This is a genomic window from Actinomadura sp. NPDC048394, from assembly GCF_040651755.1.
GTDB lineage: Bacteria > Actinomycetota > Actinomycetes > Streptosporangiales > Streptosporangiaceae > Spirillospora > Spirillospora montaniterrae.
Genome location: NZ_JBEZJL010000038.1, coordinates 1 through 98,792, shown reverse-complemented (window position 1 = coordinate 98,792; position 98,792 = coordinate 1). Strand labels below are relative to the sequence as shown.

General features: G+C 73.8%; 97 protein-coding genes. 47 read left to right on the top strand and 50 right to left on the bottom strand.

Translation table 11 applies throughout. From position 1 onward, the window contains the following. Positions 1-40: 40 nt before the first annotated feature. Positions 41-961 (bottom strand): chlorophyllase, encoded by a 921-nt coding sequence (locus AB0C78_RS27230; RefSeq protein WP_360752966.1) that lies wholly within the window; start codon positions 959-961, stop codon positions 41-43. A gap of 131 nt (positions 962-1,092) precedes the next feature. On the opposite strand from AB0C78_RS27230, the gene AB0C78_RS27225 reads away from it, so the two are divergent. Together AB0C78_RS27225 and AB0C78_RS27220 are read left to right on the top strand one after the other, a co-directional pair. Then, positions 1,093-1,683, top strand: a complete 591-nt coding sequence (locus tag AB0C78_RS27225; RefSeq protein ID WP_360752963.1) for a helix-turn-helix domain-containing protein — start codon at positions 1,093-1,095, stop codon at positions 1,681-1,683. Between the two features lie 139 nt (positions 1,684-1,822). Beyond that, the gene (locus tag AB0C78_RS27220; RefSeq protein ID WP_360752960.1) at positions 1,823-2,725 is read left to right on the top strand and encodes a TIGR03619 family F420-dependent LLM class oxidoreductase; all 903 of its coding nucleotides are present in this window, start codon (positions 1,823-1,825) and stop codon (positions 2,723-2,725) included. A gap of 76 nt (positions 2,726-2,801) precedes the next feature. Here AB0C78_RS27220 and AB0C78_RS27215 read toward each other — a convergent pair whose 3' ends face one another. Beyond that, entirely contained in the window at positions 2,802-3,992 is a 1,191-nt protein-coding gene (locus AB0C78_RS27215) for an ROK family protein (RefSeq protein WP_360752958.1), read from the bottom strand. Between the two features lie 127 nt (positions 3,993-4,119). Between AB0C78_RS27215 and AB0C78_RS27210 the strand changes: the two genes are divergently transcribed. Further along, positions 4,120-5,523, top strand: coding sequence for an APC family permease (locus tag AB0C78_RS27210; RefSeq protein WP_360752955.1), 1,404 nt, complete (start codon positions 4,120-4,122; stop codon positions 5,521-5,523). Further along, positions 5,520-6,389 carry an ROK family protein gene (locus AB0C78_RS27205; protein ID WP_360752952.1) on the top strand — a complete coding sequence of 290 codons (870 nt, stop codon included), beginning with the start codon at positions 5,520-5,522 and terminating at the stop codon, positions 6,387-6,389. Before AB0C78_RS27210 ends, AB0C78_RS27205 begins: the two co-directional genes overlap by 4 nt. A gap of 9 nt (positions 6,390-6,398) precedes the next feature. On the opposite strand, the gene AB0C78_RS27200 is transcribed toward AB0C78_RS27205, so the two are convergent. Beyond that, complete coding sequence (locus AB0C78_RS27200) at positions 6,399-9,200, bottom strand: sugar-binding domain-containing protein (RefSeq protein WP_360752950.1); 2,802 nt, start codon at positions 9,198-9,200, stop codon at positions 6,399-6,401. A gap of 201 nt (positions 9,201-9,401) precedes the next feature. Here AB0C78_RS27200 and AB0C78_RS27195 point away from each other — a divergent pair, with 201 nt between their 5' ends. Together AB0C78_RS27195 and AB0C78_RS27190 are read left to right on the top strand one after the other, a co-directional pair. Then, positions 9,402-10,091, top strand: a complete 690-nt coding sequence (locus tag AB0C78_RS27195) for a GPR1/FUN34/YaaH family transporter (RefSeq protein WP_360752947.1) — start codon at positions 9,402-9,404, stop codon at positions 10,089-10,091. 104 nt (positions 10,092-10,195) lie between these two features. Continuing rightward, the gene (locus tag AB0C78_RS27190; protein WP_360752944.1) at positions 10,196-11,665 is read left to right on the top strand and encodes an MFS transporter; all 1,470 of its coding nucleotides are present in this window, start codon (positions 10,196-10,198) and stop codon (positions 11,663-11,665) included. Positions 11,666-11,675: 10 nt separating this feature from the next. Here AB0C78_RS27190 and AB0C78_RS27185 read toward each other — a convergent pair whose 3' ends face one another. After that, positions 11,676-12,521 (bottom strand): helix-turn-helix transcriptional regulator, encoded by an 846-nt coding sequence (locus AB0C78_RS27185; RefSeq protein ID WP_360752941.1) that lies wholly within the window; start codon positions 12,519-12,521, stop codon positions 11,676-11,678. A 37-nt stretch (positions 12,522-12,558) separates the two neighbouring features. Further along, positions 12,559-12,957, bottom strand: coding sequence for a helix-turn-helix domain-containing protein (locus AB0C78_RS27180; protein WP_360752938.1), 399 nt, complete (start codon positions 12,955-12,957; stop codon positions 12,559-12,561). Positions 12,958-13,057: 100 nt separating this feature from the next. On the opposite strand from AB0C78_RS27180, the gene AB0C78_RS27175 reads away from it, so the two are divergent. From AB0C78_RS27175 to AB0C78_RS27165, 3 genes are all read left to right on the top strand, one after another. After that, on the top strand, positions 13,058-13,969 hold the full coding sequence (locus tag AB0C78_RS27175) for an alpha/beta hydrolase (protein WP_360752936.1): 912 nt from the start codon (positions 13,058-13,060) through the stop codon (positions 13,967-13,969). A 43-nt stretch (positions 13,970-14,012) separates the two neighbouring features. Further along, on the top strand, positions 14,013-14,885 hold the full coding sequence (sigJ, locus tag AB0C78_RS27170) for an RNA polymerase sigma factor SigJ (RefSeq protein ID WP_360752933.1): 873 nt from the start codon (positions 14,013-14,015) through the stop codon (positions 14,883-14,885). Positions 14,886-14,952: 67 nt separating this feature from the next. Beyond that, positions 14,953-16,113: an FAD-dependent oxidoreductase gene (locus tag AB0C78_RS27165; RefSeq protein ID WP_360752930.1), complete on the top strand. Its 1,161-nt coding sequence runs from the start codon at positions 14,953-14,955 to the stop codon at positions 16,111-16,113. A 31-nt stretch (positions 16,114-16,144) separates the two neighbouring features. Here AB0C78_RS27165 and AB0C78_RS27160 read toward each other — a convergent pair whose 3' ends face one another. The 5 genes from AB0C78_RS27160 to AB0C78_RS27140 all read right to left on the bottom strand — a co-directional run bounded on the left by AB0C78_RS27160 (position 16,145) and on the right by AB0C78_RS27140 (position 20,596). Continuing rightward, on the bottom strand, positions 16,145-16,798 hold the full coding sequence (locus AB0C78_RS27160) for a hypothetical protein (protein ID WP_360752927.1): 654 nt from the start codon (positions 16,796-16,798) through the stop codon (positions 16,145-16,147). A gap of 85 nt (positions 16,799-16,883) precedes the next feature. After that, positions 16,884-17,753, bottom strand: coding sequence for an alpha/beta hydrolase (locus tag AB0C78_RS27155; RefSeq protein ID WP_360752924.1), 870 nt, complete (start codon positions 17,751-17,753; stop codon positions 16,884-16,886). A gap of 52 nt (positions 17,754-17,805) precedes the next feature. After that, entirely contained in the window at positions 17,806-18,558 is a 753-nt protein-coding gene (locus tag AB0C78_RS27150) for an SDR family oxidoreductase (protein WP_360752921.1), read from the bottom strand. 64 nt (positions 18,559-18,622) lie between these two features. Further along, positions 18,623-19,840, bottom strand: a complete 1,218-nt coding sequence (locus AB0C78_RS27145) for a PP2C family protein-serine/threonine phosphatase (RefSeq protein ID WP_360752919.1) — start codon at positions 19,838-19,840, stop codon at positions 18,623-18,625. A gap of 138 nt (positions 19,841-19,978) precedes the next feature. Next, the gene (locus tag AB0C78_RS27140; RefSeq protein WP_151538709.1) at positions 19,979-20,596 is read right to left on the bottom strand and encodes a TetR/AcrR family transcriptional regulator; all 618 of its coding nucleotides are present in this window, start codon (positions 20,594-20,596) and stop codon (positions 19,979-19,981) included. 55 nt (positions 20,597-20,651) lie between these two features. Here AB0C78_RS27140 and AB0C78_RS27135 point away from each other — a divergent pair, with 55 nt between their 5' ends. Both AB0C78_RS27135 and AB0C78_RS27130 read left to right on the top strand, forming a co-directional pair. After that, positions 20,652-21,485 (top strand): alpha/beta hydrolase, encoded by an 834-nt coding sequence (locus AB0C78_RS27135; protein WP_360752916.1) that lies wholly within the window; start codon positions 20,652-20,654, stop codon positions 21,483-21,485. Further along, on the top strand, positions 21,482-21,904 hold the full coding sequence (locus tag AB0C78_RS27130; RefSeq protein WP_360752914.1) for a nuclear transport factor 2 family protein: 423 nt from the start codon (positions 21,482-21,484) through the stop codon (positions 21,902-21,904). The genes AB0C78_RS27135 and AB0C78_RS27130 overlap by 4 nt, the downstream gene beginning before the upstream one ends. Before the next feature lie 14 nt (positions 21,905-21,918). Here AB0C78_RS27130 and AB0C78_RS27125 read toward each other — a convergent pair whose 3' ends face one another. Then, the gene (locus AB0C78_RS27125) at positions 21,919-23,205 is read right to left on the bottom strand and encodes a protein kinase (protein WP_360752912.1); all 1,287 of its coding nucleotides are present in this window, start codon (positions 23,203-23,205) and stop codon (positions 21,919-21,921) included. Positions 23,206-23,375: 170 nt separating this feature from the next. Here AB0C78_RS27125 and AB0C78_RS27120 point away from each other — a divergent pair, with 170 nt between their 5' ends. Then, positions 23,376-24,200 (top strand): alpha/beta hydrolase, encoded by an 825-nt coding sequence (locus AB0C78_RS27120; RefSeq protein WP_360752909.1) that lies wholly within the window; start codon positions 23,376-23,378, stop codon positions 24,198-24,200. 23 nt (positions 24,201-24,223) lie between these two features. Next, positions 24,224-25,057, top strand: a complete 834-nt coding sequence (locus AB0C78_RS27115) for a helix-turn-helix domain-containing protein (protein ID WP_360752906.1) — start codon at positions 24,224-24,226, stop codon at positions 25,055-25,057. A gap of 79 nt (positions 25,058-25,136) precedes the next feature. Here the strand turns inward: AB0C78_RS27115 and AB0C78_RS27110 are convergent, their stop codons facing one another. The 3 genes from AB0C78_RS27110 to AB0C78_RS27100 are packed head-to-tail and all read right to left on the bottom strand — an operon-like array spanning position 25,137 to position 31,407. Beyond that, positions 25,137-28,337, bottom strand: coding sequence for a DUF4132 domain-containing protein (locus AB0C78_RS27110; protein WP_360752903.1), 3,201 nt, complete (start codon positions 28,335-28,337; stop codon positions 25,137-25,139). 53 nt (positions 28,338-28,390) lie between these two features. Further along, positions 28,391-29,809 (bottom strand): aldehyde dehydrogenase family protein, encoded by a 1,419-nt coding sequence (locus AB0C78_RS27105; protein WP_360752901.1) that lies wholly within the window; start codon positions 29,807-29,809, stop codon positions 28,391-28,393. A 35-nt stretch (positions 29,810-29,844) separates the two neighbouring features. After that, positions 29,845-31,407, bottom strand: coding sequence for a GMC family oxidoreductase (locus AB0C78_RS27100; protein WP_360752899.1), 1,563 nt, complete (start codon positions 31,405-31,407; stop codon positions 29,845-29,847). Positions 31,408-31,527: 120 nt separating this feature from the next. Between AB0C78_RS27100 and AB0C78_RS27095 the strand changes: the two genes are divergently transcribed. Next, complete coding sequence (locus AB0C78_RS27095) at positions 31,528-32,019, top strand: hypothetical protein (protein WP_360752896.1); 492 nt, start codon at positions 31,528-31,530, stop codon at positions 32,017-32,019. A 56-nt stretch (positions 32,020-32,075) separates the two neighbouring features. On the opposite strand, the gene AB0C78_RS27090 is transcribed toward AB0C78_RS27095, so the two are convergent. From AB0C78_RS27090 to AB0C78_RS27045, 10 genes are read right to left on the bottom strand one after another with little or no spacing between them, the layout of a single operon-like run. Further along, a complete protein-coding gene (locus tag AB0C78_RS27090; RefSeq protein WP_360752894.1) occupies positions 32,076-32,459 on the bottom strand; it encodes a group 1 truncated hemoglobin in 384 nt (127 codons plus the stop codon). 43 nt (positions 32,460-32,502) lie between these two features. Next, complete coding sequence (locus AB0C78_RS27085; protein ID WP_360752891.1) at positions 32,503-33,294, bottom strand: hypothetical protein; 792 nt, start codon at positions 33,292-33,294, stop codon at positions 32,503-32,505. An 11-nt stretch (positions 33,295-33,305) separates the two neighbouring features. After that, on the bottom strand, positions 33,306-34,613 hold the full coding sequence (locus tag AB0C78_RS27080) for an MCE family protein (protein ID WP_360752888.1): 1,308 nt from the start codon (positions 34,611-34,613) through the stop codon (positions 33,306-33,308). A gap of 11 nt (positions 34,614-34,624) precedes the next feature. Next, positions 34,625-35,653, bottom strand: coding sequence for an MCE family protein (locus AB0C78_RS27075; protein ID WP_360752886.1), 1,029 nt, complete (start codon positions 35,651-35,653; stop codon positions 34,625-34,627). Beyond that, positions 35,650-36,690: an MCE family protein gene (locus AB0C78_RS27070; protein ID WP_360752883.1), complete on the bottom strand. Its 1,041-nt coding sequence runs from the start codon at positions 36,688-36,690 to the stop codon at positions 35,650-35,652. The genes AB0C78_RS27075 and AB0C78_RS27070 overlap by 4 nt, the downstream gene beginning before the upstream one ends. Then, complete coding sequence (locus AB0C78_RS27065) at positions 36,687-37,715, bottom strand: MlaD family protein (RefSeq protein WP_360752881.1); 1,029 nt, start codon at positions 37,713-37,715, stop codon at positions 36,687-36,689. The genes AB0C78_RS27070 and AB0C78_RS27065 overlap by 4 nt, the downstream gene beginning before the upstream one ends. After that, positions 37,706-38,809: an MCE family protein gene (locus tag AB0C78_RS27060; RefSeq protein WP_360752878.1), complete on the bottom strand. Its 1,104-nt coding sequence runs from the start codon at positions 38,807-38,809 to the stop codon at positions 37,706-37,708. The genes AB0C78_RS27065 and AB0C78_RS27060 overlap by 10 nt, the downstream gene beginning before the upstream one ends. Position 38,810: 1 nt before the next feature. Further along, positions 38,811-39,842, bottom strand: a complete 1,032-nt coding sequence (locus AB0C78_RS27055) for an MlaD family protein (protein WP_360752875.1) — start codon at positions 39,840-39,842, stop codon at positions 38,811-38,813. After that, a complete protein-coding gene (locus tag AB0C78_RS27050; RefSeq protein ID WP_360752872.1) occupies positions 39,839-40,705 on the bottom strand; it encodes an ABC transporter permease in 867 nt (288 codons plus the stop codon). Before AB0C78_RS27050 ends, AB0C78_RS27055 begins: the two co-directional genes overlap by 4 nt. After that, entirely contained in the window at positions 40,705-41,490 is a 786-nt protein-coding gene (locus AB0C78_RS27045) for an ABC transporter permease (RefSeq protein ID WP_151538725.1), read from the bottom strand. Before AB0C78_RS27045 ends, AB0C78_RS27050 begins: the two co-directional genes overlap by 1 nt. Positions 41,491-41,846: 356 nt before the next feature. Between AB0C78_RS27045 and AB0C78_RS27040 the strand changes: the two genes are divergently transcribed. Then, the gene (locus tag AB0C78_RS27040; RefSeq protein WP_360752869.1) at positions 41,847-43,088 is read left to right on the top strand and encodes an oxygenase MpaB family protein; all 1,242 of its coding nucleotides are present in this window, start codon (positions 41,847-41,849) and stop codon (positions 43,086-43,088) included. Between the two features lie 70 nt (positions 43,089-43,158). Here AB0C78_RS27040 and AB0C78_RS27035 read toward each other — a convergent pair whose 3' ends face one another. Further along, a complete protein-coding gene (locus tag AB0C78_RS27035; RefSeq protein ID WP_360752866.1) occupies positions 43,159-43,734 on the bottom strand; it encodes a hemerythrin domain-containing protein in 576 nt (191 codons plus the stop codon). Between the two features lie 37 nt (positions 43,735-43,771). Beyond that, a complete protein-coding gene (locus tag AB0C78_RS27030) occupies positions 43,772-44,344 on the bottom strand; it encodes a hemerythrin domain-containing protein (RefSeq protein WP_360752864.1) in 573 nt (190 codons plus the stop codon). Positions 44,345-44,554: 210 nt separating this feature from the next. Between AB0C78_RS27030 and AB0C78_RS27025 the strand changes: the two genes are divergently transcribed. The 3 genes from AB0C78_RS27025 to AB0C78_RS27015 are packed head-to-tail and all read left to right on the top strand — an operon-like array spanning position 44,555 to position 46,662. Further along, positions 44,555-45,760 (top strand): hypothetical protein, encoded by a 1,206-nt coding sequence (locus AB0C78_RS27025; protein ID WP_360752861.1) that lies wholly within the window; start codon positions 44,555-44,557, stop codon positions 45,758-45,760. Between the two features lie 58 nt (positions 45,761-45,818). Next, a complete protein-coding gene (locus AB0C78_RS27020) occupies positions 45,819-46,457 on the top strand; it encodes a HemK2/MTQ2 family protein methyltransferase (RefSeq protein WP_360752858.1) in 639 nt (212 codons plus the stop codon). Further along, on the top strand, positions 46,441-46,662 hold the full coding sequence (locus tag AB0C78_RS27015; protein ID WP_360752855.1) for a CDGSH iron-sulfur domain-containing protein: 222 nt from the start codon (positions 46,441-46,443) through the stop codon (positions 46,660-46,662). The genes AB0C78_RS27020 and AB0C78_RS27015 overlap by 17 nt, the downstream gene beginning before the upstream one ends. Here AB0C78_RS27015 and AB0C78_RS27010 read toward each other — a convergent pair. From AB0C78_RS27010 to AB0C78_RS27000, 3 genes are read right to left on the bottom strand one after another with little or no spacing between them, the layout of a single operon-like run. Next, positions 46,659-47,705 (bottom strand): iron-containing redox enzyme family protein, encoded by a 1,047-nt coding sequence (locus AB0C78_RS27010; protein ID WP_360752852.1) that lies wholly within the window; start codon positions 47,703-47,705, stop codon positions 46,659-46,661. The genes AB0C78_RS27015 and AB0C78_RS27010 overlap by 4 nt on opposite strands. Positions 47,706-47,722: 17 nt before the next feature. Next, positions 47,723-48,955, bottom strand: a complete 1,233-nt coding sequence (locus tag AB0C78_RS27005) for a glutamate--cysteine ligase (RefSeq protein WP_360752849.1) — start codon at positions 48,953-48,955, stop codon at positions 47,723-47,725. Between the two features lie 53 nt (positions 48,956-49,008). Beyond that, complete coding sequence (locus AB0C78_RS27000) at positions 49,009-49,479, bottom strand: hypothetical protein (RefSeq protein WP_360752847.1); 471 nt, start codon at positions 49,477-49,479, stop codon at positions 49,009-49,011. Positions 49,480-49,651: 172 nt separating this feature from the next. On the opposite strand from AB0C78_RS27000, the gene AB0C78_RS26995 reads away from it, so the two are divergent. Next, complete coding sequence (locus AB0C78_RS26995; protein WP_360752845.1) at positions 49,652-50,149, top strand: hypothetical protein; 498 nt, start codon at positions 49,652-49,654, stop codon at positions 50,147-50,149. Positions 50,150-50,175: 26 nt separating this feature from the next. Here AB0C78_RS26995 and AB0C78_RS26990 read toward each other — a convergent pair whose 3' ends face one another. The 4 genes from AB0C78_RS26990 to AB0C78_RS26975 form a co-directional block, all read right to left on the bottom strand. Continuing rightward, on the bottom strand, positions 50,176-50,949 hold the full coding sequence (locus AB0C78_RS26990; protein WP_360752842.1) for a methyltransferase domain-containing protein: 774 nt from the start codon (positions 50,947-50,949) through the stop codon (positions 50,176-50,178). Positions 50,950-51,021: 72 nt separating this feature from the next. Continuing rightward, positions 51,022-52,296, bottom strand: coding sequence for a glycosyltransferase (locus AB0C78_RS26985; RefSeq protein WP_360752839.1), 1,275 nt, complete (start codon positions 52,294-52,296; stop codon positions 51,022-51,024). Then, positions 52,286-52,891, bottom strand: coding sequence for a TetR/AcrR family transcriptional regulator (locus AB0C78_RS26980; RefSeq protein WP_360752837.1), 606 nt, complete (start codon positions 52,889-52,891; stop codon positions 52,286-52,288). Before AB0C78_RS26980 ends, AB0C78_RS26985 begins: the two co-directional genes overlap by 11 nt. A gap of 48 nt (positions 52,892-52,939) precedes the next feature. Beyond that, complete coding sequence (locus tag AB0C78_RS26975) at positions 52,940-53,275, bottom strand: helix-turn-helix domain-containing protein (RefSeq protein ID WP_360752834.1); 336 nt, start codon at positions 53,273-53,275, stop codon at positions 52,940-52,942. A gap of 109 nt (positions 53,276-53,384) precedes the next feature. On the opposite strand from AB0C78_RS26975, the gene AB0C78_RS26970 reads away from it, so the two are divergent. Beyond that, positions 53,385-54,845, top strand: a complete 1,461-nt coding sequence (locus AB0C78_RS26970; RefSeq protein ID WP_360752832.1) for an MFS transporter — start codon at positions 53,385-53,387, stop codon at positions 54,843-54,845. On the opposite strand, the gene AB0C78_RS26965 is transcribed toward AB0C78_RS26970, so the two are convergent. The 13 genes from AB0C78_RS26965 to AB0C78_RS26905 form a co-directional block, all read right to left on the bottom strand. Beyond that, positions 54,787-54,927: a hypothetical protein gene (locus tag AB0C78_RS26965; RefSeq protein ID WP_360752829.1), complete on the bottom strand. Its 141-nt coding sequence runs from the start codon at positions 54,925-54,927 to the stop codon at positions 54,787-54,789. The two genes, AB0C78_RS26970 and AB0C78_RS26965, sit on opposite strands and share 59 nt — an antisense overlap. A 128-nt stretch (positions 54,928-55,055) precedes the next feature. After that, positions 55,056-55,688 carry a pyridoxamine 5'-phosphate oxidase family protein gene (locus AB0C78_RS26960; RefSeq protein WP_360752826.1) on the bottom strand — a complete coding sequence of 211 codons (633 nt, stop codon included), beginning with the start codon at positions 55,686-55,688 and terminating at the stop codon, positions 55,056-55,058. A gap of 21 nt (positions 55,689-55,709) precedes the next feature. Beyond that, positions 55,710-56,285 carry a TIGR03086 family metal-binding protein gene (locus AB0C78_RS26955; protein WP_360752824.1) on the bottom strand — a complete coding sequence of 192 codons (576 nt, stop codon included), beginning with the start codon at positions 56,283-56,285 and terminating at the stop codon, positions 55,710-55,712. A 57-nt stretch (positions 56,286-56,342) separates the two neighbouring features. Continuing rightward, positions 56,343-57,197: an SMP-30/gluconolactonase/LRE family protein gene (locus tag AB0C78_RS26950; RefSeq protein WP_360752821.1), complete on the bottom strand. Its 855-nt coding sequence runs from the start codon at positions 57,195-57,197 to the stop codon at positions 56,343-56,345. Further along, positions 57,194-58,132: a sugar kinase gene (locus AB0C78_RS26945; RefSeq protein ID WP_360752818.1), complete on the bottom strand. Its 939-nt coding sequence runs from the start codon at positions 58,130-58,132 to the stop codon at positions 57,194-57,196. Before AB0C78_RS26945 ends, AB0C78_RS26950 begins: the two co-directional genes overlap by 4 nt. Then, positions 58,129-58,851, bottom strand: a complete 723-nt coding sequence (locus tag AB0C78_RS26940; RefSeq protein WP_360752815.1) for a bifunctional 4-hydroxy-2-oxoglutarate aldolase/2-dehydro-3-deoxy-phosphogluconate aldolase — start codon at positions 58,849-58,851, stop codon at positions 58,129-58,131. The genes AB0C78_RS26945 and AB0C78_RS26940 overlap by 4 nt, the downstream gene beginning before the upstream one ends. Beyond that, on the bottom strand, positions 58,845-59,990 hold the full coding sequence (gene dgoD / locus AB0C78_RS26935) for a galactonate dehydratase (protein ID WP_360752813.1): 1,146 nt from the start codon (positions 59,988-59,990) through the stop codon (positions 58,845-58,847). Before dgoD ends, AB0C78_RS26940 begins: the two co-directional genes overlap by 7 nt. Beyond that, a complete protein-coding gene (locus tag AB0C78_RS26930) occupies positions 59,987-60,736 on the bottom strand; it encodes an SDR family NAD(P)-dependent oxidoreductase (RefSeq protein WP_360752810.1) in 750 nt (249 codons plus the stop codon). The genes dgoD and AB0C78_RS26930 overlap by 4 nt, the downstream gene beginning before the upstream one ends. Next, the gene (locus AB0C78_RS26925) at positions 60,733-61,683 is read right to left on the bottom strand and encodes a DUF4380 domain-containing protein (RefSeq protein WP_360752808.1); all 951 of its coding nucleotides are present in this window, start codon (positions 61,681-61,683) and stop codon (positions 60,733-60,735) included. The genes AB0C78_RS26930 and AB0C78_RS26925 overlap by 4 nt, the downstream gene beginning before the upstream one ends. A gap of 20 nt (positions 61,684-61,703) precedes the next feature. Next, the gene (locus tag AB0C78_RS26920) at positions 61,704-62,810 is read right to left on the bottom strand and encodes a zinc-binding dehydrogenase (RefSeq protein WP_360752805.1); all 1,107 of its coding nucleotides are present in this window, start codon (positions 62,808-62,810) and stop codon (positions 61,704-61,706) included. A 12-nt stretch (positions 62,811-62,822) separates the two neighbouring features. Further along, positions 62,823-63,845, bottom strand: coding sequence for an ABC transporter permease (locus AB0C78_RS26915; protein ID WP_360752802.1), 1,023 nt, complete (start codon positions 63,843-63,845; stop codon positions 62,823-62,825). Between the two features lie 30 nt (positions 63,846-63,875). Then, positions 63,876-65,372 carry a sugar ABC transporter ATP-binding protein gene (locus AB0C78_RS26910; protein ID WP_360752799.1) on the bottom strand — a complete coding sequence of 499 codons (1,497 nt, stop codon included), beginning with the start codon at positions 65,370-65,372 and terminating at the stop codon, positions 63,876-63,878. Positions 65,373-65,391: 19 nt separating this feature from the next. Next, entirely contained in the window at positions 65,392-66,378 is a 987-nt protein-coding gene (locus AB0C78_RS26905; protein ID WP_360752796.1) for a substrate-binding domain-containing protein, read from the bottom strand. Between the two features lie 137 nt (positions 66,379-66,515). Here AB0C78_RS26905 and AB0C78_RS26900 point away from each other — a divergent pair, with 137 nt between their 5' ends. From AB0C78_RS26900 to AB0C78_RS26835, 14 genes are all read left to right on the top strand, one after another. Continuing rightward, positions 66,516-67,214 carry a FadR/GntR family transcriptional regulator gene (locus AB0C78_RS26900; protein WP_360752793.1) on the top strand — a complete coding sequence of 233 codons (699 nt, stop codon included), beginning with the start codon at positions 66,516-66,518 and terminating at the stop codon, positions 67,212-67,214. 50 nt (positions 67,215-67,264) lie between these two features. After that, positions 67,265-67,831: a G5 domain-containing protein gene (locus AB0C78_RS26895; RefSeq protein ID WP_360752790.1), complete on the top strand. Its 567-nt coding sequence runs from the start codon at positions 67,265-67,267 to the stop codon at positions 67,829-67,831. Between the two features lie 328 nt (positions 67,832-68,159). Beyond that, a complete protein-coding gene (locus AB0C78_RS26890; RefSeq protein ID WP_360752787.1) occupies positions 68,160-69,779 on the top strand; it encodes an MFS transporter in 1,620 nt (539 codons plus the stop codon). Positions 69,780-70,131: 352 nt separating this feature from the next. Continuing rightward, entirely contained in the window at positions 70,132-70,854 is a 723-nt protein-coding gene (locus AB0C78_RS26885; RefSeq protein ID WP_151538748.1) for a TetR/AcrR family transcriptional regulator, read from the top strand. Positions 70,855-71,043: 189 nt separating this feature from the next. Next, positions 71,044-72,258: an ABC transporter substrate-binding protein gene (locus tag AB0C78_RS26880; RefSeq protein WP_360752784.1), complete on the top strand. Its 1,215-nt coding sequence runs from the start codon at positions 71,044-71,046 to the stop codon at positions 72,256-72,258. Between the two features lie 16 nt (positions 72,259-72,274). After that, entirely contained in the window at positions 72,275-73,126 is an 852-nt protein-coding gene (locus AB0C78_RS26875) for a branched-chain amino acid ABC transporter permease (protein ID WP_360752781.1), read from the top strand. Next, positions 73,119-74,903 (top strand): ATP-binding cassette domain-containing protein, encoded by a 1,785-nt coding sequence (locus AB0C78_RS26870; protein WP_360752779.1) that lies wholly within the window; start codon positions 73,119-73,121, stop codon positions 74,901-74,903. Before AB0C78_RS26875 ends, AB0C78_RS26870 begins: the two co-directional genes overlap by 8 nt. Continuing rightward, a complete protein-coding gene (locus AB0C78_RS26865) occupies positions 74,900-75,628 on the top strand; it encodes an ABC transporter ATP-binding protein (RefSeq protein WP_360752776.1) in 729 nt (242 codons plus the stop codon). The genes AB0C78_RS26870 and AB0C78_RS26865 overlap by 4 nt, the downstream gene beginning before the upstream one ends. Then, a complete protein-coding gene (locus AB0C78_RS26860; protein ID WP_360752773.1) occupies positions 75,625-76,536 on the top strand; it encodes an alpha/beta fold hydrolase in 912 nt (303 codons plus the stop codon). The genes AB0C78_RS26865 and AB0C78_RS26860 overlap by 4 nt, the downstream gene beginning before the upstream one ends. Continuing rightward, positions 76,536-77,414, top strand: coding sequence for an alpha/beta hydrolase (locus AB0C78_RS26855; RefSeq protein ID WP_360752971.1), 879 nt, complete (start codon positions 76,536-76,538; stop codon positions 77,412-77,414). Before AB0C78_RS26860 ends, AB0C78_RS26855 begins: the two co-directional genes overlap by 1 nt. Further along, the gene (locus tag AB0C78_RS26850) at positions 77,411-78,559 is read left to right on the top strand and encodes a CapA family protein (RefSeq protein WP_360752770.1); all 1,149 of its coding nucleotides are present in this window, start codon (positions 77,411-77,413) and stop codon (positions 78,557-78,559) included. The genes AB0C78_RS26855 and AB0C78_RS26850 overlap by 4 nt, the downstream gene beginning before the upstream one ends. Next, positions 78,556-79,794 (top strand): CoA transferase, encoded by a 1,239-nt coding sequence (locus tag AB0C78_RS26845; protein ID WP_360752768.1) that lies wholly within the window; start codon positions 78,556-78,558, stop codon positions 79,792-79,794. Before AB0C78_RS26850 ends, AB0C78_RS26845 begins: the two co-directional genes overlap by 4 nt. Then, positions 79,791-80,927, top strand: coding sequence for a 2-hydroxyacyl-CoA dehydratase family protein (locus AB0C78_RS26840; protein WP_360752765.1), 1,137 nt, complete (start codon positions 79,791-79,793; stop codon positions 80,925-80,927). Before AB0C78_RS26845 ends, AB0C78_RS26840 begins: the two co-directional genes overlap by 4 nt. Beyond that, entirely contained in the window at positions 80,927-82,228 is a 1,302-nt protein-coding gene (locus AB0C78_RS26835; RefSeq protein WP_360752763.1) for a 2-hydroxyacyl-CoA dehydratase family protein, read from the top strand. The genes AB0C78_RS26840 and AB0C78_RS26835 overlap by 1 nt, the downstream gene beginning before the upstream one ends. Position 82,229: 1 nt before the next feature. Here AB0C78_RS26835 and AB0C78_RS26830 read toward each other — a convergent pair whose 3' ends face one another. After that, positions 82,230-82,625, bottom strand: a complete 396-nt coding sequence (locus tag AB0C78_RS26830) for a cupin domain-containing protein (protein ID WP_360752760.1) — start codon at positions 82,623-82,625, stop codon at positions 82,230-82,232. Positions 82,626-82,677: 52 nt separating this feature from the next. On the opposite strand from AB0C78_RS26830, the gene AB0C78_RS26825 reads away from it, so the two are divergent. The 4 genes from AB0C78_RS26825 (at position 82,678) to AB0C78_RS26810 (ending at position 86,850) form a co-directional block, all read left to right on the top strand. Next, entirely contained in the window at positions 82,678-83,697 is a 1,020-nt protein-coding gene (locus AB0C78_RS26825; protein ID WP_360752758.1) for a helix-turn-helix domain-containing protein, read from the top strand. Positions 83,698-83,762: 65 nt separating this feature from the next. Next, a complete protein-coding gene (locus tag AB0C78_RS26820) occupies positions 83,763-84,857 on the top strand; it encodes an alpha/beta fold hydrolase (RefSeq protein ID WP_360752755.1) in 1,095 nt (364 codons plus the stop codon). Positions 84,858-84,980: 123 nt separating this feature from the next. Then, positions 84,981-85,631: a class I SAM-dependent methyltransferase gene (locus tag AB0C78_RS26815; RefSeq protein WP_360752753.1), complete on the top strand. Its 651-nt coding sequence runs from the start codon at positions 84,981-84,983 to the stop codon at positions 85,629-85,631. A gap of 355 nt (positions 85,632-85,986) precedes the next feature. Then, a complete protein-coding gene (locus AB0C78_RS26810; RefSeq protein ID WP_360752750.1) occupies positions 85,987-86,850 on the top strand; it encodes a DUF6338 family protein in 864 nt (287 codons plus the stop codon). 4 nt (positions 86,851-86,854) lie between these two features. On the opposite strand, the gene AB0C78_RS26805 is transcribed toward AB0C78_RS26810, so the two are convergent. Together AB0C78_RS26805 and AB0C78_RS26800 are read right to left on the bottom strand one after the other, a co-directional pair. Further along, complete coding sequence (locus AB0C78_RS26805) at positions 86,855-87,538, bottom strand: response regulator transcription factor (RefSeq protein ID WP_360752747.1); 684 nt, start codon at positions 87,536-87,538, stop codon at positions 86,855-86,857. Further along, complete coding sequence (locus AB0C78_RS26800; RefSeq protein WP_360752744.1) at positions 87,535-88,659, bottom strand: histidine kinase; 1,125 nt, start codon at positions 88,657-88,659, stop codon at positions 87,535-87,537. The genes AB0C78_RS26805 and AB0C78_RS26800 overlap by 4 nt, the downstream gene beginning before the upstream one ends. Positions 88,660-88,793: 134 nt before the next feature. Here AB0C78_RS26800 and AB0C78_RS26795 point away from each other — a divergent pair, with 134 nt between their 5' ends. Together AB0C78_RS26795 and AB0C78_RS26790 are read left to right on the top strand one after the other, a co-directional pair. Beyond that, positions 88,794-90,083 carry an alpha/beta fold hydrolase gene (locus AB0C78_RS26795; RefSeq protein ID WP_360752742.1) on the top strand — a complete coding sequence of 430 codons (1,290 nt, stop codon included), beginning with the start codon at positions 88,794-88,796 and terminating at the stop codon, positions 90,081-90,083. Positions 90,084-90,269: 186 nt separating this feature from the next. Beyond that, complete coding sequence (locus AB0C78_RS26790) at positions 90,270-91,064, top strand: IclR family transcriptional regulator (protein ID WP_360752741.1); 795 nt, start codon at positions 90,270-90,272, stop codon at positions 91,062-91,064. 61 nt (positions 91,065-91,125) lie between these two features. On the opposite strand, the gene AB0C78_RS26785 is transcribed toward AB0C78_RS26790, so the two are convergent. Beyond that, positions 91,126-91,620 carry a VOC family protein gene (locus tag AB0C78_RS26785; protein ID WP_360752739.1) on the bottom strand — a complete coding sequence of 165 codons (495 nt, stop codon included), beginning with the start codon at positions 91,618-91,620 and terminating at the stop codon, positions 91,126-91,128. 137 nt (positions 91,621-91,757) lie between these two features. Between AB0C78_RS26785 and AB0C78_RS26780 the strand changes: the two genes are divergently transcribed. From AB0C78_RS26780 to AB0C78_RS26750, 7 genes are read left to right on the top strand one after another with little or no spacing between them, the layout of a single operon-like run. After that, positions 91,758-92,573, top strand: coding sequence for a fumarylacetoacetate hydrolase family protein (locus AB0C78_RS26780; protein WP_360752736.1), 816 nt, complete (start codon positions 91,758-91,760; stop codon positions 92,571-92,573). 29 nt (positions 92,574-92,602) lie between these two features. Then, a complete protein-coding gene (locus tag AB0C78_RS26775; RefSeq protein ID WP_360752734.1) occupies positions 92,603-93,583 on the top strand; it encodes a hypothetical protein in 981 nt (326 codons plus the stop codon). Next, positions 93,580-94,269 carry a class II aldolase/adducin family protein gene (locus tag AB0C78_RS26770; protein WP_360752731.1) on the top strand — a complete coding sequence of 230 codons (690 nt, stop codon included), beginning with the start codon at positions 93,580-93,582 and terminating at the stop codon, positions 94,267-94,269. The genes AB0C78_RS26775 and AB0C78_RS26770 overlap by 4 nt, the downstream gene beginning before the upstream one ends. Beyond that, the gene (locus AB0C78_RS26765) at positions 94,266-95,903 is read left to right on the top strand and encodes a bifunctional 3-(3-hydroxy-phenyl)propionate/3-hydroxycinnamic acid hydroxylase (protein ID WP_360752728.1); all 1,638 of its coding nucleotides are present in this window, start codon (positions 94,266-94,268) and stop codon (positions 95,901-95,903) included. The genes AB0C78_RS26770 and AB0C78_RS26765 overlap by 4 nt, the downstream gene beginning before the upstream one ends. Continuing rightward, positions 95,900-96,862 (top strand): TAXI family TRAP transporter solute-binding subunit, encoded by a 963-nt coding sequence (locus AB0C78_RS26760; RefSeq protein WP_360752725.1) that lies wholly within the window; start codon positions 95,900-95,902, stop codon positions 96,860-96,862. The genes AB0C78_RS26765 and AB0C78_RS26760 overlap by 4 nt, the downstream gene beginning before the upstream one ends. Beyond that, on the top strand, positions 96,859-97,587 hold the full coding sequence (locus tag AB0C78_RS26755) for a dienelactone hydrolase family protein (RefSeq protein ID WP_360752723.1): 729 nt from the start codon (positions 96,859-96,861) through the stop codon (positions 97,585-97,587). Before AB0C78_RS26760 ends, AB0C78_RS26755 begins: the two co-directional genes overlap by 4 nt. 5 nt (positions 97,588-97,592) lie before the next feature. Continuing rightward, the gene (locus tag AB0C78_RS26750; protein WP_360752968.1) at positions 97,593-98,684 is read left to right on the top strand and encodes an alcohol dehydrogenase catalytic domain-containing protein; all 1,092 of its coding nucleotides are present in this window, start codon (positions 97,593-97,595) and stop codon (positions 98,682-98,684) included. Positions 98,685-98,792 lie beyond the last annotated feature (108 nt).

Here is a 98,792-nt window from a genome sequence, read left to right as displayed (position 1 = left end):
CCCTGATCTTCCCCGCCGAGCCGCGCTCGGCGGGGAGCGGTCACTTGCTCTGGATCTTCCCCAGCGGCTGCGGGTCGCCTTCCAGCTCGGCGCACGCCGCGAGCCACGCCCCGTCCTCGGGGTCGAAGGCGCTGCGCAGGTAGGCGGTGGTGAGCCGCTGGATCAGCGCGACGCGCTCGGGGCTCTCGTCGGTCGTCTCCGCGACGCCGTGACCGGGGATGCCGCCGAGCGAGTGCTCCGCCCCGAAGAGGGTCAGCAGGCTCTTGCTCCCCGGGCTGAGGAAGTACGGGTCGGTGAACCAGTCCGGGCCGCGGACCGAGAGCGGCGACCGGTCCTCGTCCCCCGCGATCACGAGGGCCGGCGCGGCCATGCCGTCGAAGGACGGGTTCATGAACGGGAAGTGCTCGGCCGCGAACGGGGACAGGTCGTCCCCGCCGAGGCCGGTCAGGGCGAGCAGCACGCCCGCCGTCACCCGGGGATCGGACATGTCCTCCCCGGGGACGCCACCGGCGTCGAGCACCCGTGCTCCCAGCAGCATGCTCGCCGTCTGCGCTCCCCAGGAGTGCCCGGCCACGGCGACGCGGCGGCGGTCCAGCCGTCCGGCGAGGCCCGGCACGGCGGCCTCGACGAGATCGAGCCGGTCGAGGACGCGCTTCAGGTCCTCCACCCGGATGCGCCAGATCAGCGGCGTGCGGGGATCATCGGCGGGCAGGCCGAGCGTCCTGGAGTCCAGGTGGGTGGGCTGGACGACCACGAAACCGGCGGCGGCCCAGAAGTCGGCCAGCGGCGCGTAGCCGTCCATCGACCAGCCGAAGCCGTGCGAGAAGACGACGACCGGCAGGTCGTGCCCCGTCACGGGCGCGGACACGCGGACCTGGAGATCCGCACCGCGTCCGGGTGCGGGCAGCACGACCGGCTTCACGGACACGACCGGAGCGGTCGCCACGTTCGAATCGGGCATGGAAAAGCCTTTCTAGGAGGGCCCGGCTTGGTGGCCGCGCCCGGGTCTGCCATCATGAACAAACGGGACGTTGTCCCGTTTCGAACATACGGGACGCTGTCCCGTTTAGCAATCCGGAGGTGGAGGGCTCGGTGAGCGGCAGCGAGCGGGAGGCGGACCGCACCGCCCGTCCCAAGCGGGCGGACGCCCGGCGCAACAAGGAGGCCCTGCTGGACGCGGCCGCCGCGGTCTTCGTCGCGTCGGGCGTGGAGGCGCCGGTGCGCGACATCGCGGCCGAGGCGGGCGTCGGGACGGCCACGATCTACCGGCACTTCCCGACGCGGGCGGACCTCATCATCGCCGTCTACCGGCACCAGATCGAGGCCTGCGCCGAGGCCGGCCCGGCGCTGCTCGAAGACGGCCCGACCCCGCACGCCGCGCTGGGTCGCTGGATCGAGATGTTCGTCGACTTCCTGGTCACCAAGCACGGGCTCGCCGCCGTGCTGCAGTCGGACGAGGCGGGCTTCGAGGCGCTGCACGCCTACTTCCTCGACCGCCTCGTGCCCGTGTGCGCCCGGCTGCTCGACGCCGCCGCCGCGTCCGGCGAGATCCGCCCCGGCCTTGAGGCCTACGAGCTGATGCGCGGCGTCGGGAACCTGTGCATCGGCGCGGACAGCGATCCCCGCTACGACGCCCGCCGGCTGGTGGCGCTCCTCATCGCGGGCCTGCGTCGGCCGGACTGACCCTCCGGCCCGCCGCGCCGGGAATCCGTCGCCGATTTCTGCTCCGGAGAGCGCAAGAACGGCGAGACGGCTCCGACCTATCCGGGAAGGACGCCTTCGCCTGGGCGCATGCCCGGCGACCATGAACGGAGATCACGCGATGGACCTGCCCCGCCTCGGAGTCACCCTCCAGCACTTCGGCCCGCACGCCGGACCCGACGCCGTCGTCACGGTCGCGCAGGCCGCCGAGCGGGCCGGCTTCCACGCCGTGTCGGTCAGCGACCGGCTCCTCACCCCCGTCGGCCCGCACTGGACCAACGACGCCGGCCTGCCCGACTCGGCGCCGTGGGACGTCCTGGAGGTGCTGACCTGGGCGGCCGCGCACACCCGGCGGGTCCGGCTGACGACCGCGATCCTGAACACGATCTTCCAGCCGCCCGTCGTCGTGGCGCGCCGGCTCGCCACCCTCGACCAGCTGTCCCGGGGCCGGGTGGTCGCCGGCATCGGGCAGGGCGGCGGCACCCGGCTCGCCCCCTACTACATCCCCGAGGAGTTCACGGCCGCCGGAGTGCCCGCCGCACGGCGCGGTGCCGGGTTCGCCGAGCACGTCGCCGCGATGCGCGCCTGCTGGGGTCCCGACCCGGTCGAGTTCCACGGCGAGCATTACCGGATCCCCGCCTCCAAGATCGGCCCGAAGCCGTACGGCGACCGCATTCCCGTCCTGTTCGGCGCGATCACCCGCCGCACCGTCGAGCGCGCCGCCCGGATCGGCGACGGCTTCGTCACCACCGCCGTGAACTGGGACGACACCCGGACCCAGGTCCGCTGGTACCGCGACGCGGGCGGCGACGGGACCGTCCTCGTCAGCACCTTCGCCGCCCCGCCCGGCACCGACGTGTCCACCGCCGACTTCATCGACGCCACGCTGCGGAATCTCGATCGGGCCGCCGGGGTCGGCGCCGATGAGATGCACATCGCCACCAACCTCCTGGACGTGCACCCGGCACGGCAGGCGGACCTGCTGGAGGCCCTGCCCTCCAAGCTGGACCTGCCGACGCCCTGAAGCCGCCGGCCCTCGTGAAGCCGTCGACCCTCGTGAAGCCGTCGGCCCTCGTGAAGCCCTCGGCGGCGGCGCCGGTTCAGGCCTCGGTCACGGCACGGGCGAAGACCAGGTCGCGGGCCGTCTCCAGGCCCGTGGCCAGGGCGCCGAGGACGACGGCGTCGTCACCGAGGGCGGAGACCTCGACGCGCGGCGCGCCGAGCGGGGTCATCGCCTCGAGGCGGTCGCGCACGGCGCCGAGGAGCACGTCGGCGCCGTGCCCGCCGATGCCGCCGCCCAGCACGATCAGGTCGGGGTCGAGGAGCGCGACGACGCTGGCCAGCGCACGGGCGACGTGCCCGGCCTCGTGCGCGACGGCCTCCGCCGCGAGCGGGTCGCCGGCCCGGGCCGCGTCGAAGACGCGCTTGGCGGTGATCGGCCCGGTCATGCCGAGCCGCTTCGCCGCGGCGACGACGCCGGGGCCGGACGCGACGGACTCCAGCATCCCGTGCGAGCGGGTCTCCCGGGGGTCGGCCTCGCCGAACGGCAGCCACGCGATCTCCCCGGCCGCGCCGCGGGCGCCGCGGTGCAGCTCGCCGTTCAGGACGATCCCCATCCCGATGCCGGTGCCGATCGACACGAACGCGAAGTGCGGCACGCCGGCGCCCAGCCCGTACCCCTGCTCCCCCAGCGCGGCCAGGTCGATGTCGTTCTCGATGGTGCAGGGCGCGGGCAGCCGCCGCGCGAGCCGCCCGGTGACGCCCGGCTCGTCCCAGCCGGGGAGGTTGGGCGCCAGCCGGAGGCGCCGGTTCTCGACGTCGTGGACGCCGGGGGTGCCGAGCACGATGCTGGTGACGGCCCCGTCCGCGGCCTTCGCCAGGTCGTCGACGATCCGGCCGAGCCGGTCGATGAGCGCGGCCGGCTCGGTGCTCCCGTCGGCGCCGACCGAGCGGACGTCCTCGCGGACCGCGATCTCGCCGGACAGGTCGGCGAGCGCCGCGCGGATCCATTCCCGGCCGACGTCGAGCCCGATCACCCAGCCCGTCTCGGGCCGGATGCCGTACAGCCGGGCGGACCGTCCGGCGCCGCCGGTGCGGCGGCCGATCGCCTTGACCAGGCCGACGCGCTCCAGGTCGGCGAGCGCGAGCGAGATCGTGGGCTTGGACAGCCCGGTCGCCGCGGCGAGCTGCGGGCGCGACACCGGCCCGAGCAGGCGGATCTGCTCGTAGACGGCGCGTTCGTTCATGATCCGCAGCACGCTGGTGGTGTTGGCGGTCTCCCGGCTCGGCACGTGTAAAGACTGACATATCCCGGCACGGCGCACGCCTCGGGTGTTGATTTGTTAGGGAGCCTCCCTTACATTCGCATCGACGTCGAGCGGGGGCGAGGCGTCCGGTCACGAGGAAGGGAGGACCGAGATGACCGCTCCCGCGGGCTCGGGGTTCGAACGGCGGCTCGGCGTGTTCCAGGCCACCACCGTGAACATGACCCAGATGTGCGGCATCGGGCCGTTCGTCACCATCCCTGCGATGATCTCCACGATGGAGGGGCCGCAGGCCATGTTCGGCTGGCTGGTCGGGGCGCTGATCGTGCTGGCCGACGGCCTGGTCTGGGCGGAGCTCGGCGCGTCCATGCCCGGCGCCGGCGGCACCTACCTCTACCTGCGCGAGGCGTTCCAGTACCGCACCGGCCGGCTGATGCCGTTCCTGTTCGTCTGGTCGGCGGTGCTGTTCATCCCGCTGATCATGTCGACCGGCGTCATCGGGCTCGTGCAGTACGCCGGCTACCTGTGGCCCTCGCTCGTGGACGGCTCCGGCCTGTCGACCGGCGGGCACGTCCTCGCGATCGCCGTCGTCGCGGTCGTCGTCGCGGCGCTGTACCGGAAGATCGGCGACATCGGGCTGCTCACGACGGTCTTCTTCGTCGTCATGCTGGTCTCGGTGCTCGGAGTCATCCTCGCCGCGTTCACGCACTTCCACTCCGACCTGGCGTTCACCTACCCGCACGACGCGGGGTCGAAGTTCTTCCACGGGCTCGGCGCCGGGCTCGTCATCGCCGTGTACGACTACCTCGGCTACAACACGGCGGCCTACCTCGGGGCCGAGGTCCGACAGCCGGGCCGGGTGATCCCGCGCGCGATCATCTTCTCGATCCTCGGCATGATGACGCTGTACTTCCTCCTCCAGGTCGGGATCCTCGGCGTCATCCCGTGGGAGAAGACGCAGGAGTCCAGCTCGTTCGCGTCCCTCGTCCTGGAGAGGACGTGGGGCAAGGGCGCCGCGCAGGTCTTCACGGTCGGGATCATCGTCACGGCGTTCGCGTCGGTGTTCGCCGGGCTCCTCGGCGGTTCGCGCGTGCCCTACAACGCGGCCCGCGACAAGCTGTTCCTGCCGTGGTTCGCGCGGCTGCACCCGCGCCTGAAGTTCCCGACGTTCGGGCTGTACGCGATGGGCGTCATCACGGCGATCGGCTCGCTGTTCACGCTGACCGACGTCATCAGCATGCTGACGGCCGTGTTCGTGCTGGTGCAGTCGGTCGCGCAGGTCGTCGCCCTGACCGTGCTGCGGCGCCGGCAGCCGGACCTGCCCCGTCCGTACCGGATGTGGCTGTACCCGCTGCCGAGCCTGGTCGCGCTGGCCGGCTGGATCTACATCTACAAGTCGGCGGGCACCAAGCCGATCGTGCTGTCGCTGGTCTGGCTCGCGGCCGGCGTCGTCGCGTACCTCGTCTGGGCGCGGCTGGAGCGGATCTGGCCGTTCGGGCCGAAGGAGATCAGCGAGCCCTTCACCGAACCCGGCGGCGCGGAGCCGCAGGCCGCATGATCCTGGCGATCGACTTCGGGGGGACCAAGGTCGCGCTGGCCACCGCCGACGCGGCCGGGACGCCGCTCCGCCGCGCCCGCCTGGAGACCCGGGCCGCGGACGGCGCGAAGCGGGTGGTGCGCCGGGCGCTGGACGCGGCGCACCGCCTCGTCGCCGCGACCCCCGGCACGCTGACCGCGGTGGGCGTCTCGACGTTCGGCGTCGTCCGGGACGGGCGGGTGCGGCTGGCGCCCAACGTCCCCGGCTGGGAGGACCTGCCGCTGCCCGACCTGGTCTCCGGCGACCTCGGCGTGCCCGTGCGCATCGACAACGACGTGAACGCGGCCACCGCCGCGGAGGCGCGCTGGGGGCGGCTCGCGGGCGTCGGCACCGGCGTCTACGTGAACCTCGGCACCGGCCTCGGCGCGGGGATCGTCGTCGGCGGGCGCGTCGTGCCGGGCGCGCACGGCGCCGCCGGCGAGATCGGCTACCTGCTGCGGCGGCGCGGCGAGCCCGGGTGCGCGGACGGCCGCGCGCCGCTGGAGGAGTACGCCTCGGGCAGCGGCCTGGCCGCGCGGGCCTCGGCCGTCCTCGGCGAGGCGGTGACGGCCGCCGGACTGTTCGCCCGCCGGGACGACCCGCGGGTGGCGGCGCTGCTGGACGACACCGCCGGGACGCTCGGCCTGGCGGTCGCCAACCTCGCGACCACGCTCGACCCCGAACGGGTGGTCCTCGGCGGCGGCATGGCCGCCGAGCCGTCGCTGCTTCCGGCGATCCGCGCGACCGTCGCGCGGGCCGTCCCGTTCCCGCCGGAGGTGGTGACGGCCCGGTTCGTCGACGACGCCGCGCTCATCGGCGCCATCGCGCTCGCCGCGGCCGGGCCGTGAGGCACGCGCTCACGTCCGCGGCGCGGCGGGAACGGTGCGCAGCGGCAGGTTCGTCCCGGCCAGGCTGACGACCGGGACGGCGCGGCGCAGGTCGGCGGCACGGTAGCGGGCGGTCAGGGTCTGCGACTGCCCAGGCCATAGCGTGACGTCGTTGTCGTCCCAGCGGATCGGCAGCACCTGGTCGTCGCCGGGCAGCGGGCGCCCGCCTGGCGCGCCCCGCCGCACGTCCGCCCTGGTGAAGACGGCCGGCGCCGTGCCGATCGCCTTGATGGTCACACTGGTCACCAGGTCGGCGCCGTCGCGGCGGGTGGCGGCCGACGCGCGCACGGCGGCGTGCGGCAGGCGGCGCAGTCCGGTCAGGTCCGCGTACCCGTCTGGCCGGAACGCCGCGCCGCTGCCCTTGCCGAGGGTGTTCTTCCAGTCCACCGCGTCCTGCTTCGTGGACAGCCAGTAGACGTTGCGGCTCACGGTCGCACCGCGCCGCGTCAGCGTGAGTTCGAGGAAGTAGGTACGGGAAATGCCCTTCGGTGCTCGTGCGGCGGCGACGGCCCGGACGTCCTGGGTGGCCAGTGCCGGGACGGCGACATGGGAGGTCCGCTTCACCGAGCCGTCGAGGTCGATCAGCCGCGCGCGCGCCGCCAGCCCGGTCTGCCGCCTCCCCGTCAGGTTCGCGACCTTCACCGCACCGGACGCGTAGTCGTACATGATGTGCACCGGCTCGCCCGCCTTCTTCGCGCCGAAGTACACACCGGGCTGGTCGAAGTCCTCGTTGTAGAGATTCCACTGCAGCGACGGCCAGGCCTTGTTCATCATCCAGTAGATGACGCCGGTGCTCGGATTGGCCGGATCCTTGGAGTTGCCGAGGTACGCCTCGAACTGCGCCCGGGCGGCCTCGTACCCGCCCATCTGCGCGATCCGCTGGTAGGCGGCCATGTCGGACCAGGGCCCGTACCGATGCCACAGCGGGGTGTTGTACTGCCCCATGCGCGCGGTCCTGGTGTAGTCGTTGTAGGCGTACACGTGGAAGAGGTCCCGGCCGGAACGCGGACCGCGCGCCGTCACCGGGTCCCAGATCGCGGCCTGATCCGCCGGCGTCAGGAAGCGGTCGAGCGAGTCCTGGGTCGGGACGGTGGTGCCCGCGCTCGTCTCGGTGTCGAAACCCCACGCGCTTCCGGCGTTCGTGTACGACGGGTCGTGCACGGCGGCGGTCTCGCGGCCGTTGCTCCACCAGTACACCGGCGGCACGTAGTTGTACGGGCCCTCCTTGGCGCCGGACGGGCCGAGCCGCGGCGACGCCTTGTCCTCCGCGGACGCGATCTGCGGCGTGCCCCAGTCCGCGGCCTCGAACGCCGGCACGTACACCGACTCCTTCGCCGCGTCCGGCGCCGCGTCGCTGCCTTGGAAGAAGGTGAACACGCTCGGGTGGTCGCGCAACCGGCGGGCGACGGCCGCGGCCTGGACGGCGGCGCTGTCCTGGAGCTCCTTGCCCCACTTGGCGTACGGGTCCTCCCAGCGGTCGCAGCATTGCCAGCCCGTCATGGCGAGCACGCCCGCGCGGTCCATCTGCCGGAACATGTCGTCGGGCGGGAAGTTGCCCTCGAACCGCAGCGCGTTCAGGCCGAGGTTCTTGACGTAGGCGAGCTGGTCGCGGACGTTCCCGGGCGAGTAGCGCAGGAACATGTCCGGCGACCAGCCGCCGCCGCGGATCACGAGCGGCACGCCGTTGATCTCGAAGCGCCGGTAGCCGTGCGGCACGTGCGTCCGGCCGGGGACGGCGCGGGTCAGCGACGAGGTGACGGTGCGGATGCCGAAGTCCTCGGCGTACCGGCCGCGCTCCCGCCCGCCGGTGCGGACCTGCGCGGCGAGGTGGTAAAGCGGCTGGCCGCCGAGCTGGTACGGCCACCACACGTCCGGGTGGTCGAGGCGCAGGCCGAGCGCGACGGGGCGAACGGCGTGCGGCGGCAGCGTCACCGCCGTCCTGAACGGCAGCCGCGTCGCGCCCCGGCCGATCGCGCCGGCGAACTCGGCGCGCCGCGCCGTCCCGGTGTTGTTGCGCAGCAGGGCCTTGACGGTGAGGTCGGAGCGGGAGAAGTCGCGGGCGTTGCGCTGCACGACGTGGACGTCGCGCAGCGACACCGGCCCGTCCTGGACGATCTTCGGCGGGCGCTCCAGGCCGGTGCCCTGGTCGGGGGCGGCCGGGTTCCAGTCGAGGCGGCTGCCGGTGAGGTAGGTCTTGGCCTTGTTCGGCGCGACGTCGAGGGCGATCGCGTTGGTGCCGTCGCGGACGTACCGGGTCACGTCGTACTCGAAACGCGAGTAGGAGCCCTGGAGCCGCGCGCGGCCGTCGATCCGGGTGCCGTTCAGCCACAGGTCGGCGGTGCCGGACACGCCGTCCATGATCAGGAAGGTGCGGCCATCGCGGCGCGGGTGCAGCGTCACCTCGTCGCGGTACCACCAGTTCACGGCGAACTGTCGCATCGGCACCGATCTCAACCGGTCCGAGTAGAAGACGTGCGGGTAGCGGCCGTTCTCCAGCAGGCCCGCCATCAGCGTCTCGGGACGGCCGATCGGCAGCCAGCCGGACACCCGGTGGCCCGGCCGGGAGATCCGCGCGCCGTCGCTTCCGGCGACGGCCGAGGACTGGATCCGCCAGCCCCGCACCAGTTCCGACGCGCCGTCCTCCCCCGGAGGCGCGAGGACGGCGGGCTCCGCGCGCCCCTGCGCGGCGCCGCTCACGGCGTACGGCGGGGCGGCGATGGCGAGGACCGCGCAGGCGGCCAGGGCCGCCGGCGGTCGTCCGGGCTTCGACATGGGTGCCTCTGCGGTCGGCTGCGTCGTCAGGCGTTCACTACCTGTGCGTTCACTACCTGTGCGTTCACTAGCTGTGCGATCACCCGATCCGGCCGCCGCCACACGCGAGCGCGGGGAAAGATCCGTCCCGCCCCGCGCTCTCCGCGCCGCATCGGCCCTGGTAGATGAATGATCGGCGGCGGCACGGGTACCGAGCGACTCGTGACCTCCTCGGCGAAGGACTCCGGGCCACCGGAGGACCTGGTACGGGTGATGCTGCGGCCGATCGCCAGCAGCGCGCCGCTGGCGTTCTTCGCGTTCGGCGTCGGCACCGTCCTCTACACGGCGCTGCAACTGCAGTGGGTCCCGCAGGCGCAGGCCGGGCCGCTGACGGTCATCCTGCTGGCCTTCGTGGCGCCGCTGGAGATCATCACGGGGCTCATCGCCTTCGCCGCGCGGGACGGCGGCCTGGGGACGATCATGCTGATGCTCGGGGCCGTGTGGGCGTCCATCGCGATCACGATGCGGTCGTCCCCGCCCGGCGCACGCTCGGCGATGCTGGGCATCTTCCTGCTCACCGTCGCCGCGATGCTGCTGGCCATGAGCAGCGCGTCGGTCCGGACCCGCCCGCTGCTGTTCCTGCTCGCGCTCCTGGCGGCGACCCGCTTCACGCTCAGCGGGATCTTCGAGATCAACGGCAGCACGGCCGTGGAGCACGCGTCGGGATGGATCGGCATCCCGATCGTCGCGATCGCGCTCTACGCGGGAACCGCGTTCCTGCTTGAAGACACCATGCGCAGGACGATCCTCCCGGTGGCGCGCCGCAGGACCGCCAGGACCGCGCTCGAAGGGGACCTGAGCCAGCAGGTCGAGCGCGTGACGCAGGAGGCCGGCGTCCGCCAGCAGTTGTAGAGCCGCACACCGGCGGAGTCGGTCCAGGCATGAGCCTGCACCTGGCAGATGTACCTTCAGCAGGGCGCTGGTTGGCCCTGCCCGCGAGCAGCAGTCTCAAGGGCATGGCGACAGACACCTCACAGAGCACCGCGCGGCTCGGACCGCGCGGCTGGCTCATCCTCATCACGCTGTGCGGCGCCACGTTCATGACCGGCCTGGACTACTCGATCATCACCGTCGCCCTGCCGGAGATCGGCCGCGACCTCGGCTTCTCCGGCGCGTCCGCCCTCCAGTGGGTCGCGACCGCGTGCCTGCTGCCGACGGCCGCGCTGATGCCGCTGTTCGGGCGCGCGTCCGACATGCTCGGCAGGCGCCGGCTGTTCATGACCGGCGTGGCCGGCTTCACCCTGATGTCGCTGGCGGCGGCGCTGGCACCGAGCCCGGGGCCGCTCGTCGCGGCGCGCGCCGGGCAGGGCGTCGCCGCGGCCATGATCGGACCGACCGCGCTCGCGCTGATGACCGCCGCCTTCCCGGAGGGGCCGCGCCGCACCCGGGCCCTCGGTGTCAACGGCGCGCTGCTGTCGCTCGGGTTCGTCATCGGGACGATCGGCGGCGGCCTCATCACCAGCGGGCTGAACTGGCGGTGGACGATGCTGATCCTGGTCGGCATCGGCTCCCTGGTCCTGCTCGGCGCGGTCGCGGTCGTCCGCGAGACGGCCGGACGGAGCCGGGCCCGGCTCGACGTCCCCGGCGCGGTCCTCGCGAGCGGCGGGCTGTTCGCCCTGGTCTACGGCATCTCCACCGGCGGCGACGCGGGCTGGGGCAGCGCGCCGACGCTCGCGACGCTGCTGGGCGCGGCGGTCCTGCTCGGTTCCTTCCTCGCCGTCGAGGCCCGGCACGCGGCTCCGCTCGTCCCTCTACGCCTGCTGCGCCGTGCGAGCGTCAAGTGGGGCATGGCCGTCGGCCTGGTCACCTTCGGCATGTGCGGCGGCGCGACGCTGCTGCTCAGCATCTACATGCAGGACGTCCTCGGCTACTCGCCGCTGCGGACCGGGCTCGGCTTCCTCGGCGAGGGCGTCGCGGCCCTGGCCGGCGGCACCCTCGCCGCCCGGCTGATCAACGCCCGCGGGACGGCCGCGACCATCGCGATCGGCCTGACCGTGCAGGCCGCGGGCACCGCGGCGATGGCGGCCCTGCCCGCGCACGGCGGCCTGGCCGTGCTGCTGGCCACGTCCGCCACGATGGGCTTCGGGCACGTCCTGACCGTGGTGGCCGCGATCACGACCATCACGTCCGGCCTGGACCCGGCCGACCAGGGCGTCGCGGGCAGCCTCGCCCAGATGCCCACCTTCGTCGGCGCGATCGGCGTCGCCGGGCTCACCGCGATCGCCGCGGCCCGCGCCGAGGCGCTCGCTCCGGCCACCACCGAGGCCCTCGCCACGCTGGGCGGGCTGCACGCCGCCTTCCTGGCGGCCGGCGCGGTCGCGCTGCTCGGCGCGATCGCGGGCGGCGTCCTGCTCCGGCGGACCGGTCCCGTCCAGGCGGCCGGGCGGTCCGCCGGCGAGCCGACCGAGCGTTGCCTGGCCGCCTGATCGGTGCCCGTCAGCGAGCGGTCGCGGCGACGAGCGAGGCGAGCCGCCGCAACCGCTCGCTCGACGGCGAGCCCGGTTCCGCCTGGAACACCACCACGCCCTGGCCCTCGTCGTCGGGCGTCCGCAGCAGCTCGGTCGTGAGGGTCATGACACCGACCTCGGGGTGCCGGTAGCCGCGCTCGATGGTCGCGCAGTTCGCCACCGGGTGCTCCGTCCACAGGGCGCGGAACTCCGGGCTGAGCGCGAGCAGCTCCTCGACCAGCGCGGTCAGCTCCTCGTCGCCGGGGAAGCGGCTCAGCGAGCCCTCCAGGTAGGCGATGTCGTCACGGGCCTTCTGCTCCCAGTCGACATAGAGACGCCGCGCGAAGTCCGTCTCCAGGAAGTCGACGCGGATGAAGTTCGGCTTCTCCGCGCCGTCGAAGTCCCAGTGCGGGGCCAGGAGCGCGTGCGCCAGGCGGTTCCACGCGAGGATGTCGCCCCGCCGTCCCACCGCCATCGCGGGCGCCTCGGTGAAGGAGTCCACCATCGCCTTGATCCCCGGCCGCAGCCGCTCCGGCCGGACCCGTTCCCGGGCCCGCACCACCCGGGCGAGCCGGTGCAGGTGGTCCAGCTCGTCGTCGTCCAGCCGCAGGACGCGGGCGATGGAGTCGAGCACCTCGTCCGAGACGTTCGGGCTCTGCCCCTGCTCCAGCCGCGTGTAGTACCCCACGCTGACCCCGGCGAGCGGCGCCAGCTCCTCCCTGCGCAGCCCGGCCACGCGCCGGTGCCGCACCCCGGGGCTCAGCCCCACGTCCTCCGGCCGGAGCCGGGCGCGGCGGGACCGGAGGAACTCACCAAGCGCAGAACCGGGATACATGGATCAAACAATCTCAGATCCGCACATCCCCCGGAAGCTAGGGCGCCGGGGAGTGCGCGGCGTTGGCTTGGTCGACCTCGGCCATGTGCTCCTCCGCCCACGCGCGCACGACCGCGAGCGCGCCTTCGAGGGAAAGGCCCAGCTCGGTGAGCCGGTAGTGGACGCGGGGCGGCACGGTCGGCTCCACGCGGCGGGCGACGAGCCCGTCACGGGCGAGGCTCTGCAGGGTCGCCGACAGCATCTTCTGGGAGACGCCGGGCATCCGCCGCCGCAGCTCGGCGAACCGCAGCTCGCCGGGCGCGGCCTCGGCGAGGACCTTGACCGCCATGGACGTCCACTTGGTGCCGATGCGGTCGAGGAGCCGGCGCGTCGGGCACGCGGGGTCGAACAGGTCCCCGCGCGTCCCCTTCGCGGTACCGGCCGGTGAGGAGGTCACCTGCGGCTCACCACCTGTCGTAGAAGTGCCGTCTGGCAGCCCGGACGGGAGTCACTTAGGCTCCCCTGGTAACCAATGGTAACCACGAAGGTGAGGCGCCATGCCGTCCTTGTCAGCTTCCGGCGGGTCCGTCCCGGGCGTCTCGCCGAGGCGGGTGGCCGCCAACGGCATCGAGGCCAACGTGGCCGTCGGCGGGCACGGACCGGCCGTCCTGCTGCTCCACGGCTTCCCGCACACCTGGCGGGTGTGGACGGAGGTCGTCCCCGAGCTGGTCCGGCGTCACCGGGTCATCGCGCCCGACCTGCGGGGACTCGGCGGGACCACCCGTGCGGCCGGCGGGTACGACGCCGCGGGGCTCGCCGCCGACGCCGAGGGGATCCTCGACGCCCTCGGGGAGGAGTCCGCGACGGTGGTCGCCATCGACGCGGGCGTGCCGCCCGCCTTCATGCTCGCCATGCGCCGCCCGCACCGGGTGCGGCGGCTCGTGCTGATGGAGGGGACGCTGGGTCCGCTGCCCGGCACCGAGGACTTCTTCGCGGACGGCCCGCCGTGGTGGTTCGGGTTCCACAGCGTCCCCGACCTGGCCGAAACCGTCCTGGCCGGGCACGAGGCCGAGTACATCGGCTGGTTCCTGGCGGCCGGGACGCGCGGCCGCGGAGTTCCGCGCGACATCCACGACGACTTCGTCCGCGCCTACACCGGAAGCGACGCCCTGCGCGGTGCGTTCGCCCACTATCGCGCCGCCCCCGCCAGCGCCCGGCAATTCCAGGACGCCGCCGCCTCGTCGCGGCTCACCATGCCGACGCTCGCGATCGGCGCGCGGCCCGTCGGCGACGCGCTGGAGCGGCAACTGCGGCCGCTCTCCGACGACCTGACCGGTCACCTCATCGAGGACTGCGGCCACATCATCCCGCTCGACCGGCCCGAGGAGCTCCTCTCCGTCCTGATGCCGTTCCTGGACTCGGACGGTTCCCGCCGGGCGCGCACGGAGGCCGGGTCGCGCGTTGTCTAGGATCGGACGCCGATCAGCGATGTGAGCGGCAGCGGGGGCCGAGGTGGAACCGACCGGCACGATGGCGGGGGACGGCTGGGAGGCGCACCGTCCGGCGGTGTTCGGGGCGGCCTACCGGATCCTCGGCAGCGTCGCCGAGGCCGAGGACGTGACGCAGGAGGTCTGGCTGCGCGCCGCCGCCGCGGACCTGTCCGGCGTGCGGGACCTGCGGGCCTGGCTGGTCACCGTCGCCGCCCGGACGTCCTACAACGTGCTGAAGTCGGCGCGCGTCCGGCGCGAGTCCTACGTCGGGCCGTGGCTGCCGGAACCGCTGCTGACCGGGCCAGACACCGCCGCGCGGGTGCTCATGGACGAGTCGGTGAGCACCGCGATGCTGGTCGTCATGGAGACGCTCACCCCGGCCGAACGCGTCGCGCTGGTGCTGCACGACGTGTTCGACTTCCCGTTCGCGCGGATCGCCGAGGTGCTCGGCGGCACGCCCGCCGCGTCCCGGAAGCTCGCCTCCCGGGCGCGGGCGCGGGTCGCCGCCGTCCGGGAGCGGCCCCGCGCGTCCAAGGCCGAGACCGAGCGGGTGCTCCGCGCGTTCAAGGCGGCGGCCGAGGCGGGCGACATGGCCGGGCTCGTCAAGGTGCTGCACCCCGAGGCCGTCTACGTCGCGGACGGCGGCGGCAAGGCGACCGCCGCGCGCAGGCCGGTCCACGGCGCGGAGCGGATCGCCCTGCTCGCGGTCAGGCAGCTCGAGATGCGGCGGCCGGACGCGGTCCGGATCGTCGAGGCCAACGGGCACCCGGCTCTGGCGACCTACCAGGGCGGCGCGCTGGTCTGGCTCGACACCGTCGAGGTCGCCGGCGGGCGGATCACCGCGTTCCGGAGGCTGGCCAATCCGGAGAAGCTCGCCCGCGCCGGTCACACCTGACCCGGCCGTCTTGTCTCCCTCGCGACTCCCCCGGATCCCACCGGGGGCGAGAGCGAGAGGACGGACGATGGCGCACGTTGTGATCATCGGGGGCGGGTTCGCCGGCGTGTGGAGCGCGGCGGGAGCGGCCCTGGCGCGCGAACGGGCGGGCGCGGACGCGGGCCTGCGCGTCACGCTCATCGCGCCGAACGAGCATCTGGTGCTCCGGCCGCGCCTGTACGAACCCGAGCCGGACCTGGCGAAGGTCGAGCTTCGCAGGGTCCTCGGCCCGATCGGTGTCGAGCACGTTCTGGCCTCGGTGAGCACGATCGACACTGGCCGCCGCGTGGTCGTGGCCGGCGGCCGCGAGATCGGCTACGACCGTCTCGTTCTGGCGGCGGGCAGCGCCCTCGTCCGGCCGCACGGCCTGCCGGGCGCCGAGAGGCTCTTCGACATCGACACGCTGGACGGTGCCCGGCGCCTCACCGATCACCTGCGCGGCCGCGAGGACTACGCCGCCGTGGTGGTCGGCGCCGGGTTCGTCGGGCTGGAGGCCGCGACCGCCCTCGCGGCCCGGGGCCGGGTGCTGCTGGTGGACCGGGCGCCGGCGGTCGGGGACCAGCTCGGCCCCGGCCCGCGTCCGGTGATCGAGGCGGCGCTGGACGACCTCGGCATCGAACGCCGCCTCGGCACGACGGTCACGCAGGTCGGCGAGGGACGCGCCGTCCTCTCCGACGGGACCGAGGTCGAGGCGGACGCCGTCGTCTGGTCGGTCGGCCTCCGGGCCAGCGGTCTCACCCGGCAGATCTCCGGCGACCTCGACCCGCTCGGGCGGGTGCCGGTGGACCGGCGGCTGCGCGCCCTTCCCGAGGTGTTCGCCGCCGGCGACACCGCCGCGGCGCCGTTCGACGCCGGGCACACGGTCATGCAGGCGTGCCAGCACGCGGTCCCGCTCGGCAAGGTCGCCGGTTACAACGCGGCCGCCGACCTGCTCGGCGCGCCGCTGCGCGACTTCACGCCCGGCCCGTACGTCACCTGCCTCGACCTCGGCGGCGCCGGCGCGGTCTTCACCCGGGGCTGGGAGCGGACGGTGATGGCCGCGGGCGCCGAGGGCGCGGCGGTCAAGAAGTGGATCAACGACCACATCCACCCGCCGGTCGACGACGGCGCGGAGATCCTCGCCGCCGCCGACCACGTCCATCTGGAGATCCCGTTCTTTCCGCGCGAAGGGACGGTCCCCGCCGCATGAGCCCGGCGGTCCAGGCGGGCCGGGCCCGCGCTCACAGGCCGAGCGCCGCCGACACCCGGCCCGCCAGCTCGTCCTCGGTCATGCCGACGTCGACCTCGATGCCGCACAGGCCCAGAGACCTCGTCTCCTCCCGGAGGCGCTCGGTGAACATCCGGTCGCGTTCGAGGAGGTTGCGCAGCGCCCGCTCCGGATCGCCGGTCCGGCGGGCGATGTCCCACGTCGAGCCCCTGCTGTCGAGCGCGGCCCGGCGGAACTCGGGCGTCGGGAGGAGCCAGACGGCCCGCCCGGGGACGTCGAGGAGCGGCGCGACCAGGTGCGGCAGCAGCCGGAAACCCTCGACGATCACGCACGGCTCCTCCGGCAGGCGCAGCAGATCCTCGACGATCAGCTCGAAGGCCTCGCCGCGGAACCAGTGGAACGTCTCGAGCATGGTCTCCGGCGTCCGGTTCACCCACCGCTCGTCCATGTCCATGGCCTTGAACTCGCTCAGGAACGGGCTGTCGCCGGGCGTGGTCCGGGCCGTGTGGTCCCCCATGACGGCGTCGGTCGCGTACAACCGGAAACCGTGCCGCTCCGCGAGGCGGCGGGCGATGGTCGACTTCCCCGCGCCCGACCCGCCGCCGATCCAGTAGACGTGCCGCAGCGCCCTCGCGCCGATCCCCTGGATCCCGCCGCCGTCGGTCATCGGCGGATGATCGCACTGCCGTGGAGGACCGGCAACCTCCGCGGCGAGCCGCCGGCGGACCGTCCCGCCGGACGGCGCCGGTTCGTCAGGCGGCGCCGGCGAGGACGTCGCGGAGCCTGCGCGCGAAGGCCTCCGGCTGCCCGGCGAAGCCGTGCTGACCGCCCACGAAGCCGCCATGGTGGCTCGGGAACACCGTTGCCCGCTGCCCGAGCAGGTCGGCCGCCGCCTCCGAGGTGCGCGCGGTGACGGTGCCCCGCGACTCCTCCCCCACCGCGATCACGATCCGCGTCGGCGCGGCGGTCAGCGCCTCGATGTCGGGCCGGTAGCCGCTGACCGCCCACGACACGTCCGAGAGGAGGGGGTCGCCGCGGGAGCCGTCGTCCTCCGCCGGCAGCCCGAACTGCGCGGGGTCGGGCGCGGGCGCGGCGAAGTAGCCGTCGGTGAACTCGCCCTGCCAGGAGGTCATCGCGATGAAGGCCGCCATGCCCGCACCCGCTCCCTTGGCCTCGTAGACGTCCCGGATGGCGGTCCGCGCGCGCTCGGCGGCAGCCGCGTCGGGCAGCAACGGGAGGAGCGGCGGCTCGTGCGCCACCAGCGTGGCCACGTCGTCGGGGTGGGCGGCGACGAGGGCGAGCGCGGTCACCGCGCCGCCGCTGCTGGCGAACATCTCGACGGGGCCCGCGCCCAGCGCCTTGATGAGCGCGTGCACGTCCGCGGCCTGGGTCTCCGGGTCGTGATCGGTCCTGCCGTCCTTGCGGGTGCTGCGGCCCAGACCGCGCGGGTCGTAGGTGACCACCGTGCGCTCGGTGAGGTGGGACGCCAGGTCGGCGAACCCGCCGGCGTCCATGGGCTGGCCGATCATGACCAGCGGCGGGCGGCCGTCCGAGGGCGGCAGCGGCCCCCGGACGTCGTAGACGAGGTCGGCCTCGGGGGTCACGAGGGTGTGGGTCTTCATGCCCGTACCGACTTGCGGTGCATCCGAAACTCATCGCCCCGAGAACGCGGCGCTACTCGGCGGGATTGGCCGCGAGCCAGTCGGTGTATCTGACCTCGCCGAGGGTCGCGCCGTCGGCCGGCACGAGGTCCGGCTCGCGCATGACGCTGCCGTAGTACTGCGCGTTCTGATCGGTGACGACCTCGCGCGGGTCGCCCCACGCGGCCAGGGCCTCGCGGAAGAACGCGTCCATCCGGAAGCGCTCGGGGCCGGCGATCTCGGCCCGCCCGTTCAGCGGCGCTCCCACCGCGGCCTTCGCGACCGCCTGGGCGACCTCCTCCCCCGCGATCGGCTGGAACAGCACTGGCGCCATCCGGACCGTGCCGCCGTCGGTGGCGGCGTCGGCGATCTGGTGGGCGAACTCGAAGAACTGCGTGGCGTGCACGAGCGAGAACGGGATGCCCGATTCCTCGATCAGCTTCTCCTGGGCGAGCTTCGCACGGAAGTAGCCGACGTCGGGCCGCTCCTCGGTGCCCACCACCGACAGCGCGACGTGGTGCCCCACCCCGGCCTTCCGCTCCGCCGCGAGCAGGTTGCCGGTCGAGGTCCGGAAGAAGTCGAGCACCGCCGCGTCCTCGAAGGACGGGGAGTTCGACACGTCGACCACCACGTCCGCGCCCGCCAGCGCCTCGTCGAGCCCCTCGCCGGTGAGCGTGTTCACGCCCGTGTTCGGGGAGGCCGGCACCGCCTCATGCCCCTGCTCGCCGAGCTTCGTCACGACCTTCGAGCCGATCAGGCCGGTGCCGCCGATGACCACGATCTTCATGCCGGGCTTCCCTTCCGTTCCGGTGACGTTCTTCGCCGCCCGTTCATCGGGCGAGCCGGGAGACTCAGGTCCGGGTGGGGTGCCATTCGAACACCAGGATGGTGGCGTCGTCGGAGAGGTGGCCGTCCTGGTAGGCGAGGATGTTGTTGACCAGGCGGCGCAGGGCCTCGGGGGCGGGCTCGCCGGCGGCGATGGCGCGGATGATGAAGTCGGCGAAGCGCTCCTGGCCGAAGCGCGTGCCGTCGGGCGCCTCGGCCTCGGTGACGCCGTCGGTGTAGAGCAGGACCCGGTCACCGGGCTGGAGCTGGACGGCGTCGACCCGCCAGGTGTGCTCGCCGGGGTCGCCGGTCAGCTGGTGGGCCGGGCCGAGCGGCAGCTGCGGTTCGCGGTCCAGCGCGTTCGGCACGAGGTTCTGGTCGCGCAGCAGCAGCGGCGTCGGGTGGCCGCAGTTGATCCAGGTCAGCGTGCCGCTGGACAGGTTCAGATGGGCGAAGACGCCGGTGAGGAACCGGTCGGGGAACCAGGCGGCGAGGTTCTGGTCGACGGTCGTGACGATCTCCTGCAGCGACCCGCTGCTGCTGCGGCGCACGTTCCGGCAGCTGGCCATGGCGACCGTGGAGGTCAGCCCCGACAGCAGGTCGTGGCCCATGGAGTCCAGGACGGTGATGTGCAGCTCCCCGTCGATCAGCGAGTGGTCGAACGCGTCGCCGCCGAGGTCGTAGGCGGGCTCGAGGACCGCGCTGGAGGTGACCTGGTCGGTCCCCATCGTGCGGGGCGGCATGTACGCCCACGCCATCTCCGCCTCGAGCTTCAGCGGCGCGCTGCGCTGCAGCCGCGAGTAGGCGTCGCTGTGGCCGCCCTTCCCGATCACGGCCAGGGCCAGCAGCGAGGCCAGGGTCCGGCAGACCTGCATCGTGGCCTGGTCGAGCGTGTCGGTCCGCACCTCCAGGACGCCGATGCGGTCCATCCCGTCGTTCATCGGCAGCCACAGCTGGAGGCCGCCGGCGCGGTGCTCGGCGGCCTGCAGCTGGCCGGTGCGGTAGGTGCGGCCGGCCTCGGTGTCGTCCACGCCCAGCCGCAGGGACGGCTGGTCGGGCCCCTCCGGCAGGGAGACCAGGGTGTTCTGGCGGAGGTCGGCCAGGTAGATGGTGATCGCCCGGACGCCCAGATCGGCCGCGTGGGCGTTGAACAGCGACGGCAGCCGGTCCGGCGACACGAAGTGCATCTCCTCCAGCAACAGGAGCAGGGTCCTCTCCTGCCGGTGGCTGGCAACCGCCTCCATGCATGCCCCCGGGTCGTGGTGCGTCGCTCCGGCGGATCGGTCGTCGGTGACACGGACCCTGCCCTCGGGCGCCGGGTCCGACCCGCGAACGCGCCTTCCTTGACCAATCCCGAAGCGGTGACCGACCGGCCCTTGACGTCACTCGTGGTGGGCGGCGGGCGGCTCCCGGCGCAGGCCGGTCATGATCGCGCGGAGGGCGTCGGCCGCGGCGCGGCGGGCCTCGTCCGGGTCGGGGGCGGCGCCGGCGGTCATGGCCGCCTCGCACAGCGCGCTGAACAGCAGGCGCGTCAGCATCGGGCCGGGCTCCACCGTCAGCTCTCCGGCGGCCGCCAGGTCGTCCATGAGCGCCTGGACCGCGGGCAGCCCCAGCTGCTCGTCCAGCTCGCGGCAGCGCTCGGCGCCCAGGGCGGTGGGGGCCTGCTGGAGCAGCGCGCGGTGCGCGGCGTCGGTGACGGTCCCGTCGAGGTAGGCGTCCAGGGCGGCGGTGAGGCGGGGCCAGGGCCGGTCATGCCGCAGGGCCGCGGCGGCGACGGCCTCGACGAGGTGCCGCTGGCGGTCGCGGAACACGGCCTCGAACAGGTGGGCCTTGTCGGTGAAGTGGTAGTAGACCGTGCCCTTGCTCACGCGGGCGGCGCCGGCGACGTCGTCGATGGTGGTCGCGGTGAACCCCTGCGCGGCGAAGAGCGCCGCGGCCGCGTCGAGCACCGCGGTCCGGGTCAGTTCCCTGTATTCGGCCCTCCGGCCCTTGACGGTCATGCCGACCAGGCTACAGTTACTGACTATGAGTCAGTTCTCGACTGAAGGTCAGAACGTGCTGGAGACGTCACGGGGCCCGCTGCGCTACTGGCGGACGGGCACCGGGACCGGGCCCGCCGTGCTCTTCCTGCAGGGCTTCCTCGCCGGGCCGGACGTCTGGTCCCCCGTGGTCGCCGAGCTCGCCGGACGGCACCGGTGCATCACCGTCGACTGGCCGTTCGGCGCGCACCGCGCGCCGATGCGGCCCGACGCCGACCTGTCCCCGCCCGGCCTCGCCGACCTGGTCGTCGAGGTCCTGGACCTGCTGGGCGAGAGCAGCGCCGTCCTCGCCGGCAACGACAGCGGCGGCGTCGTCGCGCAGCTGGTCACGGCCGCGCACCCGGACCGCGTCGCCGCGCTGGCACTGGTGGCCTGCGACGCCTTCGAGGTCTTCCCGCCCGGGATCTACCGGTGGCTGTTCCGCCTGGCCGCGGTCCCCGGCGTGGTGCGGTCGATGGCCGCCGCGATGAGCGTCCCGGCCATCGCCCGGTCCCGGCTCGGGTTCGGCGCCGTCATGGAGCACCGCCCCGGCTCGGTCTCGCACTGGACCGCGCCGCTCGCCGCCGACCCCGGCGTCCGCCGCGACATCACCAAGCTGATGACGGGGTCGTCCAACGCGCAGACCCTCGCCGCCGCCCGCACCTTCGCCAGCTACGACCGGCCGGTCCTGGTCGTCTCGGCCGAGCACGACCGGCTGTTCCCCGTGGCGCTCGGCCGGCGGCTGGCCGACGCCTTCCCCCGCGGACGCCTCGAAGTGGTCGGCGGGTCGGGGACCTTCGTGCCGCACGACCAGCCCGCACGGCTCGCCGAACTCCTCGGCGGCTTCCTGGCCGGGCAGGGCGTCCGATGACCCCCGGCGAGCTCCCCGCCGTGTTCGCCGCCGGCTGGGCGCTGCCCAAGCCCGACGCGTTCCTCGACCACTTCCGCCCGGTCATCGCGCCGGACGCGACGTTCGTCCAGCCCATGTTCCCCGACGCCCGCGGCATCGCCGCCATCGAGGACATGTTCCGCAAGCTGTTCGCCCTGTTCCCCGACGCGTCGCTCAGGGTCGTCGGCAGCGCCGTCCAGGGGGACACCGTCTACATCGAGTCCACCTGCACGGTGACGCTCGGCCGCAAGCCGGCCGAGTTCGACGTCTGCGACCGGTTCACCCTCGCCGACGGCGCCATCCGGACGCGCAGGTCCTTCTCCGACCCGCTGCCGCTCCTGCTCACCGGACTGCGCCGCCCCTCGGCCTGGCCCCGTCTCATCCGCAGCCGCATCTCCTAGGGAAGGCAGGGGCGTCAGAGGGCGTCGGTGAGGGCGCGGCGCAGGTCGGCGGCGTCGGTGAACGCGAGGGCGGGCCGATCCTGGACGGCCTCGTCCACCACGTCCGCCAGCGCCCGGGGCAGGGCCGGGTCGCGCTTCCGCAGCGGGACGGGACGGTCCTGCAGGACGATCTGCCAGGGGTCGCGCCCGCGCGGGAAGTCGCGCGGGTACCGGCCGGTGAGCAGCCAGTACAGGCAGGCCCCGGCCGCCCACAGGTCGACCTCGGGCCGGGCGTACTTGAAGTTGATCACCTGCTGGCGGGGCATGAACATCGGCTTGCCGGCGGCGGCCCCGGTGCGGGTGAGGCCGCTGAGCCCGGCTTGGTCGAACGCCTTCGCCAGGCCGAAGTCGCTGACCTTCGCGGTGCCGTCGCCCGCCAGCAGGATGTTGTGCGGGCTGAGGTCGCGGTGGACGATGCCCTCGCCGTGCGCGTGCCCCAGGCCGTCCAGCACCTCCAGCATCAGCGGGACCGCCTCGTCCACCGGCAGGACGCCGCCGTGCCGGGCCGCCAGCCGGTCCAGGCTGCCGCCGGAGCAGTACTCCATGGTGAAGAAGAACCCGTCGCCGTCAACGCCGATCTCGTGCAGCGACGCGATGTTCGGATGCCGGAGGCCGCGGGTGACCTCGGCCTCGCGCAGGAACCGCTCGCGCGCCGTCCGGCCGGCCGCCGCCTTGGGCAGCATCACCTTCAGCGCGACCTGGTCGCCGGTGCGCTCGTCGCGCGCCAGGTAGACCGCGCCCATCCCGCCGCGTCCCAGCTCCTCCAGCACCGTGAACCCGTCGAGCGGCACCGGGCTCCGTGCAGGACGCGCCGGCGCGGCGCGGCGGCAGTCCGCGCACGGGACGCCCGCGTCGGCGCCGTCCGGCAGCTCGGCGCCGCAGGACCCGCAGGACGGCGGGACCTCGATCCGCACCCGGAACACCGTCTCGCCGAGCGTGATCGTGTCCCCGTCGGCCAGGTCCCGCTCCGGATAGGACAGCGCCTTCGCCTCCTCGGGCGTGAGGCCCTTGTCCCGCTGGCCGATCTTCTCCCCGTTGACGTAGGTGCCGTTCAGGCTGCCGAAGTCGCGGACGCGCAGGTCGGGCGGGTTGATGTCGAGCAGGCAGTGGTGCCGGGAGATCGTGCGGTGCTCGCGGTCGTCGGGGACGCGCGGCGAGCAGTCCGGGGACCGGCCGATGACGCAGGTGGTGCGCTCGTCGAAGACGAACGCGCGGCCGCGCAGCGCGCCGGCGGTGACCTCCAACGTGACCGTCGCGGGCATCGGCCCCGTCACCCTCCCGCTGCTCGCCACCCGGACCCGCGTCGCCGCGGCGGCGCACAGCCTACGCCGCGCCGCGCCGGTTCGTCCTCCCGCCCGCGTCCCGCCGGTTCCCGTGCTCGCGGGAACATTCGTCCAATACAGGCGGCCCCGCGCCCGTGCACGGTGTCCCCATGAGCGAGCATGACGGTCACCTCTCGTGCGGGATGCACGTGGTCCACCACGGGCCGCGGCAGGCGCCGCCGCTGCTGCTCATCCACGGATCGGGGGCCTCGGGCGGCACCTGGAACCCGATGGTCCCGGCGCTCGCCGGCCATCATCACGTCATCCGGGTCGACCTGCCCGGCTGCGGCCAGTCGCCGCCCGCGCCCTCGTACGACGTCCCCGACCAGGCGGACCGTGTCGCCGCGCTGCTGGACGGGCTCGGCCTCCGCCGCGTCGCCGTGGCCGGGCACTCCAGCGGCGGCTACGTCGCGACCGCGCTCGCCGAGCGGCGTCCCGACCTCGCGGGCCCGCTCGTGCTGATCAGCAGCGGCCCGAGCCCCGGCGCGGTCCTGCCGCAGCCGTTCGCGATCCGGATCCTGCTGGCGCCGCCGCTCGGCGCGCTGCTGTGGCGGAGGCGTTCGGCCACGATGATCCGGCGCGGGATCGGCGCGACCGCCGCCGGCCCGGTGGACATCCCGGACGAACTCGTCGCCGGCGTCCAGACCATCTCCTACCGCACGATGAGGACGGTGCTGCGGCGCAACTCCGCGTACATCGCCGAGCGGACCGTGCCCGAACGCCTCGCCGACCTCGACGCGCCCGTGCTGGTGATCTTCGGGGACGGCGACCGCCGCTGGGACCCGGCGTCGGCCCGCCAGTACGACGCGGTGCCGAACGCGCGGGTCGAAATTCTGCCGGGCGTCGGGCACCTGCCCGTCCTTGAAGCGCCCGACGCGACCACCGAGCTGCTCCTGGACTTCACGGCGGCGAACCGCGGGCCGCTCGGCCGGTGAACCCGGAAACCTAGACTGGTCACATGCTCGAAACGGGGCCGCCGCCGGACTGGGCGCGGGTGGACATCGCCGTGCCGCGCCCGGCGGACCGCCTGCCCGGGATCAGCATGGCCGGGTTCCGGCAGCGCGTCCCCGCGGTCGCCGACATCGCCATGGTCGCGCACCCGTCCGTCACCCTGTTCATCGACCTGAGCGAGACGGACGGCCTCGCGTACAGCGCCCACGGCCGGCGGCGGCGCGGGAGCTTCGTCGCCGGGCTCCTCCCCGGCGACGTCCGGACGGGCGGCCGGGTGGGCGCGTGCCTCCAGATCCGGCTGGGGCCGGTCGCCGCGGCCGCGGTCCTCGGCGAAGCGGCCGAGCTCACGGGGACGGTGGTGCCCCTCGAAGACGTCTGGGGCCGGGACGCCGCGCGGGCCGAGGACAGGCTGCGCGCCGCCGCGTCGTGGGACGAGCGGTTCGCCATCGCGGCCGGCCTCCTGCTCCGCCGGCGGCCGGACGCCGGGCGGCGCGTCGACCCGGAGGTGGCGCACGTGTGGCGGCGGGCGTTCGCCGGACGGGGCCGGGTGCGGGTCGACGGCCTGGCGGACGAGGTCGGCTGGACCCGCAAGCGCCTGTGGTCGCGGTTCCGGGCCCAGCTCGGCACCACCCCGAAGCGCGCCGCGCAGCTGGTGCGCTTCGACCATGCCGCCCACCTGCTCGCGGCGGGGCATCCGGCCGCCGACGTCGCCGCGCGGAGCGGCTACGTCGACCAGTCCCACCTGAACCGGGAGGTCAGGACGTTCAGCGGGCTGACCCCGGCGGCCGTGGCCGCCGCGCCGTGGCTCGCGATCGACGACGTGGCCTGGCCGGCGCGCTGACGAGACCGCCGGCGCGCTGACGAGACCGGCGCGGCGACGAGGCCGGCGCGCCGGCAGGGCCGCCGGCGCGGAACCGGAGTCAGCCGCCTGTCGCCGCGGTGAGCTGGGCGAGCAGTTCGGAGGCGGTGATCGCGTCGAGGTCGCCGGACACCTGGACGCCGCCGATGGTGACGATCTCGGCGGGGTCGCGGTGGCCGATCGCGACCGCGGGCTCGAAGCCGAGCGCGACGGTGGCGCCGCCGGGAAGCCGGCGCGTCATCCCGTCGACGATCCCGGCGTCCGCCGGAACCTCGTGCTCCCATCCGCGCCGTTCGAGGCCGAGGAGGGTCCCGACCGGGACTTTCACCCCTTCGAACCGGGCGAGCCGCCCGGTCTCCCGTTCCTCGCGGGTGAGGGTGTGGACGGGCCGGTCGAGTTGCCGGAACGGCTGGGCGATCTCGTAGTCGGCGAACACCTCACCCCAGGCGGCGAGGTCGTCCGCGCTCAGGTCGAGACGGTGCGCGACGCGGACCCGCGCGGCGTCCGGGAGGGTGCGGGCGTCGTCGGCGGAGTCGGCGTAGGTGCCGTCCTCGGCGACCCGGAAGGCCGTCCCGTCGCCGGTGAGCCAGACCAGGCGGCGGGCGAGGTGGCCGAGCAGCGGGTGGCGGACCAGGAGCCGCTCGAAGTCGGCGCGGGACCAGGACCGGCGGGCGACCATCGCGTCCTCCAGCCGCCGCACCTGCCCGGCCGCCACCGCGCGGACGTCCTTGCGCAGCGCCGCGAACCGCGCGTACGCGGCGGGCGCCAGCCGAGGGTCGTCCTTGGCCGCGGGTTTGGGCAGGGCCTTGCGCGGCCGGCCGGACTCGTCCAGGACGAACGGTCTCAGCTGCTCGTCGAAGCCGACGGTGAAGCGGCGCGGGCCGTAGTCGAGGACGAGGCCGCCGCCGGCGTCGAGCCCGAAGTCCGGGACGAGGCGGTCTTCGAGCTCCTCCTGGCTGAGGCCCAGCGCGCCGGCGATCTGGTCGATCTTCTCCCGTGCCCGGTCCCGGAGCGCTTTGAACCGCTGCTTCTGAGAGATGCCGTGCAGATGCATGAGCGCGACGTCGGTGCCGATCTCGGCGAGGACGTCGAGCCCGGCGGCGGCGTTGCGGTGGCGGCTCTGGCCGGGCCACGCGCGGATCAGCGGGGCGAGGCGGCGGGCGGCCTCGTCGGCGCCGATGAGGCCGAGCTGGGTGAGCGCCCAGCCGTCCCTGGCGGGATGCCCGGCCGCCTCCCACCGCTCGAACACCGCCCAGGAGAACGCGGCGAGCGACTCCGGGTCGCAGGCCCGGACGACGTCGGCCAGGTCGGGGCGGCCACCGCCGGGCCGTTCGAGCGCGAGCGTCCGCAGCAGGTCGCGGGTCGCGGCCCGGGGCAGCGCCCGGTCCCGGCCGTCCATCAGGACCTGCGGCAGCAGCGCCGGGTCGGCCCAGTCACCGATCTTCGGCGCCCGGACCGAAGCCAGCTCCAGCGGGCCGGCGGTCAGCAGGCCGGCGATCCCGGCGGCGGCCTCGTTCCCGAAGGCGCGCGCAGCCTCGACGAGTGCCTCGCCGCCCTCGTTCCCGGCGATGTGCAGGAGCGCCGACTCGGCGGCCTGGCGCCCCTGCCCGACCGGGCCCAGGGCGGCCGGGATCAGCTGCCGCGCGGCGGCGAGCCCGTGCCGCGCGAGCCATGCGTGCGCGATGGGACGCCCGGACTTCAGCCGCAGCGCCCAGTCCGCCATGAGCCCGGCGATCTCCGGGGTGAGGAACGGCAGCAGGACGTCCCCGTCCGGCGCGGGCCGTCCGGCGACCGCCCTGACCAGCAGCGGGACGGCGGCGAGCTCGTAGCGGGCGGCGATGGCCTTCAACCCCCACCCGACCGGCGGCTCGCCGGCCGCCCACTCGGCGAACAGGGGCCGCACCAGGTCCTCGGGCCCTTCGGTGAACATGGTCTGGATCTCCCAGTGGGCGAGGCGCCCGGCCCGGTAGTCGGCGATCCTGGCGGCCCATGCGTCCCGGCTCCACCAGTGCGTCGCCGCGGACCACGCCTCCCGCTCGCCCGGCTCCCATCGCACGGCGGCACCGTCCGGCGGGACGAGCCCGTCGACCACCACGGCCTCGCGTTCGCGGCGCCGGCGCTTCCACGGCGGGTTCGCCAGCGACGCGGGGACCTCGCGCGCCGCCGCGTCGGGGATCAGCGACGCCGCCGTCTTCCCGCCGGCCAGGCCGGGGTGGGCCGTCAGGTGCTCGTCCAGCAGTTCGGTCGCGACGGCGGCGGCCTTGCCGGTCGCGGCCGCCGCGTCCTTGAGCAGCCGTGCCGCCCGCTCGGGGAACCGCTTCATCGCCGCCGCCAGCGCGGGCCTGACGCGTTCCTTGCCGGCGCGGTCCAGGAGCGCTTGGAACGCCTCGTCGGTCGGCAGGATCGCCAGTGTCTCGGCCGTGTTCTTGCGGGCCTTGGCGTTGTGAGCGGAGTCGTGGGCCTCGGCCAGGAGCGGCGCGAGCGCGGCGCCCACGCCGTCCACGGCGGTGGTCAGGAGGTCGGCGTTCGTCGCGTGCCAGTCCAGCGCGCCGAGCAACGGCAGCTGCGCGGCGGACCCGATGGAGCACCACAGCATCCAGGAGTACCGGTAGTCCCCCGATCCGCCGAACTCCGCGAGCACCTCGTCCACCCAGTCCTGGCGGGTCGGCACGAGGTAGGCGGTCACGAGCCGCAGCAGCACGTTCTCGCGGCACTCCCCCAGCCGCTCCACCGCCCGCTCGTACTCGGCGTCATCCGCCACCGCGAGGACGGCGCGCATCCGCCGCAGGGCGCCCCGCGTCCCCCACCAGTGGCCGTACCGCGCCACGGGGTCCCGCAGCCGGACCCACGCCTCGCTCCTGACGCCCTGCTCGATCCACTGCCACGCGGGCTCGGCGCGGCTGATGCCCGCGACGGCCGCAGCGGCGAACGCGGCGCCGCGCTCGGCGCACCAGGCGTCCACGAGCCGCGTGTGCGGTTCGTGCCGCCAGTCCTCGTGGCGGACGGCGATCTGCCCGGCCACCGCGGCGCCGAGCGGGTCGTCCTCCCCGTCCAGGTAGCGCCGCGCCGCCGCGACCAGCCCGGGATCGCTCTTCGGGTTCCCGAGCGTCTCGTCGACGTCGCCCGCCTGCGCCCGGATCTTCTCGCGCAGCTCCTCGCCCGCCGCGGGGTCGAGCCTCAGCGCCGTACCGGGCGTCCCGCCCCGCCGCGGATGCACCCGGCGCCGCCACGCCGGCGGAATGACCAAGATCCCTTCGTCCATGCCGCCGAACCGTAGGCCCTACCCCTGACAAGACCTCGCCGCGGCGCCGGCCGTCACGCGACGGGCGCGGTGTGGATCGAGACGGGACGGGTGGCCGCGTCGTAGGCGGCCCTGGACCCGGTGGCGCCCATGCCGCTGTCGCCCGCCGGTTCGTACAGGCGCTCGGGACCGCCGCCCTGCCACTGGTTCACCCAGATGACCCCGGCCGGGATGGACCGCGCCGCTGTCATGTGCGCGGGGTCGTCGGTGTAGACGGTGGCGGCGAGGCCGAACCGCGTCCTGGCGGCCCTGGCCAGGCCCTCCTCGAAGGAGTCGACGACCGCGACCGGGGCGAGCGGGCCGAAGGTCTCCTCGGTCATCACGAGCATGGAGTCGTCCACGCCGGTGAGCACGGTCGCGGGGTAGAAGAAGCCCTTGCCCTCGGGCGTCGTCCCTCCGATGCGGACGGTCGCGCCGCGCTCGACGGCGTCGGCGACGTGCCGTTCCACGATCTCGCGCTGCCGCCGGTCGACGAGGGGGCCCAGCACCGTCGTCTCGTCGCGGCCGTCACCGAGGGTGTAGGTCGCGGCGGCGTCCACGAGCGCGTCGATGAACGCGTCGGCGATGTCCCGGTGCACGTAGATGCGCTCCATGGACGTGCAGATCTGGCCCGAGTTGGCGAACGCGCCGAACGCGACGGCCGCGGCGGTGGCGGCCGGGTCCACGCCGGCGTCGACGACCACCGGGTCCTTCCCGCCGAGTTCGAGGATGGCGCGGTTCAGCCGTCCGCCGGTCTCGGCGCCGACCTGGCGGCCCGCCTCGACGGAGCCGGTGAAGTGGACGAGCCCGACCCGCTCGTCCGCGACCAGCGGCACGCCGGCCCGGGAGTCGCCGTGCACGAGGTTCACCACGCCGGGCGGCAGGCCGGCCAGCTCGAGCAGCCGCACCGCCGACATCGGGGACCGCTCGGACGGCTTGACCACGACGGTGTTCCCGGCGGCGAGCAGCGGACCGAGCGCGCCGAGCGTCATCGGCACCGGGAAGTTCCACGGGACGATGACCGCCGCGACGCCGACCGGTTCGCGCAGGATCGCGGTGGTGCCGCCGCCCGGCCCGGCGACCGTCTCCTCGAACGGGTAGTCGAGGGCCTCGGCCACGGCGGCCTTGAACGCGAGCGCCGCGCCGGCGATGAAGGTCGTGCCGAGCGCGACGGGCTTGCCCATCTCGGCGCACTCGATCTCCGCGAGCTCGGTGGCGTGCTCGGCGACCGCGTCCGCCCACCGGGTCAGCCGCGCCGCCCGCTCGGCGACGGGCAGCGCCGCCCAGGCCGGCTGCGCCTGCGCGGCCGCGTCCACGGCCAGCCGGACGTCCTCCGGGGAGCCGCTGGGGCAGCGGGCGACGGCCTCCCCGGTCGCCGGGTCGACCACCTCGTGGAACGCGTCGCCGCGGGTGGCGGCCGAGCGTCCGCCGATCAGGTTCTGCAGGGTCTTCACTGGGGTGCTCCTTGCCGCTCTGCTGCGTCCGGGGGTCAGGCGAGGCGGTCGGCCATGAGCTCGCCGGCCATGATCGACGCCAGGTTCGTGTTGGCCCGCGGGACGGACGGGAAGATCGAGGCGTCCACCACGCGCAGCCCCGCGAACCCGCGGACGCGGCACGCCGGATCCACCACCGCCGACTCGTCGTCCTCCGACCCCATCCGGCAGGTGCTGGTGCCGTGCTGGGCGTCGACCGCGGTGGCCAGCAGGTGGTCGCCGAGCTTCGCGTCGTCGTCCAGGACCGCGAACAGCCGGCCGTTGACGGCCTCGACCGACCCGTTCACGACGGCGGCGGCCTCGGAGCCGCGCGCCAGCTCGACCAGGGCGCGGACGCCGTCGCGCAGGCGCGCCAGGTCGCGCTCGTCCGACAGCATCCGTTCCCGGACCTCGGGCTGTACCTGCGGGTCGGCGGACGCCAGCGTCAGCACCCCGCGCGAAAGGGTCTGGTTCAGCCACACGCCGAAGCCGCCCGACGGGAACCGTGTGTCGGCGCTCTCCATCGCCAGCACGTTCATGTTCAGCGACACGAACATCATGTCGTGGGCGAGCCCGGGGGTGCCGCTGCTGTAGCGGACGCAGACGTTGGTGTGGCGGTCGTCGGCCGTCTTGACCGCGGCCTCCGCGGTCAGCGGCAGCCCGACGACGATCATCGGATGGTCCTGCAGGCCGCGGCCGACGGGCAGGTCGGCCCGCACCTCGACGCCGAGGCGGCGCAGGTCCGCGGCCGGGCCGATGCCCGACCGCAGCAGGATCGCGGGCGAGTGGATCACTCCGGCGCTGAGGACGATCTCGTCGGCGTGCTCCGTCACGGCCGTGCCGCCGGTGACGACGCGGACGCCGACGGCCCGGTCGCCCTCGAACACGACGCGGTCCACCAGGGAGTCACCGCGGACGGTGAGCCCGGGCAGCGACCGGGCCGGTTCGAGGTAGCCGTCGTTGACGGTGACCCGGCGCCCGGCCCGCGAGTTGATCGGGTACGGCGAGACGCCGGCCGCACCGGGCGCGTTCACGTCCGGGGCCCAGGCGTGCCCGGCGGCCCGCGCCGCCGCGGCAAGCGCGCCGTCGACGCCGCCCCACCGCTCCCGCGGCATCCGGAAGATCGGGGTCGGGCCGCCGCGCCCGTGGTAGGGCTCGTCGCCGAACTCCTCGTCGTCCTCCAGCCGCGCGAAGTACGGCAGGACGTCCTCGGGCGACCAGCCGGCGCATCCGGCGGCGGCCCAGTCCGCGAAGTCCTCCATCGGCGGGCGGATCGCGATCTGCCCGTTGACCGACGAGCTGCCGCCCGCGCCGCGTCCGCGCCAGTAGGGCGCCTGCGGCTGCGCGTCCGTCCGGGACGCGTTGACGCCGTCCCAGACCAGCCCGGCGACGGCGGCCGGGTCCATCAGCGCGCGCGCCGGGTTCGGCGAGCGCCACGCCTCGTGCATCTGCGCGGACCTGTAGTCGGGCCCAGCCTCAAGGAGCAGGACGCGCTTGCCGCGCTCGGCCGAGCGTGCGGCGAGGGCCGCGCCGGCGGACCCCGCCCCCACGACGATGACGTCCCAGCCCGTGTCCCTCACGGCGAACCTCCTGCGTTCGGCGGGAGCGCGGATCCGCGGATGTCCGGACCGCTGCTGGGCGGTAGACTGCCTCCTTGAGGAAAGTTCAGTCAAGAGTGAACTTTCGTTTTCTTCTGATCGATGGGAGCTCCGGCCGTGTCGAGCCTCGCCTGCGACGATGCCACCGGCGACGCGAACGCCCTGATCGACGACTTCGGCCGGCACATCGGCCGCGCGATGGGCTGGCCCCCGATGGCCGGACGCACCGCGGCCGTCCTGATGCTCGGCGACGCCCCCATGACCATGGCGGAGTTGCAGGCGGCGCTGGACGCCAGCAAGGGCTCGATGTCGGAGATGACGCGCCTGCTGGTGGAGAACGGGACCGTCCGGCGGTTCAAGCAGCCCGGCTCCCGCCACTACGTCTACGAATGGCGCGACGACGCCTGGGCCGGCTGCCTCCAGCACCAGCTGGACGCGACGGCCGAACTGCTCGCACTGGCCGAGAGCGCGCACGCGCGCAGCACCGGCCTGCCCGGACGCCAGCGCGAACGGCTCCGCCAGATGCACGAGTACTACACCTTCATGGTGAGCAGCCTCGAAGCCCTCCTAGCCCAGTACAAGGAATCCCGCTAGCGGAGAGCGGCGGCCCTGGCCGAGGCTGAGCCGGGGCTAAGCCGCCGCGCGGGCCGTCACTCCGGCGCGACCGTCTTCAGAGCCTTCTCGCCGGACACGATGTCGTCCGCCAAAGGCATCACCACGGCCGCGATCTCGGCGATGGTCGCCTCCGGGACGCCCGCCGCGGCGAGCGACGCCACCAGGTGCCCGGCCACCCGGTCGAAATGGTCGCGCTCGATCCCGAGCCCGCGATGGACGTCCTTCATCGTCCGGCCCCCGTACACCGCCGGGCCGCCGAGCGCCTGCGCGAAGAACTCGACCTGCCGGCCCTTCACCTTGCCGAGGTTCATGCCGGTGAAGAACGCGTTCAGCGCGGCGTCGGCGAGGATCCGGTCGTAGAGGTCGTCCACCACGGCGGTCAGGGCCGCCTCGCCGCCGATCGACTCGTAAATGCTCATGTCGTCCTCCGTGCTGGTCGGATGGTTCGAGGGCGGCGCCGCGTCACCCGCCGGGCGACGTCGACGGCTCCGGCTGCGTGGGGGTCGTCTGCTGCTTGCCGTCGGGGTCGGTCATGCTCTCGTTGGCCGCGCCGATCGAGGTGACCTCGGTGACCTTCCAGGTCCCGTGGCTGCGGGCGAGCTTCATGTCGAGGTAGGAGCCGAGGACGCTGCGGGTCCCGGCGGTGCTGTGCACCTCGCTGTCCATCACGACGACGGCGCGGGCGTTGCTCCCGTCGACGTCGCCGATGTAGACAGTGCGGACGGTGGCGGACGCGTCCGCCTTGAGCTTGGTGATGATGCCTTCGAGCCCGCCGGTGAAGGCCTGGTCGTAGGTCTTGGCGAAGTCGTCCGACGCCAGGGACAGCACCCTGTTGCGGGCGGCCTGGAGCCGGGTGTGGTCGTAGCTGAGCAGCGCCTGCCCGAACCTGCCCGCGCTGTCGCCGACCTGCCGCCGCACGTCCTCGCGGGTGTCGGCCTTGTCCGCCCGGTGCCACTGCAGGCCGGCGGTGACGATCGAGGCGATCAGGACCGCGACGACGAGGAGCCTGGCGGCGACCTGCCCGGTCAGCAGGCCGGCGATCCGCCCGCGCCGCCCCGCCCGGCCTTCGGGCGCGGCCGCCTCGTCGGCCTCGGTCTCTTCGGCCTTCGACTCTTCGCTGCCGGTCTCTTCGGCGTCGGTCTCTTCGCTTTCGGTCTCTTCGGCGTCGGTCTCTTCGGCGTCGGCAGCGGTGCCTTCGGTGTCGGTCTCTTCGGCGGACGGCGAGCGGATGTCCTCGGTGGTGTCGGTCTTCACTGGTCCTCCATTCATCGGCGGGCGCCGGATCGGCGGCGCACGAGCGTCCTGGCGACGTTGGCGGCGACGGCCAGCACCACCACAGCGGCGAGCGCGGGCGGCAGCAGGGGCAGTGCGCGCGACAGCGGGGAGCGGCGGTCGCCGTCCGCGCTGACCGGACGGGTCGCGAGCGCGGCGGGCGTCCGATCCCGCGCGGGAGCCTTCGCGACCGGGCCGCTCCCGGAGCGCGGCTCACCGCCGGACTTCGCGGAGCCCTTCCCGGCGGTCGCGGGGCAGAGGGCGAGGGCCGGCGCGTTGGGCTTGGGCGTCGGGGTGGCGTACTCGGCGGCCTGCGGCGGGCCCGCCACGGTGATCACCGCGGTGGTGCGCAGGGCGCTGCCCTTGCCTTCCTTGACCCGGACGTCCGATACCAGCGCCTGGAGCGTCGGGACCATCCGCAGGACGTGGTTGATCTTGGCCTGGTTGGCGGCGTCGAAGACCGGCGCGGTCGGGACGGCGGCCGCCGACAGCAGGCAGTCCAGGCCGGGCCGGGCGGACTCCAGGAGCGCGTCGAGGTCGCCGAGGGTGCCGGGCCCCTGCGCCAGGACGCTGTCGAGGTCCTGGCGCGCCTGGCGCATCGTCGCGGTGAACGCGGCGAGGTCGTTGACGCCGGAGACCAGCTGGTAGCGGTGCCGGGTGAGGGTGCCGGTGAGCTGGGTGAGCTGCGTGGCGAGGGCGTCGAGCGTGGGGGCCTCGGCGGCGAGCGTCGCGGTGAGCCGGTCGGTGTCGCCGATCATGTCGTGGAGCGCGGTGCCGCGGCCCTGGAGTCCGGTCGCCGCCTCGTGGAACAGGGTCCGCGCGTCGCGCGGGTCGACGGCCTTGAGCGTGTCGCTGAGCCCGGTGAACAGCTGCTTGTAGTCGGTGGTGCCGGACGTCCGGGCGAGGGGGATGTGGTCGCCGGCCTTGAGGTATCCCCCGCCCGGCGTCTTCGGCGAGGTCAGTTCGATGTAGGGCTCGCCGATCGCGGACTTGCGGAGCACCTGCGCGCCCGCGCCCGCCGGGACGTGGACGCCGCGGTCCATCTCGATGCGGACCTCGACGTGGCCGTTGCGCAGTGTCACGCCGCCGACGCGCCCGACCTTGACGCCGAGGTGGGTGACCTCCAGGTCGCTGTGCAGGCCGGGTGAGGAGGCGAAGTCGGCGGTCACCGGGAAGGGCCGCTCCAGGGCGTCGACGGTGATGATGTTGCGGACGGCCCAGACCGCGAGGAGCGCGCCGAGCAGCGCGAAGAAGACGAGATTGACGACGATCCGCGGCTGCTTGACCTGCGGGAGCTTCAACGGCGGTGTCCTCATGGTCGTGGTCCGAGGAGTCCGGTCAGCGACCGCGCCTGCGGGCGGGCCGCGGCGGGCGCCTTGCCGGTCGTCTTGCCGGACGACGGCAGGAAGCCCTTGATCCAGATGAACAGCAGGGCCTGGCCGCTGGAGGAGACGGACGGGCCGCGCAGGAACGTCAGCACGTTGGCGGCGATCGCCTTCAGGTCATCGCGGCCGCGCAGCGCCGCGGCGAGCAACTGGTCGGCGCGTCCCAGCAGGACGGCCAGCCGTTCGGCGTGCCGCTGCTGCACCTTCGCGTTGACCGAGCGGGCGAGCTGTTCGAGCCGCTGGATGGAGACCTTGATGCGGTGGCGCTCGTCCTGGAGCCGCCGGGTGGCGAGGGCGACGTTGCCGGGGAGCCGGCCGAGGTCGCTCTTGCCCTTCTCCAGGGAGTCGCCGAGCCTGCCGAGGGAGTCCAGGGCGCGGCCGAGGTCGGCGCTGGCGGCGGCGTAGCCGTCGGTGACGTCGGCGGCCCGCTTGATCAGCGTGTTGAGCTCGCGGCCCTTGCCGTCGAGCGCGGTCGCGGACTCGCCGGCGATGGTGGCGAGGTCCTGCCCGCCGAGCGCGGCGATCAGCGGCCCGACCTTCTCGCTGACCTGCTCCAGGTCGGGCTGGACGGAGGTCCGGACGATCGCGGCGCCGCTGCGCAGGAACGGCCCGGTGCGCATGTCGCGCCCCGGCGGGAGGTCCAGCCGGACGTAGTTCTCGCCGAGCAGCGACGACTTGGCGATCGTGGCGGTGGTGCCGACCGGGATGCGCCGGTCGCTCTTCAGCGACATGGTCACCTTGGCGCGGTAGCCGGACAGCCCGATCGCGGTCACGGTGCCGACCCGCACGTCCGAGACCTGGACGCTGTGGCCGACGACGAGGCTCTGCACGTCGTCGAACGTCGCCGAGAGGGTCATGCCGCCGCGCGGAGCCCCGACCGTCTGGAGCGAGCATCCGCCCGCACCGGCGGTCAGCGCGGCGGCCAGGGCGCAGCAGGCCACGGCGTGGCGTCTCATTTGCCCGCCTTTCCGTTCGGCACGCAGTTGCCGAGCGCCGGGTTGTCCGGGACGCAGGGCACCGTGCCCCAGCCCATCGCGGTGAAAAGCGGCTGGAGCCAGGTGCGGAGGGTGGCGTGGACGAGCACGCGGATGGTGGCGACGTGCTGCTTGCGGTTCCACGCCTTCACCGCGACGTCGGCGAACTGGCCGAGGCCCTGGATGGCCTGGTTGAGCCCCTGCGCGTTGCCCTTGAGCGTGAGGACGATGTTGGACAGGTCCGCGACGGTGCTCGGCAGCGTCTCGCGGTAGTCGGTGATGAGGACGTCGCTCTTGCGGATGGCGGCGGCGAGTCCGGCGACGAAGTCGCGCAGTTTCGTCCGTTCCTCGGAAAGCGTGCCGCTGGTGGTGGAGAACGAGGCGATGAGCTGCGACAGCTGCTTGTCGCGCCCGTTGAGGCTCGCCGCGACCGCCCGGAGGTTCTTCGCCAGCGAGGCGATCCGCCGGTCCTGGGCGGCGAGGTCGCCGGTCAGCCGGGACGTGGCGCCCAGCGCGACGTTGATGTCGCCGCCGTGGCCGCGCAGGCCGTCCGCGCCGCGGTGCAGGGCCGAGCCGAGCTGCTTCGGGTCGATGGAGCGGTTCAGCTTGGCGAACGCGTCGAGCGCCTCGTCGATCTCGACGGGCAGCTCGGTGCGCGACTGCGGGATGACGGCGCCGGGCGCGGCCCTGCGCATGCCGGGTTTCCAGACCGGGTGGAGCAGCACGTATCGCTCGCCGAGCGCGTTGTCGGAGGCGATGGCGGCGTGCACGCCGTCGGGCAGCGGCACCGACCGCTTGACGGCGAGGTCCACGCGGACGCGCGTCTGCTCGTCCTTGATGGAGGTGATCGTGCCGGAGTCGGCGCCCATGACCTTCACCCGGGACCGCTCGTACAGCGACGGCGTCTTGGCGAAGTAGACGGTCAGCTTGTAGGTGCCGCCACCGCCGGTCACCGTGCATCCGCCCGTGGTCGCGGCGAGCACCAGTGCCGCGAGCGCCGGGACGAGGCGTCGCATCATCGTTCTCCCTGGGGGGCGAGGCGGGCGAGCTGCGCGAGGTCCTGCGGGGACAGCGGGCCGAGCCCGGTCGCGACGACCTCCAGCCACGGCCCGTAGCCGCCGGTTCCGGCGAGGCCGCTGAGCGTGGGGCCCGCCCAGGCGAGCAGGTCGTTGAACGCGCCGGTCTGCGGACGGAGCGTGCCGAGCGTGCCGCGCAGGTCGGACATGACCGCCACCAGTTGCGCCTGGTGGTCGTCGATGAGCTTGGTGAGGGCCGCCACGGTGCGGCTGCCGCCGCCGAGGAACGCCGCCAGCTCCGCCTTGCGCCGCTGCAGCTCGTCCAGCATCGCCTGGATGTTGCCGAGCAACCGGTCGAGCTGCTGGTCCTTGGCATGCGCGAGGGAGAGGATGCGGTCGCCGCCGGCGAGCATCCGCTTGATCTGCGGGCTGGAGCCGTCGACCGTCTCGGCGAGCCTCGACAGGTTGACGAGGGTGCGGGACAGGCGCCCGCGGTGCTCGGCGTCGACGCCCTGCAGCTCCGAGACGATCTTGTTGATGGACCGGGTGTCGAGCCGCGCGACCGTCCGCGTGGAGGTGTTGAGGACGTCGTTGACCGTGGTCGGCACCTGCGTCCGCTCGAGCGGGATGCGCCGCTTCGCGGGCGGCAGGTCGGCCAGGTGCGGGGTGGTGACGGCGCCGGACAGCCGCAGGTACCGGCCGCCGAGGATGTTCGCCACCTCGATCTGCGCGCTGGTGGACGGCCCGAGGTCCACGCCGGAGTCGACCTTCCAGGTGACGAGCACCCGGCCGCGCCGGAAGTCCGGGCGGACGCCGGTGACCTCGCCGACGCGGACCCCGGCCACCCGGACGTCGTCGCCGGAGGAGAGCCCGCCGGTGTCGGCGAACACGCCGGTGACGGTGTAGCGGTCCCGGAGCAGGCCCTCCGTCCCGACCAGGAACACCGACACGAGGAGCAGGACCAGGGCCGTCGCCGACACCAGCCCGACGACGATCTTGTTGCGGTCGCGGAAGGACTTCAGTGCCACGTGCCGCCTCCGACCATGAGGTTCTCCAGGGCGCCCGCCGAGTCGATCGGCCTCCCGCCCTCCCTCGGACCGGGGAGCCGCGTCGGGTACGGGCACGGCGGTGCGGCGAGGCTGAGGCAGGGCACGGCCACCTCGATGTAGCGGCCGTTGTCGACGGCGGCGAAGATGTGCTGCAGCTTCGGCGTCGCCGACCCGAGCACGTTCGCGACGGTCTCGTCGTTGCGGTGCACGCCGGCGGTGAAGGTGGAGAGCTTCGCGATGACGTCGGCGAGCCGGTCGCCGTTGCCCGCGAGGACGGCGTCGGACGTGCGGGCCAGCGCGGCGAGCTGCACGATCGTGTCGTCGATCAGCCGCCGGTTGTCGGCGAACGCGCCGCTGAGGCTGACCAGGTCGTCGGTGGCCGCGCTGATCTGCTTGTCGCGCCGCGCGATGAGCTCGGTGACGGTCGCGTAGTCCGACAGCATCTGCTTGAGGGTCGCGCGGCGCTCGGCGATCGTGGACGACAGCCGGTCGACGTTCCCGACGAGCCGGTCGATGTCGTCGGCGTTGCCGTCCAGGGCTTGCGCGAGCGAGGTGAGCACCGTGTTCACCTGCTTCGGGTCGAGGCTTTTGGTGAGCGGCGCGAGCCCGTCCAGCAGCGCGCTGCCGTCGACGACGGACCGGGTGCGGGTGATGTGGGCGCCGGGGCGCATCCTCGCCGGGCTCGTGCCGGGGATGAGGTAGACGACGCGGCGTCCCATCGCGTCCCGCCACCGGATCGCGGCCTCGCTGTCGGACGGCACCCGCACCGAGTCGCGGACGGTCATGTCGACTCGGGCGCGGCCGTCCACGACCCGCACCCCGTCGACGCGGCCGACCGGCGCACCGGCGATCTTGACCTGGTCGCCCTTCGACAGGCCGCTCGCGTCGTCGAAGGTGGCCGACACGTGCCAGCCGCCGCCGAGGCCGACCCGCGCGATCTGCATGCCGATGAACAGCGTGAGGAACCCGGTCACCAGCAGGAACGCGGTCAGCCGGACGATGACGCCGGCGCGCGCCCGCGCCTGCTCGCTCAGCCGCGCCCTGCCGGGGCGGGCCGCACCGAGGCGGGCCATGTCAGCGGCCTCCCTTCGCGCCCGTGCCCGGACCGCACAGGCCGAGGATCAGCGCGCACGGATCGCTCGGCAGGTACGCCTCGGACGCCAGGTAGTGCTTGCCGCCCGGTCCCGGTGTCGTGGCCAGTTCCTGGTAGAGCGGGAGCAGGCGGTTGCCGGTGCGGACCGCGTCCCCGAGCAGGCCGAGCTGGGAGTAGATGACCGCGGCGGCGCGCTCGCCGCTGCGGAACGCCTCGCCGAGCTGCCCGCCGCGCTTGTCGAAGCCGTGGGCGACCAGCGCCGACAGGGCGGAGAGCCGGTCGGCGAAGTCGCCGAGCCGTCCCTTGCGGCCGCTCGCCGCGGCGGTGATGAGCGCGTTGGCGTCCGCGCTGATCCCTGTGATCTCGTCACCCGATCCGGACAGAGCGCCGCTCAGCGCCGCGCCGTCGGAGATGAACCGGCGGGCGTCCTCGCGGTGCTTGTAGGCGACGTTCAGCAGGACGCCGGTCTGGTCGATCGTGGCGGCGAGCTTCGCCCCCTGCCCGTCCAGCCCCTGCGCGGTGGTGTGGACGATCGTGTAGACGTCCTCGGGTGCGATCGCGCCGAGCTGCCGGTCGGCGTCGGCGAGCAGGTCCGACAGGTCCTGCGGATCGGAGGTGCGCGCGATCCTCGCGCCCGAGGCGAGATAGGGGCCGGCGCCCTCGTGCGCGCCCGGGACCAGGTCCACGAACTTCGGGCCGAACGCGGAGGCCGGCTCGATCGACGCGGTGACCGTGTCCGGGACGCGCGTCCCGGAGCGGAGCCGCAGCGTCAGCCGCGCCTTGCCGTCCTCGCCCAGCCGCACCCGCTGCACCGAGCCGACCTGGACGCCGCGGACCTTCACCGGCGCGCCCTTGCCGAGCGCCTGCCCGGCGCGGCCGAACTCGGCGGTCAGCACCGTCCCGCCGCCCTGGAACGGCTTGGCGACCAGCACCCACAGCAGCAGCGCGACCGCGGCCAGCGTGAGCGCCGTGATCAGCAGCCGCCGGGGCAGGGAGAGCTCCTCGTTGATCATCCGCTCAGCCTCACCGTCGCGCCGTTGCCCCAGAACACGTACGACAGCAGCAGGTTCAGGGTCACGATCGTCACGATCGACAGCCGGATCGCCCGGCCCGCCGCGCGCCCGACCCCGGCCGGCCCGCCGGTGGCGTAGTAGCCGTAGAAGCAGTGGATGGTGATGACGGCGAACGCGAACACCGCCACCTTGACGGAGCTGTAGACCAGGTCGATCGTCGGCAGGTACAGCCGGAAGTAGTAGTCGTAGACGCCGGGCGCCAGGTCGAAGAACTCCGTGCTGATCAGCCGGGTCGCGAAGAAGCTCGCGAACAGCGCGATCAGGTACAGCGGGACGAGCGCGATCAACGCGGCCACGACCCGCGTGCACACCAGGTAGGCGAACGACCCGATGCCCATGACCTCCAGCGCGTCGATCTCCTCGGAGATCCGCATCGCGCCGAGCTCGGCGGTGAACGCCGACCCGCACTGCGCGGCGAGCGCCGTCGCCGCGATCACCGGGGTGATCTCGCGGACGTTGGCGAACGACCCGACCAGCCCCATGAACGACTGCGCGCCGATCGACTCCAGCCCGGTGTAGCCCTGCAGGCCCACCTCGGTGCCGACGAAGAACGCCATCGTGAAGATCACGAAGATCATGCCGCCGCCGACCACGGTCGCGCCCGCGCCGACGACCACGTCGCTGACGTGCCGGGCGACCGTCCGCGCGTACTTGCGGTGCCAGACCAGGTCGCGGGCCGAGTACAGCAGCACCCGGTAGACGAACACGGGCCACTGCGCGAGGTCGTCGGTCCGCGCCGCGAGCCGTCCCGCCGCGCGCACGCCGCTCCGGCCGGCCCGTCCGGCCGGGACCGAGCCCGCCATCAGATCTTGGGCGGGAACGCGACGAAGTACACCGTCGTGATCACGTAGTTGAGGGCGAACACCAGCATGAAGGCGACCACGATCGCCCGGTTCACGGCGCGGCCGACGCCGACCGGGCTCTGCGCGCAGTTCATCCCCATGTAGCAGGCCACGACCGCGGCGACCAGCCCGAACAGCCACGCCTTCAGCAGCGTCACGGCCAGGTCGGACACCTGCAGCAGCGACACCGCGCCGTCGAAGTAGGCGCCCGGCGTGACGTCCTGCAGCAGGACGTTGAACACGAAGCCGCCGGCGGCGCCGGAGACGATGACGAGCGAGGCCAGCAGCGTCGAGACGAGGCTGGACGCCCACAGCCGCGGCGTGACGAGCCGGTGCACCGGGTTGACCGCCATGGTCTCCATGGCCGCGAGCTCGTCGCGGATCCGGCGGGCGCCCATGTCGGCGGTCATCGCCGAGCCGCCCGCGCCCGCGATGATCAGCGCGGCGGCGATCGGCGCGACCTCGCGCACCAGCCCCACGACGACCGCTCCCCCGGTCGCGGACTGCGCGCCGAGCTGGGCGGCCAGCTGCCCCACCTGCAGCGCCACGGTCGCGCCGAGGGGCAGCGACACCAGGATCACCGGGAGGCTCGTCACCCGCGCGAGGAACCACGCCTGCTCGGCGAACTCCCAGAACCAGCGGCGCACGTCCCAGGTGCGCCGCAGCCCCTCCAGCGCGATGACGAACAGCTCACCGACCTCGCTGAGCAGCCCGTGGACACGGCCGGGCAGGTAGGCGACGGCCACGCCGATCACCTCCTCGGTCGTCGTCGGGCACGGACACCCTAGAGCACTAATTGGCGCTACGCCAATAGTAACTATCAGAGTGTCAATAGAGTGCCCGGCACGGGGGCACGGCCCGCCGATCTCCACGCATCACGGCCAGATCGTCAGTAACTATTGGCGGGACGCCAATAACGGTCTAGTGTTCCGGGTGGCTCACTGGAAACCGGAGTGTGTCCCTTGCCGCGGCGGGCGCCCGAACCGCGCTTCGTGCGCCGCCGCGGCGGGCCGCCGGCTTCCCGCGTGCTTCAGGCGGGCCGCGACGATGCGTCACCCCGCGTATCAGGAAGGTGCTCTGGCCCCCGAGGAGGAGCGAAGGCATGGACAAACCCAGCAGGCGCAGCGTGCTGATGGCCGGCGGAACGCTCGGCGCGCTCGGCGCGCTGACCGTCGCGACGCCCGCGCGAGCGAACTCACTGTGGACGTGGTCGCCCGAAGGCTCGGTCGTCGGCCGCGGCGAGGGCGCCGACCCCAAGTGGGTGTGGGACGAGGAGGCCGACTCGCTGGTCGCCGCCCTGCTCGAACGCGGCGACGTGCCCAAGGTGAACGAGCTGCTGAAGACCTGGACCAAGAACAGCCAGGCGCTGCCGGCGGGCCTGCCCGCCGACCTGCGCGACTTCGTGGAACGTGCCCGGCAGCTGCCCGCGTGGACCGACCAGGCCAAGCTCGCGAAGGCGTTCGAGTTCAACCAGAAGCGCGGGCTGTACCTCGGCGTCACCTACGGCTTCGCCAGCGGGATGATGAGCACGGCCATCCCGCACGAGGCGCGCGCGGTCTACTACTCCAAGGGCGGCGCGGACATGCGCGACCGCATCACCAAGACCGCCAAGCTCGGCTACGACATCGGCACCGAGCAGGCGTTCCAGCCCGACGGCGAGATGATCGTGACCTGCGTCAAGACGCGGCTGGCCCACGCGGGCGTGCGCAACCTGCTGCCGAAGTCCGCGTACTGGACCAAGGTCGCCGACGAGAAGATCCCGATCAGCCAGGCCGACATGATGGTCACCTGGCACAGCCTGCCGACGACGGTCATGAAGCAGTTCGCCAAGTGGAAGGTGGCGGTCCCCGACGACGAGTCCGCGGCGTTCCTGCACTCCTGGCAGCTCGCGGCGCACATGCTCGGCATCAAGGACGAGTACATCCCGAAGTCGTGGGACGAGGCGAACGCGCAGGCCGCCCAGGTCCTCGACCCGATCCTGGCGCCCACCCCCGAGGGCATCAAGCTCGCCGACATCCTGCTGAACCTCGCCGCCTTCATCGACGGCGGGATCCTCACCAAGCACATCCTCGGCGCGCTCACCCGCTACGTGCTCGGCGACGAGATCGCGACCTGGCTGAAGATCCCGAAGGAGCCGGTCTGGGACCCGGTCTTCGAGAACCTCTGGCCGCCGTTCGTCGCCGTCCGCGAGGGCATCCTCGACATCACGAAGGCGCCCAAGGAGCTGCGGGAGTTCTACTGGGTGTTCGACGAGATCATCCGGCAGGGCGTCCTGCTCGTCCTGTCCGGCGCCAACTACCCGATCAGCATCCAGATCCCGACGACCAACAACCCCAACTACTGACCTGGGCTCCTCCGGCCACGCCCCCGGCGCGGCGTGGCCGGAGGCCGGCGCCCGTGTGCGAGCAGGCGCGTCAGCCCCGGTCGCGGCCGGTCAGCTTGTCGAGCATCCGGTCGGCCACCCCGACCACCGGGCCGGTCGCCTTCAGGAGCCCGGGCCTCGGCGGGGTGTTGGAATGCGGACGCGTCGGCGCGAGCTTCTTGGCCGCTTCGAGCCTGCGGCCGAGCTCGGCCGCCTCCTCCGCGGTGACGACCCCGCGCAGCCGCGGCCACACCCGCTCCTCCTCGAAGGCGATGTGCTCGCGCGCGCCCGCGATGAAGTCCGACAGCAGGCCCTCGAACCTGGCCTGCAGGGGGTGCACGGCGATCAGGTCGTCCAGTTCCTGCTTGGCGGACTGCTCCTGCGCGACGGCATGGTCGGCCAGCTCGTCCCCCTCCGGGACGCGTTCGCGGACGAGGGGCCAGAAGTACTCCTCCTCGACCGCCTCGTGCTTGGACTCCTCGGTGATGAGCCGCTGCAGGAGCGCGCGGCGCAGCGCCAGCGCGTCCTCGTCCGCGCCGGTCGCCGCGGTGGGCCCGGCCTCCAGATCGTCCAGCATCCGCTTGACCTCGGTGTGGTCGCGTGCCAGCACCTCGAACGCGTCTGCCATCGGTCCTCCTCTGCCGGCGGACGGCTCGGCCCTGCGGTCAGCCGTTGTCGCGGGCCTTGCGGATCATGTCCCGGACGCGGTCGGCCACCGCCGCCACGGGGCCGGCGAGCAGGTTCTTCGACGCCGTCTCCACGCCGGGGTGCGGATGGGTCGGCGCGGTCCGCTCGGCGGCGCGGACGGCCGCGGCGAACCCCTTGAGCTGGGTCGGGCTGAACTGGCCGCGGAGCCGGTCGAACTCGTAGCGCTCCTCGGCGCGGGCGTGGGTGAGCACGTCCATGCGGAGCCTGTCGAGCGACTTGAGGAACCGGGGATCGCCGGTGTCCATGCCCTCCAGCTCCGCCAGCAGCTCCTTGGCCTCGCGCTCCTCGGCCAGCCGGTCGTCGACGATCCCGTCGCCGCCCGGCAGCCGCCGCGCGACCGGGTGGACGATCTCCTCCTCGGCCGTCTCGTGCACCGCCAGCAGCCGCACCAGCTCGGCGAAGGCGTCCTCGCGGGACCGCCCGTCCGGATGCATCACCTCGTCGAACAGGTCGCGGATCCGGGCGTGCTGGGCGCGCAGCAGGTCCACGACGTCCTCGGTGGTCTCCGTGTTCTCGGGTGTGGTCTGCATGAACCCTTCCCTCGGGTGGATGGGCGCCGCCGAAACCAGGCGTCGCGCGATGCGGCGTGCTGTACCCGAGGGCGGGCCGGTTAAGCCATGCCGCCGTCCGCCCGCGCAAAGGTCTAGCAATCGAGCCCCGGCCGTGCGTGCAGAACGGGCCTTCCCGGGTAGGCGCAGCAGGCATCGTCCCGATCCGCTCCCACAGGAAGGGTGAGCCCGGTGGCCTTCAACCCGCTCGAACACCGCGGGATCCCGCTGGAGGACCAGCTGCGCAACTGGGCGCAGCTCGACGTCGCTCCGGTCGACCCCGACGAGTCCGATCCCTACACCAAGTGCCGCATCATCACGATGAACGGCATCGAGGTGGAGGCGATCATGTTCAGCCACCACTTCGCCCGGGTCTGCCCGGACCTGGAGGTCAAGCAGCAGCTCGCCCGCGTCCGCTACATCGAGGCGCAGCAGCAGAAGGTCGTCAACTGGCTGCTGCCCGGCCAGGCGTCGATCCTGGAGACGACGATCAGCTACGAGCAGGTCGCGGTCGACCTGACCGGCTGGGTCGCCCGGATGGAGCCCGACCCCTACCTCAAGCAGGCCTACGAGTTCGGCCTGCTGGAGGACTTCGACCACCTGTACCGGTACGCCAACCTGTACGAGATCATCGAGCACCGCAAGGCCGAGAAGATCGTCGACCGGCTCACCGAGGTGATGCCGGGGCGGCCCGGGTACCTGCAGCACCGCGACCCGATGGACAACGTCCGCGAACCCTACGACAAGGCCGCGGCCGCGCCGCTGTCGAAGCTGCACGCCCTGACGATCATGTCGGCGGAGCAGCAGACGATGAACTTCTACATGAACGTCGGCCCCATGTACATGGAGCCGATCGCCCGCCAGCTCTACCAGGAGATCGGGCTGGTGGAGGAGGAGCACGTCACCCACTACGAGTCGCTGGTCGATCCGGGCGAGTCCTGGTGGGAGCGGCTGGTGAACCACGAGTACAACGAGTGCTACCTGTACTACTCGTTCATGCAGACCGAGACCGACCCGCGCGTCAAGGGCATCTGGGAGCTGCACCTGAACATGGAGCTGGAGCACCTGCGGATCGCCTGCGACCTGATGCGCCGGCACGACGGCCGCGACCCCGAGAGCGTCCTGGCGCCCGCACTGCCCGAACCGGTCACCTTCGAGCCCAACAAGCAGCTCGTCCGGCAGCTGCTCGGCACCCAGATCGACTGGACCACCCTCGGCACCGGCTACGTCCAGGACATGCACGAGCGGTTCGAGAGGATGCAGGACAAGATCAACGCCGAGCGGCCCCCGCAGGAACGCGTCATCGACGAGCACCGCGACAAGTTCGGCGACGAGTACCGCGTGGTCACCGACGGCCCCCACCCCGTCCAGCGCCTGCAAGACAAGCCGCGGTCCTAGCGGGGCGCCCGCCCATGTTTGGCGGCGAGGTGGGGGGTAGCCGGGAGGGATGAGGCTGATGAGGCCGCCAGGGGTGTACGCGCCCCAAGGCGACACCTTCCTGCTGGCGGAGGTCCTGCGCAAGGCTCCGCTGCTGAAGGGCGCCCGCGTGCTGGACGTGTGCACCGGCACCGGCGCGCTCGCGCTCGCCGCGGCACGGGCCGGGGCGGGCCGGGTCACGGCGGTGGACCTGTCCGCGCGGGCCGTGCTGGCCGCCCGGGCCAACGCCCGGCTGAACCGGCTGCCGGTCAGGGTCCTGCGGGGCGACCTGTTCGGCCCGGTGGCCGGCCAGGCGTTCGACGTGATCGTGACGAACCCCCCGTACGTGCCGAGCGGGTCCGCGCCGCCGGGCCGCGCCGCCCGCTGGTGGAACGGCGGCCCGGACGGCCGGGCGCTGCTCGACCGGATCTGCGAGCGGGCGCCCGGCCGGCTCCGCCGCGGCGGCACGCTGCTGATCGTGCAGTCGGCGGTCTCCGGCGTCCAGGCGACGCTGGACGCCCTGAGGGCCCAGGGGATGTCGGCGTCGGTCGCGGCGCGCCGCACGCAGCCGTACGGCCCGGTGCTGCGGGCCCGGGCCGCCGACCTGGAGGCCGCCGGACTCGCCGAGCCCGGCGACACGTCCGAGGAACTGGTGGTGGTCCGTGCCGACCGGAACTGACCGTCCCGCCCCCCGCCGGGTCCGGCTGGACGCGGACGGGCCCGTGCTGGTGGAGGGCCCCGTCGAGATCGAACTGCCGGACGGCACGACCGTGTCGTCCGACCGGTTCATGGTCGCGCTGTGCGTGTGCCGCCGGAGCCGGCGCTACCCGTTCTGCGACACCAGCCATCGCCGCAAGCCCCGCCGCAAGCCCGCCGCCGGCTAGCCCGTTCCGGTCGGGAGCGCCTGGCGGAGCGAGGTGCGGCCCTCCCGCCACGACGCCAGCAGATGCTCACCGAACCGGTCTTCCAGGAGCCCGGTGGCGCGGACGCCGAACACCACGTCGCGCGCCAGAGCGGGCTCCCGGGCCAGCAGGTCGCCGAGGACGTCGTGCCGGAGCACCTGCTCGTGCACGGCGTCGGCCTCGATGTGCTCGGTGTGGAAGCGCACGCAGCGCGGGCTCGCGCCGAGGCGCTCCAGCGCGGCGGCCATCCGGCGCGCCGCGGGCGCCGTGGTGATCTCGGCGGCGGCGAAGTGCCCGGCCATCGCGCCGCGCAGCGAGCGGTGCAGGCCGAACAGCGACATCATGTTGACGATCGCGAGCATCCGCCCCGGAACCAGGTCCAGGTACCGGCCGTAGGACGGATCCAGGCCGAGATCCTCCATGAGGTCGGCGAACAGCCGGGCGTGCATGGCCTCGCCGCGGCCGCCGCCGAACTCGTCGAACTCCACGGCGACCAGCGCGGCCTTCGCCTGCCCGCGCAGGCGGGGGATCAGCCAGGCGTGGGGGTCGGCTTCCTTGAGGTGGTAGGCGGAGCGGTGGACGGCGTGCTCGCGCATGTGCCACCACTCCCCCTCGTCGCGCAGGTAGTGGGAAACGCCGTACGCGTCGGCCGGCTCGGCGAGCACCTCGGCGAGGACGCCGTCCACATCGTCGCCGGGCCCGGTCTCCGCGCGGAGGGCCGCCAGGAAGCGGCGCTCCAGCCCGCCGCGGAACGCGAGGAGCCCCGGCGCCCACTCCCAGCCGTCGTCCACACCGCCGAAACCGCGGTAGTGCAGCTCGTAGCAGACGTACAGGGCCAGGTGCAGATCGTCACCGAACGGATCGGCGTCCTCCCGGGAGGACGCGGCGGCCTCCAGCATCGGTGCCGGGTCCGCGGGCCCCAGGCGGGCGAGCGCGGCCAGCACCGCGTCCGACAGCGGCCCGCGCGGGGCGGGCAGCGGCGGCCGCTCGCCGGCCCGGGGCGGGCTCGTCGCGGCGGTCGTCATGTCCCCTCCCTCGTCGATCAGCGGGCCGTCTCGGGCGATGGACCTGCGGTACCCGCTCCGATCCCGTCCATTCGGCCGCCGCCGTGGGCTGCGTCACCGTTCGCGGTGGAGGGGTCCGGAGACGGAGGATTCGGAGACGTCCGCTGGGCGAGCGCCTCGACGACCGCGCGCATGCCTCCGGCCGCGGCCCGGCGCTGGTGGTCGGCGCCCGTTCCCGCGCGCAGGACGCGTCCGAGCAGCTCGCGCGTCCGGCCGAGGTCGCCGGTCTCCTCCAGCGCGGGCGCCACGTGGTCGAGCAGCGCGGCGGCCAGCCGTGCCACCGGGACGCGCCGCTCCTCGACCGGATGGACGCCCTCGCCCGCCAGGCCGTAGCGCGCCGCCGCCCAGACGGCGGCGGCCCCGACCTGATCGTCCGGCGCGCGCGACGCGGGCCGTCCCGCCGCCAGGTCCGCCAGCGCGGTCCGCACCAGCCCGCGGGTGAGAGCGGCCTGCAGGACGGCCTCGTCGGCGGTCGGCACGGCGTCGGCGGCGCGGACCTCCACCGTCGGCAGGTGCGGTGAGGGTCGGGCCAGCCAGAACGACATGGCGGGGTCCACGACCACTCCGCATTCGGCGAGCCGGGCCGTCTCCCGGTCGTGGGCCGCGGCGGACGGGAACCAGGGCGGCAGCCCGGCGCCGGGGAAGCGGGCCTGCTGGACCATCCGCCAGCTCGCGTAGCCCGTGTCGGATCCCCGGTCGTAGGGGGAGTTCGCCGACACCGCGAGAAGGGTCGGGAGCCACGGGCGCAGATGGTTCACGACGGCGACCGCCGTGTCCCGGTCCGGGACGCCGACGTGCACGTGGCAGCCGGACACCTCGTAGTCGCGCACCACGCCCGCGTACAGGTCGCGGATCCGGGCGAACCGCTCCCCCTCGGACGTCGGCGGCACGGGGCCGGGCAGGGGCGGTGTCCCCGAGGAGATCAGCAGTGCGCCCTCGTGCCGGGCGGACGCGGCGAGTTCGCCGCGAGCCTCAGCGAGCCGGTGCTCCAGTGTCGCCAGGTCCGTGCACACCGCGGACGCCGCCTCCACCTGCGTGCCGAGGAGTTCGGCGTGGAACTGCGCTCCCGAGCGCGGGGGAAGGTTTCGCGTGCGCGCGAGGACGGCGCCGGCCCTTGCCGTGGTCTCCCCGGTCGCGGCGTCGGCCAGCAGGAACTCCTCCTCCACGCCGACCGTCAGCCCCGGCTCCTGCCCGATCGCGGTCGATCCCATGGCGGGGCCCTTCCCGGTTCCGGCCCGAGCGGCGCGCCCCGCTCGAATGCGCGTCAGTGGTCGAGCCCGTACAGGACCGCGGCCGTGACCGCGCCGTAGGCGGCGTGCGGCACCAGGTCGCTGATCCAGGACGACACCGGCCAAGTACGCGGATCGGTGACGCCCAGCGCGGTCATCGGGCCGCTGCTGCCGACCATGGCCCCGGCGGTGGCCAGCACGGCGGTGACGGCGCGCCCCGGCCGCCAGCCGGCGCCGGAGACGATCCCCAGCAGCACCCCGGTGCCGACGCCGGCCGCGAGCCCGGTCAGCGGGCCGAGGCCGGAGATGCGGTTGTCGTGCTGCTCGCCCTCGCCGGGCACCGGGATGCCCGTCTTGTCGGACAGCGCGCGCACCGTCTCCTCGGGGGTGTCGCTTCCCGGCCGCCCGCGCACGGCCATGTCCAGATAGGTGACGCCGTTGAGCGCGGTCGTGCCCGCCGCACCGGCGGCGGCGCCCCGCAGCGCTCCTCGCAGCAAGCCGGCCATCCCGCGCCCTTTCTGATCGTCCGTTTCGTCCTCTCGTGCTGCGCTCCCCGCCCCCGCACCCGGCAAACATCCCGCCCTGTGGCGCGCATCGGGTCCCCTCGCGCGCACCAGGCGTGGGAGCCTGGTCCTCGCCCTCCTGGTCCGGTCCCCCGCAACGAGCTGGAAGCCGAGCGTGAAAACGACCTCCTCCGTGGCGCTGGGCGCCGCGCTGTTCGTCCTCGCCGCGTGCGGCTCCGAGAACCATCCGCACGCGTGCGCTCTGGTCTTCTCGCCGACGGGCATCAGCGTCGACGTCGCCGCCCCGGACGCCTCCCGTATCGCGTCCGCGTCGCTGCGCGTGTGCTGGGACGGAACGTGCAGGACGAAAGAACTCGGCTTCCGCCCATCATCGACGACCGTCCCGCTGGGGTGTGATGGCGACGGGCCGGACTCCGTCTGCAGGGCGTCCGCCTCACCCGACGGCGGTCAGCACGGATTCGCCGCCATCACTGATCTGCCCGAATCACCCGTCCAGGTCACGCTCACCCTGCGCGACCGCCACCGCCGCGCGTTCGTCGACCAGGAACTCCTCGTCACGCCGAAGGCCACCCGTGCGGACGGCCCGGGGTGCGGCCCGCAGGGCGTCCAAGCCGCGCTGACCGTGACCGACGGTCGGCTGGCCGCTCGCTGACCGGGCCCCCGCCGGCGGGCCCGCTGTCAGCGGCGGGTCGCCGCGGTGACGAACATCGGGAGCGCGAGGAACAGCCTGCCTCGGCGGCCCCGTTCACGCTGCTCGGAGAGCCACGCCTCGGCCTGCGCGCCGCTGATCGCCCCCGACGAGCGCGCCCCCTCGGCGAGGTCGGCCAGGACGGGCAGCATCGTCGCGTCGGTGAAGACCCCGGTGCGGACCTCGACGGTGACGTCGGTGAAGCCCGCGTCGAGGAGGAGTTCGCGGCTGCGTCGGACGACGCGCGGGGCGCGGACCAGGTCGGCGCGGGCGTGCACGATGGCGCGGGTCAGCGCGGCGTCGGCGGCGTCGATGACGAAGGTGTCCCAGTCCTGCCCGATCAGCACGATGCGGCCGCCGGAGGCGAGCACGCGCCGCGCCTCGCCGATCGCGCGGGCGGGGTCGTCGAGGACGTGGTACACCTTCTCGGCCCGGTAGCCGCGCAGCTCGCCGTCGGCGAAGGGCAGCGCGTAGGCGTTCGCCACGCGGAAGTCCGCGGCGGGCCACCGCTCGCCGGCCGCAGCGACCATCCGCTCGTCGACGTCGACGCCGACCGCCCGCGCGCCCCGCTCGGTCATCTCCGCGACGGCGCGGCCGGGGCCGCAGCCGACGTCGACCACCGCGGCGCCCGACGCGACGCCGAGCAACTCGTAGGAACGCGCGCGCAGCTCGCTCGCACCGGACATGGTGTCCCCGATGTCGAGCAGGGCGATGAGGGCGTCGGTCTGGTCGGCGGTACGGCCGGTCGTCTGTCGCTCGTCCATGCCCAGGGATCCTGCGACTTCAAGCGCACTTGAAGTCAAGCCGTTCATCCCATCGGGCGGTCGGGGGCGGTGTCAGCGCCCTGCCCCGGCTCGCTTCCCGGTGAGGGCCTCGAGTTCGGCGACGGCCCGGTCGGTGGCGGTCTCGGCGGCGATCTCGGCGGCCAGGTCCTGTGCTCGGCGCCGGTAGGACGGGTCGTGCAGGACGCGGTCGACGGCGCGCGCGATGGTGCGCGGCGAGGCGTCCTTGCGGACGGTGACCCCGGCGCCGTCGAGTTCGACGTGCCGGGCCACCTCGGTCTGGTCGCGCCCGAGCGGCATGCAGACCAGGGGGACACCGGCGGCCAGGGACTTCACGGCGGTCCCGTGCCCGGCGTGGGTGACGGTCACCGCGGCGTGGCGCAGCGCTAGGCGGTGCGGCGCGGACGCGGTGACCAGGACGTTCCCGGGCGCGGGGACCGTCGCCGGGTCCACGGCGGGGCCGGTCGTCAGCAGCCCGCGCACCGGGAGCGTGCCGAGAGCCTCGGCGATGCTCTCCAGCCGGGCGCGCTGGTCCATGAACGACGAGCTCAGGCCGACCAGCACCAGCGGCGCGTCCCCCTCGGGGAGGTCCAGGGCGCCGGCCCAGGCCGGGTCGTCGAGCCGCGGCCCGACGTGCCGGACGTGCGCGGGGAAGCGGCGGCCGGGATGGTCGAGTGCGCGCGGGGACAGGACGAGCACCCGGTCGACGCGCTCGAAGGCGTCGATCACCGAGTCCACCGGCGGAAGGCCGTTGGCGGTGCGCGCCGCGTTGAGGGCCGGCAGGCCCTTCGCCCACAGCTTGACGGCCAGCCGGGCCAGGACTCGGTCACGCAGGCGCCCCGCCGGGCCCCTCGCCGGGGCGAGGCCGGGCCCGGGCGGCGGCGCCCCCGGGGTGGGGAACGGGTAGATGGTCGTCGCCAGCGAGGCCACGGGGATGCCGGCGGCCTCGCCGGCGAGGAGCGCGCCGAGCAGCATGTGCTCGGCGACCAGCACGCCGGCCGGGCGGGCTTCCAGTTCGGCGAGGGTGTCCCGGGCGTAGTCGGCGGCGGGGCCGCAGACGATGCGGTCCCTCAGCCGCGCGAGCGCGCCGAGCGGTGTGCGGGCCTCGAAGTCCTTGATGACGTCCTTGGCCGGGTCGGAGGGGTCGCCCTGGGGCGCCGTCGTCCAGGCGACCGGTTCCGCGCCGGCCGCGGCGACCTCCTCGTGCAGCGACCTGTCGGCCAGCACGCGGACGCCGTGCCCGCGCTCGCGCAACGCGCGGGCCACCGACAGGACGGGCGGCACGGCTCCGCCGCCGGCCCAGGTGGCGAACAGGAAGTCAGCCGGCATCGTGTCCCCTCCTGGGGTCGATCGAGGTCACCAGGTCGCGCATGGCGCGTTCGGCGTCGCCGCGCGAGAGGCCGAGGTCGCGCCGCCACAGTTTCCACAGGTAGACGTCGGTGGCGGCGTAGTACAGGTTCAGCGCGTGCTCGCGCTCGGGGCCGGCGGCGGGGAGGCGGTCGGCGAAGACCCGCTCCAGCCAGGCGCGATGCTGGACGCGCGCGTGGGCGGCCGCGCGGGCGATCGCCGGGACGCGGTCCATCTGCGCGGTCCAGAGGACGTTGGCGTCGCCGTGCCGCTCGTAGTCGGCGAACAGCGCGCCCACGATCGCCGCCACGTCGCCGACCGGCGCCTGCCGCGTGATCTCCGTTTGGGACGCCGCCAGGTCGGCGACGGCGTCGGCGAGGCCGTCCTTGCCGCCGAAGTGGTTGACGATCGTCTGCACCGACACGCCGGCCTCGTCGGCGACGTCCTGCAGCGTGACGTCGTCGAACCATCGCCGCATCCACAGCGAACCCGCGGCCTGCATCACCCGGGCCCGCGTCGCCTCCACGGCCGCCGCGCGGGCGCCCATCCGGTACGGGCGCCGCCCCTCACTTTCCATGGAGCGATGATCACATTCAATTGTGTCATCGGTCAACCGAAAGCACGGTTACGACGGGGCGCCGTCCTGCGCCTCGGCGGCGCCCAGGCGCAGGATCGGCTCGAGCAGTCCCGGGAAGCGGTCGCCCAGATCGCCGGCGCGCGGCCGGACCCGCCGGTTCCGGCCGTCGACGGCCATGCTGATCAGCCCGGCCTCGCGCAGGATCCGCCAGTGGTTGGACAGCGTCGACAGCGGCACGTCCAGGCCGTCGGCGAGCGCGGAGCAGGTCGAATCGGGCCGCGCCCAGGCGCGCCGCACCAGCTCCAGGCGCACGGGATCACCGAGGGCGTGCAGGACGGGCGCGAGCGCCAGGGACTCGCGCGCGGGCTCGGGCAGCGGTCGCATGCCCCGACGATACCCCGACGCTTCGATGTTCCGGGATCGTCGTTTGGACAACAATTCGATACTTCGGCATTATCGAAGTATCGTGCCCGCCTCATGAGAGGAGCCCGTGTTGAGCGCAGCCGAAGGCGCGTCCGGATCACCCGGACCCGCCGCCCGGACGACCCGTGCGGTCCTGCTCGCCGTGACCTGCCTGGGGCAGTTCATGGTCCTGCTGGACAGCACGATCGTCGGCGCGGCGCTGCCCGACATGCAGCAGCGGCTGCACACCCATCTGAGCGGCCTGCAATGGATCGTCGACGCCTACGTACTGCTGGTCGCCATGCTCCTGCTGTCCGGCGGCGTCTTCGCCGACCGCTTCGGGCGCAAGCGCGTGTTCCTGGCCGGCGTCGCGGTGTTCACCGTCGCGTCCGTGCTGTGCGCCGCCGCCCCGTCGATCGGGTGGCTGATCGCCGGACGGGTGGCCCAGGGCGTCGGGGCCGCGGCGCTGAGCCCCGCCTCGCTGGCCCTGATCGCCGCCGCCCATCCCGTCCCGCAGGACCGCGTCAAGGCCATCGGGCTGTGGGCCGGCTTCAGCGGGATCGGCCTGGCCGCCGGACCACTGGCCGGCGGCATCCTCGCGGACACGTTCGGCTGGCCCGCCATCTTCCTGGTCAACGGACCCGTCGGCGCCGTCCTGCTGCTGGCCGGGACCCGCGTCCTGCACGAGTCCCGCAACCCCGGGGCCCCCGCGATCGACGTCCCCGGGACGGCTCTTTCCATCCTGGGCGTGGGGGCGCTGACCTACGGGCTGATCGAGGGCGGTTCCCGCGGCTGGACGTCGCCGGTGATCCTGGTCAGCTTCGCCGCCGCGGTGGCCGTCCTCGCCGCCTTCGCCGCCGTGGAGGCGCGCGTCCCCGCCCCGATGCTGCCGCTGCGCCTGTTCCGGCAGCGGCTGTTCACCGTGTCCAACACGGCGATGATCGTGGTGGGTTTCGCGCTGATGGGCTCGTCCTTCTTCTCCCAGTTCTTCGTGTACGTCCAGGGCAGCTCGGTCCTGTGCGCCGGCCTGCAGACCCTGCCCGCCTCCCTCGCCATGGTGGTCGTCAGCCCGTTCGCGGGCCGGTTCGCCGCCCGGTACGGCTTCCGGATCGTGGTCACCGCCGGCCTGGCCCTCGCCGGGGCCGGGCTGCTGACGCTGGGTCTCGTGCACGCCGGCACCGGATACGGGAACGTGTGGTGGCGGCTGGCGGTCGTCGGCACCGGCTTCGCGCTGACGATGTCGCCGCTGACGGGCGCCGCCATCCAGGCGGTCAGCCCGCAGGAGGGCGGCCTCGCCTCCGGCATCAGCAGCACCACCCGCCAGATCGGCGCGGTCCTCGGCGTCGCGGTGCTCGGCGCCGTCGTCCGTACCCGCCAGGCGGGCGGCGCGTCCTTCGAGAGCGGGCTCGGCAGCGCGTTCCTCACGGCGGGCGCCGTCACGCTGGCCGGCGCCGTGTTCACCGGCCTCTGGCTGGCACGGTCCAAGCCGTCGCCTACGAGCGGACCTTCCCGATCACCCACTGGAGCGCGAGGAGTGCCAGAGCGGCGATGAGCGCGGCCCGCCCGTTCCCCGTGGCGATGCCCGCGCCGAGCACCACGGCCGCGACGGTGGGCAGGAGCTTGAAGCCGAACATCGGTGCCTCCTGGAGACGTCGTGCGGCGCACCCGCCGCCGCCCGCGGATCCCATTCTTCTCAACGGTGTTCCGGGCGGTAATCGCCGCCGTGGTGAGAACCCGCGGCCCGGGGGGCGGCGCGGCGGGTTCAGTACCGGTTCGTCGCGGCGTCGACGGCGAGGTCCGCGTCGATCTGCTCGGCGGACAGGTCCTTGAGTCCCATGTGGTCCTTGGCGATGCGGCCGAGCGTGGGAAGGCTCTCGCGGTCCGGCCACGTGCCGGGATCCCACAGGGCCGAGCGCAGGAACGCCTTCGCGCAGTGCATGTACAGCTCTTCGACGTCGACGAGCAGCGCCAGGCGCGGCCGCTTGCCCTGGACCACCATGTCGTCGAAGAACGGCGCGTCCGACACGAGCGTCGCCCGCCCGTTCACCCGCAGCGTCTCGTTCATCCCCGGCACGAGGAACAGCAGCCCGACCCGCGGGTTGCGCAGCACGTTCCGGAAGCTGTCGGCGCGGTGGTTGCCGGGACGGTCGGCGAGCGCCAGCCGGTGCGCGTCCAGCACCAGCACCGAGCCGGCGGGGTCGCCGCGCGGCGAGACGTCGCAGGCCCCCTCCTCGTCCGAGGTCGCCAGCAGCACGAACGGCGAGTGCGCGATGATCGTGCGCGCGTGCTCGTCGATCCGGCCGATGTCCTTGTCCCAGATGGGCCGCGGCGGATCGGGGACGATCGCGCGCAGCTCGGCCTCGGTCGTCACCGTCCGGATCTCAGCAGGATGCACCGCTCGACTATAAGGTAAGGCTCACCAAACATGCACGGCCCGGCGTCCGAGGTAGCGCAGGAACCGGGTCTCCGCGGACGCGTCCGGCTCGACGGGCAGCGCGGGTGCGTAGTGCTCGGGGGAACGGTGCTCGCCGACGGTGCGCCTGGCGGCGTCCAGCCCGGCGCTCCAGACCTCGTCCGGGCAGTCGAAGGCCGCGCCGGTGGCCTGCCGGATGTCCCAGCCGTGGGCCAGCAGATCGAACAGGTTGATCCCGGCGGCGAGCTCGGCGGGGAAGGTCCCGAAGGGCAGATGGCACTGCCGGCGCGGATCGGCGCCGCGCCAGGCGGCGAGGGCCTCGGCGGCGGCATCGTCGAAGGCCGCGCGGTGATCGTCCCCGCTGAGGCCCTGCTCCGGCGTGCGCGGCCGGTCGGTCGCTCCGGCGGCGAACGCGGCGAACTTCCTCGTGACCGCGATCGAGTGGCCGATGACGTCGGCGACGTCCCAGCCCGGGTTCGGGGTGGCGAGCGCGAGGTCGGCCGCCGTGAGCCGGCCCATCAGTGCGCGCCAGGCCTCCAAGGTGATGCCCAGTGATCGCAGGATCGGCCGATCGTCCACCCGCACAACGCTATCGCCGTCGACGGCCCGCGACTCGCCCTTCCTAACGCCGCCGCGTCAGGTGCGGGACGCGGTTCGGAAGGGGACGACCGGGTAGCCGCCGGCGGTCGTTCCCGTCGTGAGGACGCGGCCGTCCGCGGGCCCCGGGGTGTCCAGGCCGTGGGTGGCGGTGGTCACCAGTACCCGGTGCGGCGGCACGAGCGAGAGGCCCACACTGGTGGGCTGGCTCGCGGGAAGCCGGAACACCGTCAGCAGGTCACCGGACGGGGCGTAGCGGTGCACGGCGGACGCTCCCCAGACCGCCGACCACACGCATCCCTCTGTGTCGACGGCCATGCCGTCCGGGGAGCCGTCCGGTACGCGCGCGAACACCTCCCGCTCCCCCAGCTCGCCGGAGGACGGGTCGACGGGGACGCGGTAGATGACGCCATAGGCGCTGTCGGCGAGGTACATGGTCCGGCCGTCGGGGGTGAAGGCGGGGCCGTTGGGGATGGTCAGGCCGTCCATGCCGGTGTGGACGGTGCCGTCGTGGTCCACCCGGTAGAGGGAGCCTGCGGCGGGCGTGCCGTCGTAGGCCATCGAGCCCGCCCAGAAACGTCCGGACGGATCGGTCGTGCCGTCGTTCATGCGCATGGGCGTGGCGGCGCCGTCCTCCGGGCGCGCCAGCCAGTCGACGGTGCCGTCACCGTTCAGGAGGGCGATGCCGGTGTCGGCGGCGGCGATCCACGCGTCCGAGTCCTGGACCGGGGCGACGGCGCCCAGGGGGAACGGCACCGAGACGAGGAGCGTGGCGGGCTCCAGGCGGTAAAGGTTTCCGGCCAGGAGGTCGACGGCGACGAAGCCGCCGGGCGTGGCGCGCAGCCCTTCGCCGAGTTCCCACGGGCCGGTGTTCTCTAGGACGGTCCAGGTCATCGCAGCGCGGCTCCTTCGGGAAGGCCGATGAGGTCGAGTTCGTCGCGGCGGGGCAAGCCCTCCCAGTCGCCGCGCGTCAGCACCGCGAAGGCGCCGACGGTGTGGGCGCGGCGCAGGCGGGCCTCGACGTCCAGGCCGTCCAGGAGGCCGGACAGGTAACCGGCGACGAAACCGTCACCGGCACCGATCGAGTCGACGGGGGTGACGCGATGGGCGGGCACGGCGCGCGTACCGTCCGCGGTGTAGGAGCGGGCCTCGTCGCCGTCCTTGACGACGACCTCGGTGGCGCCGCCGTCCAGCAGCCGTGCGGCGATGCTTTCCGGTGGACCGGAACCGAGCAGGGTCAGCTCGTCGGGGGACGCGATGACGTGGTCGGCGCCGGCGGCGAGCGGGGCGAGCGCCTCGGCGGCCGCCTCCCGGCTCCACAGCCGCGGCCGGTGGTTGAGGTCGAGGCTGATCCGCGCGTTCCGGGACCGGGCGAGGCGGCACAGCGCGGTCACGGCGTCCCGGCAGGACGCGCCGAGCGCCGGGGTGATCCCGGTGACGTGCACGATCCGCGGCTCGAACGGCAGCGCCTCCACGTCGTCCGGGCAGAGCCGGGATCCGGCGGAGCCGGCCCGCAGGTACTGGACGCGGGTGACGTCCGGCAGCCGCTGCTCGAACATGATGACGCCGGTGGGCGCGGTGCCGTCGCGGCGGACGGCCGAGACGTCGACGCCCTCAGCGCGCAATGTGCGGGTGACGAGGTGCCCAGCCTCGTCGGACCCGACGCGTCCAGCCCAGGCGGCGGTGTGGCCGAGCCGGCTCAGGCCGATCGCGACGTTGCTCTCGGCCCCGGCGATGCTCGTGGTGAAGCCGGAGCCGAGCCGCACCGGGCCCGCGGCGCGCAGCGCCATCATCGCCTCCCCTGCGGTGAGGACGTCCACCCGGGTCACGCGGGCCCGCCCGGCGCGGCCGTTACGGCGAGGAACGCGCGGGCGCGGCGGCGCAGTCCGGCGAGGTCGCCGCCGCGCGGCGCGTCCCCGCACAGCGGCGAGCCGACGCCGACCGCGACGGCGCCGCGCCGCAGGTACTCGGCGGCCTCCGCCTCCCCCACGCCGCCGACCGGGACGAACGGGACGTCCGGGAACGGGTCGCGCAGCGCGGTGAGGTAGCCGGGGCCGTGCGCGCTCGCCGGGAACAGCTTGACGGCGGTCGCGCCGGCGGCGACGGCCGCGGCCACCTCGGTCGGGGTGAGCGCCCCGGCGAGGACGGGGAGGCCGAGCCGCAGCGCCTCGTCGACGCCCGCGCCGAGCGCCGGCGTGACGGCGTACTCGGCGCCCGCGTCGCGGGCGCGGCGCGCGTCGTCCGCGGTCAGCACGGTGCCCGCGCCGATCCGCGCGGCGCCCGCGGTCTCGCCCGCGACCTCCTCGATGACGTCCAGGGCGCCGGTGCCGCTCAGCGACACCTCGATCAGCGTGACGCCCTCCTCCGCGAGGGTCAGGACGGTGCGGGCGGCCGCCGCCGGATCCGGGCCCCGGACGATGGCGACCAGCCGGCGCCGCTCCAGCTCCTCCGCGATCGTGCCCGCCGTGCCCGCCGTGTTCGCCGTGTTCGCCATGTTCGCCGTGTTCGCCGTGTTCGCCGTGTTCGCCGTGTTCGCCGTGTTCACCATTCCGCGTGCCCTCCGTCCGGGTGCCGCCAGACCGGCGGGCGCCACCGGTGCCCGGTCCGGTCGGCGCGGCGCACCTCGTCCTCGTCGATCTCTATGCCCAGGCCCGGCGCGTCCCAGCGTTCGATCGAGCCGTCCACGAACGCGAACGGTGCCCGGTCGGCCAGGTAGTCGAGCACCTCGGCGCCGTGGTTGTAGTGGATGCCGATGCTCTGCTCCTGGATCAGGAAGTTCGGCGTCGCGAACGCCACCTGCAGGCTCGCGGCGAGCGACAGCGGGCCGAGGGGGCAGTGCGGGGCGAACAGCGCCCCGTACACCTCGGCCAGCGACGCGATCCGCCGCACCTCGGAGATCCCGCCGGCGTGCGACAGGTCGGGCTGGACGACCGCGACGCCGGCCTGCAGCGCGGGCAGGAACTCGGCGCGGGAGAACAGCCGCTCGCCGCACGCGATCGGGGTGGTGGTGGACGCGACGACGTCGGCGAGCCGGTGCGTGTGCTCCGGAAGCACCGGCTCCTCCACGAACAGCGGACGGTACGGCTCCAGCAGGGGGATCAGCCGCCGCGCGGCGGGCACGGTGATGCGGCCGTGGAAGTCGATGGCGAAGTCCGCCTCGTCCCCGATCGCCTCCCGGACGGTCGCTGCCCGCCGCACGATCGCGTCGATCTGCGCGGGCGGCGGCAGCGCCGCGGCCCGCCCGGAGGCGTTGATCTTCACGGCGGTCAGCCCGGCGGCGATCTGCGCGGCGGCCTCGTCGCCCACCTCGCCGGGCTCGTCGCCGCCGATCCAGCCGTACACCCGGACGCGGTCGCGGACCGCGCCGCCGAGCAGCTGGTGCACCGGGACGCCGAGCGAGCGGCCGAGGATGTCCCACAGCGCCTGGTCGAGCCCGGCGACCGCGCTCGACAGCACCGGGCCGCCCCGGTAGAACGCCGCCTTGGTCATGGTCTGCCAGAGGTCCTCGACGCGGCGCGGGTCGGCGCCGAGCAGCAGGTCCGCCAGCTCGTGCACGGCGGCGCGGACCGTGTCGGCCCGGCCCTCCACGACCGGCTCGCCCCAGCCGACGAGCCCGTCGTCGGTCTCGACCCGGCAGAACAGCCAGCGCGGCGGGACGAGGAACGTCTCCACTCTCGTGATCTTCATGCGGATCCCTTGGTGATGCTCCAGCCCCCGTCCACCGGCAGCGAGACGCCGGTGACGAAGGAGGCGTCCGGGCCGGCGAGGAACGCGATCGCCGCCGCGACCTCCTCCGGGCGGCCGAGGCGTCCCGCCGCGGTCTCGGCGGCGCTGCGCCGCCGGTCGGCCTCGCCGATCCCGTCCCACTGCGCGGTGAGGACCGGGCCGGGCAGCACCGCGTTCACCCGGACGCCCGGCCCGTACTCGGCGGCGAGCTGCCGGGTCAGCCCGGTCAGCCCGGCCTTGGCGGCGGCGTACGCCGGTCGTCCCGGCAGCCCGAACGCGGCGTGCACGGACGACACGATCACCACGGAGGCGCGGTCGCTGGCGCGCAGGTCGGCGAGGGTCGCGCGGACGCCGAGGAACGTCCCGGTGAGCGTGACGTCGAGCTGCCCCCGCCAGGATTCGAGGGTGATCTCGTCGGCCGCGCCCGGCTCGTAGCGCAGGGCGTTCGACACCAGGACGTCCACCGGGCCGAGTTCTGCGCGGCAGGCGGCGACGGCGCGGTCCCAGTCGGCGGGGTCGCTCACGTCGCACCGCAGGCCGAGGACGGCCGCGCCGCTCGCGGACAGCTCGGCGGCCATGTCGTCCACCTGCGCGGACACGTCGAGCAGCGCGACCGCGTACCCGTCGGCGGCGAGCCGGCGGGCGGTGGCCGCGCCGATTCCCTGCGCAGCGCCGGTGACGACGGCGACGGGTCGATTCGCAGTCACGGCGTCTCCCCTCCCTCGCCGGCCCGTTCCACCGTCACGCGGATGCCGAGCGCGGTGGACGCGCCGGGCGCGAGCGTCTCCCACGGGCCGAGCGCCTCGCACTCGACGATCCGGGCGGGCGGCGCCAGCCCGCCGAGGTGCTCCAGCGGACGGTCGAGGGGATGCTCCATCCACACCTCGGCGCGCGAGCCGCCGTCGGGGTAGGGGGCGTCGTCGTGGACGTCGAACTTCATGGTCAGGCGGTGCCCGGCCCGCGTGTAGGCCAGCCGTCCGGCGGCGTGGGGGAAGCCGAGCTTGCCGACGGCGTCCTGCGCCGGGACCTCGACGGTGTCCGGGCGCGGACGCGTCCAGCCGGGCGCGGCCGTGCCGATCGCGAGCTCCACCGGTTCGTGGAAGCCCGGCCCCACAGTGACATGGACCGTTCCACCACCGGGGTACTGAGCGACGTTCCACACCGCCCACCGCACCGGCGCGGCCGACGCGTTGACGGCAGAAACACGCAGGTCGTAGCAGCTTTCCCCGGCGCGCAGCCGGATCTCGCGGCGCAGCCGCAGCCCGGTGCGCGGATCGTGCTCGCTCTCCAACACCAACGCCGCGTCCTCGGAGCCCGTGTGCGTCTCACACGTGTACGGGCCCGAGTCGAGCACCGGGTCGGGCGGCCCGGCCCACTCCCCCGCCGACGACCAGCCCTGCGGCGCGGGCCAGGTCTTGTCGCCGCCGTAGTTGTGCCAGTTCGCCATCGGCCCCGAGGTCCGTTCCGGCCGGTGCCCGCCGATGGGATGCAGCCGGTCGTCCAGCAGCGCCGGGTTGCGCCACAGCAGTTCCTCGCCGTCGTTGACGAGGCTCAGCAGCCGACCGCCCAGCGCCGGGACGACCCCGAGCCGCAGCGTTCCGTTGCCGAGCCACACCACCTCGTACGGGCCGGACGCGTCGGTCTCGACGCGCACGGCTTCTTCCACACCGGCCGTCACTGCGCCGCGTCCGGAACGAGCACGACCTTGCCCTTGCTCGTGCCGGCGGCCAGCGCGTACGCCTCGTCCGCCCGCGACAGCGGGAAGACGTCGCTGACGGCCTTCTCCGGCCGCAGCCCCCAGCCGACGAGGTTGCGCGCCAGCTCGCTCATCGCCGGCAGCGACGTCACCCAGGACGCGTGGATCGTGAGCTGCTTGTGCAGCAGCGTGTCCGACACCTCGGTGCACAGGTCGCCGCCCTCGCCGACCAGCGAGACGTGGCCCCACTCGGCGGCCGCCTCCAGGGCGAGGCTCCGGCCGGGGCGCGTCCCCGAGCAGTCGATCGTCACGCCCGCGCCGCCGCGTCCGGTGAGGTCGGCGACCGCTTCGGCGGCGCCGTCGCCCGCGGGCAGGGCCGCGTCGAACACGCCGAGCGTCCCGGCCCAGTCGCGGCGCGCCTCGGACGGCTCGACGCCGATCACCTTCCGGGCGCCCATCCCGCGTCCGATCATCCCGGCGGCGAGCCCGACCGGGCCGAGCCCGACCACCAGCAGGTCGGTGTCGCCGCTGACCCCGGTGCGGCGCAGGCCCTCGTAGGCGGTGCCGAACCCGCAGGCGATCAGCGCGCCGTCCACGTAGGACAGCTCGTCCGGCAGCGGCACGCACGTCCGCTCCTCGGCGAGCAGGTACGGGGCGTGCCCGCCGTCGCGCTGCCATCCATAGGACTCGCGGCCGGAGTCGCAGCTGATGTAGTGGCCGCGACGGCAGTTGTCGCAGAGCCCGCAGCCCACGATGTGGTACACGATCACCCGGTCGCCCACCCCGAAGCGCCGCACGCCCGGCCCGGCCGCCACGATCCGGCCGGACGGCTCGTGCCCCGCGATCACTCCCCGGTAGGCGGGGCCGTCCACGCCGCGGTAGCCCTTGTAGCCGCGGTAGATGTAGCCGATGTCGCTGCCGCAGATCCCGGACGCGCCGACCTCGATCAGCACCTGCCCGTGCCCGGGCTCCGGTACGTCGGACTCGCGCAGCACCGCCGTCGAGTCCCCCGGCAGGAACACGCCCTCCATCCGCGCGGGCGTCCCCTCGGCCCCCGCGGGCCACGTCGTCGAAGTCACGGTCACCACCGCCCCCTCTCAGGCCGCCGCGCCGGCGCGTCCGCGCCGCGCGACCACCACGTTGATCAGTACCGCGCCGACGATGATCACGCCGCGCACCACGTTCTGCAGGAAGGAGTCCACCCCGAGCAGCACCAGCCCGTTGCCGATCACGGTGATGAACACGACGCCGAGCAGGGTGCCGAGCATCCCGCCGCGGCCCCCGGACAGCGCCGTCCCGCCGATCACGACGGCCGCGATCACGTCGAACTCCAGGCCGGACGCCGCGCCGCCGCTGCCGGAGCCGAGCCGGGCCGCCAGCAGGATCCCGGTGATCGCCGACAGCAGCCCCGTCGTGGCGAACAGCAGCACCCGGATCCGGGTGAGGTTGATGCCCGCGAGCCGCGCCGCGCCCGCGTTGCCGCCGATCGTGTAGACCGACCGCCCGTACGCGGTGAACCGGGCGATGTAGGCGAACACCCCGAACAGCACCAGCATCACGATCGCCGACGTCGGGATCCCCGCGACGTCCCCGCCGAGCACGTCGAACACGCCGCTGCCGGGCAGCGTCACCGGCAGCGCGTCGGTGAGGTACAGCCCGAGGCCGCCGAGGATGCTCCACAGGCCGAGCGTCGTGATGAAGGACGGCACGTCGAACACCGCGCGCAGCCAGCCCGCGATCGCGCCCCACACCACGCCGAGCAGCAGGGTCACCACGATCGCGCCGCCGACGCCGAGGCCCCACTCGGTGGCGCCCTTGGCGACCAGCACCGAGGAGAACGCCGTCGCCGGGCCGATGCTGATGTCGATCTCCCCGGCGATGATGACCAGCGTGACGCCCCACGCGGCGATGCCGACGGTCGCGGCGTCCCGCAGGATGCCGAGCTGGTTGTGCACCGACAGGAACCCCGCGGCCGACGCGCCGAGCGCCACGTACAGCGCGACGATCGCGACCAGCAGGCCGATCTCGTTCAGCTGGTGCGACCGGCCGTTCAGCAGGCGGCCCGCCACGCCCGCGATGCGCGTCCCGCCGGGCGGCGGGACGGTCCGAGTGGTGGTCATGGTCTCTCCTCGTCTCTCAGGGCGGGTTGCTCAGGCCGCCATCGCGGCGGACAGCACGGCGTCGACGGTCACCTCGTCGCCGGTGAACTCGGCGGCGACCGTCCCGCCGCGCAGCGCGATGACGCGGTCGCACACCAGCGGCAGCTCCTCCAGCTCGCCGGACACGAACAGCACGGCGGCCCCCCGGTCGGCCAGCTCCCTGACCAGCCGGTAGATGCCCTCCTTGGCCTCCACGTCCACGCCGCGGGTCGGCTCGTCGAGCAGCAGGATCCGGCTGCCCGCGTGCAGCCACCGGCCGATCACGGCCTTCTGCTGGTTGCCGCCGCTCAGCGCGGCGATCGGGGTGCGGGCGGACGCGGTCGCGATCGACAGCCGCTCGATCAGCCCGCGCGCGGCCCGGTCGACCTTCGCCGGCAGCACCGACGTGCCGCTGCTCACCGCCCCGAAGTCCGACATCACCATGTTCTCCCCGACGCCGAGCAGCGGGACGATCGCCTCGCTCTTGCGGTCCTCCGGCGTCAGCCCGACGCCGCGGCGCTTCATCCCGGCCGCGGTCACCCGCGGCACCTCCCGGCCGTCCACCCGGACGGTCCCGGCGGCGGCCGGCTCGAACCCGGCGATCGCGCGCAGGATCTCGGTGCGGCCCGACCCCATCAGCCCGGCCAGCCCGAGGATCTCGCCCGGGTACAGGTCGAACGACACGTCGGCGACCTTCGGCGGGACGCTCAGCCCCGACACCGACAGCAGCGGCGTGGCGCCGCGGTCGACGGCACGGGCCTGCGGGCGGACCGCCGCCTCGTACGCCGAGCCGAGCATCATCGCGACGGCGTCCTCGGTGGACGTGGTCGCCATGTCGACGGTCCCGACGACCTCGCCGTTCCGCATGATCGTCGCGGTGCGGGCGATCCGCCGGATCTCGTCCAGCCGGTGGCTGACGTAGATGACCGCGACGCCGCTCTCGGCGATGCGCCGGACCGCCTCCAGGACGGTCTCGACCTCCGCCGCGGCGAGCGCGCTGGTCGGCTCGTCCAGGATCAGCAGCCGCGGCTCGCGGCGCACCGCCCGGCAGATCTCCACGAGCTGCTGCTCGGCCAGCGGCAGCGCGCCGACCTGCGCGTCCGGCGCGATGTCCAGGCCGAGCCGGTCGAAGATCTCGCGGGCCGCGCGGCGCATCGCGGGATGGTCGACCCGGCCCGCCGCCGACCGCGGCCACCCGCCGAGGAACAGGTTCTCCGCCGCCGTCATCCCCGGCACCAGGCTGAGCTCCTGGTGGACGGTCCGCACGCCGAGCTCGTTCGCGCGCCGGACGCCGCCGTCGCCGAGCGGGGCGCCGCCGATCTCGACGGCGCCGGCGTCGGCGCGCTCGACCCCGGACAGCACCTTGATCAGGGTGGACTTCCCGGCGCCGTTGCGGCCGAGGAGCGCGCGGACCTCGCCCGCCGCGATCTCCAGGTCCGCCCCGGTCAGCGCCCGGACGCCCGGGTAGTGCTTGGTGACGCCGGCGACGCGTACCAGCGGACTGCTCATGCCGCTCCTCTTCTCGGGGTTACGGGATGCCATCGGAGTGCTCCTGAAGCCAGCGCGTCCCGTCCTTGGCGCCGAGGTAGCGGTCGATCGGCGCGGGGACGACGAACCGGTCGCTCGGCCGGCCCGCCAGCACGTCCCGCGCGGCCTGGCCGGCGAGCCGCCCGACCTTGATGCCGGAGATGTCGGCGACGCCCTTCAGGACCCGTCCGTCCTGCAGCTTCTTGGCGGCCTCGACCGACATGTCGCCGCCGAACACGGCGGTCCCGCCGGTCTTCCCGCGCGCCTCGACGGCCTTGACCGCGCCCAGCATCTGCGACCCGGCCTCGCCGTAGAACGCGTCGATGTCGGGATGGGCGGTGAGCAGCTGCTCGCCCCGCTCGACCGCCTCGTCCAGCGCGAGGCCCTGCTGGTTCGCCACGATCTTCGCGCCGGGCACCTTCGCCTTCAGCGCCTTCTCGAAGCCCTGCCGGCGCTGGATGCAGACCTCGAACTGCTCGCAGTTGATCACGCCGACCTTCGGGGCGCGCTTGCCGGCGGCCAGGAAGTAGGCGGCCATCTGCTCGCCGCTGACCCGGCCGAACTCGGCGGGATCGCCGAGGACGAACGACTGCACGTACTTGCGCGCCTGCGCGTCCTCGATGCAGGTGTTGTAGCAGATCACTGGCACGCCGCTCTCCTTGGCGAGGCGCAGCGCCGGGATCGACGCCGTCGCCGACGCCGGGGACACGATGAGCGCGTCGACCTTCGCCGAGCTCATCGTGTTGATGAACGAGCTCTCCTTGGCCGGGTCGGACTGGATGTTGGTCTGGACGAGCTGCGGATCGTCGGCCCCGTGGCCGAGCGTCGAGCGCAGCCCGCGCTCCACGCCCGCGTAGTAGCCCTCGGCGTTCAGGTAGACGACGCCGATGCGCCCGTGCTCGCCCACCCTGCCGCAGGCCGCGGTGACCGCCAGGACCGCCACGACGGCCATGAGCACGGCCGCCAGACGGCGCTTGGCATGCTTCATCGACGCACTCCTCGTTCCGGCAACCTGCTGACCTTGTCTAACGTCCCCGCCCCGGCGCTGTCAATATTAATTCATAATTTATGGTTACTCTGTGAGGGCTAGGGTACTCGACGGACGAGCGAAGGAGGGGGCCTCCCGTGGTGCGCTACTCGGAGCGCGGCCTGCACGGCCAGACGGTGCAGGAGATCGCGCGCCGCATCCTGGGCGGGGAGCTGGAGCCCGGCGACACCATCGACGTGGCCGCGCTGGGCGACGAGCTGGACGTCAGCCTGACCGCGCTGCGCGAGGCGCTGAAGGTGCTGGCGGCGAAGGGCCTGGTCGCCTCGCGGCAGAAGCGCGGCACGTTCGTGCGGCCCCGCTCCGACTGGAGCCTCCTCGACCCCGACGTGATCCGCTGGCAGTTCGCCAACCGCGACGACCAGGCGTTCCTGCAGAACCTGGCCGAGGTGCGCGGCATCATCGAGCCCCAGGCGGCCCGCTACGCCGCCCTGCGCCACACCGCCGACGACCTCGCCGCCCTCGACGACGCCCTCGCCGCCATGAAGGCCGCCGACGGCGACCTCGCCCACGCCGTCCAGGCCGACCTCGACTTCCACCGGGCCCTGCTCACCGCGACCCACAACGAGCTGCTGGAGCGGATGGAGGTCGTGATCGAGGTCGGCCTCGCCGAACGCGACCGCCTCGTGCACGGCGTCCGACCCCACGACGACCCGGTCCCGAGCCACCGCGCCGTCCTCGACGCCGTCCGCGACGCCGACCCGGACCGCGCGGAACAGGCCATGCACGACCTCCTCTCCAAGGCGGCGCACGACCTCAACACCCTCACCACCGACTAACAGCGCCCCCCTCAAAAAGGCACCTGAGGCCGAGAAGCGTCCCGTCACGAATGCGACACCTCACTTTGATCGCGGTGGCCGCGAGCGGCCTGCTCGCCCTGGGCGCCTGCAAGGCGGACCCCTCGCCGTCGGCGGCCGTTTCGCCGATATCGAGCCCGGCGGATTCCGGGTCCCCGGCGGCATCCGCACCGGCGACGTCAAAAGCGCCGAGCGTGAAGAAGACGGTCACCGTGACCCGGAAGATTCCCTTCGGGACCAGGAAGGTGCGCGACCCGTCCCTCGCCAGTGGAACCACCAAGGTGAAGAGGCGCGGCGTCACGGGAATCAAGACGCTCACCTATCAGGTGACCCTCGTCAACGGCGTGCAGACCGGGAAGAAACTGATCCGCGAGGAGATCACCAAGGCGCCGGTCGAGCGGATAATCGCCGTCGGGGCCAAGCGGGCGTCACGCTGCGACTCGAACTACAGCGGCGCGTGCGTGCCCATCGCCAGCGACGTCGACTGCGCCGGCGGCAGCGGCGACGGGCCCGCCTACGTCCAGGGCCCCGTCCGCGTGGTCGGCAGCGACATCTACGACCTGGACCGCGACGGCGACGGCATCGGCTGCGACAGTTGACGTTGTTCGGCCGAGACGCGTCGTGAGGTCGGTTTTTCATCCGCGCGGGCTACATTTCGAGCTGTAGCCAAAACTGCACGGAAATGGTTCGGGCGCGATCTTCTGATCTGTTTTCGGGCGGCGTCTGATTTCTCGTTTCCCGCTCAGCGGGAAGCGGCGGTGCTGGGGCGGGCGGCCCCTCTTACGTTGTGACGCACCTCACCGTCCGCCAATGGCGCGAACAACGCGCCCAGGCAATCGCGATAGCGCAGCGGCTCCCGATGTCCGGCGCCGAGCCCGCCCCCCTCTCGGCCGATTCGATCACCACCCCTGCTTCGGGAGGACGCCCGTGTCCACTTCTCCCCCCACCGACGCCGCGATCCCCGCGGAGTCCGGTGCCGCCACCGGCCGCCTCGACGGCGCCTCGCGGGTGCGGATCTTCTCCGTCCTCGCGGTCATCGTGCTGTTCACCGAGGTCGCGCCGCTCCAGTACACGATGATCTCCGCCGCGCTGCGGCAGATCGCGCCGGCGTTCCCCACCGTGGGCGCCAACCTGAACTGGGCGATCATCATCTTCGGACTGATCGGCGCCGCCGCGTCCCCGCTCATCGGCAAGATGAGCGACATCTGGGGCAAGAAGCGCATGTTCCTGGTGTGCGGCATGCTGTTCATGGCGGGCTGCGCGATCTGCGCGGTCACCGGCTCCTGGACCTGGTTCCTGATCGGCCGCGGCCTGCAGGCCATGGCCATCGCCACCGCCGTCATCGCCTACGGCCTGATCCGCGACCTGCTGCCGCGGCGGTACGTGCCGATCGGCATCGGCGTTGCGTCCACCGGCCTGGGCTTCTCGGCGCTGCTCGCGCCGATCGTCGGCGGCTGGATGGTCGACAACTTCAGCTGGCGGGCGATCTTCTGGTTCCTGTTCGGCTACACCGCCGTGCTGTTCCCGCTGGTCCTGGCGGTCGTGCCGGAGTCGCGGCTGCGGGTGCGCGAGCGCCTCGACGTCGTCGGCGCCGTCCTGCTCGCCGGCGGCGCCGGGCTCGTCCTGCTCTACCTCGACAAGGGGCAGGACTGGGGCTGGGGCCGCCCGAGCGCGTGGGGCTGGGCGGTCGCCGGGCTGGCGCTGGTCGTGCTGTTCGTCGTCATCGAGTCCCGCTCCCGGCAGCCGATCATGGACCTGCGGCTGCTGTTCGCGCCGCGGGTCAGCATGGTGCTGTTCGTGGCGCTGTTCGCCTCGTTCGCGATCGGTTTCCAGAACTACGCGATGGGCTACATGACGCAGAGCCCGGACGCGGAGACGCTGAAATCCACCATCGTGCAATCCACTCTCCAGTCCGTCCAGCAGAAGACCGGGCAGCCGCTTCCGGCGAGCGCCGTCCAGGTGGCCCTGGACCCGGGCTACTCCTACGGAAACGGTTTCTCGCTGCTGGAATACGCCTGGCACATCGCCATCTGGAACGCGGTGCTGGGAATGGTCTTCGGCGCGCTCGCCGGGATCTGGGCACGGCGCTCCGGCCCCAGGCGCCCGCTGCTCCTGGCCGCCGCCGTGATGGCCGCGTGCGGCGTCACCTACGCGTTCCTGCCGCACACGTGGGTGGTGTTCACCCTGGTCAGCGCCGCGTTCGGGATCGGCTTCGGCGCCTACTACGCTTCGACGCCCAACCTCATCATCGAGGCCGTCCCGCAGGAGCAGCAGGGCGTCAGCGCGGGCATGCTCGGCATCATGCAGAGCATGGGCGTGGCGATCGGCCTGGCCGTGGCCACCGCGTTCCTCAACGCCGATCCCGTCAAGGCCTCGGTGTCGGTGGGCGGACGGCCGCCGGTCGTCCAGGAGATCCCGCAGGTGTTCGCCGACCGCGGTTACGAGATCGGTTTCCTGTTCGCGGCCGGTGCCTCGCTCATCGCGCTGATCGGCGCGCTCATCATGCGCCATGGCCGCGCCCCCGCCACCGGCGGCACGGCCCACTGACGCACGTCCAGCCCCGCCGGAGCCCTCTTCCGGCGGGGCTGCCCCGCGCCCGCGCGTCGGCGGAGCGGGCTTCAGCAGACCACGCTCGCCGCCGTCCAGGTCACCTCCACGCTCAACCAGCTCAAGTCGGAGGCTCCGCAGGGCCCCGGAGTTCGGCAGCCCTCAGGCCTTGCCGCGCGGCGGGTTCCGTCATTGGCGGACGTACTCACGGCATCGGCGACCAGGGCACACGCGCGGAACGACCTTTTCCGGAGCTATTGACCGATCGATCGATCGATAGGTATCGTCTGCGGAAACAGTACGATCGACCGATCGATCGACTGATGTCCGGGTGGCGCATCGAGGAGGCCGGATGAGCGGGAACGCCGACGGATCGGCGCGGGGGCGGCGCGGCCGCCGGGCCGCGGACGACGCGCCCGCGAGCGTCCGGCTCTCGCAGGCGGCGCTGGAGCTGTTCTCGCGCAAGGGATTCCACGCGACCGGGATCCGCGAGATCGGCGCGCACGCCGGCGTGAGCACCTCGATGCTCTACCACTACCTGAGCTCCAAGGACGAGGCGCTGACCGACCTCGTGCTGGAGGGGCTCAGCAGGCACGGCCAGGCGCTGGAGAACGCCTGCGCGATCGTCGACCGACCGGAGGAGCAGCTCGCCGCCCTGATCGGCGTCCACATCATCATTCCCGTCAAGCATCCGCAGATGGGCCAGTTGCTGCAGCAGGAACTGCATGCGCGCGACTGGTCCGACCATCCGGCGATCAGCCGCCAGCGCGCGCTCACGAACCGGTTGTGGACCGGTGTCCTGACCCGCGGGCAGGCGGAGGACGTCTTCACCTTCGGGTCGGCGTCGCTGGCGCGGATCGCGCTGATGCGCTCGACCACGCTGGTCACCCAGTGGTTCAAGGACGGCGGCGCGCTCGGCCTGGACGCGGTCACCGCCCAGTTCGCCGACCTCGCCCTCGGAACCGTCCGCGCCCACCGGGACGGCCGGCCGCTGCGCTTCGACGACCTCGAAGCCCCGTCCGTCGCCCGGCTCGTCGAGGTGGTCGAGGACGCCCACCGCGACGTCTGGTGGTGACCGTCCGCTAGGGCGGCCCGCACCCGCCGGGCACAGCCCATTTCCCTCACCCGCACCACGACGCGGCGCATCCTGCGCGCGCCGTCCTGCCCGCATGCCGTGACGGCGGTGACGTCCGCGGCTTGAGCACCCCACCCCACGCACTCCTTCGCGCCCTGCGCGGCGTCGTGTCACCAAGGAGGTACCCGGATGTTCGCTGACACCGGGAGAAGCCGTCCGCCCACCCCCATCCGCCCGCCGAGGTTCCGTGCGCGGACCCTCGGCGCGGCCACCGCCGCCCTGCTGCTTCCGCTCACCGCGTGCGGGACGAGCGAGGCCGGCGGCGACGACTCGACCATCAAGATCGGCTACATCGCGCCGCTGTCGGGGACCGCCGCGCTCTACGCGGGCGGCTTCACCGGCGGCGTCGAGAGCGCCGTCGACGTCCACGCGAAGTCCGGCGGCCGGAAACTCGTCCTGAAGAAGGGCGACGACGCCAGCGACCCGGCGACCTCCACGCAGGTCTGCCAGCGCTTCGTCAACCAGGACCACGTGGACCTGATCGTGGCGGGGCAGCCCGCCGCCAACGCCCAGGCGTGCCGGGCCGTCGCCGCCGCACGGAAGATCCCGTACGTCTCGTTCGCCACGGGCGCGACCGAGTTCTGCTTCCCGAACATGTGGAACTACGGCCCGTCGCCCAAGCAGGCCGCCCTTCCCCTCATCGAGTACCTGCTCGCGCACGGGTCGAAGCGGTTCTACCTGATGGGCACCGACTCGGCCTCGCCGAAGGCGACCTTCGCCATCGTGAAGTCGCAGGTCGAGGCCGCCGGCGGCACGGTCGTCGGCACCGGCTACGAGCCGCTCGGCACCTCGGACTTCTCGCCGGACATCTCCAAGATCGTCTCGTCCGGCGCCGACACCGTGTTCAGCGCCGCCGTCGCGGGCGACAACATCACCTACCACAAGCAGTTCGCCGCGAACGCGGGCACGAAGAAGCTGATCCAGGGCGACATGCAGATGGTCACCAAGACCGCCCGGGCGCTCGGTTCCGCGGCGGCGGGCGTCGTCTACGCAGGTCCCTACGACCCGTCCGCGCAGAACGCCGCCAACACCGCCTACATCGCGGCGCTCAAGGCGGCGGCTCCGAAGGTGAACCCGGGCGACGCCATCCTCAGCTACCAGGGCATGACGCTGGTGGACAAGGCGCTCGACGGCCTGCCCAAGGGCGCGAAGCCGACGTCGGCGGCCATCGGGAAGGCCCTGTCGTCGGCGACCGCGGACACGCCGAGCGGCACGGTGACGGCCGGCGCGAACCGCTACGTGACGATGCCGATGCGGATCTGGAAGGTCGGCGCGGACGGCACCGCCTCGTCGGTCCTGCAGACCGTGCCGTCCGCGGACCCGTCCGTCGGGTGCCGGCAGTGAGCGGGCGGGGAGCGACATGACCGTTCTCATCAGCATGGTCAACACGAGCGCGACCACGCTGCTGGTCGTGATGGGGCTGGCGATCGTGCTGGGCCTGATGCACATCGTGAACCTCGCGCAGACCGGCTTCATGGCCGTCGGCGTCTACACCGGGCTGGAGGTCGGGCCGCGGCTCGGCTTCTGGACGGGGGCGCTCGCCGCCGCCGTGCTCGCCGGGCTGATCGGCGCGGCGGCCGAGACGCTGCTGCTGCGCCGCGTCCGGGAGCGGATGCTGGAGACGATGCTCGCGACGTGGGGCCTGTCGCTGATCCTGACCCAGCTCATCACGCTGCGGTACGGGCCCGACAGCCGCGTCATGGCGACACCGCTGCACGGCTCGTTCCACCTGTTCGGCACGACCTGGCAGAAGTACCGGGTGCTGCTGGTCGCGGCCGCGATCCTGCTGGTGGTGGCGATGTGGGCGCTGACCCGCTTCACCCGCGTCGGGCTCCGGGTGCGGATGTGCATGGCCGATCCGGACCTCGCCGAGGACAGCGGCATCAACACGCTGCTGGTCCGGCAGGCGACGTTCGTGCTCGGCTGCGCGCTCGCCGGGTTCGTCGGCGTCCTGCTCGGCCCGATCTCCGGGATCGACCCGAACTTCGCCGGCAGCCTGCTCATCCCCGCGTTCCTCGCGGTGATGATGTCCGGGCGGACGCTGCACGGCCTGGTCATCTCCGGCGTCGCCCTGGCGGTCGTGCAGGTCGGGTTCGCCTACTGGTCCAAGCCCGCGTACGCGACCGTCGCCGTGATCGCGGTGGCCGTCGTCGTGCTCGGCGTCCTGCCGGACGGCATCGACCTGCGGCGGTTCAGGAGGGCCCATGTCTAGGCCCGTCGTCGTCGCGACGGCCGCGGCCGCGGTGGTCGTGCTGGTGGCGCCGTACCTCACCGGCACCTACTACCAGCAGCTTCTCGCCCAGGCGTTCCTGTACGCGATCGTCGCGGTGAGCCTGGACTTCGTGTGGGGGTACGCCGGGGTCCCCGACCTCGGGCACGCCCTCTGGTTCGGCATCGGCGCCCTGTCGGTCGGCCACGCCACCACGGTGCTGTCCGACGTCGGGCTGGTCACCGAGGTGCACGGCTCGTTCGGACGCTACGCCCTCGGCACGGTCGTGGGGGTGGTCGCCGCGACGGCTCTGGCCGCGATCGTCGCGCGGCTGTGCCTGTCGTCGCGCCGCTCGAACGACTTCTACATCGTCGTGGTGACGCTCGCGCTGGCCACGGCCGCCGTCACCGTCTACGACCAGACGCCGGCGCTCGGCGGCGGCGAGAACGGGCTGTTCGGCTTCAACCTGCAGAACGTCACGCCGCTCGGCTGGTACTACATCACCGCCGCGCTGCTGGCGGTGACCGTCGCGGTGGCGCTGGTGGTGGTGCGCAGCGACTTCGGGCTGCTGATGCGGGCCGTCCGCGACAACGCGCCGCGGGCCCGCTACCTCGGCTACAACGACGTCAACGTCAAGATCGGCGTGTTCACCGCGGGCGCCGCCGTCACCGCGCTCGCCGGGGCGGTGTTCGCGATGATGACCGGCGTCGCCAACGACGGCCAGTTCAGCTTCACGCTCGCCACCTCGATGCTGGTGTGGGTCGCCGTCGGCGGCCGCGCCACCATCGTCGGCCCGATGGTCGGCGCGATCGTGATGAGCCTGGCCGGCGCGAAGCTGAACGAGCACTTCCCCGCCCAGTGGACGATCATCGAGGGCGCGCTGCTGATCGCCGTCGTGGTGTTCGTCCCCGGCGGGCTCATCGGCCCGCTCGTCCGGCTCGCCGGGCGGCTGCTCGCGCGCCGGTACCCGCCGCGCGGCCGGGCCATCGCCGCCGCGCCGGCCCGGCCCGCCGGGGAGTCCGGCGGCGGACGGCCCGTGATCCGCATCCGCGACCTGGTGTTCGGCTACGGGTCCCTGCGCGTGCTGGACGGCGTCACGCTCGACGTCGTCGCCGGGGAGCTGCTGTGCGTCGTCGGCCCCAACGGCGCCGGCAAGTCCACGCTGACCAGCGTCATCACCAACCGGCGGCTGCGGTCCCGGGGCGAGGTCGAGTACCTGCTGCCGGGCCACCGGCTCGGCGACCGCCCGGCGGCGCACGAGATCGCCCGCGCGGGCGTCGGGCGCAAGTTCCAGATCCCGTCGGTCTTCGCGAGCCTCACCGTCGCCGAGGCGCTGCTGCTCGCCGACCGGCGCGGCGCACCGCCCTCACTGTGGCGGCGCAGCACGACCGTCGAGGTGGCCCCGGCCGTGGTCGACATCGTGCGGATCGCCGGGCTGGACGGGCGGGCCGGGACGCTGTCGTCCGACCTCTCGCACGGCCTGCGGCAGGGCCTGGAGGTGGCGATGGCCGTCGCGGCACGGCCCCGCGTGATCATCCTGGACGAGCCCACCGCCGGCCTGACCGCCCACGAGCGCCACGACATCGGCCGGGTGCTGGAGCATCTGCGCGACATCGGGATCGCGGTGGTGCTCATCGAGCACGACCTCGACTTCGTCATCCGCGTCTCCGACCGCGTCGTCGTGCTGCACGGCGGCCGCGTCATCGAGGACGGCCTGCCCGAGACCGTCCGCGGCTCGGAGGTCGTCCGCAGCGCCTACCTCGGGACGGCGGTCCGATGAGCGCGGACACCACCGGCACCCTCGACCTGCACGTGCGGGACCTCGACGCCGGGTACGGCGCCGCGACCGTCATCCAGGGCGTGTCGTTCGACGTCGCCCCGGGCGAGGCGCTCGCGGTCGTCGGGCGCAACGGGATGGGCAAGACGACGCTGCTCAAGGCGATCATGGGCCATGCCGGGCGGACGGCCGGCGCGGTCCGCGTCGGGGGCACGGACGTCACCGGCCGCGCACCGCACCGGATCGTGCGCCTCGGCGTCGGCTACGCCGCCCAGGAAGGCAACCTGTTCGCCGACCTGACCGTCGCGGAGAACCTCCAGGCGGCGACGATGCACGCGCGGCGCGGCCACAAGGCGGAACGCCGCGAGGAGGTGCTCGCCTACTTCCCGGTGCTGGAGAAGCGCCTCTGGCAGACCGCCGGCACGCTGTCCGGCGGGGAGCAGAAGATGCTCGTGCTCGCCCTGGCGCTGCTCCGCGAACCCCGGCTGCTGATCATCGACGAGATCAGCGACGGCCTGCAGCCCAGCGTCGTCGACACGGTCGGCGCCGTCCTGCGGGCCGAGCGGGAGCGGCGGGGGACGTCCCTGCTCATGGCGGAGCAGAACGTCGACCTCAGCCTGCGGGTCGCCGACCGCGTGGCCGTCCTCAAGCTCGGGCGGATCGTGTCGACGGTCGGCAGCACGGCCGAGGGCGTCCGGGACCGGCTGATGAAGGAGCTGGCGCCGTGACCCGCCGCTCGACGCCGGTGGACGAGGGCACGGTACCGGTGGACGGCGCGGACCTGCGCTGGGCGCGCCTCGGCGACGGGGCGCGGACGGTCATCGCGGCGCATCAGGGCCCGGGCGGGCCGTCCCGCCCGCCGTGGCTGCGGATGCTGGCCGAGACACCGGGATGGAACGTGCTGTCCCTGGAGTTGCGCGGGACCGGCGGCACGTTGCCGCCGCACGAGGACCTGGGCGACCGTTGGTACCCGCGATGGGCCTTGGACGTCGCACGCGTGGCCAGCGCTCTCGGCGAGACGGACTACGTCTATGCCGGAGCGTCGCACGGCGCGGTCGTCGGCTGGCACCTGGCGCTCGATCGCCCGCCGGGGCTGCGGGCGCTGATCTCGGTCGTCGGCGCTCCGCACGGCCGCGACGGCGGGACGACGGCGGCGTCCGGCTGGGAACAGCGGAAGGCCGCCGTCCGCGACCGGCGGCTGGCCGAGGAGGCCCTCGCGTCGATGCGGCCGCCCACATCCGACCCGGTGCGGCTGCGGCGACGCGCCGAGGCCCGCGAGTCCTACCTGAGGAGCCTCGACGCGCTCGATCCGGCCGCTCTGCCGCAAGCCGGCATCGCCCTGCCCCACCTTCGCACCGACGCCGAGGTCGCCGACACGCTGGCGACCATCGGCATCCCCGTCCTGGTCGCGGGGGGAATCCAGGATCGGCTCTGCCGGCCCGAGGACAACCTGCGCGCGGCCGCCGCCGTCCCCGGCGCCCGCCTCGTCCTGTTCCAGGACCACGGCCACACCACGCTTCTGGACGAGGAGCCCGAGCCGCTGATCGAGCAGATCCGGCTGTTCCTCGCCCGCATCGAACCGCAGCCGACGCCGGACCACCGGCGCGGCGACAAGGAGGGCTCCCCTTGCCTTTGATGGAGATGGCCGACGCCACGCTGCACTACGACGAGTACGGCGACGGAGACGAGATCGTCCTGTCGTCCGCGATGGCGTTCGACCCGAACGCCTATCCGGCCTGCCTGGCCGCGCCGCCCACCGGCTACCACGTGTACACGATCCAGGCCCGCGGCTACGGCCGCTCCAGCCACCCCGACGAGCCGCCCGCGCAAGGCTGGCTGGACCAGTGGGCCGACGACGTCTGCGCGTTCGCCGACCGCCTCGGCGCCGACCGGTTCATCTACACCGGGATCTCCCACGGCGGCGGGATCGGCTGGCACATCGCCGCCCGGCGGCCCGAGCGGCTCAAGGCGCTGATCTCGGTGGTCGGCACCCCGCACGACCGGGCGGGCGGCACCGCGTCGTCCGCCGGCCGCCGCCGGATGATCGAGAACCGCCGCTCCCCCGAGGTCATCGCCGAGCAGTTCCGGATCATGTACGGCCACACCGACGACCCGGCGCGCCGCGCAGCACGGGAGGAGCAGATCGCCCGGCGCGTCGAGCAGTACCTCGCCCAGCCGGAGCGGGAGACCCTCATCAACCAGGGCAAGCCGTTCCCGGACGCGCGGACCGACGACGAACTGGCCGAGGTGCTGCGCGGCATCCGGGTCCCCGTCCTGATCCTCGCGGCGATGCGCGACGGGGTCATCTCGCCCGAGTCGGCACTGCGCGCCGCGCGCTCGGTGCCGGGCGCCAAGGCCGTCCTGTTCGAGGACGAGGGCCATTTCATCGGCACCGAGAGCCCGGAGCGGCTCGTCCGGGAGGTGCGCGTGTTCGTGGACGAGCTGAACGGCGTCGCCGAGCCCCTGGCCGCGACCGGGGCCTCGACCGGAGCCTCGACCGGGGCGGGCGCATGATCGCGGAGATCACCGTGATGGCCGTCGGCGACGTCATCCTCGACGAGCCCGAACCCGCCTCGTTCTTCGACCCGGCGCGCGAGACGCTGCTGGGCGCGGACGTCGCGGTCGCCCACGTCGAGGTCCCGCACACCGACTCCACCGAGCGGACCAGCACCGACGTCCCCGCCCCGCCCGCCGACCCCGCCGCCCTGGCGGCACTGCCCGGCGCGGGGTTCGGTGTCGCGACGCTCGCCGGCAACCACATCTACGACGCCGGCGCCAGCGGCATCGCCGACACGATCAAGCATCTGGAGGCCAACGGGCTGGCCACGACCGGAGCGGGCGCGAACCTGGAGGCGGCCCGGCGCCCGGCCGTCGTCGAACGCGGCGGGCTGCGGCTGGCCGTGCTCAGCTACAACTGCGTCGGCCCGCGCGAGTCGTGGGCCACGTCCGCCAAGGCCGGATGCGCGTACGTGCACGTCCTGACCCACTACGAGCTGGACCACGCGAGCCCCGGCGGGCCGCCGCGCATCTACACCTTCGCCGAACCCGACGACCTCGACCGGCTCGCCGCCGACGTGCGGGCCGCCCGCGCCGAGGCCGACGCCGTCCTCGTCGCCTTCCACAAGGGCGTCGGCCACACCCCGGCGGCGATCGCCATGTACGAGCGCCCCGTCGCGCACGCCGCGATCGACGCGGGCGCGGACGCGGTCGTCGGGCACCACGCGCACATCATGCGCGGCATCGAGGTGTACCGCGGCCGCCCGATCTACCACGGGCTCGGCAACTTCGTCACCGTCACGCGCGCCCTCACCCCGACCGGCGGCGACAGCGCCGAGATCGAGGCCTGGGCCCGCCGCCGCGTCGAGCTGTACGGGTTCGCGCCCGACCCGGCCATGCCGTTCTACCCGTTCCATCCGGAGAGCCGGAACACCGCCATCGCCACCCTGCGCTTCGACGCGTCCGGCATCACCGGCGCGGGGTACGTGCCCTGCTGGATCGACGACCGCGGACGTCCCGTGCCGCGCCGGCGCCACGAGGGCGGCGAGGACGTCGCCGGCTACATCGACGGCATCGGACGCCGCGCCGGGCTCGACACCGCGACGCGCTGGCGCGGCGAGACCGAGATCGAACTGACCGGCGTGAACGGGGGCGCACGATGACCGCACGACCGCTGGACGGCAGGACCGTCCTGGACCTGACGACCGCGCTCGCCGGCCCCTACGCCACGCTACTGCTCGCCGGCCTCGGCGCGACCGTCATCAAGATCGAGAACCCGGCGGTGGGCGGGGACAGCTCGCGCGGCAACTCCCCCTACGCCCGCGCGGACGGCGCGGCCGCCGCCCGCCGCGAGGCCGCGGACATGTCGGTGTCGATGCTGGCCCGCGGCCGCAACAAGAAGAGCATCACGCTCGACCTCAAGAAGCCGCAGGGCCGCGAGGTCTTCGCCGACCTGGTCCGGCACGCCGACGTGGTGGTCGAGAACTACGCCGCCGGCACCGCCGACCGGCTCGGCGTCGGCTACTCCGCCGCCCGGGACGCCAACCCCCGGATCGTCTACACCTCGATCAGCGGGTTCGGCGCGCAGGGCGGCGGATCCGGGACGGGCAAGGCGATGGACACCATCATCCAGGCCCTCAGCGGCGTGATGATGACGGCCGGGGAACCGGGCGACCCGCCGGTGCGGTTCGGCCTGCCCGTCGGAGACCTGCTCGCCCCGCTCTACGCGGTCATCGGCACCCTCGCCGCCGTCATGCACGCCGACCGCACCGGCGAGGGCCAGCACGTCGACGTGTCGATGCTCGGCGCGCTGACCTCGCTGCTGTCGTGCGAGCCGTTCGACGCCTTCGAGACGATGGGGCTGCCGGCCCGCACCGGCGCGATGGTGCCCCGGCTCGCGCCGTTCGGCCTGTTCCCCGCCGCCGACGGCTGGATCGCCCTGTGCGGCCCGACCGACGCGTTCGCCCGCGGCGTCTTCGCCGCGATGGAACGTGCCGACCTGGCCGAGGACGACCGCTTCGCCACCCGTGACGAGCGCGTCCGCAACGCCGCGGAGCTGCACGAGACGATCCGGTCCTGGACGTCGGGGCTGCCCCGAGCGGAGGTGATCAAGCGGCTCGCCGGCCACGGCGTCCCGGCCGCGGAGGTGCGCGAGCCCGCCGAGGCCGTCCGGGACGCGTCCGTCCTCGCCCGCCGCGAGGTCGTCGAGCTCGTCCACCCCGACCACGGCCCGACCGGCCTGCTCGGCCCCGGCGTCCCGATCACGTTCTCCGTCTCCGGCGCCGGCCTCGACCGTCCGGCGCCCCACCTCGGCCAGCACACCGAGGAAGTGCTCGGCGGCCTGCTCGGCTACTCCGCCGGGCGGCTGGCCGCGCTCGCCGACGAGGGCGTCCTGTGAGCGCCGTGCCCGCCGCGCTCAAGGAACTGCGCGACGCCTACGACGACCGCGCCGCCGCGATCCGGCGGTGGCGCGAGACCGGGGCGCCGGTCGTCGGCTGCGTGGGCGCCGACGTCCCGGTCGAGCTCGTCACCGCCGCCGGCGCGCTGCCGGTGCGGCTGGCGGGAGACCCCGGCCGCGACCGCGCCCTCGCCGACCGCTACCTCGGGACCGGCCTCGACCCGTCGTCCCGCTCCATCCTCGCCGGGCTGCTGCGCGGCGAGCCGGATCTCGACCTGCTGCTGGTCTCCAACGACTGCGCCGGCTCGCTGCGCCTGTTCTACACCGTCCGCGAACTGCAGCGGCTCGGCGTCGAACCCGCCCTGCCGCGCACGCACCTCGTCGACCTCCTGCACCTGCCGCACCGCACCACCACCCGCTACAACCGCGTCCGGATCGCCGAGACCAAGGAGCTGCTGGAACGCTGGTCGGGGCGGCGCATCGGGGAGAGCGACCTGGCCGAGGCCGTCCGGCAGCACGACGAGGTCCGGCGGATGATGCGCGCCCTGCGGCGGCTGCGCACCGCCGAACGCCCCGCGCTGCGCGGCGAGGAGGCGCTGATCGCGATCGGCGCCGGCGCCGCGCTCCCCGCCGGGGAGCACGCGGGCCTCCTCGACCGGCTGCTGTGCGCCGAGGCCGGCCTCCCCCGCCACGACGGGCGGCGGATCTACCTCACCGGCAGCGCCCACGACGGGCCCGCGGTGTACCGGGCGATCGAGGACGCCGGCCACGTGATCGTCGCCGACGACCACGACTGGGGCGACGCGCTCGCCGACCCCCTCGTCGGCGAGCCGACCCTCGACGCGCTCGCCGAGCGCTACCAGTACCGGGGGCCGACCTCCGCGCGGTCGTCGATCCACGCCCGCGCCCGCCAGACCGCCGCCACCGCCGAACGCTCGCGCCCCGACCTGCTCGTCTCCTACGTCCGCGCGATGGACGAGGCGCCCGCCTGGGACTTCCCGGCGCAGCGCGAGGCGGCCGGGGTGCCCGCGGTGATCCTCGAACACCGCCGCTACGGCGAGCTGGGCGACGACGCCCTGCCCCTCATCGCGGACGCCCTCGGCGCCGCCCGTCCGAAGGGAGAGGCCGGCTGATGGCCCGGCGGAACAAGCTCCTGACCTCCTCCGAGGAGGCCACCCGCTACCAGCGGGAATGGTTCGCCGGACTCCGCGCGGCCGTCGCCGGCGGCGAACCCCTCGCCCTGGTCAACGCCGACGCCCCGCAGGAGATCTTCCGGGCGATGGGCATCCCGTACGTGGTGAACCAGTGGTGGGCGTCCGTCGTCGCGGCCAAGCAGCGGACGGGCGAGTACCTGCGGACCCTCCGCGAGCACGGCTACCCCGACTACTCCGAGCAGTACAGCGCCACCTCCCTGGCGTCGGCGTTCACCGAGGTCGCCGATCCGCCGTGGGGCGGGCTGCCCCGCCCCACGATCGTCCTCGGCGAGACCACCGGCGACGCGTCCCGCAAGCTGTTCGACATCTGGGACGAGCAGGACGGCATCGCCTACTACCCGCTGGAGAGCGCCGCCGCCGACACCGTCCCGGTCAACTGGTGGGACCTGATGCCCGAGCAGTGGGAGTCCGCCGTCGGCACCGCCCGCCTGGACCTGATGACCGCCGAGCTGGAAGGGCTCGTGCGCTTCCTGGAGACCACGACCGGCCGGGTCTTCCGCGAGTCGCGGTTCCGCGAGGTGATGGCGCTGGTCAACGAGCAGGAGGAATGGAACCGCCGCACCCGCGACCTCATCGCCCGCACGCGTCCCGTCCCGCTGCGCGTCGACGACAGCATCTCCAGCGTCATGATCCCGCAGTGGCACCGCGGCACCGTCTGGGCCCGCGACGCCGCCAGGCGCTTCCACGACGAGGTCGCCGCCCGCGTCGCCGCCGGCGAGGCCGCCTGCCCGGACGAGCGTCTCCGGCTGATGTGGATCGGCCGCGGCCTCTGGTACGACATGGACTTCTACCGCCACTTCGAGGAACGCCACGGCGCCGTCTTCGTCTGGTCGATGTACCTGGCGATCGCCGCCGACGGCTACATCCGCTACGGCGACGACCCGATGCGCGCCCTCGCCGCCCGCTTCGCCGCCTTCTCCGACCAGCTCTACCGGCCGCCGTGGTCGACCGAGTGGTACCTGAAGGAGGCGCGCCTGCACCAGGTCGACGGTGTCGTGCACCTGGTCGGCGAGGACGCCCGCAGTGGCTGGTTCATCACCGAGACCCTCGAACGCGCCGGCATCCCGGTGTTCGAGCTGCGCGCCGACAACGTCGACCAGCGCACCTACGACCTGGCCGCCGTGCGCGAGGAGATCGACGCCTGGCTCACGACCCGCGTCGCCGCCGCAGCGCCGAAGCCGCGACCCGTCCCGGGCGTCGAGGGCCGTGCAGTGACCTAGATCATTGGCCTAGAGGGTGGCCCGTCGTCGCGTCGACGTGCGCGGGGACCGCGTCATGGCGGTCGCCGACCGACGGCGTCCCGGTGGGCTCGAACATCAGGATTGACGCGCCCGCGGCCGAGGACGGCTTGTGCTCGGTACCGCGCGGGACGGTGAAGACCGCGCCCTGGCCGAGCCGGACCGTGCGCTCCCCGTCCGGCTCGCGCAGGGCGATGTGGAGCTCCCCGCTCAGCACCAGGAAGAACTCGTCGGTGTCGTCGTGGACGTGCCAGACGTGCTCGCCCTCGACCTTGGCGATGCGCACGTCGTAGTCGTTGACGCGCGTCACGACGCGGGGGCTCCACAGCGCGTCGAAGGTGGTCAGGGCCTCGGCGAGGGTGATGGGTTCGTTGCTCATGAGCCGATCCTCGCCGGTTGAGGACCGCGGGTTCGAGTGCTAGGAATCGCATATGACGCAAGAATCCTCTCAGGCGGGTTCCGGCGGCGGCCCGCACCGCGTCGTGGTGATCGTCGACGAGAACTCCAACCCCTTCGAGCTCGGCTGCGCGACCGAGGTCTTCGGGCTGCGCAGGCCCGAGATCGGCCGCGACCTGTACGACTTCCGCCTCTGCGCCGCCGAGCCGCGCACCCTCATGCGGGACGGCTTCTTCACCCTCACCGGCGTCGCGGGACTGGAGGCGGTGGACGCCGCCGACACCGTGATCGTCCCGAACCGGCCCGACGTCGAGGTACCGCGCCGCCCGGCCGTGCTCGGCGCCGTCCGCCGCGCTCACGAGCGCGGCGCGCGGCTGGTCGGCTTCTGCAGCGGCGCGTTCACGCTCGCCGAGGCGGGCGTGCTCGACGGGCGGCGGGCCACCGCGCACTGGCAGTGGGCGGACGCGTTCCGGGAGCGCTTCCCCGCCGTCCGGCTCGAGGAGGACGTGCTGTTCGTCGACGACGGCGACGTCCTCACCGCCGCCGGGAGCGCCGCCGCGCTCGACCTCGGGCTCCACATCGTCCGCCGGGACCACGGCGCGGAGATCGCCAACGCGGTCAGCCGGCGGCTGGTGTTCGCGGCGCACCGCGACGGCGGGCAGCGGCAGTTCGTCGAGCGCCCCGTCCCCGACATCCCCGACGAGTCCCTCGCGCCCGTCCTGGCCTGGGCCCAGGAGCGGCTGGACGCGCCGCTGACCGTCGCCGGTCTCGCCGCCCGCGCGGCGGTCAGCCCCGCGACGCTCCACCGGCGCTTCCGCGCGCAGCTCGGCACGACCCCGCTGGCCTGGCTCACCGCCGAGCGGGTCGCCCTGGCCTGCCGGCTGATCGAGCGCGGCGAGTCGCGCGTGGACGTGGTCGCCCGCCGCAGCGGCCTCGGCACCGCCGCCAACCTGCGCACCCTCATGCGCCGCGAGACGGGCCTGACCCCGTCCCAGTACAGGCACCGTTTCGGGCCGGCTTTGAAAGACCGTCCTGAGCCGTCCGCGCGCGGGTGACCGCGTCCGGCCGTCCTGGTCCCAGGAGTGGCGTTGGCGGCCGAGCATGGCGATGTGCGACGTTGATGACGTTGGCTTGGGGCTCGCCCTGGCCTGTTCCGAGGACGGCGTGGGGGCTGGTGGTGGACGGCGGGCACGAACCGCGCTTGGAGATCCGCTTCTGCGCCGCCGAGGGCGGGGCGCGGATCGCGTACGGCACGGTCGGCGACGGGCCGCCGCTGATCGTCCCGCCCGCCTGGATCAGCCATCTGGAGCTGTCGTGGCAGGATCCGGCCGTCCGCGCGTTCCTGCTCCCCCTGGCGGCGCGCCGGACGGTCGTGCTGTACGACAAGCCCGGCTGCGGACTGTCCGATCCGTGGCCCGGCCAGACGCTGGACACCAGCGTGCAGGTGCTGCGGACGGTCGCCGACCATCTGGGCCGGGAACGCTTCGACCTGCTGGGCGTCTCGACGGCCGCCGTGACGTCGCTGGCCTTCGCCGTCCGGCATCCGGAGCGCGTCGGACGCCTGATCGTCTACGGCGGCTACGCCGACGGGAGCCGGGTCGCCTCCCCGCAGGTCCGGGAGGCCGTGCTCGGGATGGTGCGCGCGCACTGGGGGCTGGGCTCGGACGTCCTGGCCGACATCTTCATGGCCGATGCCCCCGCCGACACCAAGGCGCATTTCGCCCGGCTACAGCGCGGCACGGCCACCGCGGAGTTCGCCTGCGAGCTGCTGGAACAGTGCTACGAGGCGTGCGTGACGGACCAACTCCACAAGGTCGTCACGCCGACCGCGGTGCTGCACCGGCGCGGTGACCGGGCGATCCCGTACCGGCTCGGACGCGATCTGGCCGCACGGATCCCCGACGCTCAACTGGTGACGCTCCCCGGCCGCAGCCATTTCCCCTGGGCCGGGGACTCGGCCCCGGTCGTCCGGGCCGTCCTGAACCACTTGGGCGAGACCCCCGGCCCGCCGGAGCGGCGGTCCGTGGACGACGTGCTCACGCCGCGGCAACTCCAGGTCGCGGCCCTGGTCGCGGACGGGCTCAGCAACCGCCAGATCGCCCGCCGCCTCGGCATCAAGGAACGCTCCGCCGAAGGGCACGTCGAACGGATCCGCCAACGGCTCGACGTCCGGTCCCGCGCCCAGATCGCCGCCTGGTGGGCCCGGAACAGGTAGCGACTCAGGTAGAGCCTGGCGTAATTCCCCGCCTGACAGCACGCCCTGCGCCATCGGAACATCGAGAACACCCACCGCCAGTACGGCCTTCCCATTGGCGGAATCGATGTCGAGGAGCGCCACATGCCCGAAGCCAGCACGTTGCCGGCACTGAGCCCGAACCCCGTGCGCGGTCGCCTGAACTCGGGATTCTTCGCGCTCATGGCCGGTTACATCGAGCACCGGCTCGCCGGCCACAAGCGCAGGATCTTCGCCGGGACCGGCGGCGTCGTCGCCGAGATCGGCGCGGGCAACGGCCCGAACCTGCGCTACCTGGCGCCGGGGACGACCGTGCACGCGATCGAACCCAACCCGTACTTCCATCGGCGGCTGGAGCGCACCGCCGCCGCCCGCGGCGTCGACCTGACCGTCCACCCGGTGCCCGGCGAGGCGATCGACCTGGAGGACGCCAGCGTGGACGCCGTCGTGTGCACCTGGGTGCTCTGCACCGTCCACGATCCGGCGCAGGTGCTCCACGAGATCCACCGGATCCTGCGGCCCGGCGGCCGGTTCGCGTTCATCGAGCACGTCGCCGCGCCGCACGGCACCGTCCGGCACGCCCAACGGCTGGTCCGCCGGCCCTGGCGGTGGGCCTTCGAAGGCTGCCGCACCGACCGGGACACCGCGGCCGCCATCCACGCGGCCGGCTTCGCCTCGGTCGACATCACCGAATTCCGGTTCCATTCCACCTTCGTCCCGGTCCGAACCCAAATAGCCGGCACCGCCGTCCGCTAAGGGTCCTGGGCCGCCGCCCGCCGCCGGTCCGTTGGGCGGTCGGGGCGGACGCCGCGCGCCGCGACCTGCCCGCGGCGCCGCCGCCTCGCCCGGCCGACCTTGTCGCCATTAGGGAGTTCGGTTGGCATATCCGCCCGGGAACGGTCTGGTGATCGGGGCGGATTGGACTTGCTGTCAATTGTTCTGCTGTTGAATTTCCATGGACCAAATGCAATGATCTGACGCGCGGGAACCCGGAACGGCAGTTCACAGCCCTGATACGCGCTGGGGTGGCGATGATCGACAGCCGCGGATGGCAGGTCCGGACCGGAGCGCGTGGCGGCGGTGCGCGGACCGGACGCGCGGCACGGCGCGCATGAGCGGGTCCCTGGTCGCCGACGCCGCGGTCCTGGTCCTCGGGGTGTTCCCCGGGCTGCACTACGACCTGATGCGCGACCGCCTCCGTGCCCGCCTGGGCGTCCGCCGGCCGGCGGCCCTCCCGCAGCCGGGCCGGGTGGTGATCGCCGGGACGCTCGTCACCGCCTCGACGCTGGCGCTGCTCGGGGTCCTCGGCATGCTCACGCCGGTGTCGATGCTGAGCCTGCGCCAGGTCGTCCTCGGCGATGCGGCGGAGACCCTGCACTCCCCCGCCCTCGTCCTGTGGACGGTGGCCTGCTTCATCGTGCTGTCGCTGACGATCTCCTGCCTGGCGGCCGCGACCCTGGCGCGGCTGGAGGACGGCGCGGCCCCGCCTCCCGGCCCCGCGTCCGGCGCGCCGTCCGCGTTCGACCGGTGCGCCTACTACGCCGAGCGGGACGTCGAACTGGAGATCACCCTCGACAACGGCGAGACCTACCGTGGGCTTCTGGGCGAGGAGGCCCGAGGACGCGCCCATCAAGCCCGCTTCGTCACCTTGTACGGCCCCATTTTCCAACTCCACGGACAGGACAAGTCGTTACCGCTGGACGCCCTGCACTGGGACCAGATGGTGGTGCCCGTACGGGCGGTGACCCGGGTGCTGGTGCGTCCCGTCACCGAGTCACCGGCGCACGGCCAAGCCGGGTTCCGCGGGACGCCGTCCCGGCACGGCGCTCCGCGCCTCAACCCGGTGGAGCAGATGAAGGCCCTCGCCGAGCACTGCTACCGGTACCGCTTCACGCCCCGCTATCTCGCGAGGCTGCTCGGCTTGGAGATCGTCCTCATCGGTCTCGTCGGCGTGCTGGCCGCCGGCCTGGCCTAGCACGTCACCCGGGGTCGGTCCGCGTGTCGCCGCCCGGGCGGACGAGCCCGTGGTCGTAGGCGAAGACGACGGCCTGGATCCGGTCACGCAGGTCGAGCTTCGCGAGGATGCGCTTGACGTGGGTCTTGACGGTGGCCTCGGCGGCATGGACCCGTAGAGCGATCTCGGCGTTGGACAGCCCGCGGGCCAGGTGGAGCAGCACCTCGTGCTCGCGCGCGGTGAGGCGGTCGAGGCGCCGCCGGACCTCGTCGCCGGGCGGCGGGGGCGACACCCGCGCGAACTCGCCCAGCAGCCGCCGGGTCACCGAGGGGCCCAGCAGCCCTTCCCCGGCGGCGACCGTCCGGACCCCGTCGATGAGGGTCTCCGGCGGGCTGCGCTTGAGCAGGAACCCGCTGGCCCCGGCGCGCACGGCGGCGAAGACGTACTCGTCCAGCTCGAAGGTGGTCAGGACGAGTACCCGGGTGGGCAGGCCCGAGGCGGTGATCTCGGCGGTCGCCGCGACGCCGTCCTTGATGGGCATGCGGACGTCCATCAGGACGACGTCGGGCCGCAGGCTCGCGGCGAGCCGGACGGCCTCGGCGCCGTCGGACGCCTCGCCGGCGACGGTCATGTCCGGCTGGGTGCCCAGCATCATCCGCAGGCCGCCGCGCATGAGCTGCTCGTCGTCGGCGAGCAGGACGCGGATCACGGGGCGCCCGCCGGGATCCGGGCGTCCACCCGCCAGCCGCCGGACGCGTCCGGGCCCGCCCGGCAGGTGCCGCCGAGCCGCTGGACGCGGTCGCGCATCCCGGTCAGCCCGCGGCCGGGACGCGGCGGCGCCGGTGCGCTCCCGTCGTCGGTCACCTCGACCACGATGTCCTCCCGGTCCCGCAGCAGCCGGACGCGCACCGAGGTGGCGGACGCGTGCCGGACGACGTTGGTCAGCGACTCCTGGACGACGCGGTGGACGGCCTGCGCCGCCGGGCCGCTGACCTCGCCCAGGTCGGCGGCGACCGCGGTCTCGGCCCGCAGGTGCGCGGGCAGCGTGGCGACGAGGCGGCGCACCGAGGCGTCGAGGTCGGGGGCGGCCGGGTCGGTCTCCAGCAGGCCGAGGATCCGGTCGAGGTCGTGCATCGCGGAACGGCCCACGTCCTCGATCTGCTCCAGCGACGTGCGGACCTCGGCGTGCCCGCCGCCGAGCACGAGACGGGCGGCGCCCGCGTGGGTGACCATGACGGTGACCGCGTGCCCGACGGCGTCGTGCAGCTCGCGGGCCAGCCGGGCCCGCTCGTCCGACAGCGCCTGCCGCCGGTCGGCCCGGGCCCGCTCGGCCTCGTGCTCGCGCAGCGCCCGCGCCGCCTCGAAGCGCGACCGGGCGGCGTCGCCCGCCAGCCAGGCGCCGGCGTGCAGGATCGCGCCCAGCACCAGTGCCTGGACGCTCTCGCCCGCCAGCGCGACCAGCGCCGCGGCCACCGGGACGGCGACGAGCGGCAGGGCCCGGGGGCGCGGGCGGGTCTGCGCGACCATCGTCAGGCTCAGCGCGGACGCCGCCGACAGGTTGGTGAGCGGCTCGCCCGCCGCCGCCACCGCCACCGTGGCGCACGCCGACGCCGCAAGGGCGGTGGCGGGCGCGAACCGGCGTCCCGCGATCGCCGCGAACCAGACGACCGCGGCGACGCGCATCACCACCGGACCGTGCCACAGCGACGCGGTGACGTCGGACGGCCCGACGGGGATGACCGCGGACACGTAGGCGACCAGCACGTCGAGGGCGATCCAGCGCCACCGGCGGTCGGCCGGCCGGTCCGGCCGTCCCGCATCGAAGTCCACGAGCACGAGCGTAGGGAATGCCGTGTATCCGGGGAATCGTCCGAGAGAAGGGGCGTGCGTACCCCCCGCGGGGTACGAACAGCGTTCCGTCCGGGGGACGCCCCGGGCGCGGCGCCGTTCCTACTGTCGCCGCCATGCCGACAACATCCGCGTTCTCCTTGCGCCGCCGCATCGCCGGCTGGACGCTCACCGCCGTCGCCGTCCTGCTCGCCGCTCCGGTCGCGATCGTCGCGTTCCTGCTCGCCGTCTCCGCCGCCGCGTCCATCCCGGTGGCGATGGCCGCCGCGCTCGGCGCCACGGCGCTCGGCTGCGCCGTGCCGGCCGGGCTCGGCGCACGCCTGGCCTTCCGCCGCCCGCGGGCGGCCACCCTGCTGGTCACCGGACTGCTGGTCGGCGCGGTCGCGCTCACCTCCGCCCTCACCGTCTTCCGGCCTCTCGGCGTCCGCCCGGTGCCGCTGCCTCCCCAGGCGACCCGCTACTGGACGCTGTCCACCGGCTCGCGCATCGCCTACACGCTGACGCCAGGACGGGGGCACCGGGACACCGCTCCGGTGGTGCGCCTGCACGGCGGCCCCGGAACCCCCGGCGCCGGGCCGGACGACCTCGACCGCGACCTCGCCGCGCGCGGCTTCGACGTCTACACCTACGACCAGCTCGGCTCCGGACGCTCCGAGCGGCTCTCCGACCCCACCGGCTACACCGTCGCCCGCCAGGTCGCCGACCTGGAGGCGATCCGCGCGCGGATCCGAGCGCCGAAGCTCATCCTCGTCGGCAGCTCGTGGGGGGCGACGTTGGCCGCGTCGTACATGGCCGAGCACCCGGGCAACGTCGCCAAGGCCGTCTTCACCTCCCCCGGCGCCCTGTGGGCACCCGAATGGAAGAAGTCCGGAGAAGGCGATATCTGGGACCGCCTCACGCCCCGGCAGCGCAAGCGGATGGACGATCTCGAAGCCGGCCCCCGCCTGATCGCCTGGTCGGTGCTCATGGACGTCGACCCCCGCGCCGCGCACGCGCTCGTCCCCGACAAGGAGATCGACCCGCTCTTCGACGAGCTGCTCTCCACGGTCGGATCGGCCGCGACCTGCCACCCCGAACGCGCCCTCCACGAGGCGTCCTCGCGCGCGGGCTTCTACTCCAACCAGCTGATCTCCGACGACGCCCTCAAGGTGCCCGACCCCCGGCCCGCGCTGCGCACCGTCCGCGTCCCCGCGCTGGTGCTGCGCGGCCAGTGCGACTACAAGCGCCCCGAGATCGCCCGCGAATACCGCGACACCATTCCCGGAGCGGTGCTCCTGCAGATCCCCGGCGCCGGGCACGTCATCGAAGCCGAACAACCGGAGCTCTACCGCACGTCCGTCACCGCCTTCCTGACCGGCCGCCCCCTCCCCCGCACCAACCCGAGCACGCTCGGCCGACACCCCTGACGACGGCGCGGGGCCGCCCGCCGGGGAGCCGAGCGTCGAGGGCGAGGAGCGCGCCATGGCCGCCGTGTTCGAGGCGACGCCATCCGGACGAGGACTGACCCCGGGCTTCGTCCGATCGGGGGCCGGGCGGCCCGGGCCAGAGCGTTGTCGGCCGTGGGCGCCTGTCATTCATGTATGTTCTCCTGCATGGCAGGACAGCGATCGGAAAAGGTCAGCGGGTACCGGGAGCGGAACTCCACCGCCGACCGCGCGCTGGACATCTTGCTGCTGTTCGACGACTCGCGGCTCGTGGTCGGCGGCCAGGAGGTCGCCGACCACCTCGGCGTCGCGCGGTCGACCGCGTACCGGTACCTGCAGAGCCTGGCGTCCTCGGGGTTCATCGAGGAGCAGCGGCCGGCGGGGTACCGGCTCGGGCCCCGGGTGTTCGAGCTGGCGCGGCTGGCGCGCAAGGGGATCGGGCTGTCGGAGGTCGCGCGCCCGGTGATGCGGGACCTCGCCGAGCAGGTCGGCGAGGCCGTGCTGCTGACGCGCCGGACGGGCGCGACGGTGGTCTGCCTCGAACGGGAGGAGGCCGACCACCCCGTCCGGCTGTCGTACGAGCGCGGGCACGTGCTGCCCGTCAACGCGGGGGCGTCCGCGCTGGTGCTGCTGGCGTGGGCGCCCGACAAGGAGATCGACGAGGTCGTCGAGCGGAGCGGGCTGCCGCGGTTCACCGACGCGACGCTGACGGACGCGGCCGCGCTGCGGGAGCGGCTGGAGCGCATCCGCGAGGCGGGGACGGCCGTGTCGCGCGGCGAGCTCGACGCCGACGTGCTGGGCGTGGCGGCCCCGATCCGCGATTCCGGCGGGGCCGTCGTCGCCGCGGTGAGCGTGGCCGCGCTGTCGTACCGGGTTCCGGACGCGCGGGTGCCGCAGGTGACCCGGGCGGTGGAGGAGGCCGCCGCGCGGATCAGCGAGCGGCTGGCGATCCTCGACTCCTAGGCGCAGCTCCCAGGCACGGCGGAGCGGCGCGGCACTGTGCGGTGCCGCGCCGCCGGCGCGTCTACTGGACGGGGCGGTAGGCGGGGCCGCCGTCGTCGAGGAGGCGTTCGGCCTCGGCGTAGATCTCCTCGGGGGGCAGGCCGAAGTCGATGGTCTTGCGGAACGGCTGGGGGACGTCCCGGTCGACGCGCAGGTAGACCTCGTTGCGGTTGCCCTCCGGGTCGAAGAAGTAGATCCCGAACGCGTTGCCGTGGGTGACCTCCTGCTGTACCTCGACGCCCTCCTCGGCGAACCTGCGGTGGAACGCGCGGATGTCGTCGAGGGTCTCGACGCGCCAGGAGATCTGGTGCTGCTGCTTGGCGCCGGGCGGGGCGGTGCGGCCGGTCTGGAGCACGAACTCGTGGTGCTCGACGCCGGGCCGGGCGCTGAGGAAGACGATGCCGATGTCGTCGTCGTGGTCGGTGACGGTCAGGCCGAGGACGCGCTCGTAGAAGTCGCGCATCAGCGGGAGGTCGTCGACCCAGAGTCCGGTGTGTCCTAGTTCGGCGATGGCCATGGACGGCTCCTTGTCCTGTTTTACAGGATCCTTTTCCTGAATGTTGAGCACGCTAGCTCATTGACCCTCGATCGATCTAGCTCTAGCTTGTATCGAAAAGCAGGATCACTGCTTTGATAAACAGGACAGGATGTGGGATGCGGTTCGTCGCCTACCAGGACGAGGACGGGGCCGGCGCGATCGGCCGGCTCGACGGGACCCGGGTCCACCGGCTGCTCGGCGTCGACCGGATCGACCGCGCGACGCGCGATCTGGAGCATGCGCCCGCGGCGGAGACGGGCGTGGAGCTCGACGGGCTGACGCTGCTCCCGGTCGTCCGGCCGGAGAAGGTCTTCTGCGTCGGCCTCAACTACCGCGCGCACGTCGAGGAGACCGGCCGCGACCTGCCGGACTACCCGGTGCTGTTCCCCAAGTTCGCGTCCAGCCTGATCGGGCACGGCGCGCCGATCACGCTGCCGCCCGAGTCGTCCCAGGTCGACTACGAGGCGGAGCTCGCCGTGGTCATCGGCAAGGGCGGGCGCCGCATCCCGCGCGACCGGGCCTTCGAGCACGTCCTCGGGTACACGATCGCCAACGACGTCACCATGCGGGACTTCCAGTACAAGACGCATCAGTGGATGCAGGGCAAGGCATGGGACGCCTCCACGCCCCTCGGCCCCGTCCTGGTCACCGCCGACGAGCTGGACCCCGGCACGCTCGACATCTCGCTGCGGCTGAACGGGCAGGAGATGCAGTCCTCTAACACCGAGCGGCTGATCTTCGACGTGCCGCGCCTGATCGAGGTGACGTCGCAGTTCACGCGGCTGGAGCCGGGGGACGTCATCCTCACCGGGACGCCCGGCGGCGTCGGGTACCGCCGCGATCCGCAGGTGTTCCTCGCCGGCGGCGACGTCGTCGAGGTGACGATCGGCGGCATCGGCACGCTGCGCAACACCGTCCTCGCCGAGGCCTGAGACTCGCCGAGGCCTGAGAAGGGAAAGCCATGGGCACCGTCAAGGAGAGCTTCGAGACGTTCCCGTTCGACGCGCCGCCGCGCGTGTTCGAGCGGCGCGAGGAGCAGCTGCTGGGCGATCCGCACGCGCGGCCCGGCGCGCCCCGCATGGGGCGCGACCATCCGCCGATCGAGGTCGTCCATTTCGACGCCGAGTACGTCCAGCGGGCGTTCGCGCCGCCGCGCGGCGTCTACGAGAGCGACTTCATGCGCCTGGAGTGGCAGACGATGAACGGCCGGCAGCCGTTCTACCACCGCAACTGCGACGTGGACGAGATGTCGTTCCAGGTCGCGGGCGTGCGGTCGCTGATGACCGAGTTCGGCACCGTCGACCTGGTGCCGGGCGACTTCTCCCGCATCCCGGTCGGCGTGGCGCACGACAACTACGGGCGCGAGGACATCCACGTCCTGTTCTACGTCCCGGCCCCGGTCGTCGAGGCGGCGCCGGCGCAGCGGACGTCGGAGGTGGCGATCCCGCCGTTCGACGGCTGGGAGCCGGGCGACGTCAACGAGATGATCACCGAGTGCCTCGCCGGCCCCGGCCACGACGTCGTGCTGGCCCCGGCCGACGAGCGGGCCCTGCTGGAGCAGGCCAAGGGCGAGACCGAGCGGATCCAGGTGCTGCGCCCGGACGACGCGCCGGGGACGACCTGGCTCTACCGGTCGTCCCACGTCCTGATCGGGCGGACGGTCGCCGCGGCGTCCGACGGGCGCGTGTACCGCCGGATCCGCAACGCCGAGGAGATCCAGTACCAGATCAGCGGGCGCCGGACCCTCGTCACGCAGCGCGGCACGGTCGCGCTCGAGCCGGGCGACTTCGTCAAGGTGCCGGTGGGGATCGCGTTCACCTCGATCCACCGGGAGCAGAGCGTGCATCTGACGGTCGCGTCGGCGCGCGCGGTCCCGCAGGTCACGGAGGCGACGAGGACGGCCGAGCGGCTGCCGGCGGCCGAGATCGAGGCGCTGCGATGACGGCGGCGCGGGAGCTGGCGGTCACCGCGAACCGGGCCCTGGCCGCGGCGGGGCAGTCGGACATGGTGTGGGGGCACGCGGCGGTCCGCGACCCGGACGGGCGCGGCATCTGGATCAAGACGCCGGGCTGGGGCTTCGAGGAGATCGACGGCGACCGGATCCAGCTCGTCTCGTGGGACGCCGAGGTCGTCGAGGGCGACGGCGCGCCGCACAAGGAATGCCACATCCACCTGGAGATCCTCCGGCTCCGGCCGGAGCTGCACTGCACGGTCCACTCGCACGCGCGAGGGGCCGTCGCGTTCGCCGCGCTGGACACGCCGCTGCTGCCGATCTCCCATGAGGGGACGCTGTTCGGCGGCGCGGACGTGCCGCGCTTCACCCTGACCGGCGCGCTCGTCAGCACCCCGGAACTCGGGCGCGCCCTGGCCGGGGCGCTGGGCGACGCGCCCGCCGCGCTGATGCCCAAGCACGGCCTGGTCGCCGCCGGGACGAGCGTCCAGGCGGCCGTGATGCACGCCGTCCTGCTCGACGGGGCCTGCCGGACGCAGCTGACGGCGATGGCCGCGGGCCCGGTCAAGGTGTGGTCGGACGGCGCGGAGGCGGCGGCGAAGCGCGACGAGTGCTGGGCGGAGAGCCAGCTCGACGCGGGATTCGCCTACCTCGCGCGCAAAGACGGCCGCCCATGACCGCGTCCACGCGACCGCCCGTGCTCATCGTCGGCGCGGGCCCGGTCGGGCTGACCACCGCGAACCTGCTGGCGGCGCGCGGCGTGCCGGTCGTCCTGGCCGAGCGGAACGCCTCCACCAGCGACGAGGCCAAGGCGATCAGCCTGGACGACGAGTCGCTGCGCACGCTCCAGGCCGCCGGGCTGGACGAGGCCGTGCTGGAGATCGTCGTGCCCGGAACGGGCACCCGGTACCACGACCGGAAGGGCCGTCCGCTGTTCCAGGCGCGCGGGCCCGAACCGTACCGCCTCGGCCACCCGTTCAAGAACCAGTTCGCGCAGCCGGAGCTGGAGCGCGTCCTGCTGCAGAACCTCAAGGACCGCGACGGCGTCGACGTCCGGTTCGGCACCCGGCTGATCGGGATCGAGGACGGTCCCGGCGGCGCGACCGCCGTCCTGGAGGAGTCCTGCGGCACCCGCACCGAGACGGCGGCGAGCTGGGTGCTCGGCTGCGACGGCGGCCGCAGCACGGTCCGGGAGCTGGCGGGCATCGGGATGACCGGGACCAGCCACCGGGACGTCTGGCTGGTCGCCGACACCACCGGCGATCCGCACGACGAGCGGTACGGCATGCACCTCGGCCGCCCCGGCCGGCCGACGGTGATCGTGCCGGGGCGGGACGGCCGCTGCCGGTACGAGTTCCGGCTCCGGCCCGGGGAGGGCGAGGGCGGCACCCGGCCGGACTTCGCGACCATCGAGCGGCTCGTCTCCCCCTACCGGACGATCACCCCCGGGCAGGTCGAGCGCGCGACGAACTACACCTTCAACGCCGTGGTCGCCGACCGGTGGCGCGACGGCCGCTGCTTCCTGCTCGGCGACGCCGCGCACATGATGCCGCCGTTCGCCGGCCAGGGCCTCAACTCCGGCGTCCGCGACGCCGCGAACCTGGCGTGGAAGGTCGCGGAGGTGTGGCACGGCCGCGCGGACGAGCAGCTGCTCGACACCTACGAGCCCGAGCGGCGCCCGCACGCCGAGGCGACCGTCGCGTTCTCCGAGCGGCTCGGGCGGGTGGTGATGACCGTGGACCCGATGCGGGGGCGCCTGCGCGACACCGCCGTGCGCGCCCTGCTGCTCGTCCCGTGGAGCCGCCGGTACCTGACCGAGATGCGGTTCCGGCCGCGCGCCGTCCACGCCGAGGGCGTCGTGGTCCGCACGGGGCACGGCGACGAGCGGCTGGTCGGGACGCAGCTCCCCCAGCCGCGCGTGCTCGTCCCGCCGGGGCTGCGCCCGCGGCGGCTCGACGACGTCCTCGGCGACGGCCCGGCGCTGCTCGGCGTGGACGTCACGCCCGCCGCCTGGGAGCGCGTCGGCGCCGCGCTCGGCCCGTGGCGGATGCGGCGGATCGACGTCGTGCTCGGCGACCGGCTGCCGCGCCCGCGCGACGGCCGGCAGGCCGTCGCCGACGCCGACGGACGGCTCGAATCCGCGCTCGCCGGTGCGCGCGGCCGGTTCGTGCTGGTCAAGCCCGACCGCTACGTCGCGGCCGTGTTCCCGTCCGCCCGCGCCGCGCGGGTGCGCGACGCGCTGGCCGGCTACTTCGACACGGCCGGCCACTTCGACACGGCCGGCCACCTCGACATGGAAGGCACGTCATGACCCGTCCGCCCGAACCGAAGATCGACCGGTCGCTGACGCTGCACCTGCGCGGCGACTGGGGCGCTGCCAACCTGCACCGGGTCTGCGGCTGGATCTCGCAGGAGCTCACCGACCGGTGCGGCCCGTACACCCGCGTCGCGATCTGGAACAGCCGCGGCTACGCCGACGCCGTGCGCGCGGTGGGGCGGGGCGAGGTGGACGTCGCGCTGACGACGCCCGCCGCGTTCGCCACCGCCGCGCTGGACGGCCGCGGCCTGTACGCCGGGGAGGCGTTCCCCGAGCTGCGCGCGCTCGGCGTCGTCCCGCAGCGGGACCGTCTGGTCGTGGGCGTCCGCCGGACGCTCGGGATCACCTCGTTCGCCGAGCTGCGCGAGGCGAAGCCCGCGCTGACGCTCGCGACGTCCGGCCACGACGGGGAGAACCACGTCGGCGTCGGCGCGCACGAGGTGCTCACCCGCTCCGGCGTCGACGTCACCGGCTGGGGCGGGACGATCCTGGCCGACGAACGCCCCTGGGAGACGTTCGCGCACGTGCTGGCGGGACGCGCGGACGCCGTCGTCCACGAGGCCGTCATGCTGCCGCACTGGCAGGAGTTCGGCGGCGACCTCCACTTCCTGGAGGTCGAACAGGACGTCCTGGACGGCCTGTGGGCCGACTACTCCTGGCCCGCGGCGACCGTCGAGGAGGGCCACTTCCCCGGCTGCCCGCGCTTCCGCACGCTCGACTTCTCCGACTTCCTGGTGCTGACCCGCTCCGACCTGCCGGACGACGTCGCGTACGCGATCGCGTGGGTGCTCGGCGAGACCCGCGAGGTCATCGAGCGGCAGTACCGGCACATCCCGCCGGAGAAGAGCCCGGTCACCTATCCCCTCGACCCGGTGGCGATGGGCCGCACGCCCGTCCCGCTGCACCCCGGCGCCGCCGAGTACTACCACGCCCTGCCGCAAGGAGAGTCATGACCGAATGGATCACCGTTGAGACCGCCGACGGGCCGATGCGGGTCTACGCCGCGCGGCCGGACGCCCCCGCCGACCGGGCCGTGGTCGTCCTGCAGGAGGCGTTCGGCGTCAACGACCACATCCAGGACATCGCCCGCCGGTTCGCGGCGCGCGGCTTCCTGGCCCTCGCCCCCGACCTGTTCCACCGCACCGGCGTCGCCACCCTCGGCTACGACCAGCACGCCGAGGCGATGCCGCTGATCGGCGCGATCGGCCCGGACGCGATCGTCACCGACGTCGGCGCCGTCGTCGGCCACCTCTCCGGCGTCGAGGGCGTCCCGGCCGATCGGACCGCGGTCGTCGGGTTCTGCTTCGGCGGCCGGGCCGCGTTCACCGCGGCCACCGCGATCCCGGGACTCGCCGCGACCGTCGTGTTCTACGGCCCCGGCATCGCGGCGGGCCCGCACGCCGTCCTGGACCGGGCCGGGACGATCGACGCGCCGATGCTGCTGCACGTCGGCGCCGAGGACCCGACGATCCCCGCCGACCAGGTGAAGGCCATCGACGCCGCGCTGCAGGACGCGGGCGCCGACTTCGACCAGTATGTCTACGAGGACGCCGGGCACGCCTTCGCGTGCGACGCGCGCCCGCACATGTACCGGTCCGGCCCGGCCGAGACCGCCTGGGAGCGGACGCACGCGTTCCTCGACCGGCACCTGCCCCCGACCGCCGCGGAGGCCCGGTGAAGACGATGCTCGCCGCGCGCGCCGACCGCGGCTCCGACGCGCTGCACCTCGTCGAGATCCCCGTCCCGGAACCGGGACCGCTGGACGTCCTGGTCAAGGTGGCCTCCGCCGGGCTCGCGCCCGGCATGATGCGGCTGCTCGCCATGGGCGCGTTCCGGCATCTGCCGACCACCCTCGGGCACGAGGCCGCCGGGACGGTCGCGGCCGTCGGCGAGGAGGTCACCGGCGTCGCGGTCGGCACCCGGGTCCGCGTCCACCCCAACCTGACGTGCCGTTCGTGCCGGTACTGCCGCACCGACCGCGAGATGATGTGCGCGCAGCAGGCGATGATCGGGCACGCCGCGTTCAGCGACGTGCCGATGCCGCTGTACGACGCATACCACGACGGCGGGCTCGCCGAGTACGTCCGCGTCCCGCACTGGCTGGTCGACCCGCTGCCGGACGCGGTCGGCTTCGACGTCGGCGCGAAGGTGCACGACCTCGCCAACGCCGTCCGCGCCCTCAAGCTCGCCGGCCTCACGCCGGGCGCGACGCTCGTCGTCACCGCCGCGACCGGGACGATGGGCACCGCGACGATCGCGCTGGCCCGGCACTTCGGCGTGGCTCGGCTCGTTCTGGTCGGGCGCAGCGCGGAGCGGCTGGAGGCGGTCCGCCGCCTCTCCGGTGGCGTCGCTACCGACGTCGTCGCGCTGGACGAGCTACCGCCCGGCTGGGACGAGAAGCAGGGCCTCACCCAGGCGCTGCGGGACCTGGTGCCGGAGGGCGCCGACGCCGTCCTGGACTACGTCCCGCAGGGCCCCGTCACGCTGCAGGCCACGGCCGCGCTCGCGACCGGCGGGACGCTCGTGCACATGGGCGCCAACCAGGCGCCGGTGACGCTTCCGATGGCCGAGCTGATGAGGAACTGCTGGCGGATCGTCGGCACCCGCGCGTGCACCCGCACCGACGCCGAGCAGGTCCTCGGCCTCCTCGGCGGCGGCGCGCTGGACGCGGCGGACCTGATCACCCACCGGTACCCGCTCGCCGACGCCGCCCGCGCCGTCGAGGCGATGCAGAGCCGCACGGAACCGATCTGGATGGCCGTGGTCAATCCCTGACGCCACGCGGAAAGGGCGCGGGGGGGGGGGGCCGCGGCCCCGCCCCCCGCCGCCCCGCCGCGGGCTGCGCCCCGACCAGATCGCCGAGCACTGCCAGCGGCTCGTCGG

What these genes read in the sequence shown, in the direction of transcription:
- AB0C78_RS27230 (WP_360752966.1), bottom strand. Translation starts at nt 961, where the DNA reads ATGCCCGATTCGAACGTGGCGACCGCTCCGGTCGTGTCCGTGAAGCCG.
- AB0C78_RS27220 (WP_360752960.1), top strand. Translation starts at nt 1,823, where the DNA reads ATGGACCTGCCCCGCCTCGGAGTCACCCTCCAGCACTTCGGCCCGCAC.
- AB0C78_RS27210 (WP_360752955.1), top strand. Translation starts at nt 4,120, where the DNA reads ATGACCGCTCCCGCGGGCTCGGGGTTCGAACGGCGGCTCGGCGTGTTC.
- AB0C78_RS27205 (WP_360752952.1), top strand. Translation starts at nt 5,520, where the DNA reads ATGATCCTGGCGATCGACTTCGGGGGGACCAAGGTCGCGCTGGCCACC.
- AB0C78_RS27200 (WP_360752950.1), bottom strand. Translation starts at nt 9,200, where the DNA reads ATGTCGAAGCCCGGACGACCGCCGGCGGCCCTGGCCGCCTGCGCGGTC.
- AB0C78_RS27190 (WP_360752944.1), top strand. Translation starts at nt 10,196, where the DNA reads ATGGCGACAGACACCTCACAGAGCACCGCGCGGCTCGGACCGCGCGGC.
- AB0C78_RS27185 (WP_360752941.1), bottom strand. Translation starts at nt 12,521, where the DNA reads ATGTATCCCGGTTCTGCGCTTGGTGAGTTCCTCCGGTCCCGCCGCGCC.
- AB0C78_RS27175 (WP_360752936.1), top strand. Translation starts at nt 13,058, where the DNA reads ATGCCGTCCTTGTCAGCTTCCGGCGGGTCCGTCCCGGGCGTCTCGCCG.
- AB0C78_RS27165 (WP_360752930.1), top strand. Translation starts at nt 14,953, where the DNA reads ATGGCGCACGTTGTGATCATCGGGGGCGGGTTCGCCGGCGTGTGGAGC.
- AB0C78_RS27160 (WP_360752927.1), bottom strand. Translation starts at nt 16,798, where the DNA reads ATGACCGACGGCGGCGGGATCCAGGGGATCGGCGCGAGGGCGCTGCGG.
- AB0C78_RS27155 (WP_360752924.1), bottom strand. Translation starts at nt 17,753, where the DNA reads ATGAAGACCCACACCCTCGTGACCCCCGAGGCCGACCTCGTCTACGAC.
- AB0C78_RS27150 (WP_360752921.1), bottom strand. Translation starts at nt 18,558, where the DNA reads ATGAAGATCGTGGTCATCGGCGGCACCGGCCTGATCGGCTCGAAGGTC.
- AB0C78_RS27145 (WP_360752919.1), bottom strand. Translation starts at nt 19,840, where the DNA reads ATGGAGGCGGTTGCCAGCCACCGGCAGGAGAGGACCCTGCTCCTGTTG.
- AB0C78_RS27140 (WP_151538709.1), bottom strand. Translation starts at nt 20,596, where the DNA reads ATGACCGTCAAGGGCCGGAGGGCCGAATACAGGGAACTGACCCGGACC.
- AB0C78_RS27130 (WP_360752914.1), top strand. Translation starts at nt 21,482, where the DNA reads ATGACCCCCGGCGAGCTCCCCGCCGTGTTCGCCGCCGGCTGGGCGCTG.
- AB0C78_RS27125 (WP_360752912.1), bottom strand. Translation starts at nt 23,205, where the DNA reads ATGCCCGCGACGGTCACGTTGGAGGTCACCGCCGGCGCGCTGCGCGGC.
- AB0C78_RS27120 (WP_360752909.1), top strand. Translation starts at nt 23,376, where the DNA reads ATGAGCGAGCATGACGGTCACCTCTCGTGCGGGATGCACGTGGTCCAC.
- AB0C78_RS27115 (WP_360752906.1), top strand. Translation starts at nt 24,224, where the DNA reads ATGCTCGAAACGGGGCCGCCGCCGGACTGGGCGCGGGTGGACATCGCC.
- AB0C78_RS27110 (WP_360752903.1), bottom strand. Translation starts at nt 28,337, where the DNA reads ATGGACGAAGGGATCTTGGTCATTCCGCCGGCGTGGCGGCGCCGGGTG.
- AB0C78_RS27095 (WP_360752896.1), top strand. Translation starts at nt 31,528, where the DNA reads ATGGGAGCTCCGGCCGTGTCGAGCCTCGCCTGCGACGATGCCACCGGC.
- AB0C78_RS27090 (WP_360752894.1), bottom strand. Translation starts at nt 32,459, where the DNA reads ATGAGCATTTACGAGTCGATCGGCGGCGAGGCGGCCCTGACCGCCGTG.
- AB0C78_RS27075 (WP_360752886.1), bottom strand. Translation starts at nt 35,653, where the DNA reads ATGAGACGCCACGCCGTGGCCTGCTGCGCCCTGGCCGCCGCGCTGACC.
- AB0C78_RS27070 (WP_360752883.1), bottom strand. Translation starts at nt 36,690, where the DNA reads ATGATGCGACGCCTCGTCCCGGCGCTCGCGGCACTGGTGCTCGCCGCG.
- AB0C78_RS27060 (WP_360752878.1), bottom strand. Translation starts at nt 38,809, where the DNA reads ATGGCCCGCCTCGGTGCGGCCCGCCCCGGCAGGGCGCGGCTGAGCGAG.
- AB0C78_RS27055 (WP_360752875.1), bottom strand. Translation starts at nt 39,842, where the DNA reads ATGATCAACGAGGAGCTCTCCCTGCCCCGGCGGCTGCTGATCACGGCG.
- AB0C78_RS27050 (WP_360752872.1), bottom strand. Translation starts at nt 40,705, where the DNA reads ATGGCGGGCTCGGTCCCGGCCGGACGGGCCGGCCGGAGCGGCGTGCGC.
- AB0C78_RS27040 (WP_360752869.1), top strand. Translation starts at nt 41,847, where the DNA reads ATGGACAAACCCAGCAGGCGCAGCGTGCTGATGGCCGGCGGAACGCTC.
- AB0C78_RS27035 (WP_360752866.1), bottom strand. Translation starts at nt 43,734, where the DNA reads ATGGCAGACGCGTTCGAGGTGCTGGCACGCGACCACACCGAGGTCAAG.
- AB0C78_RS27030 (WP_360752864.1), bottom strand. Translation starts at nt 44,344, where the DNA reads ATGCAGACCACACCCGAGAACACGGAGACCACCGAGGACGTCGTGGAC.
- AB0C78_RS27020 (WP_360752858.1), top strand. Translation starts at nt 45,819, where the DNA reads ATGAGGCCGCCAGGGGTGTACGCGCCCCAAGGCGACACCTTCCTGCTG.
- AB0C78_RS27010 (WP_360752852.1), bottom strand. Translation starts at nt 47,705, where the DNA reads ATGACGACCGCCGCGACGAGCCCGCCCCGGGCCGGCGAGCGGCCGCCG.
- AB0C78_RS27005 (WP_360752849.1), bottom strand. Translation starts at nt 48,955, where the DNA reads ATGGGATCGACCGCGATCGGGCAGGAGCCGGGGCTGACGGTCGGCGTG.
- AB0C78_RS27000 (WP_360752847.1), bottom strand. Translation starts at nt 49,479, where the DNA reads ATGGCCGGCTTGCTGCGAGGAGCGCTGCGGGGCGCCGCCGCCGGTGCG.
- AB0C78_RS26990 (WP_360752842.1), bottom strand. Translation starts at nt 50,949, where the DNA reads ATGGACGAGCGACAGACGACCGGCCGTACCGCCGACCAGACCGACGCC.
- AB0C78_RS26985 (WP_360752839.1), bottom strand. Translation starts at nt 52,296, where the DNA reads ATGCCGGCTGACTTCCTGTTCGCCACCTGGGCCGGCGGCGGAGCCGTG.
- AB0C78_RS26980 (WP_360752837.1), bottom strand. Translation starts at nt 52,891, where the DNA reads ATGGAAAGTGAGGGGCGGCGCCCGTACCGGATGGGCGCCCGCGCGGCG.
- AB0C78_RS26975 (WP_360752834.1), bottom strand. Translation starts at nt 53,275, where the DNA reads ATGCGACCGCTGCCCGAGCCCGCGCGCGAGTCCCTGGCGCTCGCGCCC.
- AB0C78_RS26965 (WP_360752829.1), bottom strand. Translation starts at nt 54,927, where the DNA reads ATGTTCGGCTTCAAGCTCCTGCCCACCGTCGCGGCCGTGGTGCTCGGC.
- AB0C78_RS26950 (WP_360752821.1), bottom strand. Translation starts at nt 57,197, where the DNA reads ATGACCTGGACCGTCCTAGAGAACACCGGCCCGTGGGAACTCGGCGAA.
- AB0C78_RS26940 (WP_360752815.1), bottom strand. Translation starts at nt 58,851, where the DNA reads ATGGTGAACACGGCGAACACGGCGAACACGGCGAACACGGCGAACACG.
- dgoD (WP_360752813.1), bottom strand. Translation starts at nt 59,990, where the DNA reads ATGAAGATCACGAGAGTGGAGACGTTCCTCGTCCCGCCGCGCTGGCTG.
- AB0C78_RS26915 (WP_360752802.1), bottom strand. Translation starts at nt 63,845, where the DNA reads ATGACCACCACTCGGACCGTCCCGCCGCCCGGCGGGACGCGCATCGCG.
- AB0C78_RS26910 (WP_360752799.1), bottom strand. Translation starts at nt 65,372, where the DNA reads ATGAGCAGTCCGCTGGTACGCGTCGCCGGCGTCACCAAGCACTACCCG.
- AB0C78_RS26905 (WP_360752796.1), bottom strand. Translation starts at nt 66,378, where the DNA reads ATGAAGCATGCCAAGCGCCGTCTGGCGGCCGTGCTCATGGCCGTCGTG.
- AB0C78_RS26895 (WP_360752790.1), top strand. Translation starts at nt 67,265, where the DNA reads ATGCGACACCTCACTTTGATCGCGGTGGCCGCGAGCGGCCTGCTCGCC.
- AB0C78_RS26885 (WP_151538748.1), top strand. Translation starts at nt 70,132, where the DNA reads ATGAGCGGGAACGCCGACGGATCGGCGCGGGGGCGGCGCGGCCGCCGG.
- AB0C78_RS26880 (WP_360752784.1), top strand. Translation starts at nt 71,044, where the DNA reads ATGTTCGCTGACACCGGGAGAAGCCGTCCGCCCACCCCCATCCGCCCG.
- AB0C78_RS26875 (WP_360752781.1), top strand. Translation starts at nt 72,275, where the DNA reads ATGACCGTTCTCATCAGCATGGTCAACACGAGCGCGACCACGCTGCTG.
- AB0C78_RS26870 (WP_360752779.1), top strand. Translation starts at nt 73,119, where the DNA reads ATGTCTAGGCCCGTCGTCGTCGCGACGGCCGCGGCCGCGGTGGTCGTG.
- AB0C78_RS26865 (WP_360752776.1), top strand. Translation starts at nt 74,900, where the DNA reads ATGAGCGCGGACACCACCGGCACCCTCGACCTGCACGTGCGGGACCTC.
- AB0C78_RS26855 (WP_360752971.1), top strand. Translation starts at nt 76,536, where the DNA reads ATGGAGATGGCCGACGCCACGCTGCACTACGACGAGTACGGCGACGGA.
- AB0C78_RS26850 (WP_360752770.1), top strand. Translation starts at nt 77,411, where the DNA reads ATGATCGCGGAGATCACCGTGATGGCCGTCGGCGACGTCATCCTCGAC.
- AB0C78_RS26845 (WP_360752768.1), top strand. Translation starts at nt 78,556, where the DNA reads ATGACCGCACGACCGCTGGACGGCAGGACCGTCCTGGACCTGACGACC.
- AB0C78_RS26835 (WP_360752763.1), top strand. Translation starts at nt 80,927, where the DNA reads ATGGCCCGGCGGAACAAGCTCCTGACCTCCTCCGAGGAGGCCACCCGC.
- AB0C78_RS26830 (WP_360752760.1), bottom strand. Translation starts at nt 82,625, where the DNA reads ATGAGCAACGAACCCATCACCCTCGCCGAGGCCCTGACCACCTTCGAC.
- AB0C78_RS26825 (WP_360752758.1), top strand. Translation starts at nt 82,678, where the DNA reads ATGACGCAAGAATCCTCTCAGGCGGGTTCCGGCGGCGGCCCGCACCGC.
- AB0C78_RS26820 (WP_360752755.1), top strand. Translation starts at nt 83,763, where the DNA reads ATGACGTTGGCTTGGGGCTCGCCCTGGCCTGTTCCGAGGACGGCGTGG.
- AB0C78_RS26815 (WP_360752753.1), top strand. Translation starts at nt 84,981, where the DNA reads ATGCCCGAAGCCAGCACGTTGCCGGCACTGAGCCCGAACCCCGTGCGC.
- AB0C78_RS26810 (WP_360752750.1), top strand. Translation starts at nt 85,987, where the DNA reads ATGAGCGGGTCCCTGGTCGCCGACGCCGCGGTCCTGGTCCTCGGGGTG.
- AB0C78_RS26795 (WP_360752742.1), top strand. Translation starts at nt 88,794, where the DNA reads ATGCCGACAACATCCGCGTTCTCCTTGCGCCGCCGCATCGCCGGCTGG.
- AB0C78_RS26790 (WP_360752741.1), top strand. Translation starts at nt 90,270, where the DNA reads ATGGCAGGACAGCGATCGGAAAAGGTCAGCGGGTACCGGGAGCGGAAC.
- AB0C78_RS26785 (WP_360752739.1), bottom strand. Translation starts at nt 91,620, where the DNA reads ATGGCCATCGCCGAACTAGGACACACCGGACTCTGGGTCGACGACCTC.
- AB0C78_RS26780 (WP_360752736.1), top strand. Translation starts at nt 91,758, where the DNA reads ATGCGGTTCGTCGCCTACCAGGACGAGGACGGGGCCGGCGCGATCGGC.
- AB0C78_RS26775 (WP_360752734.1), top strand. Translation starts at nt 92,603, where the DNA reads ATGGGCACCGTCAAGGAGAGCTTCGAGACGTTCCCGTTCGACGCGCCG.
- AB0C78_RS26770 (WP_360752731.1), top strand. Translation starts at nt 93,580, where the DNA reads ATGACGGCGGCGCGGGAGCTGGCGGTCACCGCGAACCGGGCCCTGGCC.
- AB0C78_RS26765 (WP_360752728.1), top strand. Translation starts at nt 94,266, where the DNA reads ATGACCGCGTCCACGCGACCGCCCGTGCTCATCGTCGGCGCGGGCCCG.
- AB0C78_RS26760 (WP_360752725.1), top strand. Translation starts at nt 95,900, where the DNA reads ATGACCCGTCCGCCCGAACCGAAGATCGACCGGTCGCTGACGCTGCAC.
- AB0C78_RS26755 (WP_360752723.1), top strand. Translation starts at nt 96,859, where the DNA reads ATGACCGAATGGATCACCGTTGAGACCGCCGACGGGCCGATGCGGGTC.
- AB0C78_RS26750 (WP_360752968.1), top strand. Translation starts at nt 97,593, where the DNA reads ATGCTCGCCGCGCGCGCCGACCGCGGCTCCGACGCGCTGCACCTCGTC.